The 115,343-nt window shown below is 35.5% G+C and carries 85 protein-coding genes, 2 tRNA genes, 1 other RNA gene and 1 riboswitch (1 of these 89 running past the window's edge); of the genes, 27 read left to right on the top strand and 61 right to left on the bottom strand.

Features of this window, described 5'->3' with window-relative positions; all coding sequences use genetic code 11:
• Positions 1-1,269: the 5' portion of an ABC transporter ATP-binding protein gene (locus BLQ66_RS09500; RefSeq protein ID WP_074521948.1), read on the bottom strand. 501 nt of this gene lie to the left of the window's left edge; 1,269 of the gene's 1,770 nt are visible here — the first part of the coding sequence; it begins with the start codon at positions 1,267-1,269; its stop codon lies beyond the left edge, outside the window.
• Positions 1,270-1,392: 123 nt separating this feature from the next.
• Here BLQ66_RS09500 and BLQ66_RS09495 point away from each other — a divergent pair, with 123 nt between their 5' ends.
• Positions 1,393-2,358: an AraC family transcriptional regulator gene (locus BLQ66_RS09495; RefSeq protein ID WP_180364714.1), complete on the top strand. Its 966-nt coding sequence runs from the start codon at positions 1,393-1,395 to the stop codon at positions 2,356-2,358.
• Positions 2,359-2,408: 50 nt separating this feature from the next.
• On the opposite strand, the gene BLQ66_RS09490 is transcribed toward BLQ66_RS09495, so the two are convergent.
• The 6 genes from BLQ66_RS09490 to BLQ66_RS09465 all read right to left on the bottom strand — a co-directional run bounded on the left by BLQ66_RS09490 (position 2,409) and on the right by BLQ66_RS09465 (position 10,532).
• The gene (locus BLQ66_RS09490; RefSeq protein ID WP_074521946.1) at positions 2,409-3,281 is read right to left on the bottom strand and encodes a DUF5131 family protein; all 873 of its coding nucleotides are present in this window, start codon (positions 3,279-3,281) and stop codon (positions 2,409-2,411) included.
• Positions 3,282-3,616: 335 nt separating this feature from the next.
• Entirely contained in the window at positions 3,617-4,774 is a 1,158-nt protein-coding gene (locus BLQ66_RS09485; protein WP_083330337.1) for a YibE/F family protein, read from the bottom strand.
• 3 nt (positions 4,775-4,777) lie between these two features.
• Positions 4,778-6,391 carry an alkaline phosphatase gene (locus BLQ66_RS09480; RefSeq protein WP_074521945.1) on the bottom strand — a complete coding sequence of 538 codons (1,614 nt, stop codon included), beginning with the start codon at positions 6,389-6,391 and terminating at the stop codon, positions 4,778-4,780.
• Between the two features lie 195 nt (positions 6,392-6,586).
• Positions 6,587-8,623, bottom strand: a complete 2,037-nt coding sequence (locus BLQ66_RS09475; RefSeq protein WP_074521944.1) for a methyl-accepting chemotaxis protein — start codon at positions 8,621-8,623, stop codon at positions 6,587-6,589.
• Positions 8,624-8,749: 126 nt separating this feature from the next.
• The gene (locus BLQ66_RS09470) at positions 8,750-9,847 is read right to left on the bottom strand and encodes an NAD(P)H-dependent flavin oxidoreductase (protein WP_074521943.1); all 1,098 of its coding nucleotides are present in this window, start codon (positions 9,845-9,847) and stop codon (positions 8,750-8,752) included.
• A 157-nt stretch (positions 9,848-10,004) separates the two neighbouring features.
• Positions 10,005-10,532: a TetR/AcrR family transcriptional regulator gene (locus tag BLQ66_RS09465; protein ID WP_027431056.1), complete on the bottom strand. Its 528-nt coding sequence runs from the start codon at positions 10,530-10,532 to the stop codon at positions 10,005-10,007.
• A 130-nt stretch (positions 10,533-10,662) separates the two neighbouring features.
• On the opposite strand from BLQ66_RS09465, the gene BLQ66_RS09460 reads away from it, so the two are divergent.
• Entirely contained in the window at positions 10,663-11,490 is an 828-nt protein-coding gene (locus BLQ66_RS09460; protein ID WP_034245683.1) for a DegV family protein, read from the top strand.
• Positions 11,491-11,638: 148 nt separating this feature from the next.
• Here the strand turns inward: BLQ66_RS09460 and BLQ66_RS09455 are convergent, their stop codons facing one another.
• Positions 11,639-12,259 carry a hypothetical protein gene (locus BLQ66_RS09455; RefSeq protein WP_083330336.1) on the bottom strand — a complete coding sequence of 207 codons (621 nt, stop codon included), beginning with the start codon at positions 12,257-12,259 and terminating at the stop codon, positions 11,639-11,641.
• A 104-nt stretch (positions 12,260-12,363) separates the two neighbouring features.
• Positions 12,364-13,998: a hydroxylamine reductase gene (gene hcp, locus BLQ66_RS09450; RefSeq protein ID WP_074521942.1), complete on the bottom strand. Its 1,635-nt coding sequence runs from the start codon at positions 13,996-13,998 to the stop codon at positions 12,364-12,366.
• A gap of 159 nt (positions 13,999-14,157) precedes the next feature.
• Between hcp and BLQ66_RS09445 the strand changes: the two genes are divergently transcribed.
• The gene (locus BLQ66_RS09445; protein WP_074521941.1) at positions 14,158-14,817 is read left to right on the top strand and encodes a Crp/Fnr family transcriptional regulator; all 660 of its coding nucleotides are present in this window, start codon (positions 14,158-14,160) and stop codon (positions 14,815-14,817) included.
• A 114-nt stretch (positions 14,818-14,931) separates the two neighbouring features.
• Here the strand turns inward: BLQ66_RS09445 and BLQ66_RS09440 are convergent, their stop codons facing one another.
• From BLQ66_RS09440 to BLQ66_RS09415, 6 genes are all read right to left on the bottom strand, one after another.
• Complete coding sequence (locus BLQ66_RS09440) at positions 14,932-15,774, bottom strand: SDR family oxidoreductase (RefSeq protein WP_074521940.1); 843 nt, start codon at positions 15,772-15,774, stop codon at positions 14,932-14,934.
• 29 nt (positions 15,775-15,803) lie between these two features.
• Complete coding sequence (gene uxuA / locus BLQ66_RS09435) at positions 15,804-16,853, bottom strand: mannonate dehydratase (RefSeq protein ID WP_074521939.1); 1,050 nt, start codon at positions 16,851-16,853, stop codon at positions 15,804-15,806.
• A 41-nt stretch (positions 16,854-16,894) separates the two neighbouring features.
• Complete coding sequence (locus BLQ66_RS09430; protein ID WP_074521938.1) at positions 16,895-17,731, bottom strand: HAD family hydrolase; 837 nt, start codon at positions 17,729-17,731, stop codon at positions 16,895-16,897.
• A gap of 21 nt (positions 17,732-17,752) precedes the next feature.
• Positions 17,753-19,498, bottom strand: coding sequence for a glycoside hydrolase family 3 protein (locus BLQ66_RS09425; RefSeq protein WP_074521937.1), 1,746 nt, complete (start codon positions 19,496-19,498; stop codon positions 17,753-17,755).
• Between the two features lie 67 nt (positions 19,499-19,565).
• Complete coding sequence (locus BLQ66_RS09420; protein ID WP_083330335.1) at positions 19,566-19,952, bottom strand: NINE protein; 387 nt, start codon at positions 19,950-19,952, stop codon at positions 19,566-19,568.
• A 21-nt stretch (positions 19,953-19,973) separates the two neighbouring features.
• Complete coding sequence (locus BLQ66_RS09415; protein WP_074521936.1) at positions 19,974-21,443, bottom strand: MFS transporter; 1,470 nt, start codon at positions 21,441-21,443, stop codon at positions 19,974-19,976.
• 203 nt (positions 21,444-21,646) lie between these two features.
• Between BLQ66_RS09415 and BLQ66_RS09410 the strand changes: the two genes are divergently transcribed.
• Positions 21,647-22,873, top strand: a complete 1,227-nt coding sequence (locus BLQ66_RS09410; RefSeq protein ID WP_074521935.1) for an AraC family transcriptional regulator — start codon at positions 21,647-21,649, stop codon at positions 22,871-22,873.
• 96 nt (positions 22,874-22,969) lie between these two features.
• Here BLQ66_RS09410 and BLQ66_RS09405 read toward each other — a convergent pair whose 3' ends face one another.
• Positions 22,970-23,782, bottom strand: a complete 813-nt coding sequence (locus BLQ66_RS09405) for a class I SAM-dependent methyltransferase (RefSeq protein WP_074521934.1) — start codon at positions 23,780-23,782, stop codon at positions 22,970-22,972.
• A 126-nt stretch (positions 23,783-23,908) separates the two neighbouring features.
• The gene (locus BLQ66_RS09400) at positions 23,909-25,117 is read right to left on the bottom strand and encodes an iron-containing alcohol dehydrogenase (protein WP_074521933.1); all 1,209 of its coding nucleotides are present in this window, start codon (positions 25,115-25,117) and stop codon (positions 23,909-23,911) included.
• A 291-nt stretch (positions 25,118-25,408) separates the two neighbouring features.
• Here BLQ66_RS09400 and BLQ66_RS09395 point away from each other — a divergent pair, with 291 nt between their 5' ends.
• Positions 25,409-27,532, top strand: coding sequence for a glycosyltransferase family protein (locus BLQ66_RS09395; protein WP_074521932.1), 2,124 nt, complete (start codon positions 25,409-25,411; stop codon positions 27,530-27,532).
• A gap of 75 nt (positions 27,533-27,607) precedes the next feature.
• On the opposite strand, the gene tkt is transcribed toward BLQ66_RS09395, so the two are convergent.
• The 9 genes from tkt to ffs all read right to left on the bottom strand — a co-directional run bounded on the left by tkt (position 27,608) and on the right by ffs (position 42,433).
• Positions 27,608-29,602, bottom strand: coding sequence for a transketolase (tkt, locus tag BLQ66_RS09390; protein WP_074521931.1), 1,995 nt, complete (start codon positions 29,600-29,602; stop codon positions 27,608-27,610).
• 184 nt (positions 29,603-29,786) lie between these two features.
• Positions 29,787-32,444 carry a hypothetical protein gene (locus tag BLQ66_RS09385; RefSeq protein ID WP_074521930.1) on the bottom strand — a complete coding sequence of 886 codons (2,658 nt, stop codon included), beginning with the start codon at positions 32,442-32,444 and terminating at the stop codon, positions 29,787-29,789.
• Between the two features lie 182 nt (positions 32,445-32,626).
• On the bottom strand, positions 32,627-37,063 hold the full coding sequence (locus BLQ66_RS09380) for a coiled-coil domain-containing protein (protein ID WP_074521929.1): 4,437 nt from the start codon (positions 37,061-37,063) through the stop codon (positions 32,627-32,629).
• A 3-nt stretch (positions 37,064-37,066) separates the two neighbouring features.
• The gene (locus BLQ66_RS09375) at positions 37,067-37,771 is read right to left on the bottom strand and encodes a DUF6063 family protein (protein ID WP_027431071.1); all 705 of its coding nucleotides are present in this window, start codon (positions 37,769-37,771) and stop codon (positions 37,067-37,069) included.
• A gap of 28 nt (positions 37,772-37,799) precedes the next feature.
• On the bottom strand, positions 37,800-39,314 hold the full coding sequence (locus tag BLQ66_RS09370) for a hypothetical protein (protein WP_074521928.1): 1,515 nt from the start codon (positions 39,312-39,314) through the stop codon (positions 37,800-37,802).
• Positions 39,315-39,438: 124 nt separating this feature from the next.
• Complete coding sequence (gene recR / locus BLQ66_RS09365; RefSeq protein ID WP_027431073.1) at positions 39,439-40,035, bottom strand: recombination mediator RecR; 597 nt, start codon at positions 40,033-40,035, stop codon at positions 39,439-39,441.
• Complete coding sequence (locus tag BLQ66_RS09360) at positions 40,035-40,385, bottom strand: YbaB/EbfC family nucleoid-associated protein (RefSeq protein ID WP_027431074.1); 351 nt, start codon at positions 40,383-40,385, stop codon at positions 40,035-40,037. The genes recR and BLQ66_RS09360 overlap by 1 nt, the downstream gene beginning before the upstream one ends.
• Complete coding sequence (gene dnaX / locus BLQ66_RS09355) at positions 40,385-42,001, bottom strand: DNA polymerase III subunit gamma/tau (protein WP_074521927.1); 1,617 nt, start codon at positions 41,999-42,001, stop codon at positions 40,385-40,387. The genes BLQ66_RS09360 and dnaX overlap by 1 nt, the downstream gene beginning before the upstream one ends.
• A gap of 167 nt (positions 42,002-42,168) precedes the next feature.
• An RNA gene (gene ffs, locus BLQ66_RS09350) (signal recognition particle sRNA large type) lies at positions 42,169-42,433 on the bottom strand.
• A gap of 92 nt (positions 42,434-42,525) precedes the next feature.
• Between ffs and tadA the strand changes: the two genes are divergently transcribed.
• From tadA to rsmA, 3 genes are all read left to right on the top strand, one after another.
• Positions 42,526-43,041, top strand: coding sequence for a tRNA adenosine(34) deaminase TadA (tadA, locus tag BLQ66_RS09345; protein ID WP_074521926.1), 516 nt, complete (start codon positions 42,526-42,528; stop codon positions 43,039-43,041).
• Positions 43,032-43,577 (top strand): GNAT family N-acetyltransferase, encoded by a 546-nt coding sequence (locus BLQ66_RS09340; protein WP_074521925.1) that lies wholly within the window; start codon positions 43,032-43,034, stop codon positions 43,575-43,577. The genes tadA and BLQ66_RS09340 overlap by 10 nt, the downstream gene beginning before the upstream one ends.
• Positions 43,578-43,651: 74 nt before the next feature.
• Positions 43,652-44,530: a 16S rRNA (adenine(1518)-N(6)/adenine(1519)-N(6))-dimethyltransferase RsmA gene (gene rsmA / locus BLQ66_RS09335; RefSeq protein WP_242869342.1), complete on the top strand. Its 879-nt coding sequence runs from the start codon at positions 43,652-43,654 to the stop codon at positions 44,528-44,530.
• A 99-nt stretch (positions 44,531-44,629) separates the two neighbouring features.
• Here rsmA and metG read toward each other — a convergent pair whose 3' ends face one another.
• The 5 genes from metG to BLQ66_RS09310 all read right to left on the bottom strand — a co-directional run bounded on the left by metG (position 44,630) and on the right by BLQ66_RS09310 (position 50,834).
• Positions 44,630-46,633 (bottom strand): methionine--tRNA ligase, encoded by a 2,004-nt coding sequence (metG, locus tag BLQ66_RS09330; RefSeq protein WP_074521924.1) that lies wholly within the window; start codon positions 46,631-46,633, stop codon positions 44,630-44,632.
• 241 nt (positions 46,634-46,874) lie between these two features.
• Positions 46,875-48,737 carry a DUF885 domain-containing protein gene (locus tag BLQ66_RS09325; protein ID WP_074521923.1) on the bottom strand — a complete coding sequence of 621 codons (1,863 nt, stop codon included), beginning with the start codon at positions 48,735-48,737 and terminating at the stop codon, positions 46,875-46,877.
• Between the two features lie 145 nt (positions 48,738-48,882).
• Positions 48,883-49,632 (bottom strand): J domain-containing protein, encoded by a 750-nt coding sequence (locus BLQ66_RS09320; protein ID WP_074521922.1) that lies wholly within the window; start codon positions 49,630-49,632, stop codon positions 48,883-48,885.
• Between the two features lie 20 nt (positions 49,633-49,652).
• The gene (locus BLQ66_RS09315; RefSeq protein ID WP_074521921.1) at positions 49,653-50,507 is read right to left on the bottom strand and encodes a DUF5685 family protein; all 855 of its coding nucleotides are present in this window, start codon (positions 50,505-50,507) and stop codon (positions 49,653-49,655) included.
• A gap of 254 nt (positions 50,508-50,761) precedes the next feature.
• Positions 50,762-50,834 (bottom strand) — tRNA-Lys (locus BLQ66_RS09310).
• A gap of 491 nt (positions 50,835-51,325) precedes the next feature.
• Between BLQ66_RS09310 and BLQ66_RS09305 the strand changes: the two genes are divergently transcribed.
• Positions 51,326-52,771 carry an AI-2E family transporter gene (locus tag BLQ66_RS09305; RefSeq protein ID WP_083330332.1) on the top strand — a complete coding sequence of 482 codons (1,446 nt, stop codon included), beginning with the start codon at positions 51,326-51,328 and terminating at the stop codon, positions 52,769-52,771.
• 112 nt (positions 52,772-52,883) lie between these two features.
• Here the strand turns inward: BLQ66_RS09305 and trmB are convergent, their stop codons facing one another.
• On the bottom strand, positions 52,884-53,522 hold the full coding sequence (trmB, locus tag BLQ66_RS09300) for a tRNA (guanosine(46)-N7)-methyltransferase TrmB (RefSeq protein WP_027431083.1): 639 nt from the start codon (positions 53,520-53,522) through the stop codon (positions 52,884-52,886).
• A gap of 187 nt (positions 53,523-53,709) precedes the next feature.
• Between trmB and BLQ66_RS09295 the strand changes: the two genes are divergently transcribed.
• The gene (locus BLQ66_RS09295) at positions 53,710-55,104 is read left to right on the top strand and encodes a D-alanyl-D-alanine carboxypeptidase family protein (protein ID WP_074521920.1); all 1,395 of its coding nucleotides are present in this window, start codon (positions 53,710-53,712) and stop codon (positions 55,102-55,104) included.
• A gap of 291 nt (positions 55,105-55,395) precedes the next feature.
• On the opposite strand, the gene BLQ66_RS09290 is transcribed toward BLQ66_RS09295, so the two are convergent.
• From BLQ66_RS09290 to glgB, 4 genes are all read right to left on the bottom strand, one after another.
• A complete protein-coding gene (locus BLQ66_RS09290; protein WP_027431084.1) occupies positions 55,396-55,860 on the bottom strand; it encodes a flagellar export chaperone FliS in 465 nt (154 codons plus the stop codon).
• Positions 55,861-55,905: 45 nt separating this feature from the next.
• The gene (locus tag BLQ66_RS09285; RefSeq protein WP_074521919.1) at positions 55,906-57,471 is read right to left on the bottom strand and encodes a flagellin N-terminal helical domain-containing protein; all 1,566 of its coding nucleotides are present in this window, start codon (positions 57,469-57,471) and stop codon (positions 55,906-55,908) included.
• Positions 57,472-57,624: 153 nt separating this feature from the next.
• On the bottom strand, positions 57,625-60,732 hold the full coding sequence (locus tag BLQ66_RS09280) for a DUF6240 domain-containing protein (protein WP_074521918.1): 3,108 nt from the start codon (positions 60,730-60,732) through the stop codon (positions 57,625-57,627).
• 82 nt (positions 60,733-60,814) lie between these two features.
• Positions 60,815-62,821, bottom strand: a complete 2,007-nt coding sequence (glgB, locus tag BLQ66_RS09275) for a 1,4-alpha-glucan branching protein GlgB (protein WP_083330331.1) — start codon at positions 62,819-62,821, stop codon at positions 60,815-60,817.
• A 238-nt stretch (positions 62,822-63,059) separates the two neighbouring features.
• Here glgB and BLQ66_RS09270 point away from each other — a divergent pair, with 238 nt between their 5' ends.
• Positions 63,060-64,028 carry an MraY family glycosyltransferase gene (locus BLQ66_RS09270; RefSeq protein WP_074521917.1) on the top strand — a complete coding sequence of 323 codons (969 nt, stop codon included), beginning with the start codon at positions 63,060-63,062 and terminating at the stop codon, positions 64,026-64,028.
• Positions 64,029-64,087: 59 nt separating this feature from the next.
• Here BLQ66_RS09270 and BLQ66_RS09265 read toward each other — a convergent pair whose 3' ends face one another.
• A complete protein-coding gene (locus tag BLQ66_RS09265; RefSeq protein ID WP_074521916.1) occupies positions 64,088-65,068 on the bottom strand; it encodes a 3'-5' exonuclease in 981 nt (326 codons plus the stop codon).
• Positions 65,069-65,142: 74 nt separating this feature from the next.
• Positions 65,143-65,404: riboswitch (cobalamin riboswitch) on the top strand.
• A gap of 48 nt (positions 65,405-65,452) precedes the next feature.
• On the opposite strand from BLQ66_RS09265, the gene BLQ66_RS09260 reads away from it, so the two are divergent.
• Positions 65,453-66,697, top strand: a complete 1,245-nt coding sequence (locus BLQ66_RS09260; RefSeq protein ID WP_074521915.1) for a hypothetical protein — start codon at positions 65,453-65,455, stop codon at positions 66,695-66,697.
• 113 nt (positions 66,698-66,810) lie between these two features.
• Here the strand turns inward: BLQ66_RS09260 and BLQ66_RS09255 are convergent, their stop codons facing one another.
• From BLQ66_RS09255 to BLQ66_RS09230, 6 genes are all read right to left on the bottom strand, one after another.
• Complete coding sequence (locus tag BLQ66_RS09255) at positions 66,811-67,659, bottom strand: ECF transporter S component (protein WP_074521914.1); 849 nt, start codon at positions 67,657-67,659, stop codon at positions 66,811-66,813.
• 1 nt (position 67,660) lies between these two features.
• Positions 67,661-69,424, bottom strand: a complete 1,764-nt coding sequence (locus BLQ66_RS09250) for an ABC transporter ATP-binding protein (RefSeq protein ID WP_074521913.1) — start codon at positions 69,422-69,424, stop codon at positions 67,661-67,663.
• The gene (locus BLQ66_RS09245) at positions 69,417-70,310 is read right to left on the bottom strand and encodes an energy-coupling factor transporter transmembrane component T (protein ID WP_074521912.1); all 894 of its coding nucleotides are present in this window, start codon (positions 70,308-70,310) and stop codon (positions 69,417-69,419) included. Before BLQ66_RS09245 ends, BLQ66_RS09250 begins: the two co-directional genes overlap by 8 nt.
• A gap of 12 nt (positions 70,311-70,322) precedes the next feature.
• The gene (locus tag BLQ66_RS09240; RefSeq protein ID WP_074521911.1) at positions 70,323-71,201 is read right to left on the bottom strand and encodes a DUF4430 domain-containing protein; all 879 of its coding nucleotides are present in this window, start codon (positions 71,199-71,201) and stop codon (positions 70,323-70,325) included.
• A 385-nt stretch (positions 71,202-71,586) separates the two neighbouring features.
• Positions 71,587-72,504, bottom strand: coding sequence for a DUF3881 family protein (locus tag BLQ66_RS09235; protein WP_074521910.1), 918 nt, complete (start codon positions 72,502-72,504; stop codon positions 71,587-71,589).
• Positions 72,505-72,525: 21 nt separating this feature from the next.
• Positions 72,526-73,623, bottom strand: coding sequence for an HD-GYP domain-containing protein (locus tag BLQ66_RS09230; RefSeq protein WP_074521909.1), 1,098 nt, complete (start codon positions 73,621-73,623; stop codon positions 72,526-72,528).
• A 488-nt stretch (positions 73,624-74,111) separates the two neighbouring features.
• On the opposite strand from BLQ66_RS09230, the gene adhE reads away from it, so the two are divergent.
• Positions 74,112-76,748, top strand: coding sequence for a bifunctional acetaldehyde-CoA/alcohol dehydrogenase (adhE, locus tag BLQ66_RS09225; protein WP_074521908.1), 2,637 nt, complete (start codon positions 74,112-74,114; stop codon positions 76,746-76,748).
• 63 nt (positions 76,749-76,811) lie between these two features.
• Positions 76,812-77,579 (top strand): phosphotransferase family protein, encoded by a 768-nt coding sequence (locus BLQ66_RS09220; protein WP_074521907.1) that lies wholly within the window; start codon positions 76,812-76,814, stop codon positions 77,577-77,579.
• 240 nt (positions 77,580-77,819) lie between these two features.
• Here BLQ66_RS09220 and BLQ66_RS09215 read toward each other — a convergent pair whose 3' ends face one another.
• The 7 genes from BLQ66_RS09215 to BLQ66_RS09185 all read right to left on the bottom strand — a co-directional run bounded on the left by BLQ66_RS09215 (position 77,820) and on the right by BLQ66_RS09185 (position 85,901).
• Positions 77,820-79,289 carry a family 43 glycosylhydrolase gene (locus BLQ66_RS09215; RefSeq protein WP_074521906.1) on the bottom strand — a complete coding sequence of 490 codons (1,470 nt, stop codon included), beginning with the start codon at positions 79,287-79,289 and terminating at the stop codon, positions 77,820-77,822.
• 100 nt (positions 79,290-79,389) lie between these two features.
• On the bottom strand, positions 79,390-80,679 hold the full coding sequence (gene serS / locus BLQ66_RS09210) for a serine--tRNA ligase (protein ID WP_074521905.1): 1,290 nt from the start codon (positions 80,677-80,679) through the stop codon (positions 79,390-79,392).
• A gap of 125 nt (positions 80,680-80,804) precedes the next feature.
• Positions 80,805-81,362 carry a DUF4446 family protein gene (locus BLQ66_RS09205; RefSeq protein WP_027431101.1) on the bottom strand — a complete coding sequence of 186 codons (558 nt, stop codon included), beginning with the start codon at positions 81,360-81,362 and terminating at the stop codon, positions 80,805-80,807.
• A gap of 49 nt (positions 81,363-81,411) precedes the next feature.
• The gene (locus BLQ66_RS09200; RefSeq protein WP_074521904.1) at positions 81,412-82,338 is read right to left on the bottom strand and encodes a ParB/RepB/Spo0J family partition protein; all 927 of its coding nucleotides are present in this window, start codon (positions 82,336-82,338) and stop codon (positions 81,412-81,414) included.
• An 18-nt stretch (positions 82,339-82,356) separates the two neighbouring features.
• On the bottom strand, positions 82,357-83,118 hold the full coding sequence (locus tag BLQ66_RS09195; RefSeq protein WP_074521903.1) for a ParA family protein: 762 nt from the start codon (positions 83,116-83,118) through the stop codon (positions 82,357-82,359).
• A 1,131-nt stretch (positions 83,119-84,249) separates the two neighbouring features.
• Positions 84,250-84,894, bottom strand: coding sequence for a response regulator (locus BLQ66_RS09190; protein WP_027431104.1), 645 nt, complete (start codon positions 84,892-84,894; stop codon positions 84,250-84,252).
• A gap of 17 nt (positions 84,895-84,911) precedes the next feature.
• Positions 84,912-85,901 (bottom strand): histidine kinase, encoded by a 990-nt coding sequence (locus BLQ66_RS09185; protein ID WP_074521902.1) that lies wholly within the window; start codon positions 85,899-85,901, stop codon positions 84,912-84,914.
• A 287-nt stretch (positions 85,902-86,188) separates the two neighbouring features.
• Between BLQ66_RS09185 and BLQ66_RS09180 the strand changes: the two genes are divergently transcribed.
• Positions 86,189-87,136 (top strand): alpha/beta fold hydrolase, encoded by a 948-nt coding sequence (locus BLQ66_RS09180; RefSeq protein ID WP_074521901.1) that lies wholly within the window; start codon positions 86,189-86,191, stop codon positions 87,134-87,136.
• An 83-nt stretch (positions 87,137-87,219) separates the two neighbouring features.
• Here the strand turns inward: BLQ66_RS09180 and rsmG are convergent, their stop codons facing one another.
• From rsmG to rpmH, 8 genes are all read right to left on the bottom strand, one after another.
• A complete protein-coding gene (rsmG, locus tag BLQ66_RS09175) occupies positions 87,220-87,945 on the bottom strand; it encodes a 16S rRNA (guanine(527)-N(7))-methyltransferase RsmG (protein ID WP_074521900.1) in 726 nt (241 codons plus the stop codon).
• Positions 87,946-87,960: 15 nt separating this feature from the next.
• A complete protein-coding gene (gene mnmG, locus BLQ66_RS09170) occupies positions 87,961-89,850 on the bottom strand; it encodes a tRNA uridine-5-carboxymethylaminomethyl(34) synthesis enzyme MnmG (protein WP_027431108.1) in 1,890 nt (629 codons plus the stop codon).
• 23 nt (positions 89,851-89,873) lie between these two features.
• Positions 89,874-91,250, bottom strand: a complete 1,377-nt coding sequence (mnmE, locus tag BLQ66_RS09165) for a tRNA uridine-5-carboxymethylaminomethyl(34) synthesis GTPase MnmE (RefSeq protein ID WP_074521899.1) — start codon at positions 91,248-91,250, stop codon at positions 89,874-89,876.
• A 155-nt stretch (positions 91,251-91,405) separates the two neighbouring features.
• Positions 91,406-92,254, bottom strand: a complete 849-nt coding sequence (gene jag, locus BLQ66_RS09160) for an RNA-binding cell elongation regulator Jag/EloR (protein ID WP_074521898.1) — start codon at positions 92,252-92,254, stop codon at positions 91,406-91,408.
• Positions 92,255-92,297: 43 nt separating this feature from the next.
• On the bottom strand, positions 92,298-93,509 hold the full coding sequence (locus BLQ66_RS09155; protein WP_074521897.1) for a YidC/Oxa1 family membrane protein insertase: 1,212 nt from the start codon (positions 93,507-93,509) through the stop codon (positions 92,298-92,300).
• Complete coding sequence (gene yidD, locus BLQ66_RS09150; protein ID WP_051195389.1) at positions 93,506-93,781, bottom strand: membrane protein insertion efficiency factor YidD; 276 nt, start codon at positions 93,779-93,781, stop codon at positions 93,506-93,508. The genes BLQ66_RS09155 and yidD overlap by 4 nt, the downstream gene beginning before the upstream one ends.
• 27 nt (positions 93,782-93,808) lie before the next feature.
• Positions 93,809-94,150, bottom strand: a complete 342-nt coding sequence (gene rnpA, locus BLQ66_RS09145; protein WP_027431111.1) for a ribonuclease P protein component — start codon at positions 94,148-94,150, stop codon at positions 93,809-93,811.
• A gap of 124 nt (positions 94,151-94,274) precedes the next feature.
• Entirely contained in the window at positions 94,275-94,409 is a 135-nt protein-coding gene (gene rpmH / locus BLQ66_RS09140) for a 50S ribosomal protein L34 (RefSeq protein ID WP_027431112.1), read from the bottom strand.
• Between the two features lie 730 nt (positions 94,410-95,139).
• On the opposite strand from rpmH, the gene dnaA reads away from it, so the two are divergent.
• From dnaA to gyrA, 6 genes are all read left to right on the top strand, one after another.
• Positions 95,140-96,498: a chromosomal replication initiator protein DnaA gene (dnaA, locus tag BLQ66_RS09135; protein WP_027431113.1), complete on the top strand. Its 1,359-nt coding sequence runs from the start codon at positions 95,140-95,142 to the stop codon at positions 96,496-96,498.
• A gap of 370 nt (positions 96,499-96,868) precedes the next feature.
• Positions 96,869-97,972 carry a DNA polymerase III subunit beta gene (gene dnaN, locus BLQ66_RS09130; protein WP_074521895.1) on the top strand — a complete coding sequence of 368 codons (1,104 nt, stop codon included), beginning with the start codon at positions 96,869-96,871 and terminating at the stop codon, positions 97,970-97,972.
• Positions 97,973-98,103: 131 nt separating this feature from the next.
• Complete coding sequence (locus BLQ66_RS09125) at positions 98,104-98,319, top strand: RNA-binding S4 domain-containing protein (protein ID WP_027431115.1); 216 nt, start codon at positions 98,104-98,106, stop codon at positions 98,317-98,319.
• A gap of 24 nt (positions 98,320-98,343) precedes the next feature.
• Positions 98,344-99,444 (top strand): DNA replication/repair protein RecF, encoded by a 1,101-nt coding sequence (gene recF / locus BLQ66_RS09120; protein WP_074521894.1) that lies wholly within the window; start codon positions 98,344-98,346, stop codon positions 99,442-99,444.
• A gap of 48 nt (positions 99,445-99,492) precedes the next feature.
• Positions 99,493-101,415 (top strand): DNA topoisomerase (ATP-hydrolyzing) subunit B, encoded by a 1,923-nt coding sequence (gene gyrB / locus BLQ66_RS09115; protein ID WP_180364713.1) that lies wholly within the window; start codon positions 99,493-99,495, stop codon positions 101,413-101,415.
• 53 nt (positions 101,416-101,468) lie between these two features.
• Positions 101,469-104,096, top strand: coding sequence for a DNA gyrase subunit A (gene gyrA, locus BLQ66_RS09110; RefSeq protein ID WP_074521892.1), 2,628 nt, complete (start codon positions 101,469-101,471; stop codon positions 104,094-104,096).
• 116 nt (positions 104,097-104,212) lie between these two features.
• Here gyrA and BLQ66_RS09105 read toward each other — a convergent pair whose 3' ends face one another.
• Positions 104,213-105,925 carry a GGDEF domain-containing protein gene (locus tag BLQ66_RS09105; RefSeq protein WP_074521891.1) on the bottom strand — a complete coding sequence of 571 codons (1,713 nt, stop codon included), beginning with the start codon at positions 105,923-105,925 and terminating at the stop codon, positions 104,213-104,215.
• A gap of 181 nt (positions 105,926-106,106) precedes the next feature.
• On the opposite strand from BLQ66_RS09105, the gene BLQ66_RS09100 reads away from it, so the two are divergent.
• The 5 genes from BLQ66_RS09100 (at position 106,107) to BLQ66_RS09080 (ending at position 112,425) form a co-directional block, all read left to right on the top strand.
• Positions 106,107-106,949 carry a fumarate hydratase gene (locus tag BLQ66_RS09100; RefSeq protein WP_074521890.1) on the top strand — a complete coding sequence of 281 codons (843 nt, stop codon included), beginning with the start codon at positions 106,107-106,109 and terminating at the stop codon, positions 106,947-106,949.
• A gap of 91 nt (positions 106,950-107,040) precedes the next feature.
• Positions 107,041-107,598 carry a Fe-S-containing hydro-lyase gene (locus BLQ66_RS09095; protein ID WP_027431121.1) on the top strand — a complete coding sequence of 186 codons (558 nt, stop codon included), beginning with the start codon at positions 107,041-107,043 and terminating at the stop codon, positions 107,596-107,598.
• A 507-nt stretch (positions 107,599-108,105) separates the two neighbouring features.
• The gene (locus BLQ66_RS09090; RefSeq protein WP_074521889.1) at positions 108,106-110,319 is read left to right on the top strand and encodes a MucBP domain-containing protein; all 2,214 of its coding nucleotides are present in this window, start codon (positions 108,106-108,108) and stop codon (positions 110,317-110,319) included.
• A 141-nt stretch (positions 110,320-110,460) separates the two neighbouring features.
• Positions 110,461-112,167, top strand: a complete 1,707-nt coding sequence (locus BLQ66_RS09085) for an ABC-2 transporter permease (protein WP_074521888.1) — start codon at positions 110,461-110,463, stop codon at positions 112,165-112,167.
• A gap of 170 nt (positions 112,168-112,337) precedes the next feature.
• A tRNA-Ser gene (locus tag BLQ66_RS09080) sits at positions 112,338-112,425 on the top strand.
• 157 nt (positions 112,426-112,582) lie between these two features.
• Here the strand turns inward: BLQ66_RS09080 and bioB are convergent.
• Positions 112,583-113,557: a biotin synthase BioB gene (gene bioB, locus BLQ66_RS09075; RefSeq protein ID WP_074521887.1), complete on the bottom strand. Its 975-nt coding sequence runs from the start codon at positions 113,555-113,557 to the stop codon at positions 112,583-112,585.
• Between the two features lie 15 nt (positions 113,558-113,572).
• Positions 113,573-114,211, bottom strand: coding sequence for a biotin transporter BioY (locus BLQ66_RS09070; RefSeq protein WP_083330329.1), 639 nt, complete (start codon positions 114,209-114,211; stop codon positions 113,573-113,575).
• Positions 114,212-114,518: 307 nt separating this feature from the next.
• Between BLQ66_RS09070 and BLQ66_RS09065 the strand changes: the two genes are divergently transcribed.
• Positions 114,519-115,079: a nitroreductase family protein gene (locus tag BLQ66_RS09065; protein ID WP_074521886.1), complete on the top strand. Its 561-nt coding sequence runs from the start codon at positions 114,519-114,521 to the stop codon at positions 115,077-115,079.
• The last annotated feature ends 264 nt before the right edge of the window (positions 115,080-115,343 follow it).

Genomic DNA, 115,343 nt, shown 5'->3' with positions numbered 1-115,343 from the left:
TGTTAAAAAAGCATTTTGAAATATAACAGAAATATTTTGCAATAGTTCCTCATATCTTATATCTTTCACATTAATACCACCTATTTTTATGGCTCCCTCACTCACATCGTAGAAACGGGCAATAAGTTGTATCAGCGTTGTTTTTCCTCCTCCGGAAGCTCCCACAACGGCAATCTGCTCATTCTCCTTAATTGTAAAGTTCACATCTTCCAAAACATTTACCTTGCCATCGTAAGAAAAACGCACATTTTCAATCGAGATGTCATGATTTTCAGGAAATTCTTTAGTTCCTTCAAAAGTGGGAAGTTCTAATATGTCCCTAACCTGATTAACACCATTTAAAGCAAAGGATAAGTTATTGGAAAGTTCCTGAAGTGGACGTATTTCTGTAAGATATTGTGTGCCGATAAAGGCAAATAAAAGAAGAATTCCGGCACTAACATGTCCGTGCACATATAACCAACCACCAGCCGGAACCAAGAATAATATTCCACATTCTAACAAAATAACATATGCGGCATAAAGTGGTGCTGTAGCTTTAGAAATAAGACTCCACATTGAAAATTGATCTTCAATTGCATTCGCATATTTTCGAAAAGAACTGACACTCATGTTATATGCTTTAATCAGTTTCATTCCATTGATATACTCAGAAACAGAACTAGAAAGAGTACCAGACGATGCGCTGATACGATCCATAAATGCAAAAAATTTCTTAAACATAAACATCATGACAATAAAGACAAAGAATAGGGGAAGTATGCTTAAAAGAGCCAATATACGATTGATTGTAAACAACCATATAAACATCACAACCGGCCCGCTTAAATACAATACCAATTCCGGTAGATTATGAGCCAAAAATAACTCTAGCTTTTCGATGCTTTCATTCATGACGCATTTAATTTCCCCCAAGCTGCGCTCATTCAGAATGCCCATTGGCAATTTAGCCAAATGATCACAAACCATGCATCGAACAAGGTAAAGCGAATTATAAGCTCCCTTGTGGGAAAGCAAAGCAGCCACCCCATTACAAACTACACGTATTGCCACAAATACAACAAGAATAATCGCTAACCGAACTGCATAATGAACATCAAGCGTGCCTGCAACGGCGGCATCTATTACTTTATAAAACACATAGTATGGCGCAATACCACACAGACTTGATAAAAGTGCCAAAACGACGGAAGCATAGATTAAAAACCTATTTCTACCCGCCCATTTCATCAATAAAGAAAATCCATTTTGATTCCTTTTATTTCTCATAAAACATCAATCCTCCAATTACTTTGGTACCGCCTTGTATTGTAATCAAATAAAAAGAATGTTACAATTACCTACGATATCAAATGTCGGATTTCATAAATAATCCGTCGGATTGGAATGAATATGAGGAATAAAAATAACGGATATTACAAAGAATTATTTCAAAATGCAGGTTTTCGCCCATGCAAAGCACCCAAGAATTTTCCAAGTGGAGGTGATTGCTTTGAGGTTTTACCTGAAATAGGAAGTGGATACTACTGGTATTACGAAGTCCCTGAACAATACAACATCAAAATACATGATTTCTCATTTAAAGAAGATACTGTTTTAAAAATGGATGTACCTGAGTGTCTTAGCATTACTTGGTACGAATCAATATCTGGTGAAGAACTAAACCCTTATCGTAATCTTAAATGTAAAGTTATAAAGAGTTTTCTGGGTGGCAATGAACCTTTCCATGCTCTTATACATCGGAATATACCGATACGTTCTATAGGAATTGAGTATCAGCCAGACTTCTTCCATCAGATTCTTAAAGATAGTTTTGGCTCTGCCTATGAGAATCCTGAAACTGCCTTTAAGTGTATAGATGAAACAGCTGACTTCCCTGAAATGAAGAAACTCCTTTGGGACATATGGAAATACAAAGGCTCTGCATCAGCTACTGTACTGTTCTATGATGCTAAAGCTAGAGAAGCGCTTTCTCTCATCTTTGAGCATCACAGAAAACTTAATATAAAAGCAAAAACTGTTCTTTCATCTACAGATGTAGAATTATTAAACAGTCTTGGCCTTTACATTAATGATCATTATGCGGATAAAATATCCATTGAGTCATTAGCAAGAATTGCCTGTATGGGAACAACTAAATTAAAAAGTGCCTTTAAAGCATATTATGGAATGACGATTGCGGAATATCTACAAAAGGTAAGAATCGACCATGCTGAACATCTACTAGCCTACACTAATCTTCCGGTTTCTCAAGTGGCGAAAGCAGTGGGTTATGTGTCGTCTGGTCATTTCGCGAAGCTTTTCAGTGAAGCAAAAGGATTATCACCATTAAATTATCGAAAAGCCTTCCAGAAATAAAAAATTATTATGGCAGATGAATAGTATTTTTACCTCAAATATCAATATATCTATTCACATTTTCCACACTGGGTGCAACCATTACAAGCCAATCGCATTCCACAATTTTCACATTCTTTACCATAATACGCTTTATAGAGCATATCATCAAAAAGTGGCATTCCCCATTCATTAGTTAACCTAAAATCAATAGCTTTTCCCGGAAAACTAAGACCTGAAAGGGCAGCTTGTTCACTTCTTATTTTGCCACTTTTAACACGATAAATCTTATTATCTTTAACAAAGCAGCTTCCTATACTACAAAATATAAATCCAACATTATACTCCTTGCATTCATCATGTAGTTGCTTTACCCATTCATAATGACAGGGACGGGCGCCATTGTAATTTTCTCCATCACAAAGCACCTGCTCTATTTGGTTTTCTGGCAAGTATTTTTTAATACTAACCGGTCCTATAAACGGAGCACACATAATTCCTTTATGCTTAAAGGGCAAATCAAGAAGTATGGGAATTCGCTCATCTGCCCTTTTCTGGTTTTCGCAACTAACATTAAACATTACATTTTCCCAACCATCACCCCAATCATAAGGAAGACAGTTGCTAACTCGTTCTGGCCTCTTAGTTAGAAGCCAAAATATAACATCTGGTCTTTGTCTAATTATTGCCCAAGCTTCATCTCTCCACATATCAGCTTCTTCTAAAAAGAAATCACTATTCATACAAACACGAATCTTTTCCCCACTTTTAACTTTATATCTACCATTGCGATCTTTACTTAATGGATATTTAAATCCAGCCTTTGTCCTATAAATATCTGCTCCATTCTTTCCATGAAGAGAATCATTGTAAAACATATAACAATTTTGACAGCCCTCACTACATTTTCTACAGCCATGCCATGGGTTCCAAATATCATGCAATAAAAGAACACCTCTCTTTCCTAAAGCATTGAATCAGAATCACCTCAATTCTAATCTCCTTTATTATTTTGTAATCTAATTACTAAAATAATCCATACTTAAATGATATAGTAAACTAGCCAAAATAAACAAGTACGCAGTTTTTTAAAACATAGTATCATCGATGATACTTTTGTACACTTTCTGACTTTGCAAAAATATTGTAAAGCGGACATTCGGAATCCGCTTCGCTACTTCCTCATGAACGCAGTGGCACTGCGTTCAAATAAAAAACAGTATGCGTTACTATTACACATACTGTTTTTTATCATTTTCTTTATATTAAAATAACTAGTTTATCTATCCCTTTTTACTAATAAAATTCCAGCAACTACAGCTGTAAAAGGAGCTACAGTTACTAAAGCAAATGAACCAACTAAAGTTTGTAAAATCTCACTTGCCACATATTTATAATTAAGGATATTAACAATCGGAGTTCCCTGCGCCATAAAAACCATTAACTGACTTGTACAACTGCCGGCATAGGCTAAAAGGAGGGTTGTAGTCATTGTGCCTGTTGCTGCTTGACCAATGCGAATGCCACTTGCCATTGCTTCCCATCTAGTTATATCTGGTTTTTTTCTTATAACCTCAGCTATTCCACTAGTAATATCCACGGATAAATCCATCATTGCCCCTGATGCACCTATAAATATTCCCGCCATGAAAATATTTGTTAAATTCAAATTTTGATAACCGGAATAAAGTAAGGACTCACTATCTGTCATAATCGCACCATGAATTTTTAAAACATGTGTAAAAAATATCGATAAAAGACAGGCTACTATCACACCTAACATACTTCCCATTATGGCTGCCAAACTCTTTTTATCAACTCCATAGACAAAGCTAATAATAACTATTGTTAAAAATGTTACTAAAAAGAGTCCAACAAGAATCGGATTGATTCCCTTTAGACATGCAGGAATTAAAATTTTCCAAATGCTAAGTACAGAAATTATAAAGGAGAACAAAGCCCTTATACCTACTGGTCCCGAAAAGAGAATTAATAATAATGCAAATATAACTAATAACACTATTTCCCAACCTATACGGAAGTGATCAATCATAGTGATAGAGCTTACATTTTCACCATCATTACTAACTACAACCATAGCTAAATCACCGACTTTAAATTCCTTATCCTGAGCTAGGCTACCTGTAAGAAGATTAATGGCTTCCCTAGTCTGCCCTTTAAATTTGCCTGCCTTTAAATAGACCTTACATATCTGCTCACCAGTTCTTATAAGACCAGCATCTTTAATTGCTGAATTATCCACTTCTACAACTTCAGCCTTTACCTTATCTGTTCCTTGATATATAACAGCGTCCTCAAATCCTGTTGGAATTATTATAAGAATGAGGCAAATAATAAAAGCTACTAAAAGGGATTTCCAGCCCGAAGACTGTAATCCCCAAAGTTTTTTTAACACATTTAAAACCTTAAGATACATTTACTACTCCACTTTTAACAAGTCTGCCATCTTGTTGTAAATTTCAGTGTTATCGTAGTATCCTTCAAATTCACCCTGTCCAACACCAAGAGCGAATACTCCAACAGGAAGTCCTGTATGGCTATAACTTGAATATGATATACCTGACTTATTATTAAGAATATGTGTAATTGTTACTGTTAATGGTTCATAACTACCATAAAGTATATATTCTTCCTGACTAAGCTTTTCTTCTTCATTTGCTGACATAGTCTTATCATATGCATCTTTTAATTTTTCTAATTCATAATCTGTTAAAACTAGATTACCTGATGTAACTCCCGTTGGATGACTATCTGCACTATCAGTAGTTACACCAGTCTCAGCGTTCTGACTTGCAACTGACTGTGGAACAAGTCCGAATAAATCTGTAACGTCCTTCATGACATCATCAAAGCTTGTGTTATTTTCCTTATACTTTGATACATAGTTATCATCAAAAGCTGAGAAACTAATCTTTTGATTTGAAAGATTCTGTAAAAATGTATCGTAGTTAGTACCTGCATAACCAATTGTTAAACCACCTGTTTCATGGTCGCCAGTAACAAGAATCAAAGTCTCATCTGGATGTTCATTATAAAAGTCAACCGCTTCATCAATTGCATCTGATAGTGCCTTTGTATCAGACATAGTTGATGCTGCATCGTTGGCATGACATGCCCAGTCGATTTTGCCGCCTTCTACCATCATAAAGAAGCCTTTATCATTTCCTTCATAAAGGCAATCAATACCCTTGGCAACATAATCCTTTAGAGCCCAATGATCCTCAGGTCTATCAATTTCATATTCCATGGCATCGCTATCTGCTAAATGCTCATCAATAATAATTGTCTTACCTGTGTCCGCTGTTACATTTTGAGCTTCTGCTTGAGTATTAACTACTGTGTAGCCTTTCTTTTCTGCTAAATCATAAAGATTTTCCTGGTCTTTATTAGCTCCAGTAGGCTTTAATAAACCGCCACCTGCAAAATAATCAAAATCACTATCAATCATCTCAAGTCCGATGTCATAATAATTTGATCTCTTTGGCTGATGACAATAGAATGCTGCTGGTGTAGCATGATTTAAATTAACTGATGAGATAACACCAACTTTATATCCTAGCTGATCCTTTAATTTCTCTGTTATTGTTTCATAGCTTACTTTTCCAGCCTCATCCATATTAATTGTTCCACTATATGTCTTATGTCCTGTTGAAATAGATGTTGCAGTTGATGCTGAATCAGGACAGAAGGAGCTACTATCATAAGTCTGTGCGCTACCAGCTACTGGGAAATCAAGGAAAGAAAGTTCATCAGATTCCTTTTCTAAAACTGTACCTTCCTTCTTATCTCCCATGCTAGTACCGTTTTTTACTGCCGATAAATAATAATTAGTTGTTTCTATCTGTGGATATGACATTCCATCTCCAATAAATAAGAACACATATTTAGGTGTTTTTGTTGTTACCATTTCTTCTGCGCTAACTTCTTTTTCCACCTTAGTAACTATGTTTTTACCAAAGGCAACCGCGCAGCTTCCAATTGCAATACATGCTGCTAATGTAACTGCTAAAGCTTTTATCGTCTGCTTCTTCATATTAAGCCTCCCCATTTGTCTTCATTTTCTTTGATCTTTTTCCTCTGTCTCGCGATGACTTTGTCATTATATTTGTCTTTAGTAAAATCTGCCTCCTAGTTTGTGTAAAAAAAAGGTAAAAATAAAGCAAGCCGGATTTCTCCGACTTGCCTCTCATAAGTTAATCATTAATTTTTTATTTTAGCTTTAAAAATGTTACTCAATGGTAAATTGATCAAGTAAGTTGTTAATTGACTTAGCCGAATCAGATACTGTGTTAGCTGAGTCAGATACACTCTTACTTCTATCAGCAATGTCATTAGCTGATACAACTAAGGTCTCAACAGTAGCTACAACTTCCTCTGAACTTGCTGACTGCTCTTCTGAAATAGCAGCAACATTTGATGCAATATCATTTACATCATTCATAAGAGTAATCATAGACTGCATGATATTGGCTGCATTATCAAGCTCACTAATAATAACTGAGAAACTCTCTCCTGCCTTCTTAACGGCATCACTTGATTCGCCAATAGCTTCCATATTCTTCTGAGACTTGTTAGTTAGCTTATCAACCTCACCTGTAATCTCAGTAATAATCTTTGCAATATCCTGGGCTGCATCCTGGCTATTTGAAGCAAGGTTACCAATTTCACCTGCAACAACTGCGAAGCCCTTACCAGCTTCACCTGCACGAGCTGCCTCAATACTTGCATTAAGTGAAAGTAAATTTGTCTGCTCAGCAATAGAATCAATCATTCGAACGATTTCATTGATCTTATCAGCAGAGGTCTTTACTACATTTACAACATCATTCATCTCGCCCATAGACTCAGTGATATGTTCCATGTTCTGCTCAACATTTACCATATCCTTATGTCCAATATCTGCCTGCTTTACAAGATTTAACATAACTTCGTTAGTTTCATTACCGTTGTCAGTTAAATTTGCAATAGACTGAGCAAGGTCTGTAGCATTTTGAGCAAGTTCAGTAACCGCTCTTGAAATACCATCCATAGCCTCTTCAATCTGGTTCATAGAAACAGACTGTTCTCTAGACTCCTTAGACATGAAATTGGCCGCATCTTTCGAGGTTTCAGATTCTTGTAGAAGTTGATTAGCCCTGCCCATGATGTCCCCAATAGTATCTCGCATCTTGTCTACATAATTCGTCATCTCAATACTAATAAGTCCAATTTCATCGCCCTTGCTTTCTGGCATTTTAGTTGTGAAATCGCCATTAGAAACAGCAATAATACTGTCTGAAAGCTGGCCAACAGGTTTAGCAATAATTGAACGAATAGCAACAAGAATAATTCCTATAATAATAATTAATACAAGTACCATAAGGATAAAAGCAATATTTCTAAAATGTACTGAGCTAGATAAAACATCCTTTTCAGATACCACGGAAACAATAACCCATGGTAAGCCTGTAATGGTTGCTTTTGCTAAAAATACATTATCGCCATCATCATTTTCTAATTCAATAACATCTGTTTCGCTGTCATTATAAGCGTACTTCTGAATCTTAGTTAGATAGTCACTGCCAACGGATGCAATTGTTGAACCATTTAATGAAGAATCTGCGTAAGATAAAAGCTGAGTCTCATTAATAACTGCAGATCTACCTGTATCCATAGGTGTAAGAGCCGATACATCTGTATCAAGTTCTGTTAAATAAACATCCACCGCCATAACAGCTTTTGTACCATCGTATAAGTCTACTCTTCTTGCAAATGTAACACAGAGTCCACCATCTGTTGGCTGATATGCTTCCGTTACCTCGAAAGTATCATTTTCCATACCAAAGCTATACCAATCTCTTTGAGTAGGGAGCCAACTAGAATCCATAACTCTACCATCTGCATAAATATATGAATCATCTGGGAAACCTATATAAATACCAGTATTTTTAACTGGTTGATAATTCACAGAAGGTTCAATATAGGCTCTGATTGCGTCATGATCAGCAAACTCCACCGTTTCAAGGGTGTCTGCATACTGTCCAAACTTTGACATTAACATTCTAAAAGGAGCACTTAAGATGTTAGCATTTGCATCGGTTTCTGCCTGTAAATCCTTTTTAGACAATTCTTCCATTGAAGATGACGCCTGACTATTTAAGAATAAAATAATTCCTAAAATACCAACAGTTACAATCGGCAAAACAACAAGTAAAAGAGTAGTACTTATACTTCTTTTGACCTTCTTGCCATTGCCTAAGTCTTTTGTTTCTTTTCTTGCGTTCATAATACACTCTCCATTTCGCTAAAGAATTATATTTATGTTTGTATTTAATTGTCACATAATCATCATATTGCTATGATACATTATATTCACATAATATACAAGTTTTTGAGAGCTTTTTCGTTTATTTTATACAAATGTATCCATACTAATAAATGCAAGCTCTGCCTTGCAATCAGTTAACAACTCGCTTACTAAATCGTGGACGCTTACAATTTCCTTGATTCGCGATACATTTTCACCACAGAAAAATAAACCTTCTTCCTTGTTACCTTCCACCGCAGAAATCAAGGCACGGCTGATACAGTAAGGAATCTTATCTCCCTTAGGACAGGCTGTTAAACAGTTATTACATTTCTTTGCAAAAAATTTATCTCCCATGTCCAATTTTTTCAAAAGTGGAGTGTAGACAGCTCTTGCTGGCATGCCAACTGGACTCTTAATAATCTTTACGTCCTCTTCCTTTGCCTCCACTAAAACTTCCTTGAAAGTATCTGCTGCATCGCACTCATTTGTTGCAATAAATCTTGTACCGATCTGAACGCCATCAGCTCCGTTTTTTATAGCCTCAGCCATATCTTTTCCAGTAAATACGCCACCGCCAAGGAATACTCTAATCTTTTTCTTAAACTGCTCCTCAAAAGTCTTAACGACCTCAAGGACTTCCTTTAGGATAGTTAGATTGTCCTGGCATGTATCATTTTCTAAATCATCAGCTGAAAAACCTAGATGTCCTCCGGCCTGATGACCTTCAATTACAATAAAATCTGGTACTGAGTTTTCTCTCTTTGCAAAGGTCTTTAAAAGAAGCGCTGCTGCCCTCTTACTTGAAACGATTGGCGCATATAGAGTTTTACTGTCCTTAACTAGTCCTGCTAATTTTAGAGGAAGACCAGCACCTGAAATAATTGCATCAGCTCCTGCTTCAATTGCGGCCTTAACTGTCTCTTCATAATGACTTACAGCCACCATAATATTGACCCCAATAAGGCCCTTGCCACCAGCAATTTCCTTAGCTCTCTTAATGTGATTTTTAAGGGCTCTAAGATTAGCCGCTAAAGGATTTTTGTAAAAATCAGACTCCTTATAGCCAATATTTACCGAGCTAATAACGCCCATGCAGCCTTCCTTTGCCACATTACCTGCAAGCTCAGAAAGGGACACACCAACGCCCATTCCACCTTGAATAATTCCATGTTCTAGTTTCTTACCATTAATATCCATCATATTTCTCCCTACATTCTAGTCTAGCTTAGATAAAGTCCAAGCCAGATATATTTTGTAGAAAATAACAAACAAATTGTATAACTACATTTAATTATTATATAGTCAAAATATTCAAAGTCAATATTAATTTTACATTCAAACTAATATAAATATTTAACTAGCTAATGAAACCTTCAAGAGTAACGGCAATATCCTCTACCTTTTCTTTCTTGCCATTTTCCTCCCACTTTAGGAAACTATTAAGAAGCGCTCCTGCGTAAGAATATAATTTATACATAGAAATACTCTTATCTGGCTTTAAATGATTTATCATAAATTCATTAATGCCTTCAAATAAAACTGAATGTAGTTTATTATCTGCTAGAGTTAAGAAAAACTCTGCATATCTGTCGAAAAAATTAAAGGAAAAGATAATGTGATCATAGTTAAAAAACTTATCCTGTCCTAAATTCTCGCCTTTAACAATATACTCAGAAACCATTAGGCTTAAATAATCCTTAAGTACTGAATATGGTGTTGTGTAATACTTGTAAAAAGTGGTTCTTGATACTCCCGCTTTTTTTACAATGTCTGATATTTTCAAACGAGAAAAGTCTGTAGACTTAAGCAAAATCACTATTGCCTCGCCAATACATTTTCTCGTAAATTCTGATTTCTCGTTAATTTTAATGTTTTTTAATTCCATAATCAATCTCCATCGCCCTAAATGAACAAAAACAGCTATTTTGTAAATTGTACACCCTCGTCGTTTTATTTACAATAATATACGGTTTAAAAAACCACGAGATGACGATTTAACTTAAAGGAGTACGTTTATGATCAAGTTTATTGCCGACTCATCATGTGATACTAGAAAAATTAATGATACCGATATTAATATCGCTTCACTTAGAATATATACTGAGGAAAGAGATTACCTAGACGACGAGAATTTAGACATCCACGAGATGCTTGACTATCTTCTTGCCTACAAGGACAGATCTTATACAGCTTGTCCTTCAACAGAGAGCTGGTTAAATGCCTTTGAGGGCGGAGATGAAATCTATGTTGTAACAATGACTAGCGGTCTTTCAGGCACTTATAACAGCGCTTGTGTTGCAAGAGATTTATATCTTGAGGATCATCCAGACAGCAAGATTTTAATTGTAGACACACTAAGTACAGGCCCTGAGATGCGCCTTATGTTAGAGAAGATTATTGACCTTAAAAAGGCCGGTAAGTCTTTTGAGTTTATTGAAAATGAAACAAAGGCCTATCTTTCATCAACTCGCCTTTTCTTCGCTTTCAAATCTCTACATAACCTAGCTCAAAACGGTCGTGTTAATAAAATCGTAGCTTCCCTTATTGGAAAGCTTAACATTAGCATTATTGGTACTGCAAGTAAAGAAGGTACAATCGAGCCTATAGCTAAATCTAGAGGCGTTAAGAATGTATTTTCAAAGCTTATAGAAGAAATGACAAAGGCAGGCTTTGCTGGCGGTAAGGTAAGAATTTGTCATGTGGAAAATGAAGAGCTAGCCTCAGGTTTTGGCGCTGCCCTTAAAAATCTTTTCCCTAATTTGGATATTAACATCTATCCAGCTAGAGGACTCGTAAGTTACTATGCAGAGCGCTATGGAATTGTAATTGCCTGCGAGTGCTAATTTTCGAATAAATTTTACCGATATGTAGTATTGAATAAATTTTACCAACCAGATAATCCTATAATAAATGACTTAGCCGAGGCTAATGTGAATCATCCACATTAACCTCGGCTAGTTTTGTTATTGTATTTAAGATTTATATAGCTTTTTACTTAGCAACTTCCATTGTAGCATTGTCGATACAACAGTAAGTATTACCATCCTGTGTGTATGTCTTAAAGGTTCCGCTTACCACAACCTCTGTCTTATCTGCTGGATACTCATCTGGGTAAACGTGACTTCCATCACCCCAAACAAATTCCATACCTTGTGTACAACAGCCTAAGGCATCTGATACAAGGCAGTACATATAATAAGTATTATCAGCATCTACATAAAGAGCATAATACTGACCTTCCATCTTAACTGTCTTGCCCTCATATAAACTTGGATAAGCCATCATCTCATAAACAGTGGCATAGACCATTGTTGAGCTCATTTCAGTTAAATCATAGTCAATTCCATTAGAGGAAACAGGCCCATTACTATCATCCACTGTGGATTCATTCTCTGTAGTAGCTTCTGTATTTGAATAATCATTAACCGACTGGTTAGTGCTTGTTGTTTCATTAGTCTTTTCATTTAATACACTATTAACAGTTGATGAACCTGTAAAATTACAGTCCACTAAATTAAAACAGACAAAAGCTGCTACTGCTAATATTAGTGTACTTTTCCCAATTCGAATAAGCGTCTTTTTTAACTTAACTTTATCTTCCTTATTAGACATAATTTACCCCTTTCCCGTTTCTTTCATGTATTATAATCACGAAAATTAGGGGTGTCAACATTTTTGCAAATTGTTTGCATTTTTAACAAGCATTCAATTGTTAATTATTCGAAAAATGCCTTTAAGTCATCATCTACGTTAGTGATTCCTGAAATTCCAAAGTTCTCAACTAGGAAGTTAGTAACATTTTCAGAAAGGAAAGCTGGAAGTGTTGGTCCTAAGTGAATGTTCTTAACTCCAAGGTAAAGTAAGGCAAGTAAGACAATAACTGCCTTCTGCTCGTACCAAGAAATGTTATAAACGATTGGTAAGTCATTAATGTCATCAAGGCCAAAGATTTCCTTAAGCTTAAGGGCAATAACTGCAAGAGAGTAAGAATCGTTACACTGACCTGCATCAAGAAGACGTGGAATACCTCCAATATCGCCTAAATCAAGCTTATTAAACTTATACTTAGCACAACCTACAGTTAAGATTACAACGTCCTTAGGGAGCTTATTTGCAAAGTCTGTGTAGTAGCTTCTAGACTTCATACGTCCATCGCAACCACCCATAACTAAGAACTTTCTAATAGCGCCAGACTTAACAGCCTCAACGATCTTATCTGCAAGGGCAAATACCTGCTCGTGAGCAAATCCACCAACGATAGTTCCTGTCTCGATTTCTGTAGGAGCAGGACAAGTCTTAGCCTGAGCAATGATTTCAGAGAAATCCTTAACCTCGCCGTATTCACCTGGAATGTGCTTACATCCTGGATAACCTGTAGCACCTGTTGTCCATAATCTATCCTTATAGCTCTCAGCTGGAGGAACGATACAGTTTGTAGTCATTAAGATAGGTCCGTTAAATTTCTCAAATTCTTCCTTCTGCTTCCACCATGCATTACCGTAGTTACCGGCAAAGTGAGGGTACTTCTTAAAGGCTGGATAATACTGACCTGCAAGCATTTCAGAATGAGTATAAACATCAACTCCTGTGCCAGCTGTCTGCTCAAGTAACATTTCAAGATCTCTTAAGTCATGTCCTGAAATAAGAATAGCTGGATTTTTACGAACTCCTAAATCAACCTTTGTAATTTCAGGAGCGCCAAATCTTTCGTTATGGGCAGCATCAAGAAGTGCCATGCCATCAACACCAAACTTACCTGTCTCCATGCTTAAAGCGATTAAATCCTCAAGGCTTAAGCTATCATCAAGTGTCTTTGCAAGAGCGCTTTGTAAAAATGCATCAATCTCCTCATTGTCTCTTAAAAGTGCATTAGCGTGCTTAAGGTAAGCTGCAAGTCCCTTTAAACCATAAGTAATAAGCTCTCTCATACTTCTAATATCTTCATCCTTTGTTTCAAGGATACCAACTGTAACTGCCTTAATAGCGTAACTTTCAGGCTCGCCATTCCATCTAGCGGCCTCGAAAAGATTTTCCTTATTATCTAACTTCTTTAAAAGCTCTTCCTTTAATTCAAGAGTATGCTTAATTCTATCTGTTAATGAGTCCTTATCAAAGTTAGCATTAGTAATTGTTGCAAAGAGGTTCTGAGTGATATAGTGATTAACCTCAATATCAACGTCCTTGCCTTCCTTTCTAAGACTTGTTGTTACATTAGAAATTCCCTTAGTAACATATATTAGTAAATCCTGCATTGCTGCAACTTCAGGCTTCTTACCACATACACCAGATACTCTACATCCAGTGCCACATGCTGTTTCCTGACACTGATAACAAAACATATTATTGTCCATAATAGACCTCCTTATAGTTTCCAAATTCTTTTTCCTTGTTTTTACTATGTCACTATAGTAGACTTTAAATTAGAAATATGTGGCTAAAACAACATTTTAAAAAATTCTCAAATTTATCCCTAAATTAATAGGGAACTATTTATTGGAATAGGAGGCTTTATGAACATAGAAGAAATTATGAAAACCACTCTATTTATGAATATGACTAAAGAAGAGGTGGAGGAAGTTTTAAAGGAACTAACTGCCTATCAAAAAGACTATTTAAAAAACGAATACATCATGTGTGCCGGCGACTCTACTAAATTAGTGGGCATCGTTTTAAAGGGCGCCGTAACCATTGAAGCTAACGACGTTTGGGGCAATAAAACCATTCTTAGTCATGTGGGTGAAAATGGAATCTTTGCCGAGACTTACGCTCTTATCCCTAATGAAACCATGCTAGTAGATGTGTGTGCTAATACAGACTCCACAATACTTTTTATTGATATGTCAGGGATACTAACTAAATCTAATATGACAAGCTGGATGATTAAGCTAATTAAAAACACCCTTAGAATTTCTATGCATAAGAATTTGATTCTATCTAAGCGTAGTTTTCACATTTCCAAAAAGGGTGCTAGGGAGAGGCTTCTGTCCTACCTAAATACCATGTCCCTTCAAAAACACTCTAACGAGTTTGATATTCCCTTTAATAGACAGCAGCTTGCAGACTATCTTAATTTAGAGAGAACCAATATGTCTAAGGAATTAGGAAGGATGCAAAGAGACGGGCTTATAGAATTTAAAAAGAATCACTTCATTTTAAAGACGGTTAATTAAATTAGAAGGATGAAATCTAAAATAAAAAGCAAAAAGATACCGCTAGAAATCTAACGGTATCTTTTTAAGCTATATTTAAGGAAATTAAAGATATATTATTATGATGTTTAAAGATTAAACACCAGAATAAGCTGCAAAACCTGCATCGATAGGAAGTACAACACCTGTAATAGCGCTAGCTGCCTTATCGTCACAGAGGAAGAATACACCACCAAGTAATTCTTCGCTATCTACGAAACGGTTCATTGGTGTACCCTTTAAAATCTTCTCAGAACGAGCTGTTGGAGTACCATCTTCATTGAAAAGAAGAGCTCTGTTCTGGTTAGATACTAAGAAACCTGGAGCAATTGCGTTGCAACGGATTCCTGTACCTGCAAAGTGTGTAGCAAGCCACTGAGTGAAGTTACTAATAGCTGCCTTAGCACCTGAATATGCAGGGATCTTTGTAAGTGGAGTATAAGCATTCATTGATGAAATGTTAAGAATGCTACCAGACTTCTTCTCTACCATATCCTTAGCAAAAATCTGAGTTGGGATTAATGTTCCCTGGAAATTAAGCTTGAATACGAAGTCTACTCCTGATGCATCAAGATCAAAGAATGTCTTCTGACCTTCCTTAGCTTCATGCTGATATTCATTATCTGTTGTTGCTCTTGGATTATTTCCGCCAGCACCATTTACTAAAATGTCACAAGGGCCAAAGTCCTTTAAAACTGCCTGATGTACTTCTTCTAACATTTCTGGTTCAAGTACATTTGCCTTATAACCCTTTGTCTTATATCCTTCCTCATTTAACTTGTTTGATAAGTTAACTACTGCCTCTTCGTTAAGGTCAAGTAAAGCAACCTTAGCTCCAGCCTGTGCAAATGCTCTTGCCATATCACCGCAAAGAACTCCGCCGGCACCTGTAACAACTACTGTTTTTCCTGTAAAATCAATGTTTAAAGGTAAATTCATAATTATACTTCCTTTCTAAAACTACTCGATTATTTTTCTATTGAGCCACCATTAGCTTCAATTAAACCATTAATATATGCTGAACCAAGGGCTCTATCAAAAAGTCCATAGCCTGGTTTACCTGTTTCACCCCAAATCATACGTCCATGATCTGGTCTAAAATATCCATCAAATCCTGTCTCAACTAATGCCTTAACGATAGCATTCATATCAAGGCTACCTTCTCTTGTTAAATGTCCAGATTCTTCAAAAGATGTATCTTCTAAGATCTTTACATTTCTTAAATGCATAAAGCCGATTCTCTTCATTTCTGAATACTTTCTTACTAACTTAGGAATATCATTCTTAGGTGAGCAGCCAAGTGAACCTGTACAGAAACAAAGTGTATTTGAAGGGCTGTCAACGATTGAAAGATATCTATCAATATTTTCTTCGCAAGTAATAACTCTTGGAAGACCAAAAATTGGATATGGAGGATCATCTGGATGAAGAGCCATAACTACGCCGCATTCCTCTGCAACTGGAATAACTCTCTCAAGGAAATACTTAATATTTTCCCAAAGTCCTTCTTCTCCGATTTCACCATACGCTCTAATAAGTTCTCTTACCTGGTCCTGTGTGTAGCTTGAATCCCAACCTGGAAGATGAATATCATCCTTTAATGGGTCAAGTCCCTTTAACTGATCCCAGTACATAACAAGGCTTGTTGAACCATCGGCTGCTGCCTTATCAAGCTGTGTACGTGTCCAGTCAAATACTGGCATGAAGTTATAAGTTACACACTTAACACCGTACTTTGCACATCTTCTAATAGACTCGCAATAATTTTCAATGTGTCTATCACGCTCAGGGCTGCCAAGCTTGATTTCCTCTGTTACAGGAATTGATTCAACCACGTCAAATACAAGACCGTTTTCTCTACACTTATCAGCAATGTACTTAATGCTTTCCTCTGGCCAAACTTCACCAGGCTTAACATCATATACTGCAGATACAATAGAACGCATACCTGGAATCTGACGAATGTTTTCTAGTGTGACAGGATCGCTGTCACCATACCAACGAAATGAACTCTTCATAGTAATTCTCCAATCTTTAATTTCTAATTTTTGTAAAAATGTTACTTTAAATTATCTAAAAACTCGTTTTCCTTGATTTTTCCATATTCCTTATAATCAAGTCCAATAAACTTATTAATTGCTACATTCATAAATTCTTTCCAAGAATCTGCTTCATGCTTAACTAGAATAGGATAGAAGTTAACATTATTAGTCATAGCAGCTTTTCTGTCTCCAGGTGCATCACCAATCATAAGAATTTTGTCTTCTTCATATCCTAAACTCTTAAGCTTTTCAATACATATCGCCTTAGTTCCAGAATCCTGACAGCAGAGACAATCTACCGTTCCTAATAGATTGCAACGCTCCCATTCTTCTACTACTGCTTCCTTGTTGGCACTTGATACAACAGCCACATCAGCGTATTTCTGTGCCATTTCTAGTCCTTCTTTGACCCCATTAAAAGGACATTTTTCATCATCAGCTAATTTGTCAATTGACTTATTAACTTCTAATGACCAGTTAAGTGCTTTTGAATAAATCGGACTTCCTGTCTCTTCTATTCTTTTCTCAATTGCTCTATTACTTAACTCTGCTGCAGTGTTAGTCCACTCAACAAATTCTGCGATGCCATCGATTTCACAGTAGTTCTTATCAATTTCTTCAAGGGCCTTTGAAAGTCCTGCAAATCGATTGATTCCTCTAGTCATACTGTATAAATTAATTTGATTCCATCTTTCAAGGATTTCCTCTTCCCATTTTGAAAGATTCCATTCCTTAATCATACATGGACCAAAGCACTTAAAGTGCTTTATGTCCATAGTATCCATAGCGCATCCGTCGCTATCTACACATATAAGAAAATCTTTATTTTTCTTGAATTCATCTAAATTAACCATAGTATTACCTTCCACTAAAAACTAAAGTCTTGTATCCCATCTTCCACAGAATACTGTTTCATCAGCCTTACCTCTAAACTCATCCATACCAATCATCTTCTCGATAGCAGCTCTAATATGTTCTCTCTTTGGAGCATAAGCATTAATAAATGTATGAAGCTGTGGTACATCGATTAAGTGGTTAGTATAGTTAAGACTCATGCCAATTGTTGGAACTTCTTCGTTATACCAAGGAAGCTCGCAACTATGGTTAATACTCCAACGAAGTCTTACGTTGTTCTCCTGAGCGTAACCCTTTACATTAATTACAACTAAAGCTAAATCATGATTATCAACGAACTCTTTTCTAGTTTGATGATTTAACATCTTGATAAAGTTCATTGGAGAAACTCCATTTTCAACCTCTAAATCATGGTAGTTAGGGCAAACATCAACTTCAAAGCCTGCTCTTTCTAACTCTTCAATTACAAGGTTCTTTACTGGATCTCCTGTATATCCCTTAGATGTTGGTGTTGAACCTACATAAACAAGGAATAATCTCTTTTTCTTATTAACATCAACTGGAATGTTATTTCTTGTATCCTTAACAAGTGTGATACATTCCTTGGCTGCCTGAATAGCAAATTCATGGTGAGCATCACAACCAATAAGGGCTAAATCATCCTTTGATGGAATATTTCTTACTTCAGTGTTCATGTTAAGATGCGCCTTAAGACCTAAGATTCTATGAAGTGCATCACTAAGTCTTTCCTCTGTTAACTTACCTTCTTCGTAAGCCTTCTTAACATAACCAATATCTTCCTCTACATCATTTGCAAAGAGGAACATATCGCAACCTGCAATAATTGCACCTGGAACTGCGTCGCATCTCTTGCTTGTAGCACTAAGACCTACCATGTGAGAAGCATCAGTAATTACAACACCGTTAAAGCCCATGTCGTCTCTTAAAAGGTCTGTAAGTAATTCCTTTGAAAGAGTTGCTGGCTTAATGTCTTCATCCTTAATTCCAGGAACTAACTTTCTTGACATTTCTGGAAGGGCAATATGACCTACCATAATTGATTCGAGTCCTTCCTTGATAAGGCTTCTATAAACCATACCAAAGTTAGCTTCCCATTCTTCAACAGACATATTATTAACGCCCATTACAAGGTGCTGATCTAATTCTTCTACACCATCACCTGGGAAGTGCTTAGCTGTACAAGCCATGTTAGGGTTTGCGTCCTTAACACCCTTAATATATGCTCTAGCATTTTCCAAAACCTTCTTAGGATCTGAACCAAAACTTCTTGTATTAACGATTGTATTTCTCCAGTTCTTATAAACATCAACAACCGGGTTAAACATCCAGTTACAGCAAAGTGCTGAAGCTTCCTTAGCTGCTACGTAACCGAGATGATATGCATTTTCATAGCCTTCTCCAGCTCCGCATTCAGCTGCTGTTGCTACAAATGTACCTTCCTTACTTACGCCAATACCGCCATCATCACAATTAGCAGCAATAAAGAGAGGTGTCTTACTTGTCTTCTGATAAAATGAATTCTGATGATATACAGTTTCATTATCTCCACCTTGCCAACGAAGGCCGCCCTGATGAGAAACACTTAAATCTTTCTTAATCTTTTCTTCATCAACGCCCGGTACCGCCTTTAATAAAACAAAAAGCTGACCAATTTTTTCATCTAATGTCATTGAATTAATTGTTTCTTCAACCCAGTTAATCTGTGAATCATTTAAATTAAAGGGGCTCTTTTTTAAATCTACCATTCTAATACTCCTGTTCTAATTGTGTGATTATTAACTTTAATTTTTCTGTCTTATATACTTATATCAACTACAAAGTAATTAATTTTCTATCATCTGTTTCTAAAAACGCTGCATACCAAATATCTAATACACTCATTGCAAAGGAAAGTCCTGTTACACTAAGTAATAGATATATGACACCCATTGCCTTTCTTCCTACAAGGAACTGATGAACGCCAAAGAGTCCGCCAAATAATGCTGTAAGACAATACTTCTTTTTACTAATCTGTACTGGCTTTCTCTTCTCCTTCATATTGATATAAAAATTAATACACTTCTTCCAAAATGGAAGCTTTTCCTCGATTCCATACTCTCTCTTTAATTGTGAAAGTTCTTCCTCTGCTCTTATTAATCCATTAACATCAATCCTAGAATCGTCAGCTACTGACTTTCCCTTTGACATTTCATTTTCCATAAACAGCTCCTATCTGCTTTATTAAGCTACCTGATTCTTAGCTTTAATTTCTGCGATCTCCTGCTGAATTTCATTCATCTTTTCCTTATTTAATGGATAGAACTTCATTGCAACAAGGTTACAAATTAATCCAATTAAAACTAAACCGTACATTCCGATCATACCAACTACAAATAACTTTGTACTATATGGTGTCTGTGCTGTTGGAAGTGCGCTAGCAAAACCAATAATTGCACACATTAAACCAACAATTGTTGAAGCAAGTGATGAAATTAACTTATCTACAAAACTAAATAATGTACCAATCATACCTGGAACATATTTACCACTACGGTATACTTCATAATCAGCGCAATCCGCTGTCATTGTAATAACAACATTTCCATTAACAGTATTAAATCCGTTAAAGAGAATTGTTAATAATAAGAACAATACTGTAAATACTGACCAACCACTAAATACTCCATCTCCTGGAAGGCTAAGAGTTCTTGGATTACCAATAACAAATAAAGCTATTAATGCCACACAGCTAAATAATGCTCCCCAAGAGCCAATTACCATTGAACGCTTCTGTCCAAACTTAGCTGAAATCCATCCTGAAATAAAGATGATAAAGATAATGTTTGGAATAATTGTGTAAGCATTTAAGACACCGGATACTGCTGCATTTCCACATACAATACCATAAACAATAAGAGTAATTGTTGCATCACTCTTTGTCTGTGTTGCAAGCTTATCTGTTGATGCTGAAATGACTAACATCTGAATTGCTCTGTTGTTTTTAATGATTTCAAGGTAGTCCTTAAAAGAAACCTTTGAAACACCGCCAATACCAAAGTATTCTTTTCTATCTTTCTCAATTAAAGAAATAATTACGATTACTGAAAGTATTGCTGAGAATACAACACAGAATAACCAATGCTCTGCAAAGAAAGCTCTTGAAAAAGCGTAATTATGTTTCTTAAGTAAGAATGTGTATGAATAATAAGGCATTGCAGCAAAGAAAATTGCATTACCAAGTCCAAGAAAAACCGAAAGAAGTGGTCTTTGCTTTGGATCATTAGTTAAACAAGTCTGTGCTGACTTTGTTACAACACACTGAAGTGTATATCCCACAATATAGATTGCATAGAAGATAATAAATACTACAAATCTTCCTGCCTTTGGTACGCTAGGTACTAAAAAGAACATGATTGCACTCATGCAAATCATAATTAACTGACCGATAACTACGAATGGTCTGTTCTTACCAAAACGACCGTTTGTCTTATCAACGATATAACCGATAAAAGGATCAGTTACGCCATCCCAAATTCTCATAACAGTTACAAGTGAAGATGCAACTACTACACCAACACCAACAAAGCCTGTTAAGAAATAGGCGATGAAAGTCATTAACCATAAATACATATTTGTTGCTACATTGTTAAGTGAGAATCCAAAAATCTGCCAAATTTTTGCGCGATGGATTCCATTGTTTTCGTTTCCCATAATACATTTCTCCTTACAATAGAGTTAATTTCTTGACAATTTGAGTATATCTCTTATAATTCTTATATACCCGCACAATTTTTAGTAAGAATAGCATAATTTTTTAGTCGACTATTTTCAACATAAAGATAATGCTGTTTTATATATAAAATGTGCTAGTATTTTGTATACAATTTGTTAAAAAATAAACAGGAGGACTTCTAATGAACGCTGATTTGATTTATACCTACAAGAATATTTTAGAAGCACTTGGAATTCAGTTTCTTCTAATTAATAAAAATCTAGATAACTTAGATGAGCTCGATTACAAATTTAGAAGCTCACTCTATGACAATTTTGATTATGAAACCATCCTAAAGGATGTTATTAAAGAAGAGAAAACTTCTCCAGTGCTTTTCTTTAAAGATGACTTTAATTTAAATTACTGCTTCTTTGAATTACCCTCAGTAATTCAGGAAGAATATAAGGCTAAGTATGCAATTCTTGGTCCTGTTATCTACAGATTTATAACCCAAATGGACCTAGATGAAATCATGGAGGAGCACCATTTTCCTTTATCCATATCAAAGGATTTATTAGAGTTCTACAACCGAATTCCTTCGCTTCCTACCCACGACTTCTGGATTTCCCTGCTTATGCCTCTTTTAAAGCCTTTGTTTGGAAGCAATAACGACTATCACTTTATTGATATTGCCCAGGATATCGTTAATAAAAAGAAGGAAAAGACCTACGACCTTGCAGAGAATCCTGATCACACTTCCTTTCAGGCAGTTGCTGATAGATATAAGGCTGAAGATGCTATGCTTGCTGCAGTTATAAACGGTAACACAGATTTAGCCGTTGAGCTTTATCACAGATTTAGGCAGTTTAACATTTCCCCAAGAACCCCTGATAATCTTAGAAATGTTAAGAACTTCCTGATTATCTTTAACACCAACCTACGTCGTGCCGCCGATACTGCCCAGATTCATCCCTACTATATCGACAATCTCTCTAGAGAATTTGCCATTAGGATTGAATCTACCAACAATGTATCGCAGCTTGAAAGCTTGAGTATTACTATGCTTCGTAGGTACTGCATGCTAGTGCACAATTACTCTACCAAGAATTATTCTTCAATTATAAAAAAATGTATCGAGAAGATTCGCTTTGAATATAACGAGCACATTACTCTAGATAGTTTGGCTTCTTATCTTGCAATTACACCAAGTTATCTATCGGTGCAATTTAAAAAAGAAACCTCGCAAACTATTACAGATTACATCCAGAATGTCAGACTTGAACATGCAATTTTACTGCTTAATTCCACATCTGATTCTATTCAGGAAATCGCTAGTTTGTGTGGCTTCCCAGACTCAAACTACTTTACTAGAGTATTTAAAAAGAAAAAGGGACTAACCCCTAAGGAATATAGAAAGCATATTATCTAAGCATAATATCCAACAAAAGTTTTTGTAAAAAAAGGACATGCAGAATTTACTGCACGTCCTTTTAGTTATTTCAAGTTATATCTTAGTCCCGTCTATCTACTTTTGCATAAAGCAATCATATCTTATGGAAGTTCCCTTATAAGAAAATTCTGGAGTTCTATCTCCTAAAGTCTCTGCCTTCATAGGGCGCTTAATTAAAATCTTCTTTGGATTAAGACTTAGGGCTGCATTTACCATTTCCTCACCATTAAAGCAAGGGCGCTCTAGCTTTTGAATTAGCTGGAATTTCTTCTTAATCTTTGAAGACTTCTGTCTTTCAGGAAACATAGGATCAAGGTAGATTAAATCAGGCATATCAGCTACTACCTTAGTTTCATCCTTCTTTAATTCAGCCATATTAAGCATAGCCTCAATACTATCGCCCTCCACTAATTTCATGCGCATTACCATGTCCTTAATTTCAGGAATCTTTCTAGCTCTAATTAAACAATCCTTTAAAAGGGCTGCAATTACAGGATCCTTTTCATAAAGCATAACTTCATAGCCTGCCGCTGCAAGAATAAGAGAATCCTCTCCAAAACCTGCTGTAGCATCCATTGCCTTAAGATTAGACTCTCCTTCTTTTATCTTTGCGGCTCTTGCAATTAACTCATGTTGCCACATATCATCCTTTACTCTTGGAAGCATATTATTAAAATCAGCCTGAAGTCTTAATTTACCGCCAACTAAGGATAAACCCTCTTTATCATATAGAAGAACCAAATCATTTTTAGATACTTCTTCTAGTTTTCTAATCTGTTCTACTTTCAAGTGATTAGCTAACTGCTCACCATCCTGCTTATATCTTTTATGGTCTACGCAAACATAAAGTTTTGCCTCTACATTTTCATTAAAATCTTTCTTTGCCATTAAAATACCTAACACTTTCATAATTTAGCTAGAACTATTGTAAACAAAAATGTCGCTTCACGCAAATTGTGAAGCGACATTAGGATTTGTATTTATAATCTTTAAAACTAATAAGCTAATCTAAAATTAGAAATCAACTTCTGTATCATAGTAGCAGCACTTAAGAAGCTTTTCCATTTCTTCCTGACTTGGCTGTCTTGGGTTTGAACCAGTACAAGCATCAAGAATTGCATTAGCAGCAATATCATGTAACTTAGCTAAGAACTCTTCTTCTGGAACGATTGTCTCGCCTGGAAGACCACCCTCGCCGTAGTTATTAATGCTGTGCGGAATATTAAGATCATCATTCATCTTACGTAAGTAAGCAATTAAATTGTCGATCTTCTCTGTCTCTGTGTTACCACCAAGGTTAATAAAGTCAGCAATCTTAGCATATCTCTTAGCTGCTGTTGCATCCTTAGCGTTAAACTTAATAACCTTTGGAAGATACATAGCGTTAGCTGCACCATGGATAATATGTCCCTTCTCAAATGCAGCACCTGTCTTATGAGCCATTGAATGAACAATACCAAGTAAGGCATTAGAGAATGCCATACCAGCTAAACACTGAGCATTGTGCATTGATGAACGACATGACATATCGCCATTATATGACTTAACAAGGTTTTCCTTAATCATCTCAATAGCATGAAGTGCTAATGGATCTGTATAATCACAGTTAGCTGTTGAAACATAAGCTTCAATAGCATGTGTCATAGCATCCATACCTGTATGAGCTACTAACTTAACTGGCATTGTTTCTGCTAAATCTGGATCTACAATAGCCACATCTGGTGTAATCTCAAAGTCAGCGATTGGATACTTAATTCCCTTTGAATAATCAGTAATAATTGAGAATGCAGTAACTTCTGTTGCTGTACCTGATGTAGAAGGAATAGCACAGAAATGAGCCTTCTTTCTAAGCTTTGGAAGACCAAATACCTTACACATATCTTCAAATGTTACTTCAGGATATTCGTACTTAATCCACATAGCCTTAGCTGCATCAATTGGAGAGCCACCACCCATAGCTACAATCCAATCTGGTCCAAATTCCTGCATTACACTAGCACCCTTCATAACTGTTTCAACTGAAGGATCTGACTCAATACCCTCAATAAGCTTTACTTCCATACCAGCTTCTTCAAGGTAACCCTTAGCTCTATCTAAGAAGCCACCACGCTTCATTGAGCCACCACCTACACAAATTACGGCCTTCTTTCCTTCAAGTGTCTTTAGCATCTCTAAAGATCCTTTTCCATGATATAAATCTCTTGGTAAACAAAAACGTGCCATACAAAAACCTCCAATACATTACATATTATATTGACAATTGTTAATATCTTAACAACTAAATCAATTATACTACATTTGATATTTTTTCTCAATAAAGATTGATAGATTTCTGACAATTTTTATTCCCAAATATGTGAAAGTTAACTAAAAGAAGTGTCTAATTTTTACAAAAGTGGCTTTTTCTATACAAATGTGTCAATTCTCATTATGACAAAAAGTAATTTAATAGCAAAAATATAAAAAGTGTGTTATATTAAAAATATAAAATTTTCTAACAAAGGGGGACTGCTAATGACCAACTTAAAAGTTCAAGGCGCAGATACTAAGCGAGTAATTGGCAGTGAATCTGTGTGCCCAAGTATTTGTCTAGCAATTTGCTATTTTGATGCAAATGCTAATCTACTAGATAGCGTCTATTCCGCACTATCACTAGGCCTATCCAACACACATATCCTTGTAATTGATGCAATCTCCACAGCTAAGGCAAGCATAGATAGCGAAATTCATTCTGACTCTGTAGAGCTTTTAGATATAAGTCACATAAACTTTGCAAATCTAGCTCAGCTAAAAAACCATGTAGTAAACTGCATTGAAAGCGAATACATTTGCTTTATTAATGCAGGCTGGAAACTTACAAGAGAAAAGATAACTAATCTTTTTAACTCGCCTATAACAGATTCCATTGAAAATTTCAAAAATATTCTAACTACAAATGTATCTTCCATCGGGCTTTTAGCCTACAAAACCGACCTTCTAAAGGACTTTAAATTTAACAAGGCTATTTATTCCGGTGAGGATTTCGAGCTGATTCTTCGCCTACTTGTGGCGGACATGAAATCAAGTGAAGGCATAATTAACGAAGACATTTTTTATCTTGAAAGCGAGGATTACAACTTTAATCCAAGCATTAGCTTTTTTGACACCTTGGCCTATTGCCTTGGAAAATATAGTAACATCCTAAACTCTCTTTCAATCTATGAGGAGATTAGCGACTACTACACTGAAATTGCTAAGGCCAACAACTACCAAAGTGAGTTTGAAGAAAAGCTTTGCAACTACTTAACTCTAGAGAATAACTACGAGTTAGGAGAAAACATTTTCCTTGCAGCCTCAGCCTATTACTACAACAACGAAACAGCTAAGGCTACAAACCTTTTGACAAAATATTTCTGGCATGAGAATGAAATCACAAGAACTGCCTCTCTTACTGAGAAAAACATGCTTCTATACATCATGGCAGAAATCGCAAATATATTTACAAGCGAGGAAGCAAAGACGGCATTTCTTAATAAATACCCAACTCTAAGGAGCTTTAAAAAGGACTATCTCCTTGTAAAATTCGCCCTTAGACGAATCTGGTTTAAAAAGGATTGTCTTGATAAGGACCATCTTCTAAGGCTTCTTATAACTAGGGACATCCCAGTAGAGATGCTTACAGTTATGGCAAAGTATGCTAGCAGCCAAAACTATTCCTTAGAGCTTTTTGAAAATGTAGCTAAACAGCTAAACTCATCAAAACTAGACAGACTCTACTTTAATAAGTTTGACTGCTTTAAAACTATTCTAGAAAAGGATTTAAAGGAGAGGCAAATTTCTCAATATAGCATAAAGGAAAGACTTGATAATCAGACTGATTCTAGTATTAATTCTCGTATCTTTTACACAGAACTTGATTTAACTAGGGATAGTTTTACACAATCAGGCCCTGATTCTTCCACAAGCACTTTACAACTTCATCCAAAAAAGGATCTAGACTTAGAAAAGATTGCCATTATCTTTTGTACTAACAGTGAAGTTTACAAGGAAGAATGCCTATTTTATCTAAAGGATTTAAAACTGCCAGAAGGCTTTAGCCTTGAAATAATTGCTATTAAAAATGCAAGCTCCATGACTGAAGGTTACAACTTCGCCATGAGTCACACCAACGCTAAGTTTAAACTCTATATTCATCACGATACATTTTTAATAGATAGGGACATTTTAATAAAGCTAGTCACTGCCTTTAAAAAGGATTCTAATATTGGAATGCTTGGAATCTTTGGCTCCGCAAGTCTTGATGGTTCTTGCAAATGGTACAAGAGCCCTATAGATGACAACTACTTTAATCTATATCAGGATGAGATTCTTGATGTGTTAACTTCAGTAAAACGACCAGAAGAGGGTAAGATAGCTGAAGCTCTAGCAATTGATGGAGTATTTATGGCAACCTCCGTGGATATACCTTGGGATAAGGACTGCTTTAATGACTGGCATTTTTATGACATTGCCCAATGTTTTAAGATGAGAGAAGCTGGGCTTAAGATAGGATTTTTAGGTACGGATAGCATTTGCCTACTACATGAAAATAGCCTTAATAAAGATCCTGACTTTAAGTATGAGCTCTACGCTTCACTTTTTAAGAATACTTATTATTAATCTATATAAAAAAACAAACCCCAGCTAATTAAAGCTGGGGTTAATTATAATCGCTAATCTATGATTTATTATTTATTATCTATTAACTACTTTCTTTACTGTATTAACAACGTTCTCTGTTGTAAATCCGAAGTGTTCGAAAAGTGTCTTAGCTGGACCTGAAGCACCAAAGCCCTTCATTGAAACAACTTCACCGTCAAGACCAACATACTTATACCAACCAAAGTCAGATAATGCTTCAACTGCAACTCTGTTACGAACTGCCTTTGGAAGAACTGATTCCTTGTATTCATCAGACTGAGCATCGAATACGTCCATAGATGGCATACTTACTACTCTTACATCAATTCCTTCTGCTGCAAGGCTTGCCTTAGCTTCAACTGCAAGTGAAACTTCTGAACCTGAAGCAATGATGATTGCATCTGGTGTTTCCTTTGTAGAATCTTCTAATACGTAACCACCCTTAAGAGCTTCCTTGCTTGAACCAGCAAGCTGTGGAAGATTCTGTCTTGTAAGAACAAGAGCTGTTGGCTCATTAGTTGAGCTTACTGCATGCATCCAAGCTGCAGCTGTTTCTGTTCTATCAGCTGGTCTAAATACTGAGATTCCTGGCATTGAACGGAATGCAGCTAACTGCTCAATTGGCTCATGTGTAGGACCATCTTCACCAACACCGATTGAATCATGTGTAAATACGAATGTAAGTGGTAACTTCATAAGTGATGTAAGTCTAGCCATTGGCTTTACATAATCACTGAATACGAAGAATGTAGCAACAAATGCCTTAAGACCACCGTGAAGAGCTAAACCGTTACCGATTGCAGCCATTGCCTGCTCACGTACACCAAAGTGTAAGTTAGAACCTGCGTAGTTCTCCTTAGAGAAATCGCCAGCGTCCTTCATGTTTGTCTTATTAGATGGAGCTAAGTCAGCTGAACCACCAATTAAGTTAGGCATCTTAGTCTTAATAAGGTTAAGGATTGAACCAGATGTAGCTCTTGTAGCTTCTGCCTTCTCACCCTTAGCCCAGTATTCTTCTGAGTCAAATAATTCTGAAAGATCAGCACCGTTAAAGTACTTATCCCATAATTCCTTCATTTCTGGATACTTAGCACAGTAGTCTGCAAATAACTTATTCCAAGCATCTTCAGCTTCTGCCTTCTTAGCACCAATCTTCTTGTAGTTATCATAAACTTCTTCTGGTACGAAGAAATCTTCCTTAGATGGCCAGTTGATGTTCTCCTTAAGTGCTGCAACATTATCAACACCAAGAGGCTCACCATGAGCACTAGCCTTACCCTGCTTAGCTGGGCAACCAAAACCGATAAGAGTATTAACCTTAATAAGTGTAGGTCTTGTTGTATCAGCCTTAGCTTCTTCAATTGCCTTACCAATTGCCTTAAGGTCTGTTCCATCTTCAACTTCAAGAGTCTGGAAACCAAAAGCCTTAAATCTAGTTACAACATCTTCTGTGAAAGCAATATCTGTGCTACCTTCAATAGAGATGTTGTTAGAATCGTAAAATACGATTAACTTGTTTAATCCTAATGTACCTGCAAGTGAGAAACATTCTGATGAAATACCTTCCATCATACATCCGTCTCCACCAAGTACGTATGTGTAGTGATCAACTACCTTGTAATCATCCTTATTAAATACTGAAGCTAAATGTGCTTCTGCCATTGCCATACCAACAGCCATTGCCATACCCTGTCCTAAAGGACCTGTTGTAGCTTCAACACCTACAGTGTGACCATATTCTGGATGGCCTGCTGTAAGAGAACCGAACTGACGGAAGTTCTTAATATCATCAAGTGAGAGATTTCCAATTCCAAAAAGATGTAATAATGAATATAAAAGCATAGATCCGTGTCCACCTGAAAGGATGAATCTATCTCTATCAACCCAATCTGGATTAGCTGGGTTAAACTTCATATGGTTAGCCCATAATTCATAAGCCATTGGAGCAGCGCCAAGTGGTAAACCTGGATGACCAGAATTTGCCTTCTGGATAGCATCTGCTGATAAAACTCTTATTGCATTTACTGACATCTCATCAATATTGTTCATTGTTATAATCTCCTATATCTATCATAATAATGTTAATGTAATCTTTATCACATAAAGTGACCTTGGCAAGCATACCATGTAAAACAAAATATTGCAAGGAAACCGAAGGAATCCTTGCAATTATTTTTATGTTTTTTATACTTTTAGTAATACCCTTGCAATGTCTTTTAAAAAAGCTTATTTATCAATCTTTAAAATCTGCCTCTGTAAGGTAAATCATATTACCATCGTCAGACTTCTTTTTCTTTAAAGCACCAAAGAATCTTCTTGATGCCCTTCTTTCTGAATTAAGGATTGCGCTATTAATAATCTCCTTAATATCATCAAGCTTAATATTATCATTTACATTCTTAAGCTTATCAATCTTTAAATATAATTCAAGCAATGCATCATCATGAACTTCATACTGTCTCTTCTTAGCAAATCTCTTTGCCATTTCAACAAGTTCATTAACGTTATACTGCTTAAGAATAATTCTATGGTTGAAAGTATTAGTAAGTTCTGGATTAAAATTAACTAATACATTCATCTCTGCATCAGAGTCTTCTAAGATAACAATCATTCTTCCTGTATCCTGCTCTAAGCAGTTAAGAATTTCATTAATTCTCTTTGGCTGAATTGTACCAGCACCTTCAATAATAAGTACTGTACCACGAAGCTTAGGCATTGCTCTAGTAATTCCTCTTGCATTAATGCTTTCGCCTGTTGTCTTAGCAATCTTTTTAGGGCTATCTGGATAAAGATAGTTAATTGCTCTAACAATTGCTCTAGCTAAATCAGTCTTATCTGAGCTTGTGTTACCTGATAAAAGAATGTTACCCTTTACTGAATTAGTCATATTCATCTCTTTCTTTAATTCATCAAAAAGAGTCACTAACTGATCTTCAATACCTGGCATATCCTTGTACTTTCTAAAGATCTTAGCAAGATCAGGATCTAACTTTTTGCCATTCTCTTCTTCATACTCTAACTCATCGATAGATTTCTTCATCTCTTCAATGATGTCAGGTCTTTCTGTCTCTTCCTTATCAGAGCTTACAAGATTAACTGTTGATACTGTCTTAGCTTCCTTAACCTCTATAGCCTCCTTAACAGGAGTATCTGTGTTAGCAGCTTCTTCTGCTTCTAATCTTGCTGCTTCAGCTAAAATTGCCTCAGTATCTAAGAAAACTGTATTACCTGATGCGTATTCTTCTTCAGGCTCTGCTTCAGCTTCTAACTTTGATTCTTCCACACTTGCCTCTTTAATAGGCTCAGCTACTGTTTCTACTTTTTCTTCATTCTCCATATTATTATCAACCTCTTTTGCCTCTTTATCTGCAAACTTCTCTTCCTTAACTGACTCTATCCAATCCATAAGACTTAACTGACCTTCAATCTGGTCATCGTCTTTGCTTACTTCTTCCTCTTCTCTTTCCTTAGCTGCTAAATTGATTTCTTCCGGATCTAACTCCCCAGTCTTCATAAAATCTTCCGGTGTAAAATCTTTATCTTCCTCAGCGATGTAATCACCAAGACCCTTAGCAATTTCAGCTTGAAGATTCTGAGTATTATTAATGTCATAATCTGGCACTACTGTATCAAATTCCTCTACTCTCTCATCGATACGAGCCTGTGCTTCCTTACGCTCTTCCTCTTCATCTTCTTTATTAATCTGATCTATATTGTCCTCGATCTGCTTTTTAGCATTCTCGATTAATTCCTTTAATGAAAGATTTGCCTTGTCGATGCTGCTTTCCATTGATGCTGCACCTTCCTTGCTAGCTTCCATACTAACTTCTGGCTTGCTAACCTGTGGGCTTTCCTTGTCATCTCTAAGAACTTCGCTAGGCTTTTCTTCCTCAACCTTGTCCTTATCCTTTTCAAGAGCTCTCATAACAAATTCTTTGATTTCTTCATTGCTATTAGTATCAATTAAATCTGTCTTAGGACCATCCTGCCCCGGAGCCTTAAGTGTTGGTAACTCATCGGCTTCCTTAGCAACTGGTGTTCCATGAAGAGAAACTAAATCTTCCACCTTCTTTGTAGCTTCTAATGAAATCTTCTCTTCATTAGCTTTCTGCTCTTCCATTTCTTCGCTCTTAATTATATTAGCAACAGCCTTATCAAGGGCTGCTTCCTTCTCATCAGCCTCTAATACTTCAGCTACATCATCCTTCTTAACCTTAACTAATTCCTTAGTCTCTTCAAATTCCTTTAAACGATTAAGTTCAGGATCCTTCTTCTGAGCAATTGCTGCATCAAGAATCTTCTTCTGAGTATTAGTAAGTTCAGCACCTAGCTGAGACTTTAACTGAACAGCGCATTCTACATAATCGCCATCCTGGAACCATAACACGATGTTGTCACAAGTCTTAATACATTCATCTTTTCTGTCTGTCTTAAAGTATAGCTTAGCTAATTCATACATATACTTCTCGTCAATTTCGTGTTCCTTGTATTCCTCAAGGATCTCAACAAGCTCATTGTCATTAGCTTGCTGAGCAAGTCTTAATTCATATAAAAGAATGAATCTATCTACATCCCTATGCGCTACATGTGCATATTCCTCATATAATTCTTCTGCCTCTTCGTAGTCTTCAAGCTTAATATTTAACTCTACTAATTTATAAATAAGCTTCTTTCCACCAAGATTTCTATTATAGGCAAGTATTGCCATATCTCTCGCTTCATCATAATCACCGGCAGTCTCATGCACATTAATTGCTGTTGCAAGTGCCTGCCAATCTTTACATTTTAACCAATTAAGTTCCTTAGCAAGTCTTGACGCTTCTTCGTATTCTTTCTTGGCCGCAAGTTTTCTAACCTGCTCCATCTTTATATTAAATTCGTATTTATCCATAACCTCTTTTAATTCCAACCTTTCGTTACAGCACATAATGTTACTAAACAATTACAGCTTTGTTACATTTTTGCACACGTAAAAATTTTAGCACAATACAAAAGCATTGTAAACCAATACATAAGCTTCTATACTGTGCTAATTGTTAAATTTCTGTGTCTTTTGGAAACTAGATTTAAAAATCAATTTACAAAATCAAAGCTAGCCTGCTCATAATCTAAACGAGTATACTCTAGTTCCGTTTCCGTTGTATTGCTGTAGTAGTCTACCACTACGGTCTGCTGCCTGTTGTCTACAAGCTTCTGACCTAAAATGTAATTCACATCAAATCTGCCAACTATAGCAGGAGTTGCACCTCTTGCAGGTACAATAAGCTGTACATGATTTGTAGCAAGTAACTTAAAGATTGGCTCCCAAATATAAATATCCTTAGCCGCACCAAATGGGTTATCAATAAAGATTGTCTTTCCTGTAACGCCCTCTTTTGCCACATCATTCATATTAGAAATGTAATTAATAATGGCAATTAAGAACTGGATGTAGATACCCTGTGACTGACCTGTTGAACCAACGGCCTCCTCATAACGAAGATATCTAGACTGATCCTTAATTCTTTCTCTCTTATAAAGATTAACTCTAATTGAGTTCATATCTGTAACAATTACAGAGAACAATCTCTTCCAGCTAAGTCTATTTCTAATGTATTTTAATCTCTCAGAAATATCCTTAAAGGACTCCGCCATAACAACCGTCTCGTCAATGTAGTCTGACATTCTCTCCTTATAGAAGTCCTCCTTAACATAAGGAATATCAAGACTAATAATACTAATCTGTTCTCCATCAAGATTAATATTAGATAACTTAGGAAGTCTATCAAGTTCCGTCTTAATATTAGAACATGTCTGGATGCATCTATTTTCAAAATTATCCTTAATTCTTTCCATGTCCTCGATACCCTTGTGGATTCTATCCTTTTCAAGTTCCACAAGACTATTAGTCTCAGTTAAGGCATTAATCATATTGTCTGCCTTCTCATAAGAATCAGGAATGTTAATAGATAGCTTAATCTCAGCTGCAAGTTCCTCAGCATTAAAGCCATTTAATAAATCCACAAGATTTTGCTTTTGCTTTGCAAACTCATCTACCTTCTTATATTCAAGCTTTGTGATGTTATTGTATTCCTTTGCTACATTTTCATAATCCGCAAGGTCAAGGTCAATGGCTACAACGTCTTCTCTTGAAACCTCTGCTGGAAGTTCCATAGCTGCATCCTTTACAATTCTTTCTAAGTCTTTTTGAATTATTGTGACATCCTTTAAATTGCTCTCTAAGCTCTTAATCTCGGCTTCTCTTTCCTTAAGGTCAGCTTTAAACTTTAAGATTAAGTCCTTGTGCTGCTTCATAAAGCCTTCAGGGTCCTTACATTCAAAGGCCTTAAACTCACCATACTTAGTCTCAATCTGATTAATACCATGTGCTATTGAACCATCAAGTCTGTTATAAAGAGCTTCCTGTGCTTCAAGTTCAAGAACTGTATTTTTATGTTCCTTCTTAGCCTCAGTTAAATGTCCTTTTATTTCAAAAAGTTTCTTCTGATTTGTCTTTGTAATATTCTTTTCATCATACTTAAGCTTGATCTGGTCTAGGCTGTAGCCCCTATAGCTAATCTGCTCCACGCACTTATCAATGGAAGCCTTAAGATGAGACATTAAAGTTTCCTTATCCTTAACGTCTGCATTTTTACTATTTAGGGCAGTCTTTAAACCAAGGAAGCGGCTTTCAAGCCCCTTAATGTCCGTTTCGTATATTGCAAATGTTTCGCTAACATCAAGGCCTTCCTCAAAATATTTACTATACTCTTCATCCCAGATTGCATTAAGACTCTTAATCTTTTTATCATAAGATAAGTTAACTTCTCTAGCACTATCTAGCTGACTAGAAATCTTAGCTAAATTCTCCTCTGATAAGCTAACTCTTTCTCTAGCCTCAGCTATTTTCTTTTCAAGTTCTTCTACTTCCTTGTAGACATCTGCAATCTGCTTATTAAAGTTAATAATAGTCTTTAGGCTCTGAGACTTATGTCTCATTTTTTCAATTTTATCTTCTAAGTCTAACTTAAGCTTTTCCTGATCTGTCAACTTAGATGTTACAGTCTTTAAGTTTGCTTCAAGTATTTCTAGCTTAGTAGTGTTTGTCTCAATTTCAGACTTAATCTCAGCAATAGTCTTTTGGCTATCCTGATTTTCTGTTAATAGCTTATAGCCAAAGGCAAATGTATAATCGTTCCAAACAAGCTCTTTTCTATCCTTTAGGGTATCAAGCTTATGTCCGATTTCTTCAAATTCATCATTGGCAAGTTTTAATTCTCTTTCAATATCCGCTGGGTCTCTAAGGAAGTTCATGTCTTTAAGGGCAAAGACGATTAAGTCCTTATTAATCTCAAGCTTTGTATCAATTAGAATCTGCTCACTTATTACTGGGAAAATGACACCACCCCTGCCAAAGTTAGCAAGAGTCTCATCGATTTTAACCCTTTCAAAATCATTCTTTATAATAAAGCCATACTCTACAAAAGGAGTTCTCTTTATTACATCTCTTCTCTGACCTACAGGAAGGGCATCAAACCATTCATGGCCTTCTACCACATCATCTCCGTACTGAGAAATAAGATAACTCTTTAACTTGTTTCTCATAGGGTCATCGCAAATGTAAGTTCTCTTTTTTACATTTTCAATAAACTTTAAAAGAGCATTAGATTCTGCATTTAACTTATCGTAGTCTTTTACAATGGCATTATAAGTCTCTAGGATTAGCTCACATAAGCCATCCTTTAAATCCTTACCATAAATCTCACAAATGCTCTTAATTCTTTCTTCATCCTTCTGATTTGAATTTTCCTTATCTTCTAGTTCTGCTGCCTGACTATTAAGAAGTGTATTTAATGCCTTAAGAGCGTTAATTTCTTCCTTTAAGCTAGCAGACTTAGATGCATTTTCATTGTAGTTTTTAGTTACTTCTTCAAGATTCTCGCCTAAATCATTTAGCTGTGAATCAGTAGAAATAAGGTCTGTGTCTGCATTTTCAGCAACTAAAAGCCCCACTTCCTCCATCATAGCCTTAAGGCGCTTGTTAGCTCCCTCAATACCGTCCTTATTATGCTTAATTAAACTAGTAAAACCAGCTAATTCCTTATCTGCTTCTCTAAGAGCAGTCTTTGCATCCTCATGCTTTGCCTGAAGACCCTTCTCGTCTCTATCAGAGAGATTCTTCTTCTCCTCTAAATCCTTAAGAGACTTCTTATAAAGCTTATTGTAAGCCCCTGCAAGCTGCTTTAACTCAGCCACAAGGTCCGTATCCTCTCTTAATCTTCCATCAAGAGAAACCTTAACCTCAGAGTAGTTGTTCTGATATTCAAGATAGTCCTCGTAATCCTTTAGGGCCTCATAAAGACTTAAGCTCTTTTCAAGCTCGTCAATATTGTCCTGTTCCTTTTGAGACTTAGTCTTAAATTCCTCCACCAATCTCTCAAGAGAGTTTAGTGAATTTTGTTCCTCAATAACCTCTGCTATGGCGATATTCTTATTTTCTAAATCAAGAGATTCTTTTAAGTCTTCTAGTCCATGTCGTTTTTCTTCAATAGCTTCTTCTGCATTTTTAACCTCATACTTAGCGGTTAATGCTAGGTTATAGAGATCTGTAGATGTCTTATTTTTTCTATTGTAAAAATCTTCATAGCTCTCAAGATATTCCTTAAAGCCATCAATTGCTGACATCTGACTATCATAAGCACTAATCTGTGCATGCTTTTTAGAGAGCTCCACAAGCTTATCCTTTATATCAAGTAAAGTTTCCGCCATCTTGCCCTCGTCGCTTTCCACAGAAAGTCTATTGTTAAAGGACTTCTGAATAATCTCTTCAATAAGCAAGTCCTCAATTACCTTACGGCTAGTCTTATAATTTGTTTCAAAGTAAGTTCTTACATGACCTTCCGTCTTATTAATACCGCGAACAATTTCCCAGGCGCTTTCATAAATACCGTACTTTGTAATAAAGCTCTGGTATTCACCCTTCTTATCGAAAATGTATACCTCATACTTAAAGTCGTTTTTATTCAAATCTCTAAGATAGCTTTTTAGGCCATTATAAGTGACTCTCTCACCATTACTTGTAAGAGGTAAATTCTTAATATCATTGTCGCCAAACTCACGATAGAAGATGCAGTAGTTAAAGTATTCTACAGTAGCACTGCTTGATGCTGCTGCCACACTTTCCTCTCCTTCTTCTTCGTTATTCTTACCCTTTCTAGCGCAGAAGCCTGTTGTCATATATTTAAAACCATCTTTAATATAGGCACTATCAAGCTTCCACTCCACAAGAGAATGAATACAAGTATTTTGTCCACCCTGTCTAAAAAGCTTCTCAATTGGCTGCTTCTCATCAAGAGTACAATTTGGAATCATGTTTTGTAGGAGTAAAAGCATAAGTAAACTCTTACCACCACCATTGGCTAAATCATAAATTGTATTCTTGCAGTTAAAACGCATAATAAAGTCATCATAATACTGAGTGGCGAAGTTATATTTTACGTTATTAACACGAATTCTATTAATTTGTGGCATTTTCTATTCCTCCCCATTCATTATTTCAGAAAATCTTCCTCTATACTCATCAAAGTAGTTTTCAATCAAGCTCTTAAATCTATCTGTTGGATAATATCTGTCCTGACTTTCCACTAAAAGCTCCTGGCTTATTAGGAAGTTTACAACTATCTTTACAAAACCAGCCTTAGAGTTTCTTGCGGCTCTAAGTCCAGACTGATCCTCAATAGTTGCAGCTGGTAATTCATCCCAGCTAAGAGCAATCTGCTTAAATGAGTTTTCTTCGATTTCATCCATAATTAAACCAGCTGACTTATCAATGATTGAAAGGCTGGTCTTTTCTACATTTGCAATAATATCCTCTAATCTTACAAACTCTGCATAAGTCGAACTTACTGTATCTGTGTAAAATAGAGTGATAACGTTATAGATTACAAAATAAGCCAAGTACAATTCCTTATTAAGCTTAAGGCCCATCTTAGCTCTAAGCTCTTCATTGCTGTAACCAAAGACCCTATTATTCTCCTTTGGTCCTACAAATAAAGCGTTATTATATTCATAAATATTTAGATTAAACTTCTTAAGAGACATATGCACAATGTCGTAAACTTCAGCATTTGTGTTGTACTCCTGATAAAGTGTGGCATTGGCGCCCTTCTCTGATACATTTTCCCCTTGTATAAGCTTAGATACTATGTCTAAGGCCTTATCTAAATTTCGATTCTCCATAAAACTCCTTATCTATATTAGCTTTTATCTAACTTACCTTCTTAATCAGAATATCACTAACCTCTAAATTATCCCCGATTTCAAGCATCTGTGCCTGCTGCTTTTCTAACTCAAACTTTAAGATGTCCTTGCCTTCGTAGGCTTCCTTTAGGATTCCATCTAAAAATGTTTCGTTGTCCATTTCATTACCACCTAAATTGTATGTCTCTTTTTGACAAAGATTTACAAAGAAGGAATAGTAATCAGCATTCTTTAAAATCCTCTCATCGTAGGCTTTTTCCATATATTCGTTGAATTCCTTTAAAGTCAAACTGTCCTTTTTAGAAAGAAGCGAAATAATATTATTCATTATGAAAATGTAATTAAACCTTATTCTTGCATCTTCCACCTCATCTGCAAAGACGATATCTTTTAGTTCTTCATTAGTTACCTTTTCCTTAAACTCGTACTTAGCCGGTTTAACAGTTAAGGCATCGTCAATTGCTGTAATATTAAAGTTCTTCTTTATGTTTGGCTTAAAAAGCGGATTAAGTAGAATTTCTAGAGCATCCGCCTTGTCTCTTTTTATCAAAGCATTCAGTGTTGCTGTAAAATCCATGTGAGATCTAAGTCTTGATAACTTAGCCTTTCTTACTGCATCATCTGTCATTTTCTGCATTAAAGTACAATCTCTTAAAAGCTCCGCATGTCGATTCATGGCAAGCTTAAGCTGATTTTCAAGATTATAAATTTCATTAACCGTTCTGTAATAGCTCTCGCTTTTTACTGAAGTCTGGCCTGCATTAAGCTTTTCAATGGCCTTTGAGATTAATTCCTGGTTCTTTTTAAAGAGCTTTTCCTCATCTTCAAACCATTTCATACCAGTCTCTACAAAGTCCTCATAGGCCTCAATACCTGCGTAGACATCTGTTGATAATATGACTAAAACTTCGTTTTTCTTCTGCTTTAATCTATTAACTTCTTCATTTATACGCTCAACTACCTCAATACCACCTCTGAAATTCTCAGAGTTAATCATCTTTTCAAGTAAGAGCTGAGATACATTTATCCTACTCTCATCCTTAATTTCCTTGGTATCAAGATAAAACTCTACAGCGTCAGCACTAATAGAGTACCATACCGTATTGTTACGAATAGTACTCTCAATTATCTTCATTCTGGAAATATATCTTTTTTTATCAACTGGATCAAAATAAGAAAATTCAAATGGTCTGCCGTCATTCTTGATCTTATCAAAAATGTAATCAGAGATTTCCTTAGCCTCCTCTTCGGATAGCTTAAGGCCAAAGTCTCTATTTAGCAGAGCAGTTGTAAATTCTAGATATTCAATATAAGTAACATCCTTTTCTTTAAAATTATTCTCTTCAATAAAGAATCGAAGAATGGCCATAAGAATATATCCCATATCAAGAATCTCATACTTGCCATCCTTGAACTGAGAAAAGTTGGTATCAATAAGTTTAAAGAAAGGATAGTACTTCTTTAGATTTAACATTCTTTCGCGGTGATCTGAGATAATATCACCCATCATATTTTCTGCCATGTATTCTCCCTTTTAGGCACTAGGCCTGCTTCCCCAAAATCATCTACTCACTACACTTCCCTTTTGAAAATGTATTGCATGTCGCATTTTTACAAAAATGTTACATGTCGCTTTCTTTCAAAACCTATAAAGTAGTTCTTCCTTCTAAAGCTCTAAGTAGTGTTACCTCATCAATATATTCAAGGTCCCCACCTACAGGAACGCCACTAGCAATTCTAGTAACCTTAATGCCTGTTGGCTTAATCATCTTACTAATATACATTGCTGTTGTTTCACCCTCAAGATTAGAATTAGTGGCAATAATTACCTCATCTACATCGCCCTCTAATCTCTTTATAAGTTCCTTAAGCTTTATATCAGATGGTCCAATTCCAAGCATTGGACTAATTGCTCCATGAAGCACGTGATAAACGCCTTCATACTTACCTGTCTTTTCATAGGCTGCCAAATCCTGTGTCTGCTCCACAACCATAATTGTCTTATGGTCTCTTTTGGCATCTCTACAAATTGGGCACTCCTCTTCATCTGTTAAAGTAAAGCAAGTCTTGCAGTAATGAATGTGGCCTCTAGCCTCTACCATTGTGCTAGCAAGATGTTTTACTTCCTCTTCAGGCATATTAATAATATGAAATGCCAGGCGTTGGGCACTTTTTGTTCCAACACCTGGTAATCTTGATAGTTCTTCTATTAGCTTATTTATATGTCCACTATAGATGTCCATTAAAATAATCCTCCGCCAAGTCCTGAAAGACCGCCAGTAATCTTAGACATAGAAGCTGCAGATTCTTCTTCACACTTTCTAAGTGCTTCGTTAGTTGCTGCAACGATTAAGTCCTGAAGCATCTCAACATCATCTGGATCAACTGCTTCTGGATCAATCTTAACCTTAGTAACTTCTCTCTTACCAGTTACAGTTACTTCTACAACACCACCACCTGCTGTTGCACTAAATTCCTTGCTTTCTAATTCAGCCTGCTGTTCTTCCATCTGTCTTTGCATTCTCTGAGCCTGCTTCATTAAATTATTCATATTACCAGGCATACCACCTGGGAAACCGCCTCTCTTAGCCATTAAATCATTTCCTCCGTATCATCAATTTCTATATCGATTCCCACTAATTCTTTCAAGTCAACATATCGTCTGTGGAAATCATCATTATCGTCTATCTTAGTTACAAGAAGATTAACCTTAATTCCGGTTCTTTCTTCAATTAACTCTACCAATTCAGCCTTTCTTTCTTCTCGGCTTAAATCGTTATAGCTACTTAGAGATTGTACCATAATCTCAAGACTAATTCCATCATCAGCTAAAGTAACATGTTCATTTTCAAGCATGGCTCTAAGTAGGCCATTATCAATGCTTGACACAATGCTATTCCATGATGCTGCAATCTTTTTTATGTCCTCTGGAACTGCCTTATAGACTCTTTTTTCAACAGGAGCTTCCTCTTCTTTTGTAGGGCTAGTCTCCTCATCTCTTATGGCAATTCTTGGAACACCATTTTTTATTTTGGTTAGAGCTTCTTCAAGCTCTGTCTCTAATTTTGATACCCTTGCTGAGAGCTCACCAACATCATTAGTTTTCTCCATAGCAGGTTTCATCATCTTAATTAAACTAACCTCTAACTTAATTCTCTTCTGACTAGCAAGCTTTAAATCTGCCTCTAATTCTGAGAGAACTCTAATATATCTCATTAGGGTATCAGCATCTATATCCTTACTTTGTTCTGCTATCTCATTCATATTATCCCTAGATAATTCAACAACATCCTCCACCGCTTCTAGGCTTGGACTTGTCTTAATAAGTAACATATTTCTAAGATACCAAACAAAGTCAGTAACAAACTGTACTAGGTCACGACCAGAAATAACAATTTCCTCAATGAGATTCATACATCCGGCCACATCACCCTTTAAAATAATAGATAACATTTTCTTAAAAACATCTGTATCTACGGCGCCAAGTACATCCAACACGTTCTCGTACTTAAGGTCTTTACCAAGATAAAAGGCGATACACTGATCAAGTAGGGATAGGGCATCTCTCATGGAGCCATCTCCTGCCTTAGCCACATATCTTAGGGCCTTCTCTTCAGCATTAATGTGCTCGGCCTCCATAAGTTCCTTTAATCTATCAGTAATTGTATCAATGGTGATTCTATGAAAATCGTATCTCTGCACACGAGATAAAACCGTAATCGGAATCTTTGCAACCTCAGTTGTGGCAAGGATAAATATTACATAAGCTGGGGGTTCTTCTAGAGTCTTTAATAGTGCGTTAAAGGCACTGATTGAAAGCATATGAACCTCATCGATTATGTAAACCTTATATTTACCCTCAGTTGGGGAATACTGCACCTCGTCTCTGATTTCACGGATGTTGTCTACACCGTTGTTGGAAGCAGCATCAATTTCAATAACATTCATAGAAGTTCCTGCTGCAATTGCCTTACAAGTTGGGCACTCACCACAAGGGTTGCCATCCACTGGATGCTCGCAGTTTACGGCCTTTGCCATAATCTTTGCAATACTTGTCTTACCTGTACCTCTAGTACCTGTAAAAAGGTAGGCATGACCGATTCTATCAGATTTTATTTGGTTTTTAAGTGTTGTTACAATGTGATCTTGACCCTTAACATCGTTGAAATTATCGGGTCTCCATTTTCTATACAAAGCCTGATATGCCATATTCTTATCTCTCTTCTTTTATTTTGGAAAATCCTAAATTAAATTATAAATCAAATGTCAAATATTTAAAAGACATCTTTACAAGTCTATTAGGATAACAATTGCCACACCAAGGATCACCCTCAGTGTGGCATTTATAAAAGATAAATTATTCCAATGTTTTAAAACCGCGCGCTCTGGCCTCGAACAATCATCCACAGACGTTACCAGTCTAGTTAGCTCGGCCCAGGCAACCTCTCGGCACACAGAAGCTTCTACTTAATGCTGCTTCGTTCCCGACCTGACATGATTCGTAGATTTCTATTGCGAGAGACCCAAACGTCATCACCACTTTTACTGGGCTGCTCCATAAAATCAAGCCCTCAACCAAAGCATCACCCCTGCTATAGCAGATTTCAGGTACAGGGTCCTGCTACCACCCCGGCTGCACGGTAAGTTAAATTATACTTAGCTTTTACTGCTTTTGTCAACCTCAATATAATATGATAAAATCTTATTAGTTTATAAGAAATAAGGTAAATACTATGAATGAAGAGAATTTAAGTAAAGAAGAATTAAATTTACATAAAAAATATATGCGACAGGCCATCACTCAGGCAAAGAAAGCCTATAAATTAGACGAGGTACCTATTGGCTGCGTAATAGTCTATGAGGGCAAGGTTATTGGTAGAGGTTATAACAGACGAAACACTGATAAAACCACTCTTGGCCACGCAGAAATCACAGCCATTAAAAAGGCTAGTAAGTATATGGGTGACTGGAGACTTGAGGATTGTAGCATTTACGTAACTCTTGAACCCTGTCAGATGTGCGCTGGTGCCATTGTTCAGGCTCGTATTCCAAATGTTATCATTGGCTCTATGAACCCAAAAGCCGGATGCGCAGGTTCCATAATAAACCTGCTTAATATGGCGGAATTTAACCACCAATGTAAAGTAATTCGTGGTGTTTTAAAGGAAGATTGTTCTAACATGCTAACAGAATTTTTTAAGGAGCTTAGATCTAAGAAAAAAGCTAGAAAGGAAGAGTCATGCAATTAGAATATAGCATCGACAACTATATATTAAAGGTCTTAGACGAGGGCCATGCAGATATTGTTCTTGATTTCTATAAAAGAAACAAGGAGAGCTTTAATCCTTACGAAACTGCAAAGCCTGAGAATTTTTATAGCACCGAATATATAGCCCTTATGTTAAATGCAGAATATAACGCAATCATCAAAGGAAAGTATGTGAGGTTTTATCTTTTTGAGAAGGATAAGCCAGACTACGTAGTTGCTACATTTTCATTCTCAAACATAATCCTTGGCTATACGAAATCCTGCAATATTGGCTACAAAGTGGATATCGCCTATCAAAACAGAGGCATTGCCACTAAATTTATACCAATCTGTGTGGACCTTGTAATTGCTGATAAAAATATACATCGCTTTAACAGCTATGTCTTAACCACAAATTATCCCTCCCTTAAGGTTATGGAAAAACTAAATTGGATAGACGAGGGAATTGCCCATAAATACGCCTATTTAGACCACGACTGGAGGGACCACAAGCATTTTGTCTACATAAATAACTAGACAAGCTTTAGTATTTATAGATATAATATCTAGACGCCTAATTATGAATTAATTAGCTTTGAAAGGATTTAACTATGACAGATTATAATAATATAATGCATCTTGCCAATCCGACTAATACAATTGCTGTACTTAACAGATACGGCTTTAATTTTCAGAAGAAGTTTGGCCAGAACTTCCTTATTGATGAGAATATTGTAGAGAAGATTGTTAGAGAAGCGGGAGTAACAAAGGATGACTTCGTCCTTGAAATCGGCCCTGGTATTGGTACCATGACACAGATTCTTTGTGAAAATGCTAGAGAGGTCGTAGCTGTAGAAATTGACACTAAGCTTATCCCTATTTTAAAAGAGGACACTCTTAGATACTACGACAACGTAACAGTTATTAACGAAGATATCTTAAAGCTTGATATTAACAAGATTGTTAAGGAGAAGAACAACGGCAAGCCAATTAAGGTAGTTGCTAACCTCCCTTACTATATTACAACCCCAATTATTATGGGTCTTTTTGAAAATCATGTAGCTCTCGATAGCATTACAATCATGGTTCAAAAAGAAGTTGCCGATAGAATGCAGGTAGGTCCTGGTACTAAGGACTATGGTGCTCTTTCCCTTGCAGTTCAGTATTATGCAAAGCCTGAAATCGTACTTAATGTACCTGCTAGCTGCTTTATGCCACGTCCTAACGTAGATTCAGCAGTTATTAGACTTAATAGATATCAGACACCAGCTTATGATGTTAAGAATGAAAAATTATTATTTAACCTTATTAAGGCATCTTTCCTTCAGAGAAGAAAAACAATGCTTAATAGCGTATCTAATGGTCTTTCAAATGTAACAAAGGAAGATTTAGCTAATGCCCTTGAAAGCATGGGCCTTCCAAAGACAGTAAGAGGTGAAGCCCTTACTTTAGAGCAGTTTGTTGAGCTTTCTAACTTACTTGCTAAATAAACCATTAAGACAAGTGTGTCGCTTTTATACAAAAAGAGGAGTTCTATTAAGAACTCCTCTTTTCTTATTCCTATTAATTAGTAAGCCACTAATTATTTATTACTTAATCTCGCTACCAGCAATAATATCCTTATCAACTGTAAGAACTGATAAGTTACCTTCATCATCACTTGCTGCAAGAATCATACCCTGTGATTCAACGCCACAAAGCTTAACTGGCTTTAAGTTTGTAATAACTGCTACCTTCTTACCAACCATTTCTTCTGGCTTGTAGAACTGAGCAATACCAGATACAATCTGTCTTACCTCATCGCCAATTCTAATCTGTGAGCAAAGTAACTTCTTAGCCTTCTTAACTGGCTCGCACTTTAAAACTTCGCCAACTCTAATCTGAATCTTATCGAAATCATCGATTGAGATTTCTTCCTTAGCTTCAACTTCTGGATACTTAACTCCGCCAGCTGCTGCCTTCTGTGCTGCCTGAAGCTCTTCAACCTTAGCTAAAACTTCTTCAATATCAAGTCTTGCAAAGAGAATTTCTGGCTTTTCTGTTACCTTAAGGCCTGACTCTCTTAAACCAAACTTATCTAAGTCATCAAAGTCACGAAGACCTGCTTCCATATTATCTGGATAAAGCTGAGCTAAAACTCTCTCAGTTGTTTCTGGCATGAAAGCCTTAAGTAGGTTAGCACCAATTGTGATACCCTCAACTAAGTTATATAAAACTTCTTCAAGTCTTTCCTTCTTAGCTTCGTCCTTAGCAAGTGCCCAAGGCATTGTCTCATCGATGTACTTATTACATCTCTTAAATAATGTAAAGACTTCTGTAATAGCATCAGCAACATGAAGTGTAGCCATCTTATCTTCTACCTTCTTAACTGTTCCTGTAACTACTGCCTTAAGATCAGCATCGTAGTCTGCGCTGTTACCTTCAGCATCAACTGCACCATCTGTGTTAACACCTGTCTTATTAACAACTCCGCCAAAATACTTATTAGACATTGAAATTGTTCTGTTAACAAGGTTACCAAGTGTATTAGCAAGTTCAGAGTTCATTCTCTCAACTAATAATTCCCAAGAAATTACACCATCATTTTCAAATGGCATCTCGTGTAATACGAAATATCTAACGGCATCTACACCAAACATATCTACTAAGTCATCAGCATAGATAACATTTCCCTTAGACTTACTCATCTTACCATCTGCCTGGATAAGCCATGGATGACCAAATACCTGCTTTGGAAGTGGTAAATCAAGAGCCATAAGGAAAATAGGCCAATAAATTGTATGGAATCTAATGATATCCTTACCGATTAAGTGAAGATCTGCTGGCCAGTTAGCCTTGAATAAATCAGATGATTCACCATCGCAATTATAACCAATACCAGTGATATAGTTTGTAAGAGCATCAAGCCATACATAAACTACATGCTTAGGATCAAAGTCTACTGGAATACCCCACTTAAATGAAGTTCTAGATACACATAAATCCTGAAGACCTGGTAATAAGAAATTATTCATCATTTCATTCTTTCTTGAAACTGGCTGAATAAATTCTGGATGTTCATTAATATAATCAATTAATCTATCAGCATACTTGCTCATCTTAAAGAAATAAGCCTCTTCCTTAGCTGGCTTAACTTCACGTCCACAGTCAGGACACTTTCCATCAACTAACTGAGACTCTGTCCAGAAAGATTCACATGGAGTACAGTAAAGACCCTCGTAAGCACCCTTGTAAATATCTCCCTGATCATATAACTTCTTAAAGATTCTCTGAACCTGCTTCTCGTGGTCCTCATCTGTAGTTCTTATAAACTTATCATAAGAAGTATTCATTAAATCCCAGATTCTCTTAATTTCTGTAGAAACCTCATCTACAAATTCCTTTGGAGATACACCAGCTGCTGCTGCCTTCTCCTCGATCTTCTGACCATGTTCGTCACTACCTGTCTGGAAGAATACGTTATATCCTTGCTGTCTTCTAAATCTTGCAATACTATCTGCAAGTACGATTTCGTATGTATTACCAATATGAGGCTTGCCTGATGTATAGGCAATAGCTGTTGTCATATAGTAATTTCCTCTATTCTTTGGCATTGATCTTCCTCCTATCATTTATTAGCATTAATCCACCAATTGGCAGAAATCAACTCATTATTAATTGCGTATTGAAAATGTATCTATAAAAAACATATACCAGTACACATATTCTTAAATGATAGTTAATTTAATTAGCTATGTCAAGCCCCGTAAATCTCTTGACTTTTCCACTAAATATCAAGAAACTACGGGGCTTTTGCACATTTTCCTATAAAGTTTTCTACATCTAAGCTAATTATTAACTAATGCTTTTACACCAAGCATCTAAATTATCAAAAAGAATATCAAACTGGGCTGGGCCCATATCTAAAATGTACTTATGAAACTCGTAAATATCAAACTTATCTCCTAATTCGTCCTCTGCCTCAGACTTCAACTCCTCAATCGCCACCATACCAAAGGCATACTGACAGTAGTTACCAGGATTTGCCACAAAAGCATCATACATTGTCTTAACAGCATCAGAACCTACATTAAAATAATCCGTAACAAAGTCTGATAACTCATCTAAATCCCAGCCATAATAATTAACCCCAATATCTCCAAGAGCATAAATTATTAAAGTCGTTTCATAATTTAGGCCCATAAGCTTATTTAAATCCTCATTTCCAGTACTTGCAAAGTTGTAAGAGTAAACCTCTACATAAGAAGCCCAACCTTCCACATAACCACCGGGAGCTAGAATGTATCTTATCCAGTCAGGATTTTGGGAAGCAAAGTACTGAGTCTGATAAAGATGACCAGGATAAGCCTCATGAGCAAGGGTTGGATAAATCTCTTTCTCACCTGAACCCTCATTAATATAGATAGAATTAATATCTAGGTTATCAATTTGTGGTAGGAAATACATAGCAGGACTAGCATAATCCTCAAGGGCCTCGCATACATATTTAACATCATAACTTGTATCCCCAATAGCTGGGAAATCCTCCACTATCTGCTTTTGCAAATCCTCTAATATAACTTCAGGATCTGACATATTAAAGCTAAAGTTTGACATGCCATTATAAACCGAAAGATTGCCATACATAAGAGTACTCATCTGATTAAGTAAATCCTCTACATAATCCTCACCTAGTTCATAATAATCATCCACTGACATATCAATACCTAGTCTCTTATTCATTAAATATTCGAAGTAGCGCTTGCCATCTGGATAGTTACAAATTCCACCACTATACTTAGAGCTTCCCTTTAGCTCTTCAACGCCCTTAGCTAGGGCCTCATAGGCTGGCACTACATTTTCATTAATAGCAGTTACATTCTCCGACTTATAGCTAGTCTTCTCTTCCTCTGTAAGTCCTTCAAACTCCTCAAGTCTTTCATTAAAACTAGAGATTAAAACTCCGTCCTCGCTTTTTGCAGTCTCTAAAAATGAATTGCAGGTATCAATCACCTCGTCTGCTAGGTCATCCTCAAGAAAATATCCCGCATCAGCCCTAAGCTTTTCATATTTTAAAATATCCGCGAAGTACTCATCTAAATCACACAGAAGTGTTAAATACTCTTCAATGTCCTTTTTTTCCACAAAACTGTATTCCGCAAGAAGAATAGGAATCTGGACTTGCACACCCGTTGTTGGGGCAATATCTGTATTAAGTAAGTAAAGGTCTGCGTAGCTTTTCTCATTTTCCATCATAAGATAAAGCTCTTCATAAGTTATTTGCTGACTCTTTGTAAGTTCTGATTTGTCAAACTCATCAAGCTTTTCTAACACTTCATCATAAAAGGAAGTATCTCCTAAATTATCAAAATCCGTTCTTCCAAAACTTTTCTCATAGTCTTCAATTCCGTAGTTTTCAGGATGTTCAAGATAGGCATGCAAGCTAACTAAATCGCTATCTCCCATAACCTCTGCAAACAAATCCTCAACGAAGCTGTTAAACCTCTCACTTTCACTTTCATTTACTTCCTCTTCTTCTATCTCATTAGAGGAAGCTGTGTCACTATCTAGCTCTCCATCTAGGCCATCCTCTATAAGGCCCACTAAACAGGACTCTCCCGCCTCTTTTCCAAACCACTCACTATAGCCGCATGCAGTTGTAGAAAGCATTACTAAGCTAAGAATAATAGATAAGGCTAGTCTCAATCTTCTCTTCATAAATACCCCCATTTTTCTACCCTAAAGCTTGTTATCTAACTCTTAATCAAATATTATTTTCTTTAATAACGCAAAACACATCTAGCTAATTCTAACTAGATGTGTTTGTATTCTCTTAGTAAATATTATATCATTTATAAAATTTTTAACAACAGAAATTGCAAAGCAACCAAGTACCAAGACAAGTCATGCAGGATGTAGCACCATTAGCTGGGCTATAAGACTGCTGTCTTGCATTGTACCAACTGCCACCACTTGCTAGATTCTGATAGAAATTTCTATATTGGAAATTATCTGGGTCCATAGAAACCGCCTTCTTAGCATATTCCATAGCTGCTGCCTGATTGCCCTTGCCAGCATAGGCATTAGCTGCTAAGAAATACCATCTAGCATCTCTATCCTCTAAATCATTAAGAATATTAATAGCCTCATCAAAACCACCATTATTAATGTAGTTAGCTGCTGCTCTAAGTCTCTGTGAAGTCTGGTCGTCCCCATTCATATTAGCCTGATTAGAGCGACCTCCCTGATAGCCTCCGTAGAAACCTCCAAAGCCAAAAGGACCAAAACCAAAGAAGCTTCCAAAGTCCTCAAAGTCTTGATACTGGCCACCTCTAGAATTCTGGTAATCACCATCATAACCGTAACTACTAGATCTACCTGTGCCGTATCTATTCTGACTATAAGAGCCGCCTGTAAAGCCACCTTCTCTTTCCTTCATAATCTGATTATAAGCCTGCTGAATAGTCTTAAACATCTCCTCAGCCTGCTCCTTATTAGGATTATTGACGTTAGCATCAGGATGATACTTTCTACTTAATTTTCTATATGCTTTTTTTATTTCATCATCTGAGGCATCTCTTGATACCCCAAGAATTTGATATGGATCCGACATTATAACCTCCAAAATAAATCCTATCTAGATTCATTTTTAATTTCATTTTTTCTTTCGGCCCTGCGCTTTTTCACTTCTTCAAACTTAATGAAAACCCCTGAGTATATTATGTTTCTAAGTATCTCAGCATTTTCTATTATAGGAAGAAATTCAAACTCACGGGCAACTACTGTCATATGAGCCTTAAGAATATTTTCTACAAATATATCAAAATCTTCTTCTTTTTCATAGCCCTTTAAGACATTATAGTTTCCAGTTTTCTTATCCTTCTCTAGATCATCATAAGCATCCATAATATAGATAAACTGTCCCAAGGCCATTCCAAGATTTTGCAAATTAGTTTTCCACTCATCATCTTTATAAGTTAAAACTTCAGCCAATACCTTACCAAAGCTTTGTGAAACTTTTATGATGCTATCTTCATTTGCTTGCTCGTAACTTGAAAGCTCATTAAGCCCCGCCTCAATAGCTGCTGCCTTTTGAGGATAACGCTTCTTTATACTACTAACATTCTTTGATAGCAAGCTAGCATATGCCTTGCTTTGAATCTTTCTCTCATCTTTCCAATCGTCTACTAGATGATAATAAGACATAAGCACGTTCATATCTGCCACATAATTAGTAATAAGGCTTTCACTCATTGCCTGCTTTTTTATTGGGTGTGCTTTGCAGGTCCTTCTTGTCCTTGTAACCTCAGGCTCATAAAGAGCTGTCAATAAAAGCACTGCCATAGTCAAGTCATAACTTAAAGTCATCTGGGCTTTAAATCCATATTCACTTCTTAAGGTATGGCATAAACCACAATAATAAGATCGATATTCATCAAACTCTCTTATTTTAAGTTCAGGCTTATTAACAATAACATATCCAAACATGTCATATCACTCCTTACATTTTCAAGAATAACACAATAGTTTTCTCAATACCATTATAATAGAATTAGAGCTTTATTAAAAATTTCTTAACTTAGATAATAAATTTTAATTGGAGGATAAATTATGGGAAATTATATAAAGAAGAATAATTACGAAAATGTATCGAGCAAGCTAGTCTTGACAACTTACTCCGTCAGAATAAAAAAATAAAAGCCTTACAACCTAGGTTATTCCTAAATCATAAGACCTTCCAGTGCACCGCCAGGGGTTCGAACCCTGGACACCCTGATTAAGAGTCAGGTGCTCTACCAACTGAGCTAGCGGTGCTTATTTTGTTTTTCAGTTCTTAGCTCTGCAAGAACCTCATTTATTATACATCAGAAGTTTTTGTTTGTCAAGCACTTTTTTTATTTTTTTTAGTGGCTTGAAAACTTCTTGATGAAGTGTGTTGCTTGTCTTAACAAATTTCTTTATAATCTATTAAGAAGACCGGTTCGTAAGAACTTGTGTCCCAACGAGATGTAATTATAGTAGATGATTATCTTTTTGGCAAGCCCTTTTTTCGTTTTTTTGCGAATTTTTTTAATTTACAATGAATAGTATAGATATTTTAAGGCTTCAAACCCGCATAAATACTAAATTCTATTTTTTCAAACTTTAGAACCAGGGTCGATTTTTTACAAAATTTTTTTCGCAAAATTATAAAAAAATCCCTTGATTTATAAAAAGCAAATTAAAAAATAAACTTTTTACCCAATTATTATTTCAAATATGATAATCTCTATGAACAACAAATATATATAACTTGGAGGCAGTAAATGGCTAAATTTTCTTTTTTTTCATCCACAAAGAAAAAAAATAATACTGAGACCGATAAAGAAGTCATAACAAAAAACAGTATTGAAAGGCTAAATGAGAGCATCGATAAAATATCTGATATTGAAGATGACTACTCAAAAAAGAAAAGTAAGAATTTTGTCCCTGACAATTCTAAGGACGCAACTAATAAGAAAGAAGATAATAAAAAGACAGGGGACTACGAAAAGGATCACGTTTATAATACAGAGGATTCTAATAAGTTTCACTTTATAAAGAGTGATAAATATTTCTCTATATTAATATATGCCCTTGCCTTTGTATTATGCTCTATTTTGATTTTTAAGCTTATTGGTAACCTATCAATCACCTTTAAGGCAATTTCACAGCTCTTTAAGCTTATTGGACCTTTTATTACTGGCGGATTTATTGCGTTGGTTTTATATCCACTTGTAAAGACTCTCTATAATAAAGTATTTACAGAAACCTTTCATATAAAATCAGCTAAGCTAAAAAAAGTTTTAGCCATAATTATTGCTTACTTAATAGCTATTGGATTCGTTGTAATTCTACTTGGCTTTGTAATTCCACAGGTTTATTTAAGTTTACAGGAAATTATAGACAAACTTCCTATATGGTATGACAATGCCTATAACTACATTATTACCTTTGAGAACAATCACTCTTACTGGACTTTTGTAGATTTCAAGGAAGTTAATGATTACATTCAAAGTCTCTATCCAAGAATATTAGACTACTTATCTAATATCGTAACTAACATGGTGCCATACATTTTCAATACATCCATGCTTATTGTTAAGGGACTTGTAAATTTCATTATTGCTATTATCGTTTCGGTTTACATGATCTCAGATCACAGAAACCTCTTCTATCAGTCAAAGAGAGTTCTTTACGGAATTCTTCCTAAGAAGAGTGCAGATTCAGTTCGTGTAATCGTTAGAAACAGCGTATCCATTTTCCTTGACTTTATCTTTGGTAAAGCGCTTGATTCCTTAATTATTGGTGTTCTTTGTTTCATCATTATGACAATCTTTAGAATGCCATATTCGGTTTTAATAAGCGTTATTGTTGGTGTAACTAACATGATTCCTTACTTTGGACCATACATCGGCGGAGTTATTGGTGGTTTGTTCATTATAATCACTAACATCTTCCTAGTAATTCCATACGCAATTATGATTTTAGTTATCCAGCAGCTTGATGGCCTTGTTATTGGACCTAAGATTATTGGCGATAGCATTGGTTTAAAGCCACTTTGGGTTATCTTTGGTATTACTGTTGGCGGAAGCCTTTGGGGCGTTGCTGGAATGTTCCTTGGAGTTCCAATCGTTGCAGTGCTTGGCTACATCATCGACCTTATAGTTCAACACTTCCTTAATAAGAAGGACGTCAATGTAAAGCCTTACGATTCCTTTGATGAAATTTAAACCGAATTACATTTTTATGAAAATGTATCTAGATAATAAAAATAAAGCTAGTTAGGAAATTCCTAGCTAGCTTTTTTGTATCTATTCTAACTTATCTAATGAAGTTATCTAATTATCTGTTGGCAATCAACTTACAGATGGCATTGCCTGCCTCTGAAAACTTCTTCTCATATTCTGTCATAACATTGCCTTCATTCATTCTTGGCTCGTGATGAAGGTCTCTAGTGTAATCTACTAAATTCCACTTAGCCTCTCCAACTTCCTCTAATGAGAAATCAAATAGGTCTACATTATCTGTCTTAAATTCAACTCTACCTTCCTTTTTAAGGATTTCATTGTATCTTGCAAAGAACTGTCTTGATGTAAGTCTTCTCTTAGCATGTCTATCCTTTGGCCATGGATCTGAGAAGTTAAGATAGATTCTATCTACTTCATCCTTAGCAAATACTTCTGTAATTGCCTCAGCATCCATTCTAATAAAACGAAGATTAGGAAGCTGTAATTCATCCTGCTTTTCTACAGCTCTAAGTAAAACTGAAGAATACTTTTCAATTCCAACATAGTTAATATCTGGGTTTAAGCCTGCAAGTGTTGTAATAAATGTTCCCTTACCCATTCCAATTTCAATATGGATTGGATTATTATTTCCAAAAACTTCTGCCCAAGTTCCCTTCATTCCAATTGGTTCTGTAAAAACATAATTATTCTCAACCATGACTTCTCTTGCGCCAGGTACATTTCTTAATCTCATTAATTCCTCCAAAAATAAACGGGCATAGGCCCAACGATTTTTTGTAACTTTCGTATTATATATGATTTTTTCTATTTTGCCAATATAGAGATTTCAGCTACGGTAAGTTGCACCTTTTTTTGAAAGTTACTATAATAAGAATGATTGCGATAATTTAATCGTTAAAAGAATAAAGGATGGAAATATCATGTTTAGATTTAAAAAATATTTAAAGCGTGCCGCAGCTTTACTTGGCACAGCCGCTCTTTTAGTATCTAGCCCTATACAGACCTTTGCAGCTCTTTCATCCACTGGTAGCGTAGTATCCTCAGTAGATACAAGCTCTACCACATGGCCAAGTGCCCCAGATGTTTCAGCAGGAAGCTGTATTCTTATAGACGCAGATACAGGCTCAATTCTTTACGAAAAAAATGCCTATGAGAAATGTTATCCCGCAAGTACAACTAAGATTCTAACCGGACTTCTTACTATTGAAAATTGCAGCATGTCCGACATTGTTACATTTTCAAAGGAAGCTGTAGAGTCCGTCAATATAACAGAAGATGCCAACCTTGGAACAAAGGAAGGCGAGCAATACACAGTTGAACAGGCCCTATATGGAATGCTTTTATATTCCGCTAATGAAATTGCCTATGGCCTTGCAGAACACGTAGCAGGCGATTTAGAGAGCTTTGTGGACATGATGAATGCCAAAGCCGCTGAAGTTGGCGCCCTTAATACACATTTTGCCAATGCCAGTGGACTTTATGATGAGAATCACTACACAACAGCCTATGATATGGCAATGATAGCAAGAGCTTGCTACAACAACGCTACTTTCGTTAGCATCGATTCGACTTACACAACTTACACAATTCCAGCAACTAATAAGACGGACACAGCTAGAACCTTCAAGCACCGTCACAAGATGCTCTATGGCAGGGAATATTACTATGAATACTGCAAGGGCGGTAAAACTGGATTTACAGACGAATCACAATATACTCTTGTAACATTTGCAGAAAAAGACGGAATGCGACTAATCTGTGTAACCTTCCAGGAGCCAGATGATGCAAGCCGATTTGTGGATACTAAGGCCCTTTTTGAATGGGGTTTTGAGAACTTCACAAAGACAACTACTTCAAGCAGTAACATAAGCTCGCTTCTAACAAACGATACAATCTACACATCAGATGTATTTACAAGCAGAGCTCTAAACTATAACTTAACAGCTTCATTTATTACAATTCCTAACTCTGGTTCTTCATCAGACGTTACAGTTGCAATTGATGATAACTATGACTTAACTAACGACAACGGAGATTTAACGGTGCATTTAAAGTATCTGTTTGGTGAAAATGTAGTAGGTACCACAACCCTAACGATTTCCTCAAACGATTCCACAAACACCAGTCTCTTGCCTTATTTAGAAGAGTCTGATTCAAGCTCAAATTACACGGCAAAGAAATGCCTAAGAATTAATCTTTGGATTTTACTTGGTGTCATTGCATTTGCAATAATTCTTGCCTTTGTAATTAAGAATTATAATTCTAATAGCAGGCGTAGAAGACGACATGCCTCAAAGAGAAAATTAAGATTCTAAATAACTAATTAGAAATTAAATAGATTATAGATTTAAATAGACTATAAATTTGAATGCCCCCGGCCAGGAATAAATCCTGACCAGGGGTTTTTATAATGAGGGGGACTGGAAAGCAAAAATAAATTTGGGCGACTTTAACTAAGGTGTCTAAATCACCCTTTCCAAAAAATATATATAAAGTTGTTCTATAAAGAGATTCTCTAGGTGGGAGTTCCCTCTCCCACCTAAGGAGAGTCTATGGTATAGCACATCAAAAGCATTTTTAAAGACATCTTGTCTTTTGGAACATTTCTAAACTATGTAGCCTCGGTTTGCATTGTTTGTTACTGATTCGCAAGCTCCGAGTCTAGAGTAGGTCAAACCAGCGTATACATTTTGCGTATTCTTCATAAGTGGTGCTGATTCGTCCGCTTTACTAACCTCATAAAAACTCTTTCTTAATTTGCTAAGTAAAGCTATAACCCTTTCTAATTCACCATTGTCTAGCTTTACAGAGGCTGAAATTAAGCTTCTTTTTATGTGGTTGTATATAATAAACAAATTTTGTGATAAATCAAATTCCATGTTAAGACCAACTATTAATTGATCAATAGCTCTTCCTGCATTTACAATATTATGTCGTTTTTCTTCAACTTTTTCTAACTGGCAGGCTTCCTTTAAATAGTCAATTGCCAAGTCATAAATAACTACAACTAATTGAGATCTATTCGCCTGTGATATTCTATATGAATAGGTTCTAATTAAATCATTATTCATAACTGTCCTTCCCTTAATATGTCCATTTTTTACAAAGCTGTTTCTTTACTGATTTAAAATCTGTAATACCTCAGCAGGTCTTTGATTAGCCTGTGAAAGAATTGAAGTTGCAGCCTGAGTCATTACTGTGTAGCTTGTGTATTCTGTCATCTCCTCAGCCATGTCAGTATCTGTCATAACTGAAAGTGCCTTTGTAAGATTTTCTGAAGATACGTCTAAGTTATTTTCTGTGTGCTCGAATCTATTTTCATAAGCACCAAGCTGAGAACGAACCTTGTTTAGCTTAGTAATGGCATCATCTACAATGTCAATTGAGAGCTGAGCTGTGTAACCAGTCATGACATTGATATGTTCTGTCTTTAATGTATAAGTTGAGATTTCAGGTACATTTATAATAATAACCTGATCCTGATTAGCTCCTATATGAACACTTAATGTTCCAACATCAGTTACTTCCTGATTGATTTCTTCTGCTGAACCTGCAGTTAAAACCTGTGACTTGCCACTACTTCTAGTCTTGTCGTTAAATACTGTACCTGATACATTTCCTGGAACATCTAAGACAAATTCCTTGTTATTTACATCTGTAATAGTGATTATTGTTCCCTTTGTAGACATTACTGCTGAGTTTTCAAAGCCTACTCTAGAGGTAACACCTGACTCTGTAACCGTTGAAAAATCTGCAGTTACATCAGTTCCTTCTGCGATTACCTCATCGTTATAAGCTGCCGGCATACCAAGTAAATTTGCAAGCTCTTGGTTATCACAAGTTATATTTAATTTCTGATCTGAACCATACTGATTTGTCATCATTACAAGGTATGTAGAATTATAAGTTGTTGCTGGCACATATCCTGCATACTCAGTACCGTTAGTCTTTGTGTCGTTGGAATAAGGGTCAACTATTGTAAATGCACTGCCACCCGCATAGTTCATGCCTGTAACAATTTTTCCCATAACAGTATCTAGAGTATCTCCTGCCTCAATGTCTACAATATAGCCATTGATGTTAATACCCCCTGCCTGTCCTTCTCCAATTACCTGTGTGTCTGTCATTGTGATTGTTGAACTTGCCACTGCAACTGCCTGTCTTGCATCGCTAGTTACAGTAATGCCATAGATACCAGCTACGAAGTTATCAGTACATTCTAACTGATTAACTCCCTGGTAGTCGGAATAAACTCGACGAGTTAAATTTCCGTTAATTAAAGATTGAGTATTAAACTCTGTTTGATCTGAAATTCTATCTATTTCTGAATTGATATTATTAATTTCTTCCTGAATAGATCTACGTTCATTATCAGAGTTAACATCGTTGGCTGCCTGAACTGTTAGTTCCTTAAGTCTTGTAAGCATAGACTGAATCTCTGCCATTGCACCTTCAGCTGTGTTAAGTACTGATACACCATCAGAGGCATTATTATTAGCCTGATCAAGGCCTCTAATCTGCATTCTCATTTTCTCTGAAATGGCACATCCAGCCGGATCATCTAGGGAACTATTTAATTTATAACCAGATGATAATCTCTCGATTGAGGTAGATAAAGCGTTCTGCGCTTTTTGCAAAGCGTTATTAGAAACGATGGCTGATATATTAGTATTAATTCTCATAGTAAAACCTCACTTTTGTCCTCCACCGCCCTGTGAAAAATCTCAAGTATTAACTTCCTTGTACTTTATATATCGGACTTATTTCCCATTTCTTAACGTGACTAGTGCATTTTTATCCTTGTATTGTTTGAATAATCCTTGATGAAAATGCATCTAAACCATTGCAGTTACCATATCCCTAGCAATTTCATATAAGCTTTCAGTTGGAATTTGTGTCGCTTTTTTTCTATTTTCATTTTGAAAAATTTCATTAAAAGTTACTTCAGTAAATCCATGCTGATTTCTTAATACAGCTTCTAGATCAGACTTTAAAGTTTCTAATGCCTGGTCGCTGTTTTCAATGCTAAGAGATAAATTTACAGATAAGTCATTAACTTCTAAATTAAGCTCACTGCTGCCATAAGTTTTGCTGTTTAATTTAATTGAAAGACTAGATACTTCCTCCTCACTAACAAGGCTCACATTCATAATTCCTAGGCCTTCTTCAGTCATATAGGGGATTTTGTAGTCTCTTTCTTTAGCTCTATTAGCAATATAATTAAACTGTCTTGTGGACTTTCTATACATATCAAACAACTGGTAATCAAGATCATCAATAGTTGAATCTGCTGCCAAATTACGCATAGAATCAGAAGCATCAATTGGATTGTTTATATCTGTTAATCTTCCTTCTATTAAAGCTTCAAGTTCTTCCTTACTAGTATCTACAAGTTCAGAAATATAATTTGATAAGTCTGGTTCATGTCCGATTTTTTCAATAACATTTTCAAGATTATCAATTTTATTATTCTTATCAAACTTGTAGTTCTCATAAGTTGCCAAACTAATATTAGAAGACTGCATAAACTCACTGACAGCTTTTATGTTACCAATATTTACTGCCATGTCGTTTTCTTTCAATTCTTCATAAAGCCTATCTTCTGCGCTTCCATCCTCTAAATTAGTGGCATCTGTTAACTCCCTTACATATCGGTAATCTAGCTGTCTTTCTAGTTCTGGGTCATACTCACTATTTAAGTCATTAACAAAATCCTCCACCCCTTCACTTAAGATTCCATACTTATCATCTACCTTCTTAAGAGTATTAGGAGTAATTAGTTTCTCGCTATTCATAAATAGAGAAGTGTAATAATTAACCTCACCAGAAACCTCTGCCAAGCCAGTATCCTCAACTACAAGTTCGTCAATACCTGCATGCTTCCTGCTTTCATAAGCTGTCATTAAATTAGACATGGTTACAGAGCTACCCTGCTTAATTAACCTGCCCACAGATTCACCTGCATCACGAGTAAAGATGTTCATCATCTGATAAATACCTATAAACATCTTTCTCTCGGACTTTGTAATATTATCTGTCTGGTCTAATTTATACAAAAACTTAGAAAACTTCTCTTCATTTAATAGACTTGCCCCGTCATTCTCTAAAATTAAGAACTTATTAAGGTCATTAATATCCGCATCCATTGGATTAATGCCCTCTCTAATCATCTTTAGGACAGTCTCTGGCTTCATATTATTAATAAGATTTTTAAGGGTCTCGTTGACCTCCTTAATCTTGTCTACATTTTCCTTAGTCTCCTCCATGCCATTAAGGGCAAGTATTCTAATGGCGTCTTTGTTAGCCTGATTATAATCTAGGCCAAGGCTATCCATAAGACTCTCGGCACTATTATTAACCGCCTTAACTATAGAGTCTCCAAGATCAGCTCTAATCTGTGTTCCCACAGTTTCCACAGTATTATTGTATCTGTCAAAGCTCTTCTTTAGCTGGCCCGCAAGACTTGCAGTGTAAGAAAGAGTCATGGTCTGAATCTGACTATTAGTATTAAGCATCTTATTGAAAATGTATATCGGAGATTCCTTTATCTCTTCTAAGGCCATTTCTGTTTCCACTAAGCTAGTCAAACTCTCCCTATCAAGGTCTGTAGCAAGTATGTTATTGCTTGCTGTTGTGACATTTTTATAGAGCTCTTCATTTAATTTAGAAATAGGTGTAGTCATGATCTTATCTGCGTTATTTATAAGGAAAGACCTTGCACTAACACTCATAAGAATTCTAGTTTCAAGTAAAGTTACATACGCCTTATTTGTCTCATTTGTTCTAAAATCTATTTCATCTTCTAGCTGGAAATCAGCTAGAACTTCTAAATCTTTCTCATAGTTATCTTCTGGCTCAGCATCTATATAAGAATTCTTACTAATCTCCTGCTTAAGGTTTTCAATAGTTAATTCTCTATTTCTAGATATCAAGCTTTCAACTTCACTATAGCTAGCGTCATTTACAACTTCAAAGCTTTCAGCTACAGTTTCTAATTTTGAAAATTTGCTAGTTAAATCTATCTCAGCTAAACCCCTTGAAATCAGCTTATTTTCTAGCATTTTATCAATTACTGAGGCCTTTCCGAGCATAGATTTCATGTCCGAAATATTCAAAGAATCTAGAGCCTCTAGCTTTTCAAGATTTTCTGAAGTTACGGCAATGTCACTGCGTAAAAGTGTCTTTGCATTTTCAAAAGCCGCTGATAAATCATCACAGCCAGACTCCTGTACTAGGCGCACTAACTGTGGTTTCATGCTATCTAAATCCGCTTCACTTATCTGACTTTGTCTATTAGCGCTTGTGCTTGTGGCAAACTCTGCTGTATATAAATCCTTAATAGATGCAGATAGATTATTCTCTACAATATAGAGTTTTGCAGAACTTGAGAGTTCTTCTAATTTGTCCAATTTATTCAAATTTTCCTGGATTGTGTTTAGATCCTCTTCCTCTAATTGCACACCAAGACCTTGTAATTTATCTTCGATTTTATTGGCTAAGACCTTCGAGCCTGTAGCATTTTCAATAGCCTCCTGACTAACTCCAGTGCCATATGCCCTATAGTTTTTACAATGCATAGAAAGCTCAACTCTAATCTTATCAATTATGCTTAGCATCTCTTCTTTAGAGCTATCTGTAAGGTTATAACCATCCTCTCCAAGCTCTACTGCTTCACTTCCTGATAGCTTCTTCATAAGGGCATTTAGACCAATCTTAGCATCTGTAGCACTTTGCATAATCTGAGACTTTACATCATCAGCTTCCTTTAATAAGTCATCATAGGAGCTTGAAATCTTCTTCTCCCCCTTAGACACGACAACAGCGGCAAATGTGTCTTTCACACCTGCCGTGTTATCTAGGGTTTTATTTAATATATTTATAGAAGGACTGTTTTCCTTAATTTCGTTTTTTACAAAATTGCTTCCATCAATAACTAATGCCATATAAAAAACTCCTTACTTGCCAACATAATCATCTCTATGATTATTATCGGAAGTAAGGAGTTAAAATATAAGTTAATGTTTTTTATTTATTATCTATCTTAGTTGGTAGAACCTTGCTAACATCGCCGTCAAATTCATAGACGTTAATGCCGTATTTATCAAGGTCTACAAGGAGTGAGTTATCATATCCATCGCAATTTCCCTCAACTGAAGAAATTGTTTTTTTCATATTTTCCTCATCATTTCCAAGTACTAATTTATACTTGCCAGCAATTGGTGTACCCACTCTAAAGGATGGACGCTCAATTGGTGTAAAGTTAAGTACGAAGAGTAAATTTTTCTTCTTATTAGGACTAACTCTAATGAAAGATAAAACGCTGTTGTCCTTGTCGTTAGCATTAATCCATCTAAAGCCCTTATCATCATAGTCAGTCTCGTAAAGGGCTGGATATTTCTTATATAGGTTCATACATTTTGCTGTAAATTCCTGCATATCCTTGTGAGACTCATCATCAAGCAAGTACCAGTCAAGAGACTTCTTCTCGCTCCACTCATTCCACTGGCCAAATTCCTGACCCATGAAAAGTAGCTTCTTTCCTGGATGTCCAGCCATATAAGCATAGGCAAGCTTAAGATTTGCAAACTTGTCTTCCCTGTCTCCTGGCATCTTTCCAAGCATTGAGCACTTAAGGTGAACTACCTCGTCGTGAGACAATACTAATATGAAGTTCTCGCTATATGCATACATTAATGAAAATGTAATTCTGCCGTGATTAAACTTTCTAAAGTAAGGATCAAGCTTCATATACTCTGTGAAATCATGCATCCAACCCATGTTCCACTTAAAGGTAAAGCCTAGACACTCACCATTATCTGGATCACCTGAAACCATTGGCCAAGCTGTAGACTCCTCAGCAATAGAAATTGCCTGTGGGAATCTCTTTCTAAGCATGCTATTAAAGTGCTTTAAGAAGCTCATAGCTTCAAGGTTTCCATTATCACCATATTTATTAGGAATCCAATTTCCATCTGTTCTACCATAATCAAGGTATAACATAGAAGCAACGGCATCAACTCTAAGTCCATCCACGTGGAACTTATCAACCCAGTAAAGGCCATTTGCTATAAGGAAGTTAGAGACTTCATTTTTCTCATAATCAAAAACTAATGTACCCCAGTCAGGATGCTCTCCCTTTCTTGGGTCAGCATACTCGTAAACGCAGCTGCCATCAAACTTTGCAAGGCCATGGGCATCTTTTGGAAAATGTGCTGGAACCCAGTCAAGGATTACACCAATCTTCTTTTTATGCATGTAATCTACAAAATACATAAAGTCTTCAGGATTGCCGTATCTTGCTGTTGGTGCATAGTAACCAGTTACCTGATAACCCCATGAACCATCAAAAGGATACTCAGCAATACCCATAAGCTCAATGTGAGTATAGCCCATGCTTGATACATATTCTGCAAGTTCAGGTGCAATCTCTCTATAATTAAAGAAACCATCATCTGAATCTTCTACCTTCTTCTTCCATGAACCAATATGACACTCATAGATTGACATCGGAACCTTTAAATGGTCTTCCTTCTTCTTCTCTTCAATCCACTTGCTATCTTTCCATGTGAAATTGTTTAAATTGGTAATCTTAGATGCTGTTGCAGGTCTTAATTCTGCTGCATTAGCGTATGGATCAGCCTTATAAAGAGCCTTTCCTTCTTGAGTTATAATTAAGAACTTATATAATTGATTTTCCTTAGCGCCTTCAATAAATAAATCGTAAACGCCTCCGTCAGATATCTTCTTCATATCATAACCGTAAGCATTCCATTCATTGAAATCGCCTACAACATAGACTTCTCTAGCTCTTGGAGCCCAAACAACAAAATAAACGCCCTCTTTTCCATCTTTAGTACAAAGATGAGCGCCCATCTTATTATAAATTTCATAATGTGTTCCATTTCCAAAAAGATAAGCATCTACCTCAGTAAATTCTAAGTCCTTGAAATCTGGAATTGTACTCGTTTTAATAACAGTCTTGCTATTATTCTTGCTATTATTCTTGCTATTAGTATTTCTAGCCTTACTCATTTTCCTAAACACCTCTTAATTTCTATCCGTAATTAACCTTTTTCCTCTATAGTTAATTACATATTTCCCCTGTGTAAATAACTAAACGTTTTTTACTTTTTTTAGTTTACCATATTTTAATTATAATTACTAATTATTTTTGACTTTAGGTCATTATTTTTTTGCCCTTTTTCTAGCTTTGTGATATACTTACGCGTGAAAAAATTTTAACCAGTTAGAAAACTTATGGGAGGCCATTATGTTTATATATTTACTTGGCGATGACTACTTTAAGTGGATTACACTTTTAGGCGTTATTTTCGCATTTGCATTAACATTTGTTTCAATTTCACTTGCAAAGAGAGTCCTACCTCGAGATGCTGGTAGAGCCTTTGCTATAAATGGTTCAAAGTCTGTTGGTAAGCCACGAGGCGCAGGTCTTGTATTTATCCTTACCTTCACAATTTCGACTTTGTTTTTCGTTAAGGTAAATACTGAGCTTTGCATTTACTTAGTATTAATTATTTTAGAGATGCTTTCAGGTTATTTTGATGATGCTTCATCAAAGCCTTGGGGTGAATTAAAGAAGGGCCTTATTGATTTAGCTATTTCAATTGTAGCTGCAGTAACTTTCCTACACTTTAACCCTAACACTTTTAACCTTGCATTATTTGATAAGACAATTACACTTAATCCAATTGTCTATGGCATCTTAATTATTGTTTTAATCTGGGCAAGTATTAATGTTACTAACTGCTCTGATGGTGTAGATGGTTTATGTGCTTCACTTTCAATCATTACACTTACAACAACTTATGTCTTATTCCACGAAATAGCTAGTTCTGAAGTGCAGTACAGACATATCGTTATGCTTATGGTAGTTTGCTTACTTGCTTACCTTTGGTTTAATGCATCTCCAAGTCAGTTACTTATGGGGGATGCCGGTTCAAGAGCCATTGGTATCTTTATTGCCATTACATTCTTAAAGCTACACAGTCCATTCTTATTTATCTTAATGGCACTTATGCTTATTATTGATGGCGGCCTTGGTCTTGTTAAACTTACAATCATGAGAGTATTTAAGACTAAGAACTTTATGAAGAATATTAGAACACCAATCCATGACCATATGAGAAAGAACAAGGAATGGTCAGATACACAGGTGGTTATTAGATTTGTAATTATTCAGTTAATCATTGGACTTGCAGTAATCTATGCCCTTGTTTAAGATTTGTTTTTGTAAAAATGTGACATTTAATCTAAATAAAAGAAAGCTGAGAATTAATATTAATTCTCAGCTTTTTTTCTAGCATTTCTTCTTTCTGCTTGTCTTTTAAGACGCTTGTGTTCACGCTCTCTTGTCTGTTTATCTTTAATTTTTTGCGCCCCAGCCATGTCCGTTTTTTTCATAATTCTTATGACAAAATACTGGCCGTTGTCTGCTTGCTTTGTTCTAAATCTTCCCTTAATAAGGCCGTGATCTGGGCATTCAAAAAGTCCATAATAAACCTTTGAATTAGTAGCAAACCACTTAATCTTACGACGCATCTGCTTACCGCAATAAATGCAGTTACAAGCTCTTACGATTCTATCATCAGCCGCGCGTTCCCTAGTGTCAAAACCTCTAGAGATATATTTTTCATATTCACCATAATTCTGATAAATCTCTTCACGACGTGTGTTAGGAATGAAGTAAGTATCAATACTTGTGTAGTGACCTACTTTATTTAAATCGATTCTTTGCAAGACCTTCGCTGTATAATGGGCATCTGATAATGCAGAATGATATTCTTCTGTCTCTCTAATCTTTAATTCTTGAATGGCACTCTTTAAATTTACCTTGTCTTTTCCGTTCAAAAACATGTAGCTATAAAGCTTTTGAACATCTAGGTAAATAAAGGGCCTTGGAAAATTAATCGGAACTTCGTAGTGTTTCATGTTTCTTTGAAGCTCTGTTAAATCCATACTTCCCCAAATAGCAAAACTATAATCATCACCGCACCAATCTAAAAATTCTGTGATAGCATTTTCAAATAAATCACCTTTAGCTAAATCGCCTTCAGTCAAGTGAATTACCTTTCTTACTGCGGATTGAAGCTTAGTATATACTCTTGGTTTTATAACTCTATGCCATTCACCCTTGTATCTAAGCTTGGAATCTAGCTTTACAGCGCCAATCTCTATGATTTCAAAGGGCATATGAGCTAAAGAATTAACCTTTCCGGAAGCGCTTTGGTTCCATTCAAGGTCCAATACTATATAATTCATAAAATATTAATGCTCCTCTTGGTCTATTCTAACCTAATGGTATTATATCTAATATTTAGAATATAATAAAGCGTTTTTCTAATTGACTTGCTAGAACTATATCTGTAAACTTAGATTGCGCGCAAGGAATACGGTAAGAATCCGTAACAGCTCACTCTACTGTATTTTGCTACATTTGATTATAGATATTACTACTTGAATTACTTGCTTTGATCTAAATCCACTGAGTACTTTTTTAAAATTTATCCTCAAAATTATACTAGAAATTTTACTTGGGAAGGTTAATCAAATGGTTACGCATTAAGTCAGGATATTTGCCAGCAAATCAAAAAGTCGCCTGGTGAGAGGTTTAGACTAAGATGATTAATCATCGGGAGGAAATTTATGAAAAAAATGAAACGTAGCCTTTCATTTATTGCTGGACTTTTACTAGTTTTTGGCCTTGTTTTTAATCAGGCTAGCACTACATTTGCAGCAATCAATGAAAGCCAACCAAGTCTATCAGAAGTAACTAGTTTAGCTAAAGAAACCGCTAGCTACGTACTTTCAGAAGATAGCGCACTTTTAACTAATGTTTCAAGTTCTTCTGAATTTAGAATAATTTCTAGAGACTTAATTCTTGCAAACCAGGTTGGTTTAGATGTAACAAGTCAGATTGAAACATTTCTTGAAACAGCTAAGACTTTATTTGCTGAGGGTGGCTTACTTAACGAAGCCTCTAACACAAGTGGTTACTATGCTGCTAATTACGCAGAATTAATTGAACTTGTAAATATTGTAGGTCAGAATGCAAGTAACTTTAATGGAGTTAATCTCTACACTGTATTTAATGATTCTTTAAAGGATACTACAGTTGCTAATCTTTCAGACAGCAATTATTTAAACCCATACTTAATTAGTGAATTACATGCTTGTCTTAAAAGCTATAGCGCTAATTTTGCTGATTATGAAACTATTAATGCAAATTTAAATGCAGCCCTTATGGCTATTACAGACGCTAATGGTGTTGTTTACTGGGGTTATTCTGCTGATAATGATGGTAATGTTTTATCCGGATTTACAGATTTTTATAACTCAAACTCTGAATTTGCTGCAATTATTGATTCACTTGTAGCAAAACACACATCTACAACAGCAACAAGCGATGGAACAATTTATACAGATCCAGAAACTGGTGCCGTTTATTCATGGGGTGCCCTAAATCCTGATTCAACAGCTCTTTCTTTAGCATTCCTTTCAGAATATGGTGATGCAACTGCAGCAGCTATTAAGTATAACGCTCTTGTAGAAAACTTTAAGTCATCTACAACAACTGGAGCTTTTACATATTCTGGATATGATAGCATTTACTCTTCAAGAGATGCCTTAACTGGTCTTGCTGCATATCTTCAGTATGGAAATTTAGTTGATGCAACACTAGATACTAACACAGAAACTGAAACTGCTACAGCTAATTCAGTAGAAGCTAGCCAAGTTGCAGCTGATCAAGATACTGTTTCTACATCAGAAACTAGTGCTTCAGATGTAAAAGCAGCTGATAATTCTATGGCAAATGTTTTCGTAATTCTTATGGCAGCTTCAGCAGTACTTTTAGTTGTTACAACTAAGAAAAACGCAAAAGTTATGTAGAATTACTATGATTTAAACTTGAATAGATAAAATAAAAGAGATAGATGAAATTTACTAATCCTAGTAGTTATAATTAATTTCATCTATCTCTTATTTTTTGTAAAAATACGACATCAATACATACCGTACTTTATCTTTATTCTTTCTAGTTTCTGAGTTATCCCATCACACATTAAAAAGGAGCAAATACTTGCTGCAAAGGCATGGCTTAAATCATAGGGGACGCCAGTAATATACATAAGTTTCAGGCTCTCAAGGGAGATATAAGATTTGCCCCCGCCTATAAAGGTTGAGCTTGTAATTAAAGCTGCAAAATTCATGATTCCGCCATAGATTACAAAAACCACCACAAAGGTAAATAAACTGACAGTCACCACATTTGTAGGAATCTTTCTTTTATGAATTATGATATAGATTAGAATCCCAATTAGTCCAAAGATATAAAGTCTAAAGCCAAAGAAACTCTCCCCTTCATCTCTTGTAAATAAATAGATTATAAAGCCTATTAATTCAGAAAAGATTATTATTACAAGAGGTTCTAGGCTTGCTCTTAAACCCGTATTAATATTGCTTTTTAGCAGTTCCTTTTTATCTGTAAAATGTCCGATTAATTCAACTTTTGAGAAGGCAATTCCTGATATGGCGCCAATAAGGCCCCATGCCAACATTTGCCAAGGTGTCCACATACCCTGCCCCATAAAGAAATTACATACAAATCTTGCAAGGGCTCCAACTAGGAAACCTGCCTCTGCTCCAAGTCCTATTCCAGATAGAATTACTAGGGAGGTTCCTGCGTGCAGTGGGATTGTATAAGCTGATATTAAATTTGCCACAACGCTTAGTGCTGACATCATAGCGATTAAAACCACTTCTCTTGCCTTTAGCTTTTTTCTTTTATAGTGAATTGCCAAAGGAATCATAGATAAAATCAGCACAAAACTCGATATTAACCAATAACTCATATTACCAGTCCTTTGAAAGATTATTTATTTTATCAACGTCTGATAGCTTAATGCAATTTTTGAATAAATCAGACATAATTCTATTAACGCTTGTTGTAAAAAACATATTACCAGAGAAGAATTTTCTTACTTTATCTCTGCTTGCAATGTTCTTATCAAAGAGTAAAGCGCAGCTATTAGCGTGATTAGCCGCCCATTCAAGGTCATGTGTCACTAGTAAAATAGTCATCTTTTCACTTTTAACTAGTCCCTCTAATCTCTTTGCTAATTCTTCCTTAAAAAATACATCTAGGCCTTTAGTTGGCTCATCTAATAATAAAATGTCTGGCTTCATAAGAAGCACCTTTGCTAGGGCAAGTTTTTGAGCCTCGCCTCCACTTAAATCGTAGGGATGCATTTTCCTTGCAAATAAAAGTCCCATACTTTTAAGACTGTCCTCTACAATTTGCTTCTTCTCCTCAAGACTTAAGCCCTTATAAAGAGCCGGATTAGACATTATTACCTCTGCTAACTCCTCTTCTAGACTAACTTCTGTAAAGATGGTTAGAGGGTTTTGAGGTAGGGCAATAAGGCGCTTATCCTTCATGTATTTAATCTTACCAGACTTTGCTTTATAAACCTTTGTAATAAGCTTTAAAAGTGTGGATTTACCCGCTGCATTACCTCCAAGTATAGCTGTAATCTCCCCTTCATTAATATCTAAATTAAGATTTGAAATTACATCCTTATTGGAATCTTTGTAAGAAAAGGACAAATTCTTAATTGAAATAATCGGACATTTCTTATCTGCTTTCTTATCTGCTTTATTTTCTGTATTTTTGAGAGTATTATCTGCCTCTGCTTCAGAATCTTCTAGGAACTTTTCCACATTTTTTCTAATATTATCTGGCATATCCACAAATTCATTGTTTATCCACCTTCTAACTTGTGGAATAGTGATTTTATCTGTCTTGCCTGAGAGTTTTTCATAAACTAAAACAGGCTTTGGAAGAGACATTTTTAGCTCACTATTTAATTCATTAAGTCTTGTTATTAATCCATCTTTATTGCCTGCATAAATAAGCTTTGAAGCGTCTAAGGCAAACACAGTATCTGCCCATTCGAATACATTTTCCAAATTATGCTCAATCATAATAATGCTTGTGCCAAGGTCCCTATTTAGTGACACAATCTGGTCTAGGAATCGCTTTGATGCCACTGGATCAAGCTGAGCTGTAGGTTCATCAAGAAGTAAAACTTTAGGTCTTGTAACCATAACTGAGGCTAGATTTACTAGCTGCTTTTGGCCTCCTGATAGTGTATTAGTCTTTTTCTCATACCAACTAGAAATGCCAAAATACTCAGCCATCTCAGCCACTCTACTTCTAATGCTACTGTTATCTAGACCAAGGTTTTCAAGGCCAAAGGCAAGTTCATGCCAAACTGTGTCTGTAACAATCTGATTATCTGGATTCTGGCTTACAAAGCCGATATTTTCCGTCTGACTTCTTTGGTCCATCTGACTTATTTCCTGGCCTTTAAAGCTTACGGTTCCGCTATATTTACCTGCTGGCATAAGGCTTGTTTTTAGCATCTTAAGTAAGCTAGTTTTTCCAGAACCTGACTTTCCAATCACAAGGTTTATTGTGCCCTCAAACACCTTTAAATTAATGTCTTCAAGGGCTAGTCTATCGCTGCCGCTATATGAGAAGCTAAAGTTTTTAAATTCGATAATATTATTCTCGTTATTATTTCTATTAATTTCTGTATTAAAATTATCAGTCATTATTCATCGCCTCCCATATCTTATAGATAATTTCCTGAATAATTGGCAATAGGGCAAGAACTACAAAAACTATAAGCCCTAATATATTGAAAATGTCCCATTTATTCAAAATTATCACAGGTAAATAATATACTCTAAAGCCCTTAGTTACTAACACTGCAATCATGTAGACTAGAGCTACGCTTTCTAAAATCATAAGTCCTATATCTAGGCCTTTAAAATTGAATCTATTGTAACTTGTTCTGCCCTTTAGGCCATAGCCTCTACTCTCCATAGAATTAGCCGTCTCTATGGAGCTCTCAAGGGACCATCCCACAAGAATTGAGACTTCCTTAAGCCTATTTCTAATAGTGGCTATATGGCCCGCATTTGGCCCTATACGGCCCATTGCAATCTCACCCTCATGTATTTGCTCTAATCGCTCTCTCATAAGGGGAATGAAGCGTAAAATCATTGTAAAAAAGAGACCTAGTGTTGGAGATAACTTCCCGAACAGGTAGTATATTTTCTCAGAATCTAGTAGCTCTCTTAAAACCATGCACCAAACCACTCCTGCGATTAACATAAGGCTTACAATGCCACCATAGATGTAGTTTTCCTTATAGACTGCGGATTCATTTACATAAAAAAGGACGGTCTGGCCTGTGTGATAGAAAAGGGGCTGAATTAAAATCATAAATATAAGAATTGGTATGCTAAAAAATATGATAAATGATAACTTAGCCTTTTTTCCTTTTAAGAATATTAAAACCACAATCCCTGAAATAAGTGAAAGAGAAAGTAATAAAGGATTAAGGCTACTCATAGTTACAATTAGCATGCCAAGAATGTATATTAATAGCACCAAAGGATGCATCTTTGTAAAAAATGGACATCTACTATTCATCTTGCCTCTCCTTTAATATCCTTTATAGTCTCCCCAATTAGTGGTATACCACCAACAAATGTAATCACCGTCTGTTAGTTTTTTTGCGCCTGCTCCTACGTTTATTAAATTAGTGTTGTGATTTAAGTAGTAGGTCCAACCACTGTAATCTGCCGAGCCTCCAAAAATCTTCTCGCCAAAACCTGCAATTTGTGAAACATAGCCTCCACTATTAGTAATTGAAATTCCGTTTTTATTAGCTACTGCCACAAGGGCATCTAGTACTGTTGAACCCTCTTCAAGATAAAGAGTTTCATAGGCAATATCACCATTAGATGGGATGCTTGCCTTAACTGTATCTGATAATCTGCTGTAATTGCCCTCTTCAAGAAGCACAGCTACTGTAATTCTAATAGTTACTTTAATGTAGCTCTTGCCTGAATTAGTTGAACTAGAACTAGTTGTGTTAGAATTGCCAGCAGATGAACTTTCTGAGGCGTTTCCTGAACTGCCTGCTTCACTGCCTGTCAAACTTTCCGAAGCACTAGCTGCATTATCAGTTGTAGTTATACTAGAACTTTCATTAGCACTATTTCCACTTTCAGTTCCTTCACCAGTTTCTTGGCCCTCTATGTCCGTTTTATTCAAATCTGAAGAGCTTGTGGATTCCCCTTGTTCATCTGTCACTGCTCCAATATCACTAGCTATATCTTCTAAATTACTATCCGACTCATCATCTAGATTCTCTTCATATTCCTTTGCCAAAGATTCCTGCTCGCTAGCAATCCTACTAGCGTCCTCATTGTACTGCTTCACGCTCCTAAATCTAAGGTTTGCCGCAACTGTAATTACAAGGGCTAGGACAATTATAACGCTTCCTATGAGCTTAATATTTCTATACTTATTAAACATATTTTTTCTTTCTTAACTTAAAGGATAAATTTGCCTCTTACATTAAATTATAGTAAAAAAGGGCATGAGATTTAGCTTATAAATCTTATGTCCCTTCTACATTTCTATTGCTTTCTTAATTAAAATGTTCCCACCCAGAGTCGAACTGGGGATTGAGACTTAGGAGGTCCCCGTTATATCCACTTAACTATGAGAACATAAAGCTTTAAGCCTTGTTTAAAGGCTAATTGGCTTACGCATGCTATTTTATCACACAGTAAATTCGTGGTCAACTTCTACAAAATACTTAATTATACTTGTGACTTAGATTTACATTTTCAAAGATAAAAGCACAAAAAAACTAGCTACAAAAAAGTAGCTAGTTACTATTCTTATTAGCTTTCTCCTAGAATTTTACATTACCCTGTAACCAAATCTGGCCCTTAAATCTTCTGCCAATTTCTGGCTCGCCTAATAAGTGCTTTGCGTTAATGGCTGTAGTAATTACAAGACCGTTGCAGTCTAGAAGCATTATGTACATTTTCTCACCAGTATAAATATTCTCCTCGACTTTAAGTTCAAGGATTTCGCCAACAACTGAGTATTGGTCGCACTCCACGCCACATGGCATAAAGGTTGAGTCAATAATTGTGAAAATGTCCTCCTTAGTGATTCTTTGTGAGAGCTCATTGTACTTGTCCATATCCTCTATGGTTAAGCTCTCAATGGCGTTCTCATCGCCTTTTTTAGCGGCCTGAATAAGGTTCTTTCTTGACTCTTCTTCCTTAGCTGATCTCTTAATCTTCTTTTTCTTTGCTGTTGGAAGAAGGATTAAACCACCAAGAGAGAGGGCTGTTAGGGCCACTTTTTTATTTCTAATTGCCTGCTTTGAAATGGCATTTCTCACGTCTGGATTGAACTTTTCAAGCTTAAATTCCTTGCCACTAAAGAGATAGTCGAAATAATCCATTACATTTTGCAAATAAAAAATCAGGGTAACGCCCGTCTTTAGCTCATCGCAAATCACAGCGTAGGATTCCTTATCCAAATGTCTCTCCACCATAAGTTCTTCATTATCCGTTACTCTAGTGCCCACAACAAAAGGATAATAATATTCGTACTTAAAATTATCACCATCGTATCTACCAAAAATGTAGAGGCCTGTGGACTCACTTAGGCGCAAAATTATCACGCCTCTATCTAGCTTTTCATGTCTTACGACAAATCCTTCTTTTAAACTTTCCTCAATACCTAATTTAATGAATTCTTCTTCCTTTTCGGAGGTCAAATCACTAAATCCCACGGCTCTAGTATATATGTTCATAAAATCACTCGTTTCTATAATTTATTCTGTATCAACAATGAACATTGTGAGCTCTGTCATAAGATTCTTCTCAATATTTTCTTCGTATGGTGTACCATCTGCGTGGAAGGTCATTTTTATAACAGGTCTATCTGTATATTCACGATTCTGCCTTATTACCACGCCCTTTTCACCCTTATCAGTAATTACTGTAATGCCAACAGGGAAGGCTGCCACGGAGTCTAATAATTTTTCTGTAATAGCCGCGTCAAATGTAGTTCCTGCGTGCACCTTCAGATACTCAATGGCCTCATAAATCTTTAATTTTCTGTTTCCGATTCCACTTATGAGACTATCAAATTCATCACATATTGATACGAGTTTTACCTCTGACCTTAGTTTATCACCTGTTTGCTGAAAAGGATAGCCTGAACCATCAATTCTTTCATGATGAAGTAAAATAATCTCCTTTGCCACATCTGTTAGCCAAGTTTCATCCTGAATAGAACTATAGCCAAATATAGTGTGTTTCTTGTATTCAATGGCATCTTTGTCGGACATATCGGACTCTGTCACATTTATATAAGGTACCTTAATATAGCGCAAACCTATATCGTGAAGGATTGCACCAAGAGATACATTTCTAACCTGCTTCTCGCTCATTCTTAGACGTAGAGCCATAATTGTAGAGAGGGAGCACACATTTATACAATGAGTATACATATCTGTACTGACATTACGAATTTCTGTAATGTTAGTAATAACCTCTGGTTCTTCAAGTACTGAGTCGATGATTCTCTCCGCTTCTCTTCCGATCTGCTTAAGTTCCTCATTGTGTTTGTAAATGTGCTTCTCTAACACAGATTTGATTACTTCTCTAGAATTTTCAATTGTTTCCTCAACCTTATAAACATGTACAGGTTCCTCTTGTTTAGGAAGTTCTACATGATTTTCTTCCTTAGTTTCATTAACAAGATCGTCCTTAATATAGACTTCATACAAACCTATATTGTGGATACGGTTTATTAAATCACTTGTGAGCACCACATCTGCGTGAATTAATACGATGTCGTTGTCAGAAACTACAGGTAATGCCAATATTTCATTGCCTTTTAAGCTATCTACACTCACCTTTTTCATAGCCTACCCCACTTAATGCTGCATTTGATCTGGTTTATAAAATTATCACGTTCAAGTACTTTATATTTATGTATACCTTTTGTTAATTTTTTAGCATAAAAATATAGCTAGCACTTGCAATTAATTATAAAATAACATATATTTAATAATATATCAATTAGTTGTGGAATAAAAAAAATATTACTAGTAAATGTACAAATTTTTAGGTGAAATTGCTTGTTATTTTTTTAACAGTTTCTATTGACACGGTTTATTTCTCATGGTATATTGACCTTGTTAATTAATTATCAAACTTTGTTAGAAAAGTAACTTTATCCTTTGAAGCTACTTTTTACCTAAATTAGGAGCGTAAAGCGCTGCTTACGTTTCTAAAGAATTTATTTACGATATGAAATATAGACCTCCCTTAATTAGCAACAACGTTTTATCTATATTTCTTTATCCGGGTCGTAAGTCAAATTTATAGGCAGCGCAGAAATGAGGAGATTATGTCAGAGAAACAGAAAACATTAGTCGTTGACACAGTCGAAGCTCTTGAAGAAAAGCTTAATTCAGTAAGAAAAGCTCAGCGTGAATTCGCTACATTTTCTCAGGAACAGGTAGACAAGATTTTTAGAGCAGCAGCTCTTGCAGCTAACAAGGAAAGAATTCGTCTTGCTAAGTTAGCAGTTGAAGAAACAGGAATGGGTATCGTTGAAGATAAGGTTATCAAGAACCATTTCGCTTCTGAGTATATCTACAATAAGTATAAGGACACAAAGACTTGTGGTGTTCTTGAAAGAGATACAGCTGCTGGTATTACTAAGATTGCAGAGCCTATCGGTGTTGTTGCTGCTGTTATTCCAACAACAAACCCTACATCAACTGCTATTTTTAAGACATTAGTAAGTTTAAAGACTCGTAACGGTATTATTATCAGTCCTCACCCAAGAGCTAAGGGTTCAACAATTGAAGCTGCTAGAGTAGTTCTTGAGGCTGCAGTTAAGGCTGGTGCTCCAGAAGGTATCATTGGTTGGATTGATGTTCCATCTCTTGACTTAACAAATATGCTTATGAAGGAAGCTGATATCATCCTTGCAACTGGTGGTCCTGGTATGGTTAAGTCAGCTTACTCATCAGGAACTCCTGCACTCGGTGTTGGTGCTGGTAACACTCCTGCAATCATTGATGAAACAGCAGATATTACATTAGCTGTTAACTCAATCATTCATTCTAAGACATTTGATAATGGTATGATTTGTGCTTCAGAACAGTCAGTAATCGTTGATAAGAAGATTTACGATGCTGTTAAGAAGGAATTTGAAGACAGAGGATGCTATTTCTTAAATAAGACAGAAACAGAAAAGGTTAGAAAGACTATCCTTATTAACGGTGCCTTAAATGCTAAGATCGTTGGTCAGAAGGCTGCTACTATTGCTGGTCTTGCTGGTGTTAAGGTTCCAGAAGATACAAAGATTATTATCGGTGAAGTTACTTCAGTTGATATTTCTGAAGAATTTGCTCATGAGAAGCTTTCACCAGTTCTTGCTATGTACAAGGCTGATGACTTCGAAGATGCTATGGATAAGGCTTCACACTTAATCGCTGATGGTGGTTTTGGTCATACTTCTTCACTTTATATCAACATTCCTACACAGCAGGAAAAGATTGCTAAGTGGTCAGAAGCTATGAAGACTTGCCGTTGCTTAATTAACACACCTTCTTCACAGGGTGGTATCGGTGATATTTACAACTTCACTCTTACACCTTCACTTACTCTTGGTTGTGGTTCTTGGGGTGGTAACTCAGTTTCAGAAAACGTTGGAGTTAAGCACCTTATTAATATCAAGAATGTCGCTGAGAGGAGAGAAAATATGCTTTGGTTTAGAGCACCTGAAAAGGTTTACTTCAAGAAGGGTTGTCTTCCAGTAGCTCTTGATGAATTAAAGAACGTTATGGGTAAGAAGAAGGCCTTCATCGTAACTGATCAGTTCCTTTACAAGAACGGTCATATTAAGAACATTACAGATAAGCTCGATGAAATGGGTATCCAGTATACTTGCTTCTATGATGTAGCTCCAGATCCAACACTTGCTTGTGCTAAGGCTGGTGCAGAAGCTATGAGATTATTTGAACCAGATACAATCATTGCTATCGGTGGTGGTTCTGCTATGGATGCTGGTAAGATCATGTGGGTTATGTATGAGCATCCAGAAGCTGACTTCGAAGATATGGCAATGCGTTTCATGGATATTAGAAAGAGAATTTACACATTCCCTAAGATGGGTGAAAAGGCTTACTTCGTAGCTATTTCTACTTCATCTGGTACAGGTTCTGAAGTAACTCCATTCGCAGTTATTACAGACGAGCAGACAGGTTTAAAGTATCCTTTAGCTGATTACGAATTACTTCCTAATATGGCTATTGTAGATGCTGATATGCATATGACACAGCCTAAGGGCTTAACAGCTGCTTCAGGTTTTGATGCATTAGTTCACGCTTTAGAGGCTTATGCTTCTATTATGGCTACAGAGTTTACAGATGGTATTTCTCTTAAGGCTATTAAGACTATATTTGATTATTTACCATCAGCTTATGAAAATGGTGCTAACGACGCTAAGGCTAGAGAAAAGATGGCAGTAGCTAGCTGTATGGCTGGTATGGCCTTCGCTAACGCATTCCTTGGTGTTTGCCACTCTATGGCTCATAAGCTTGGTGCTTACCATCACTTACCACACGGTGTTGCAAATGCAATTCTTCTTACAGATATTATGAAGTTTAATGCCGTTGACGTACCTACTAAGATGGGAACATTCCCTCAGTATCAGTATCCACATTGTAAGGAACGTTACGTAGAGGTTGCTGAATTCTTAGGTATCCAGGGTAAGAACGATGATGAAAAGTTCAACAAGCTCATCGATAAGATTGAAGAACTTAAGCATACAATCGGTATTAAAGATACAATTAAAGATTACGGCATTGAAGAAAAGGATTTCCTTGCTACTCTTGATGAAATGTCAGAGATGGCCTTCGATGATCAGTGTACAGGTGCTAATCCAAGATATCCACTTATCAGTGAAATCAAGGAAATGTACATCAAGGCTTACTATGGTAAGGTTGTTGATATCACAAAGAAGACAAAGTAATTATATTTTAGATTAGAACAAAGCTTTTTATGGGGACTATTTAGTAGTAGAAAGGATGAGCACATGAAAAAATTAATAGCTGAAAATAAGTTAAAATCCGTTTATTTAGACGGTAACAAGGTAACTAAGGTTTTTGACAAGAAGTATAATAAGTCAGACGTTTTATATGAAGCTCTTAATACAGCTCGTGTAGAAGATGCTGGGGCAAAGATACCTAAGCTTTTATCAGTTGATGTAGCTGATGGACAGTGGAGTATCACAAGTGAGTATGTAGAAGGACCAACTCTTACTGAGTTAATCAAGAAGTATCCTGCTAAGGTTGATGAGTACATCAACAAGATGGTTGAATACCAGGTTGATTTCCAGAAGAAGTCTAACCCATTACTCTTAGTATTAAAGGACAAGCTTCATAGACAGATTGATTCTTTAACAAATATCGATAGCTCAACAAAGTATGAGCTTGAGACAAGACTTGATTCTATGCATAATCATACAAAGCTTTGTCACGGTGATTTTTGTCCAGATAACATTATCGCCGACGTAGATAAAGATGGTAACATCAAGTCTCTTACAGCAGTTGACTGGGTTCATGCAACACAGGGTAATGCTTCTGCTGATATTGCAAATACTTATCTTTTACTTAAGCTTCAGTATGGTGAGGCAAGTGATATTGCTGATAAGTATATGGATGCTTTCTGTAAGGCAACTAACACACAGAAGACATATGTTACTACATGGCTTCCAATTGTAGCTGCAGCTAGATTAGCTAAAGACAAGAAGGAAGAAAAAGACTTGCTTGAGAAGTGGATTAATGTCGTTGATTTCCAGTAATATTAATCTCCTTTAAATATAATAATGTGTAATAGATTTGATATTAATTTCTTCTCATTTCAACACAAGAAAACGCTCCTAGCCAAGCTAGGGGCGTTTTTGATTTTATATTTTTCATCTGAAAATGTATCTATTATTGATTCTGTAAATTGGTAAAATTTACTGTGTAATTTTCAGACATTTTTTAATGATTTCTTTTGTAAATTTTAGACATTATATCAATTTGTTCTTTTGTAAAATTTAGACCTTTTTAAAACTAAAGTCCTTAAATTCAAATTCACCCTCACCCTCATATTTAAAGAATATAGCGAATATTTCTCCTTCTATTAATGGGAATTTATCTGTATTAAAACTTGTCCATGTCTCATTTTTACAATTTAACTCAAAGCAAATATTTACATTTTCATAAGTACTATTCTTATAAATAAGCTTTATATTAAATTTACCTTTAGCCTCTCCACGAATTGTTAGATTAAGGGTCATATTAGTGGACTTAGAAAAGTTTGTAAGTGTAGTAGTAGCTGTAGAAGCCGGCAATTCAAAGTACTTATAGCCAATCACACATGTATTATGAATATGTGAAACATACTGGTCTTCTCCTACTTCTCTGTCAGGTCCATCTTGGCTTATTCTAAGGCTATTTAGAGCCTTTTCTTCCTTTTCCTTATAATTTATCCCATCAATCAAATTACAGGCTATATAGCTTGAAATTGTGCCTTTAACTTTTAGTGGACCATCATTTAAGCCACAACTTGTTGCTTCCACTTGTTTAAAGCTGCCATCATCTGCCATATATATTTTCTCTGCAACGGCCTGTCGGCTATATGAGCTAGCATTACTATATCTGTGATCAAAGATGTAGTATTGATTCTTAATCTTAATTAAACTGCCATGAGTATTCCCATTAGGATAAGCTGGCTTATCGGCCGTATAACCATTTATTCCTACATCTGATGTGGAATGTAGCCTTCCTTTATATACAAAATCCCTATCAGGATATTTGCTCATCATATAGTGAAGGCCACCTAGTCGCACTGAATAGATTAGATAGTAATTATCCCCAAATTTACGCATAGAAGGAGCTTCAAAATACCTAGTTTCATCATAGAAATCGTCCTTTCTATTAATGACAACTACAGGCTCTGACTTCATAGTTAGATAGTCATCTTCTATTTTTGATACATGACATCCCACATATTTCCTGCCTAATTCGTCCTCTTCTTGTCGTGGACAAAAGCCAGAATAAAGATAAATCTCCCCATCATCATCCATAAATACAGCCGGGTCAAACTGATAATAATCCCCTGCCTTAGTGCCATAGACGCGTCCATCAGCTAGTGAAACATCCCCTAGGTAACTATATTTTCCTGCAGGCTCATTACAAACTGCGACAGATATTATTGAGGAATGAGCAAGGGAATAATATAGATAAAATCTGCCATCTTTTCCCTTTATCACATCAGGTGCAAATAAAATTTTTCTATCTACCTGCTTTGGATCATCTTCTTTTCTATAAATCACACCTTCATAGCGCCAATTTGCTAGATTATCAATTGATGCAGACCAACAGACATAATCATTTTCACAATAATCCTTTCCTCCGAACTTGTCGTGACTTCCGTACAGATAAACTCTATCTCCAAAGATATGTGGCTCCCCGTCTGGCACATATTCATAACTTGGTAAAAATGGATTCACTGCCTCTTTCATAAAATCCCCCCTATATATATTCATTTTCTTATAAAAAAATCTGCCTATACCCATTGGATATAAGCAGATTAGTTTTTAAATCTATCGATTATCTATTTAATTACTTTGTAGGTACAAGCTCTGTTTTTCCGCCCATATAAGGTCTTAATGCCTCAGGGATAAGAACTCTACCATCTGCCTGTAAATTGTTCTCTAAGAAAGCGATAAGCATTCTAGGAGGTGCAACACAAGTGTTATTTAATGTATGAGCAAAGTACTTATTCTTATCAGAACCCTGAACTCTGATCTTAAGTCTTCTAGCCTGAGCATCGCCTAAGTTAGAGCATGAACCAACTTCGAAGTACTTCTTCTGTCTTGGAGACCAAGCTTCAACGTCAATTGACTTAACCTTAAGGTCAGCTAAATCGCCTGAACAGCACTCAAGTGTTCTTACAGGTACATCGAGTGTTCTAAAGAAATCTACAGTGTTCTGCCATAACTTATCGAACCACATCTTGCTATCTTCTGGCTTACAAACAACGATCATTTCCTGCTTTTCAAACTGGTGAATTCTGTAAACACCACGCTCTTCAATACCGTGAGCACCTTTTTCCTTACGGAAACATGGAGAGAAACTTGTAAGTGTCTTTGGAAGTTCTTCCTCTGGTGTGATTGTATCGATGAACTTACCAATCATTGAATGCTCTGAAGTTCCGATTAAGTAAAGATCTTCACCTTCGATTTTATACATCATTGCGTCCATTTCATCAAATGACATAACGCCAGTAACTACGCTACTTCTAATCATGTAAGGAGGGATGCAATATGTGAAACCTCTATCGATCATGAAATCTCTAGCATAAGCTGTTACTGCTGAATGTAATCTAGCGATATCGCCCATAAGGTAGTAGAAACCATTACCTGCAACCTTACCTGCTGAATCCATATCAATTCCGTCAAATCTTTCCATAATATCTGTATGGTATGGGATTTCGAAATCAGGTACAACAGGATCGCCGTACTTCTGGATTTCAACATTTTCACTATCATCCTTACCAATAGGTACTGAAGGATCGATAATGTTAGGGATTGTCATCATAATCTTAGTAACTTTTTCATTAAGCTCTGATTCCTTAGCCTCAAGTTCCTTTAACTTTTCAGCCTGAGCGTTTACCTGAGCCTTAACTTCTTCAGCTTCTTCTTTCTTTCCCTGACCCATTAAAGCACCAATCTGCTTAGAAAGCTTGTTACGGTTAGCTCTTAATTCATCAGCTTCTGTCTTAGTTGCTCTAGCCTGAGCGTCTAATTCAATAACTTCATCTACTAAAGGAAGTTTTCTATCCTGGAACTTGTTTTTGATATTCTGTTTAACAATATCAGGATTTTCTCTTACAAATTTTAAATCTAACATATTTCCTCATTTCTGCAATTTATGCTTATATATTTTAATTTTAGTGTATATGTTTTCATCTATGTCAATTTAGCACTGATATAGCATTTTTTCAACACTAATTTAGTCTTTATTTATGTGAAAATTTACATCTTATTCTGCTGAACTAAATCATTAACTTCTTTACTTAAGTTTGCATCACCAAGACGTCCTGCAAGTGCCTCGTTTAAGGCCTTTGCCTCTTCATCACCAAGCTCTAAGTAAGACTCACCGCGAACGATTTCCTTAATGTAGGCAAAGCAACCTGTGTTACTGTGCATTACATTTACAACATAACCATTATTGGCCTTATCTAACATACATAGAGCAAAGCTTAACTTTCCGCCCATTTCGTGGAAGGCGTCGTATTTAACTATTCCAACCTTTGTAAATGTGTACTCTAACTTTTCGTAAATATCTTTGATAGATTCAGTATTGGCATCTGCAGTTTCCTTTAAGCCCTTAATATCGCCTGTATACTCTCTGATTAGCTTTTCTATGCTCTTTCCTTCCGAGCCTTCCATCATTAATGTGTACTTCTTCTTCATCTTAGAAGCTTTGACAATAGCTACTATTGCAAGTATAAATGCTATAAGTGTAAATCCTATCATGCCAACTAGCACGTATAGTGTATTTACTTCAAATAAACCAAATACGTCTAACATAATTCTACCTTCCTAATATTTAATTTTGCTAATTTTATTTAGCAATTTATTATTTAACCTTATTAAATAGGTCAATAATACGCTCTAATTCAGCCTGAGAATAATATTCAATCTCAATCTTACCCTTGTTGTTATTCTTATTCTTAATAACAACCTGAGTGCCCATAATCTTCTTAAATTTCTCTTCTAAGTCACGGTAAACAAAGTCATTCTCTGGCTTTGGCTTCTCTACCTTTTCTGGCTTATCAAGTTCACGCATAAGCTTTTCTACATCTCTTACGCTTAACTTCTCATCAAAAATCTTCTGAGCAATAAAATACTGCTTATCCTTATCTTCGATTGTAATAATAGCTCTTGCATGACCACTAGATAATTTACCTTCAACTACCATATCTTGTACTCTTGAATCAAGCTTAAGTAATCTAAGAGAATTTGTAATAGCTGTTCTAGATTTAGATACCTTTTCAGCTACTTCATCTTGTTTTAATCTGTAGTCCTTAATCAACCTCTGATATGCAAGTGCCTCTTCAATAGGATTTAAATCTTCTCTCTGGATGTTCTCAATCAAAGCGATTTCCATAACTTCCTGAGTTGTGTAATCCTTAATAATTACAGGTACTTCCTTGACTCCGGCCATCTTAGCAGCTCTCCATCTACGTTCACCTGCAATAATTTCATAGTAGTTATCCTTCTTCTGAACAAGAAGCGGCTGTAAAATGCCATACTGCTTAATAGATTCTGATAGCTCAATTAATGCATCTTCATCGAACATCTTTCTTGGCTGATCTCTATTAGGCTCTACTAATGAAATCTTTACTTTATTCTCAACAGGAACTTCTTTTACTACTTCCTTAACTACTTCAACTTCTTTAATAATCGGTTCTTTACTACTAGTTTCAACTTCAGGAATTAAAGCACCAATGCCTTTTCCTAAGCCTTTACCTAAACCTTTTGTTGCAGTCTTCTTTGTTGCCATAAAATCCCTCACCTTTCACTATTTGTTTCCCATAACTTCTGCAGCTAACATTCTGTAGCTTTCAGCTCCAGATGATTTACTATCATAAATATTAATTGGTAAACCGTGGCTAGGTGCTTCTGCTAGTCTAATATTTCTAGGGATAATTGTCTTATAAATGTTCTCCTGTAAATTATCTTTTACATTCTCTACGACCTGTAATGATAAATTAGTTCTAGAGTCATACATTGTAAATACAACACCCTCTAATTCAAGTTCTGGATTAAGTTTCTTCTTAACCAAATTAATTGTATGTATTAACTGTGTCAAACCTTCTAGAGCATAATACTCACATTGAATTGGTACTAAAACTGTATCAGCTGCTGTCATAGCATTAACTGTTAGCATACTTAATGAAGGTGGGCAATCAAGAATTATATAATCATACTGATCTCTTACTTCTGTAATTGCACTCTTAAGTGAATACTCTCTATTATCAATATCAATCAAATCAATTTCTGCACCAGCAAGATTTACATTAGATGTGATAATGTCGAGATTATCGACTACATTTTCAATAATTGCATCTCTTATATTACATTCCTGAAGAATTACTTCATACACCGTATTATTGGAACCATCTTTTGATAAACCAAATCCACTAGTTGTGTTACCCTGTGGATCAATGTCGATAACAAGAACTTTCTGACCTGCCTCTGCTAGACAAGCTGATAAATTAATTGCTGTTGTTGTTTTTCCAACGCCGCCCTTCTGGTTAGCAATTGCTATAGTTCGACCCATCTTATACCTCCCATTTTATTTCCTTTTAATAGTTATCTTTAGTGTAAAATATATAAATCAATGACATTAACTATGTAATGTTCCACGTGAAACTTCACGCAAATAACTATTAAATATTATATCACTTCGTCAAAAAACTATCCATAGTTTTTTCCATTTTGTTTCACGTGGAACATATGATTTTTAAAAAATTACGTTTTTTAAGAGGTGTTATTATACCTCTGAAAAATTGTGTTTTTTTGATAATGTAATATTGAGGATGGAGAAAAAGAAATTGTAGTGGATTTATAGATATTATAGTTAGGGGTATTTATGTTGTTATTTAAAATATTTCTTATGAAATGTTTCATGTGAAACATTATATGGACAATTCAAAAAGGACTTATTATTGAAGTAAAGCGGACATTCGGAATCCGCTTCGCTACTTCCTCATGAACGCAGTGGCACTTTGTGCCACCTGTCAGAAGGGGCTTTAACCCCTTTGACACTAGTAAGCTTTATACCCCCGCTTAAAGCTTACGCTTTTGAAGCGGGGGATTGCTTACACTGCGTTCAAATTCATGCCATTATTATCTAAACAGTATATAATAGTTATTAATTCTTATTTTATTATCTGGCTTGTGGATTATTATTCTATAATCGACTATAATTGTTATTAGTGAGTACTGTTATTTGTATTCTTATACCGCATATATTAATCATCCAGTCTATCTTCAGCTAGGTTACATGCCTAATTTTAAATGTTTCACATGAAACATTAGCTTCTGAAAGCCTGTATTTATAAGTATTTCCAGCTTATAAGCGGATCAAATATATAGTTTCAAGAATTATTTTATCTATTATCTAATTAAATATCATTTAACCATACTTGAATGTTTCATGTGAAACATCATATATTAATAACTAACTTCATCCTAAGATAATTATAACTACTGTTTCATGAGAAACATAGAAAAACAATTCACACTCTACTTGAAGTAATACTCTATATGTTTCATGTGAAACATGAAATAACAATTCACACTCTACTTGAGATAATTCTCTATATGTTTCACATGAAACATAATAATAAAAAAGAGGATTTGATTAATCAAATCCTCTTACTTTTCAATATTGATAGCTATTAGCTAATTACTTAATTGAAATAATATTGTTTTTAATAGCAAAAACAGCAGCTTGAGTTCTATCAGAAACACCGATCTTCTTAAATATATTAGATACGTGATTCTTTACTGTTCTTTCACTTATATTTAATGTAGAAGCAATTTCTTTATTAAATGATCCTGCAGCGATCATTTTAAGTACTTCGATTTCTCTCTTAGTTAAGTCGCTTAACTTTTCATTCATTACATCTCTTTCTGCAAGACTTGCATTAAGTAATGGCATTAAGCTTGGCTCAACATAAGTATCTCCAGCATATACTGCAAAGATTGCTTTCTTTAATGTATCAAAATCTGAATCCTTTAATACGTATCCGTCACAACCTTCATCTAAAGCCTTAACTAAATACTCTACTTCTTTATGAATTGTCAAAATAACTACTTTACAAAGCATTTTCTGTTGCTTCATAATACTTAAAACTTGTAAGCCATCCAAGTTAGGCATATTAATATCTAATAGAACTACATTGGGCTTCGTCTTATTTGCTAAGTTTAAGCATTCATAACCGTCTCCTGCTTCACCAACGACCTGAATTTCATGGTCCATCTCAAGCAATTGAATAAGCCCCTCTCTGACCATTCTATGATCATCTGCTAGTAAAACGTTAACTGCCATAAAAACCCTCCCGTTTTTTACTTTATTGGTATTGTTATAGTAAATGAAGACCCCTTGTGATTAGAAAAACTTATCACCCCTTTAAGTAATTCAACACGTTCCCTTAACATCACCATACCAAAACCTGTTTTATTATATTTTACATGTCTTTGATTATCGAAATCAAATCCGATACCGTTATCTTTATGTTTAAGTACTATCTCATTGTTGGTTTTCTTAATACTGATATCGACCTTACTGCATTTAGAATGTTTAATTGAGTTACTAGTAAGTTCGTTTATGATTCGTAAAATACTTATTGCAATAATGTCGTCCACATTATCATCACCAATAAAGCTATAATTAAAAATAATATCGCTGGAATCTTTTAATTTAGAAATGCATTGATTACATGCAGCTTCAAATCCTAAATCCTTGACTTGTCCCATACGTAAATTTGAAATAATCTCTCTTAATTCGTTTATACAATCTTTAAGTGCTGTTCTTCTTGATTGTAATTCTAGCTTTGCTCTCTTTGTATCTTGTTCAATTAATTTAATAATAAATTCATCCTTATATGACAAAGCCGTCAATGTTTGTATTACTGTGTCATGAATATCTCGAGAAATTCGTTCTCTTTCAAATTCTATACTTCTAAGTATATCTTTAGAGATTTCTGTAGTAGTATCATTATCCTGTAAATCATCGTCATTGATTATATGATCTAGATTTTCTATCTTTTGCTCTATTAACTTCAATCGATCCTTATATGCAATGTCCTCTGATAGGATTTCCTCTTTTGTTTTATTTAATGTTTCAAGTTTGATTGCTAGTTCATCGTCAAAATTGGTGGAATGAAAAGCATAATCATCTTTTCCCATTTTTTCCTTAAGCTCAGATATCTCATTATCAATAGAGGCAAGTTTAGAGTTACCAAGTTGAATATCATTTTCTAATTCTAGTTTCTCAAGCTGCCAATATCTGAATTCTTCTTCAATAAACTCCCGTGCCTTTTCTCTATTATACATATTTGCTCCAATACTTAATAAACAAAAGATTTAATATATGGTACCTACACGTTCTATAGTACCATAAAAATAGTAAAAATGTAGTTGTTTTTGCACTTTTTACTACTACCATAAAAATTTTAACCTATTTTGGACTAGAAATAAAGTACTTTTTTACTATTTATATAAGACTTGAGTAATTTATATTTTAAATTTGTATTTTGAAATTATTGTTTGATAGTTAGTCTTTATTAGACTATAATATTATATAAGAAAATACTAATTATTTAGTAATTCGGAGGTAATATATGAATAAATGGCAAAAGCTCGGTCTTTTTGCAGGTGTCTGTACAGCCGTTCTTACAACAGCACACCTTATAAATAAACTTATCTTTAGTACAGCAACATCGAAGGGCATCACAGATAAACGTATTAACTCATGTTATCCTTGGAAATTTGGCAATATCAGCTATAGTGTACAGGGATCTGGGAAACCAGTTTTATTAATTCATGATTTAAGTTCCTTTAGTTCATCATATGAATGGGATAATGTTATAGATATTCTCGCAGAAAAGCATACCGTTTATGCAATCGATTTACTTGGATGTGGAAACTCTGACAAGCCAAATCTTACATATACAACTTATATGTACACACAGCTTGTAGCAGACTTTATTAACAATGTTATTACCAAAAAGACTGATGTTATCGCAACTTCAGCATCTGCTCCAATTGCAGTTGCTAGTGCCTTTAACAACAAGGACATCATTAATAACATCATTTTAGTAAGTCCAGAATCAATTAAGACAGCGATGTTAACACCAACTAAGCAGTCTAAGATAACAAGAATTATTCTTGAGACACCTATTATTGGTACATTAGTTTACAATATTTGTGCTAGTAAAGGTTCTATTAACAATACAATGGCTAATCACATTTTCGCAAAGGGTGAAGTTCCAAGCGACTTCCTTGACGCTTATTATGAGTCATCACATTTACAGGGCGCAGCTAGCAAGCACCTCTACACAAGTAAGGAGTGCCACTACACAACTGTTGCCATTGCTAGACTTTTAGCTTCTGTAGATAATAGTATCTACATTATCGGTGGTGAACTTGATAATAATGCAAATGTTATCGAAGAATATACTGATTTAAATCCGGCTATTGAAACTTACTTTATTCCTAATGCAAAAAAACTTCCTCAGGTTGAAGAACCAGAAGAATTTGCAAAGCAGGTTGAGATTTTCTTAGCTTAATAAAAGCTAATAGAACTAAATATTTTATAAAAAAAATAACCCTGAAACCATACAATCACAGTTGGTTTCAGGGTTTTGTTTATTTATGAAAGTGGCTCCTTTGTTGGAAGTCCAGCCTTTCTTGGGTACTTTTTTGATGTTTCTTTAACCTTCTTTATAAGGACTAAAGATCTGTCTATATCTGTATTTGGTAATCTAAATTTAGTGATTTTTTCAAGCTGTCCACCTAGTAGCTTAATGGCTTTCTTTGCATTTTCAGCTTCTTCATCAATCTCTCCGGACTTCATAGCTACAAAATAACCGCCTAGTTTAACATAAGGTAAATTGTACTCTGCAAGGGATGATAAATTAGCAACGGCACGAGAAATCGCAATATCAAACTGCTCTCTTAATTCCTTGTTTCGTCCGCCATCTTCGGCTCTACTGTGGATAGTCTTAATATTTTCAAGACCTAATTTATTAATGACCTCGTCTAAGAACTTAATTCTTTTATTAAGAGAATCAAGTAGGACAACGTCTACATTAGGAAATGCTATCTTTATTGGAAGGCCAGGGAAACCCGCACCAGTTCCAACATCAATAAGCTTTATCTTATCTGACTTAATAAGTTTGTTTGGATCAAGCACTAAGCTATCTACAAAATGCTTTAATAAAACCTCATCATATTCTGTTATACCTGTTAGGTTCATGAATTCGTTCCATTCAACAAGTGTCTCATAATACTGATTGAACTGTTCTAACTGCTTTGAATCGATTTCAACACCTAATTCTTTAAGATTATCTATAAAAAGCATTTCTTCTTTTTTCATTATGCTTAATCCTTTCTACTTTGCAAGATTGCGTCTGTATGACTCTAAATAAACCAATAATACAGAGATATCTGCAGGTGATACACCTGAGATTCTTGAAGCCTGGCCAATTGAACGAGGCTTGAATTTATCTAGCTTCTGCATAGCTTCTTTTCTAAGACCTGAAATAGCAAAATAATCTAATTCTTCAGGAATCATCTTGCCTTCAAGCTTCTTAAAATGTTCAACCTGTCTTAACTGACGGCTAATATAACCTTCATACTTAAGATTGATATTTACCTGTTCCTGAACATCCCAAGGAAGTTCTGGTCTATGCTTATCAATTGGAGCTAATACTTCGTAATTTAGCTCTGGACGTCTAATTAATTCTGCAAGGGTTACACCTGTAGTAAGTTCTGTTGATCCGTTTTCCACAAGAACCTTCTGAACTTCTTCACTTGTCCCCACATTTACAGTTTTTACACGTTCAATTTCTTCATCTATGAGTCTAATCTTCTCATTTAACTTATTCATACGCTCATCACTAATTAAACCAATCTTGTGACCATACTTTGTTAAACGGATGTCTGCATTATCCTGTCTTAAAACAAGTCTATATTCTGCTCTACTTGTCATCATTCTGTATGGTTCAGATGTTTCCTTAGTTACTAAGTCATCTATTAATACACCAATGTAACTCTCTGATCTATCAAGAATTAATGGCTCTTCTTTCTTTACATAAAGCGCTGCATTTATACCAGCAATAATACCCTGTGCTGCAGCTTCTTCATAACCTGAACTACCATTAAACTGACCACCAGCAAATAAACCGCTAATCTTCTTAAATTCAAGAGAAGACTTTAACTGAATTGCGCTGATACAGTCATATTCGATAGCATAGGCATTACGTACGATTTTTACATTTTCAAGGCCAGGAACAGTTCTATACATAGCATACTGAACGTCTTCTGGAAGGGAACTACTCATACCACCAAGGTACATCTCGTTAGTGTAGAGACCCTCTGGCTCAACGAATACCTGATGTCTGTCCTTGTCTGCAAATCTAACTACCTTATCCTCGATTGATGGGCAATATCTAGGTCCTACACCGTGGATATTTCCTGAATAAAGTGGTGATCTATCAAGGTTATCTCTAATAATTTTGTGAGTCTCCTCGTTAGTATATGTCAACCAGCATGAAACCTGTTCTTTCTGGATTGATTCAGGGTCTGTTGTGAATGAAAATGGAACAACTCTTTCATCACCAAACTGTTCCGCCATCTTAGAAAAGTCGATAGAACGCTTATCTACTCTAGCTGGAGTACCTGTCTTAAATCTTCTAACTTCAATTCCGTTATCAATTAAGCTCTGTGTCAAATGATTTGCTGCCTGAAGGCCGTTAGGGCCTGTATATTGGCTTACATCGCCATAAATACATCTAGCCTTTAAATATACGCCAGTACATAAAACTACTGCCTTAGCGAAATATTCAGCGCCAGAAACTGTCTTAACACCAGCGATAACACCGTCATTTACCATGATTTCAGAAACCTCGCCCTGTCTTACTGTTAAATTATCAGTATTCTCAAGCACCTGTCTCATATGTCTTGTGTAGTCCTGCTTATCAGCCTGTGCACGTAATGAGTGAACAGCGGGGCCCTTTGAAGCGTTAAGCATCTTTGATTGTATAAATGTAGCATCGATGTTCTTACCCATTTCGCCGCCTAATGCATCAATTTCTCTAACAAGATGTCCCTTAGAACTACCACCGATATTAGGGTTACATGGCATCATAGCGATACTGTCTACACTTACTGTAAACACGATTGTATTTAAACCCATTCTGGCACTTGCAAGGGCTGCCTCACAGCCTGCATGACCTGCACCAACAACTACTACGTCATATTCTTCTTTAATATTATGCATGATAACTTCCTCGATTCTTACATTTACTTACCCATACAGAATCTTTCAAATATTCTGTTCGCCAAATCATCTTCTACTTCTTCACCAACAATTAAACCAAGCTTTTCATAAGCAGTCATAAGGTCAATTGTAAGAAAATCCTCACTTACCTCTGCTTCAATTCCCTGCTTTACAAGCTCTAAGCTTGCCACTGCTTCAGTTAATAATTGTTTGTGTCTTGCACTAGTTATGTAGACTTCATCATTTACTTGAATGTTGCCACTAAAGAACATTTCCTTAATCTCATCCTCAAGATTATCAATACCAATCTCCTCTTTTGCTGAGATCGAAACTACCCTAGCATTAGGCAAATGTTTCATAATATCTTCTTTAGAAACAACCATCTCAAGATCAATCTTATTTAGAAGAACTAAAACCTTCTTATCCTTTATTAAGGACATAATTTCAAAATCATTATCATCTAAATCACGTGTTGAATCCACAACATAAATAACCAAATCTGCATCCACTGCGTACTTCTTAGCTTTCTGCACACCAATGTTTTCCACAATGTCATCTGTCTTTCTAATTCCTGCTGTATCCACAAGATTTAGAGTGATTCCAGATAGGTTAATTGACTCCTCAAGCACATCTCTTGTAGTGCCCTCAATGTCAGTAACTATGGCCCTTTCAGCCCTAGCAAGGACGTTGAGAAGTGATGACTTACCAGCATTAGTTTTACCCAATATTACAGTGCTAATACCATCATGTATAATGCGCCCATTTTCAAAGGTTTTCAACAGTTTATTCACATTATCCACAAGGTTATCCACATCTTTTGTCATCTTATCTACATTATCATTAATATCAATATGTTCCGGGTCATCTAGTGCAGCCTCAATAAATGCCACATTATTTAAGATAATCTCTCTATATCCTTTAATCTTTTCAGATAATTTTCCATTTAATTGCTTTACAGAGGACTTTAATGCTAAGTCATTCTTGGCATTAATAATATCAATTACGGCCTCAGCTTGAGATAAATCAATACGTCCATTTAAGAAGGCACGCTTTGTAAACTCGCCTGGTTCTGCTAGTCTTGCACCACTCTTTAGGACTATCTCTAAAATCCTTTTTGTTACAAGTATTCCACCGTGACAATCAATTTCAACAATGTCCTCACGTGTATATGTATTAGGAGCTTTCATTACAATAACTAGCACTTCATCTATTAGTTTATCCTCATAGACGATATTGCCATAATGAACTGTATGAGAAGCTACATTTTTCAATTTAATATTCTTTTTTGACAAAAATAAGCTATCAACTATATCGATTGCTTCACTTCCGCTTACTCTTATTATACTAATTCCTCCACTAGACATGGTGCTAGTAGAGATAGCAGCTATTGTATCAACCATAACTTTCCTCTTAATCTTAACTCATTATTGATTAAATCCTTCTTCCAAAAATAATCAACAAAACCTAATTTAACCTATATCCTTACAAAATACAAGACAAGATGAGTGAATGTTGCCTCACCCATCTTGTCTGTAATAAACATGTTTTATACAAATTAATATCTGTTGTTATATCTATTATTGTTGTCTCTTCTATTGTTATATCTGTTATAGCTATTAGCATTAGCTGGCTTTTCCTTATCAAGGAATACAACAACATGTCTAAATGGCTCTTCGCCTTCAGACTTTGTAGAAACAAACTTATCATTCTGAAGAGTTGAATGAATAATTCTTCTCTCATATGGATTCATTGGCTCTAATGAAACAGCACGTCTGCTTCTCTTAACCTTATATGCAATATTCTTTGCAAGAGATTCAAGAGTTTCCTTACGTCTATTTCTATAGTTTTCTGTATCGATTTTAATACGAACGTACTTTTCCTTACCCTTATTAACAACAAGGCTTGTAAGGTACTGGATAGAATCAAGTGTTTGACCTCTCTTACCGATTAAAACACCCATTCCTTCGCCAAGAAGTTCAACATTAACGCTTTCTTCAACTTCGTCAAATGTAATCTTAACATCAACATCCATATTCATTGCCTTAAACATATTGTTAAGGAATGTAGAAATTCTTCTTTCAATTTCTTCATTAGAAAGTGTAGCCTTAGTCTCTGTCTTAACTTCAGCTGTTGCTTCTGCCTTAGCTTCTACAACTTCTTCAGCCTTAGGAGCTTCTGAAACTACTGTTTCTTCCTTTACAGGAGCTGCTTCTTCAAGAATTGCTGGCTTATGACCCTTTTTCCAAGCCTTAATTCTAGCATCCTTAGAACCAATTCCTAAGAAACCGTTGCTACCCTTTTCAACAACATCATATTCAATATCATCACTAGTTGTGCCAAGCTCTAAACAAGCATTAGTAATAGCCTCTTCTAGTGACTTTCCTGTAACTTCAACAAAATCCATTACGTTTCCCTCTCTTCTATATTTATTTTATTTGTGATTATAACTACTTCTTATTGCTTTCGTTATACTCTGAAACCATATTAGCTTTTGATGCTAAAGAACCAGCCTTAGAATGGTTAACATTCTTTGCTGCAGCCTTTAAATCAGCAATCTTCTTATCGTTAGCATCTTTCTTTGCCTGTAAATTACGTACTCTATCTTCAGTAGTTACCTTCTTAGCACTAACCTTAGCATTCTTAGTTATTGTTTCAGCAGGTAAGCCCTGTTTAGCTCTCTTCTTATTACGCTTTTCAATGTTCTTTTGAACAATAGCATCTGTACCAATCTTATCATAATATCTGTTGATGCAAATGTACATAATAGTCTGAATTACAGCTGTAGCAATCCAATATAAACCAAGACCTGCAGGTACTGAGATTGCAATGAAAGCAGACATAATTGGCATAAATAATGTCATCATCTTCATTGATGCTGCTGCTGGGTTATCATCATCAGTAGCCTGAGACATACCAGCCTGTGAAACCTTAACACTAATAAACTGTGTAACACCTGCTAAAATAGGTATTAAAATTGGTAAACTTAGTGAAAAGCCAGGTGCCTGAGACATATTAACACCTAAAAATGTGTTAACCTGCTTAATTTTATCGTAATTTTCTGTAATTAAAGAAGCCATTGAAGGAAAAGCATCCTTTAACTGATTCCACTGATCTGCTGAAAAACTGTTTAATCCAACAATTGCAGCCTTTGTTGAAGACCAATCCACATTGCTAGCAATACTTGATAATGTATCCTGATAACCATCAATACTTGAAAGTCCAGTTGAACCATTACCTAAGATATTAGTAAATAATACCTTAATTGATGAAATATAAAGAGGTATCTTCTGGAATACCTGATATAATGCAAATAAAATAGGCATCTGAATTAATAACTGAACACATGAGCCCCACTGTGAAACACCGTATTTCTCATATACAGCCTTTGTTTCAGCCTGCATCTTTAACATTGCATCTTGGTCGCCACGCTTATCCTTATATTTATTCTGAATCTCTTTGATTTCAGGATTCATAATAGAAGTAAGCTTTGACATCTTCTGCTGCTTTACTGTTAATGGTAACATTAAAAGCTTAACCAATAATGTGAAAACAACAATTGCTATAGCAACATTTCCAATACCAATAACATCTAGACCCTTATATAAAATGTCAAGAATGGCACCTAAAAATGAAGCTATAGGTTGAATTATGTTACTCATTCTTTACTTTTTCCTCCCTGTTTACGATGAAATCTCTTACGCCACTGGTATTTACCAACTGGGACTGGATCAAATCCAGCTCTAACAAAAGGATTGCATCTAAGTATTCTTTTGAAAGCCAACCACCCACCTAAGATAACTCCATACATCTCAACCGCCTCCATAGCGTATTGAGAACATGTGGGAATATAAGCACACATCTTTCCACCCTTATAAGGCGAAATTGCAAGCTGATAGAAACGAATCAGCTTTAAAACTATCTTTTTACCTATATTCTTCACTAGTAACTTCCTTACCAACTACTTATATATTCTATGTAGTCTTAATAAATGTATCATTGACTCCGCTGTTTCTTTATAACCCTTATCTTTAAGATTAGCTCTAGCTACAACTACATAGTCATAACCATCGGGTATGTGATCAGTATTAAGACGAAAAGCCTCCCTAATCAATCTAGCTAATCTGTGTCGGACAATACTATTCCCGACTTTTTTGCTCACAGATACACCAAGTTTTTTCGTATCCGTTCCGTTCTTTCTTATATACATAATCAAATTTCTATTAGCCATAGAAACTCTATTATCGTATACATTCTTAAATTCAATATTACTTCTTAATGTTTCGAAATCCTTGTACTTCATAAACACCCTACCAAACTATTCTTTTATTCTTCATTATTATAAATCTAATTGCCTAAGATTTAAAATCAATCTTAGAAAATATAAATAAAAAAGGACCTTCTAATAAGAAGGTCCAATAAAGCTATTAAGCTGAAAGATTCTTTCTGCCCTTTGCTCTTCTTGCTGCTAAAACTTTTCTTCCGCCTGCGCTGCTCATTCTTGCTCTGAAACCATGAACCTTAGCTCTCTGTCTTGTTTTTGGCTGAAATGTCATCTTCATACTATATACACCTCCTTTATTACCACTTTATGTATATGGTAGGAATAATTTATCTTGTAAAAATTCAAAACATCCCTCTAATTATATTTATTCGATAGATGAAAGTCAAGTAATTCAAAATCGAAAAAGCCATAATTTTGACAAATCCCCACTAATCCACAATTTATACAAAGTTATGCACATTTTGTTGATAACTTGTGGATAAGTGTGGATTTGTATCTGAATAACTGTGTGTAAATCTAAAAAATCCCCTATTCATGCGCCTTTGGACTGTGTGTAATTTATCCACAGCTGCGTTAATAGTTGCATTTTATCAACTATTAGCTAAAGTTTTCCACAATCTAAATTGTGGAATTTGTGGAGAAATCCACAAAGCCCCTAACCGTGCGGGTTTCATATCTATAATATAGATTACTAAGAATAGTTAGAGCCATTTTTATTAAAAATGTTACTCCTTTTTAAAGGCTACTCAAATCCTTATTTCTTGAAAAATCCACTTAAATGATGTATTATGTTATGGAATGTGTTTTTAGTGGAAATCTACCTAAATTATAGCTATTTGGGGCTAATTACATTTTCAAAATCCGCAATATAGATAAAGAGTGCTTTATATGATTGGCTAAAGACTGACTTTTACACAAGCTGTTTTTACTTATTATATAAGGTAGACATTTTTTATTTACTTAGAATTTTCTTCTTTATCTATAACTAACTATTTGGAGTAATAAATATGGAAGAATTAATGAGTAAGTGGGAGGAAATACTTACCACGTTTAAAGAACAACATGATATTCCTGACGTTTCTTTCAAGACATGGATTGTACCAATTCAGCCATATTCTGTTGATGGTGATAATATAACTTTAGTTTATTGCAATAAGAAGGATCAATCATCATCATCTGCTGATTTAGGTATATCTTACATTGAAAAGAAATATCTAAGTTTATTAGAGGCAACTACAAGCGAAGTGCTTAATAGAATTTGCCATCTAAGATTAATCTCTGATGCAGAAAAGAAGAAGGAAGAAACAAGAAAGACTTCTAATTCTTCTAATAATATTGCTATTCAGAATCTTAATCCAGCTTATGTTTTTGATACTTTTGTCATTGGTAATAACAACAACCTAGCTCATGCTGCATCTCTTGCAGTAGCTGAGACACCAGGCCAAGTGTATAACCCACTATTTATCTATGGTGGTGTTGGACTTGGAAAGACTCACCTTATGCAGGCGATTGCTCATTACATTATTGATAATGATCCAAGCAAGAAGGTATTGTATGTTACATCAGAAACATTCACTAACGAATTGATCGAATCAGTAAAAACTAATAAGAATTCAGAATTTAGAAATAAATATAGAAACATCGATGTTCTTCTTATCGATGATATTCAGTTTATTATAGGTAAGGAATCAACTCAGGAAGAGTTCTTCCATACTTTTAATGCGTTATATCAGGATGGAAAGCAGATTGTTATTTCTTCAGATAGACCTCCTAAGGAAATGGAGACATTATCTGACAGATTAAGAACTAGATTTGAGAGTGGTTTACCAGTAGATATTCAGATTCCTACTTATGAAACTAAGATGGCTATTATTAATAAGAAGGCCGAGACACTCAAAATCGATTTACCAAACGATGTTAAGGACTATGTTGCTACTAATATTAAGTCAAGTATTAGAGAGCTAGAGGGTGCACTTACTAAATTATCTGCATTTTCAAGACTTTCTCATACACCAATGACTGTTGAATTTGCAGAAACAACATTAAAAGACCTTATTTCACCAGATTCTAAGAAGGAAATTACACCTGAATACATCATTCAGATTGTTTCAGAGCATACACATGTATCTGCAGACGATATTATTTCCAAGAAAAGAAGCGCTGGTATTGCTTATGCAAGACAGATCGTTATGTATTTATGTAGAGAGATGACTTCAGCACCTCTTCAGGCCATCGGTAGTGCCTTAGGTGGACGTGACCATACAACGGTTATCCACGGTATTTCAAAGATGCAAGAAGAAGTTGCTAACAATCCTCAAACTAAGGAAACTGTTGATATTCTCATAAAAAAGATCAATCCAGATTGATTTTATTAACAAATACTCACAGGTTATCCACAGTTATCCACCGACTTATTAACAATTTTGGCTGATTTTAGACAAATTTTTGATAACTATGTGGATAACTTGTTTATCAGATGTTACTTATATGTTGATTGAACTTTATAACTCATTTTAATGATTTTAATTAAATTTTTGACTGGGACTTATCCATAATTCATTCACATCAAAAATCGATCGTTTTAACACAGTTATCAAATTCAAGCAACCCAGTAGCAGTAAGGCTTCAACATATTTTTAAACTTTTCCACACTGCCTACTACTACGACTACGAAAATATATATATTTATATATGGCGACAAAGTCGCATTAATAACTGAAAGGAGTTTTACACATCATGAAATTAGTTTTTACAAAATCTAATTTAACTAAAGCAGTTAATATCGTAATGAAAGCTGTTCCAACTAGAACAACAATGACTATCCTTGAATGTATCTTAATTGATGCAACTACTAATGTTATTAAATTTACAGCTAACGATATGGAACTTGGTATCGAGACTATCGTTGAGGGTGACATTATTGAAAAAGGTAAAATAGCTCTAGATGCAAAGTTTTTCTCTGAATATATTAGAAAACTTCCAGATAATGAAATAACATTAGAAACAGACAATAATTTCCTTGCTACTATTAATTGTGAGAACACAAAGATTAATATTTCAGGTAAGTCTGGTGAAGATTTTTCATATCTTCCAGCTATTGTTAAAGAAAAGAAGATTACATTATCTCAGTTTAGCTTAAGAGAAGTAATCAATCAGACTCTTTTCTCTATATCTATGTTAGATAATAATAAATTAATGACAGGTGAATTATTTGAAGTATCAGATAATAAGCTTAAGGTTGTTGGTCTTGATGGACATAGAATTGCTATTCGTAATGTAACTTTAGAGGAACACTACAATACAATTAAGGCTATTGTTCCAGGTAAGACATTATCAGAAATTAGTAAGATTTTATCTACTGATGCAGAAGCTATGGTAAATGTTTACTTTACTAATAATCATATTCTTTTCGAATTTGATAATACATTAGTAGTTTCAAGATTAATTGAAGGTGATTACTTCAAGATTGATCAGATGTTATCTAATGATTACGAAACTAAGATCACTATTAACAAAAAGGAATTCTTAGAATCAATAGATAGAGCTAACTTATTCATCAAGGAAAGTGATAAGAAGCCAATCATTATCAGCATCCAGGATGGTTCCCTTAAGGTAAATGTTAAGTCAGCTATCGGTAACTTTGATGAGAACATCGAAATCAATAAAGATGGTAAGGACATTATGATTGGTTTCAATCCTAAATTCCTTATTGATGCATTAAGAGTAATCGATGATGAAACAGTAGATATTTACTTAGTTAATCCAAAGTCTCCTTGCTTTATTAGAGATAAGGAGCAGAATTATGTTTATTTAATTCTTCCAGTTAATTTTGTAGCTTAATACCGGTTAAATTTAGATTTAACCCAGTATTTTTGTTAGATATTTTTAAAATATATTTCTCTTGAGACTGTGTCGCTAAAACGATACATTTTCAAGAGAATATAGATAAATCAAAGGTTAGAAGGTAAAGTATGGAAGTAGTTCAATTAAGAGATGAGTTTATTAAACTTGGTCAGGCATTAAAACTTGCAGGTTTAGTAGAGTCAGGAGTAGAAGCTAAGATTGTTATTCAAGATGGCCAGGTAAAGTTAAATGGTAACGTTGAAACTCAGCGTGGCAAGAAGCTTTACGATGGAGATGTAGTTGAATACAACAATCAGCAGTTTACTATTAAAGCTAATAATTAATAATAAGATTTAAGCAGGTGCAAAGTGGTTGTAGAATCAATTGATTTAAAGAATTTCAGAAATTATGAAATTTTAAATATGAATTTCGATAGCAATGTTAATATTATTTATGGCGATAATGCTCAGGGTAAGACTAACATTTTAGAATCCCTTTATCTTTGTTCAACCTCAAAGTCACATAGAGGAAGTAAGGATAAAGAAATCATTAAGCTTGGTACAAGCGAAGCTCATATTAAAGTGAATGTTAAGAAAAACGGCATAAACTATCGTATCGATATGCACCTTAAGCATGGAAAATCTAAAGGAATTGCAATAAATGGAATTCCAATAAGGAAAGCTGTAGAATTATTTGGTATAATTAACATAGTGCTTTTCTCTCCGGAGGATTTAAATATTATTAAAAATGGTCCTAGCGAGAGAAGAAGGTTCATGGATATGGAACTTAGCCAGTTGGATAAAATCTATCTAAGTAACCTTGTTAATTACAACAAAGTAGTTAATCAGCGAAACAAACTTTTAAAAGATATATCCTTTAATCCATCAAAAGAATCCCTAGAGACACTGGATATTTGGGATATACAATTAGTAAAGTTTGGTAAAGAGATAATAAAGGGAAGAGTAAGATTTATTAATCAGCTAAACGAGATTGTTGCTGATATTCACAGTAAGCTTACTGGTGGTAAGGAAAAGCTTGAAATTAAGTATATTCCTAATGTTTCAGAAGATAATTTTTATGAAAATGTATCTGAGAGTCGAGACAGAGACCTAAGATATAAAGTTACTAATGTTGGACCTCATAAAGACGACTTAGTTTTTTATATCAATGGACAGGATGTTAGAAAGTTTGGCTCACAAGGACAGCAAAGAACAGCAGCCCTTTCCCTAAAATTATCAGAAATTGAACTAGTTAAGATAATCATCAAGGATACACCAATACTTTTACTAGATGATGTTTTATCTGAATTAGATAGCAATCGACAAAATTTTCTTATTAACAGCATAGGTGATATTCAAACAATTATTACCTGTACAGGTCTAGACGAATTTATCAATTCAAGAATAGACGTTAATAAGATATTTAGAGTTGTTAACGGTCAGGTTTTCGACTACAAGGAAGAAGACTAAGACCTATAAATTGATAAATTAAAGTAGTACATAGAAGGAGGAATCATAGTGGCAGAGCAGAATTATGGTGGAGATCAAATCCAAGTTTTGGAAGGTCTCGAGGCTGTAAGAAAAAGACCAGGTATGTATATTGGAACTACATCTGGAAGAGGACTTCATCATCTAGTATATGAGATAGTAGATAATGCAGTTGATGAGGCACTAGCAGGATACTGTGATACAATTAATGTTTTCATAAATCCAGATAATTCAATAACAGTAGTAGATAATGGTCGAGGAGTTCCTGTAGATATTAATCATAAGACAGGAAGACCAGCGATTGAGGTAGTTTATACAGTTCTTCATGCTGGCGGAAAATTCGGCGGTGGCGGATACAAAGTATCCGGCGGTCTACACGGTGTAGGTGCATCTGTAGTTAATGCTTTGTCATGTTGGCTCGAAGTTCAGGTTAAGAGAAATGGACATATCTATCAGCAAAGATACGAAAGAGGTCACATTTGCTATGATCTTAAGATTGTTGGTGATTGCCCAGTTGAAGAAACAGGAACTAAGGTTACATTCCTTCCTGATCCTGAAATTTTCCAGGAAACAACAGAATATGATTTTGATATTTTAAAGCAAAGACTTAGAGAAATGGCCTTCTTAACAAAGGGTATCAAGATTGTTTTATCTGATTTACGTGAAGGTAAAGAACGTGAAATGACTTTCCACTACGAAGGTGGTATTAAGGAATTTGTTGCTTACTTAAACAAGAGTAAGGACACACTTTACGAACAGATTATTTATTGCGAAGGCGTTAAAGACAAGGTTCAGGTGGAAGTTGCCTTCCAGCACAACGATGGATTTAACGAAGTTTGCGATTCATTTGTAAATAATATTAAGACTCCTGAAGGTGGTACTCACCTTACAGGTTTTAGAAATGCCTTAACTAAGACATTTAATGACTATGCAAGAACAGCTAAAATCCTTAAGGATTCTGATCCTCAGTTATCAGGTGATGATATCCGTGAAGGTTTAACTGCAATTGTTTCAGTTAAGATTGAAGATCCTCAGTTTGAAGGTCAGACTAAACAAAAGCTTGGTAACTCAGTAGCTAGAGGTGCAGTTGATAGTATTGTAAGTGAGCAGCTTACTTACTTCCTTGAGCAGAATCCTCAGATTGCTAAGTCAATTTGTGAGAAATCTTTACTTGCACAACGTGCAAGAGAAGCTGCAAGAAAGGCTAGAGATTTAACAAGAAGAAAGACAGCACTTGAGAGTACTTCACTTCCAGGTAAATTAGCTGATTGTTCAGATAAGGATCCTAAGAATTGTGAAATTTACATCGTTGAGGGTGATTCAGCCGGTGGTTCAGCTAAAACTGCAAGAAGTAGAGCAACACAGGCTATCCTACCACTAAGAGGTAAGATCCTTAACGTTGAGAAAGCAAGACTTGATAGAATTTTAGGAAATGCAGAAATTAAGGCAATGATTACTGCATTTGGTACAGGTATTCATGAAGACTTTGATATTTCTAAACTTAGATATCATAAGATTATTATCATGACTGATGCCGATGTTGATGGTGCTCATATTGCAACATTACTTTTAACATTCCTTTACAGATTTATGCCAGAACTTATTAGACAGGGCCATGTTTACCTTGCTCAGCCACCTCTTTACAAGGTTGAGAAAAATAAAAAGATTTGGTACGCATACAGTGATGACGAATTAAACAAGATTATGACAGAAATTGGCCGTGACCAGTCTAACAAGGTTCAAAGATATAAGGGTCTAGGTGAAATGGATGCTGAACAGTTATGGGAAACAACTATGGATCCAGAAAAGAGAATCCTTTTAAGAGTTGGAATGGAAGATGATGATGAATCAGAACTTGATGTAACATTCTCAACACTTATGGGTGACAAGGTAGAACCAAGACGTGAATTTATCGAGGCTAACGCTAAGTACGTAAAGAACTTAGATATCTAGTAACTTAAAATACATAAATGAATTACTATAAATTCTAGAAAGGACATAAAATAATGGATGAGCATATCTTTGATAAAGTTCAAGAAGTAGATATGAATAAAACGATGCAGAATTACTACATCGATTATGCCATGAGTGTTATCGCATCTAGAGCTTTACCCGATGTAAGAGATGGGTTAAAACCAGTACAAAGACGAATTTTGTATTCAATGATAGAGTTAAATAATGGACCTGACAAGCCACACAGAAAATGTGCGCGTATTGTCGGTGATACAATGGGTAAATATCACCCACACGGTGATTCTTCAATTTACGAAGCCTTAGTTAAGTTAGCTCAGGAATTCAATACAAGATATCCTTTAGTTGATGGACACGGTAACTTTGGTTCGGTGGATGGCGATGGCGCCGCAGCTATGCGATACACTGAAGCTAGACTTAGCAAAATCTCTATGGAAATGACTAGAGATTTAAACAAGGATACTGTAGATTTTATCCCTAACTTTGATGAGACAGAAAAAGAGCCAACAGTATTACCATCAAGATACCCAAACCTTTTAGTTAACGGTACTTCAGGTATTGCTGTAGGTATGGCAACTAATATTCCTCCTCACAATTTAAGAGAAGTAGTAGCTGCTGTAGTAAAGATGATAGATAATAAGATTTTAGAAGATAGAGATACCTCTATGGAAGAAATCTTAGAAATAGTAAAGGGTCCTGATTTCCCAACTGGTGGTACAATCATTGGTAAGTTAGGAATCGAAGAGGCTTATAGAACAGGACGTGCAAAGCTTAAAGTACGTGCCGTTACTAATATTGAGCCAATGCAAAATGGTAAGAATAGAATTGTTGTATCAGAATTACCATACATGGTAAACAAGGCTAAGCTTATTGAGAAAATTGCAGAATTAGTAAGAGATAAGAGAATTGACGGTATTACAGATTTACGTGATGAGTCAGATAGAGAAGGTATGAGAATTGCCATCGAACTTAGACGTGATGTAAATCCTAATATCATCTTAAATCAGTTATATAAGCATACTCAGTTACAGGATACATTCGGTGTAATCATGCTTGCTCTTGTAAATAACGAACCTAAGGTTTTAAATTTACATGACATGTTATTCTATTACTTACTTCACCAGGAAGAAGTAATAACAAGAAGAACACAGTATGATTTAAACAAGGCTGAGGAAAGAGCACACATTTTAGAAGGTTTAATGGTTGCCCTCGACAATATCGATAGAGTCATTGCAATTATTAGAGGCTCTGCAAATGTAACAATTGCCAAGGAAGGCTTAATTAAAGAATTTGCTTTAACAGAAGCTCAGGCTCAGGCAATTGTAGATATGAGACTTCGTGCTCTTACAGGCTTAGAGCGTGATAAGATCGAAGCTGAGTTAAAAGAACTTCATGAAAAGATTGCAGAATACAAGGCAATTCTTGGAGATAAGAAGTTATTACTTGGCGTTATTAAGACAGAAATTCAGGAAATTGCTAATAAGTACGGTGATGATAGAAGAACATCTATTGGATTTGATGAATTCGATTTATCAATGGAAGACCTTATTCCAGATGAGCCATGCATTATTACAAGAACTAACTTAGGTTATGTAAAGCGTATGACTCCAGATAATTTTAAGTCTCAGAACAGAGGCGGTAAGGGAATTAAGGGAATGCAGACAATTGATGAAGATTACATTGAAGATTTATTCATGACAACATCTCATCATACACTTACATTCTTTACTAATAAGGGTCGTGCTTATAAGTTAAAGGCATATGAGATTCCAGAATCTTCAAGAACTTCAAGAGGTACAGCAGTAATTAACCTTTTACAGTTACAGCCAGGTGAGACAATCACTGCAGTTGTACCAGTTAAGGTTGAGAAGTTACAGGATAAGGATTACCTCTTTATGGCAACTAAGAATGGTATTGTTAAGAAGACACCAGTTAGAGAATTTGCCAATATTAGAAAGACAGGAATTCAGGCTATTAATTTACGAGATGACGATGAGTTAATCGAAGTTAAATTAACAGATGATAATACAGAAGCCCTCATGGTTACTAAGTTTGGTCAGTGTATCAGATTTAAGATTACAGACGTAAGACCAACAGGACGTTCAGCAATGGGTGTCATTGGTATGAACCTTAATGACCAGGATGAAGTTATTGGCGTTCAGCTCAATAGCCAGGGTAGTGAAATGCTTATCGTATCTGAAAATGGTATGGGTAAGAGAACTGATATCGAAGAATATGCTGTACAGCATAGAGGCGGTAAAGGTGTTAAGTGCTACAAGATTACTGAGAAGACAGGTAATGTTGTAGGTGCAAAGGCTGTAGATGAGAACAGAGAAATCATGTTAATCACTACAGAAGGTATTATTATTAGACTTAAGTGTTCAGATATTTCTAAGCTTAAGAGAATTACATCAGGTGTTAAGTTAATTAACTTAGATGATGGTGTAAATGTAGCTTCACTAGCTAAGGTAAGACAGAAGCCAGCTAATGAATCAGGTGATGATGTTGAAGGATTTGAATCAGAAGAAGCTGATGATGAAGAAATTTCAAAGCCAGTAGAATCTGCATCTGATACAACAGAGACTGAAGAAGCTAGCGAATTAGATAATTCTCTTGATGAATTATTAGATAGAGCTAAGGAAGATCAAGAAGACGAAGAATAATTCGAGTTAAATTGTGATTTAACTCATAATTTCTAAATAAAAGCCCCACTAGTTTAAACTAGTGGGGTTTTTAAATTATTATATTAAATTCTATACTTTTTCAACATATTAAGATCCTATAAGCCATATTTGTTGATAACATAGGCGCAGATCTTAGCCATAAGACGATAATTGTGGATATTATTAGTATCCCAGGTAATTCTTATCTTAGTTGCCTCAATTGATAAAATGTATCTATGATTATACTTATCCTTAAACTTGATATGTATAAAAGCCTGAACTCCTTGCTTTTTAAGTGGTTCATAAACAGCCGGCGCATGATTGTTAAGAATTGAAATGTTATTAATCAACAATACATTGTCATATTGATAAATACTGTTTAAGTCCTCATCAAGAATATAACTTGAACAGGCCTCAATGACCTCTCTATCGTAATTATTTCGACTAGCAATATGAACAGGTCTAGCATTTTCATCATAAATTATAACTCTCTGGAAATTTTGAATATAACTAAAGGCATCAAGAACCTCCTGGATTCCGACTTCCTCATCATCAGTTAACTTAGCAAAAAGCTTACATATAACCTCGCTAAGATTTAAATTGTTACGACCATCAATATTTAAATCATGATTTGTAGCAGAATCCTGCTTAATTTCCTCCAAAGACTTAAGTCTTGCAGGTGTATAAATAATATATCTGTTTCGACCAAGGTCCTTAGCAACATACAAACAATAATCCGCGATGGTAAATAAATCTGTATAGTTATCAGCATCCTTAGGATAACAGGCACAACCAATAGATAGTGAAACCACTGGCTTTCCCTCATCATTAGGAGCATAAGTTGCATTTACAATATTCTTTAAACTACGTAAAATTTCTCTAGTTTTCTCCTCGTTATAACCATTATGAAGAACAACGAAAAATTCATCACCACCGAAACGTCCTACAATTCCGGCATTTCCAACCTGTTGCTTTATGATATCTGAAATGGAACGCAAAACCTCATCACCTTTTAAGTGACCAAGGCTATCGTTAACATTTTTAAAATAATCAATATCAATAATAGCAATTGTAGTACCTTCGCGGTGTTCAATATCTATCTGTTTTACAGCATAATTAGTAATTTCGTTTTTAGTTAATGTACCAGTTAATGAGTCAATCATTGGCTTATTAGTAGTTGTAGTAATCGCCCTAGTATTCTTATGAATAAAACCAGTAGCTCTTAAAAACTCGCCATTGTTATAAATTGACATACCTCTAACTTGTACAAGATCTTCCGAATTATCGTCATCGAAAATGTATTCAAAAGACGATTCTCCATTTTTAAGGGAAGATATCAATCTATTAGAATCTCCAGGAATTCTTTTTGAAAAATCCTTAAGAGATAAAACCTCATAATCCCTGCCATCAATAGTTGGCTCATAAATTACAACATCCATCTTATCAGGATAGTAAACTAAAATCTTGTCATTATAAAGATTTAAAACATTGTAATCAACTGATTGATGTTTAATAAGCTGCATATGCTCATCAATCAGTTTGTTCATTTCAACACACCTAATAGCAATCTGGCTCTTGTTTGGACCAGGTGAAATTTTCATAATATAATCAAGTAAAGTTCCAATCTGTGAATACATTTTTATAATAAAATAAGATGAATCCTTACTTAAAACCTTGTATTTAAAAAGCTCAAGGTCACTTTCTCCAATAAATTTTTCAAAAGTAAAATAAAGTCGTTCACCCATAAAATTATAAAATTCAGAATCAGCAGAAAGAATATCAAATGTGTCTGAATTAACTATTAAGTTGTGAATATAACTATCATTCATACTATAACCCACGTTGTAAATAAATTTACAATCCCCATTTTATTTCTACGCGTCAAAAGTATATCATATACTGATAAAAATTACTATTAAAGTATAGCTATTTTTATATTAAACAGATATAATTATTTACGTTGTATTAGTCTGATAAGTTGGACTATTCTCATTTAGGAAGGAAAAAATTATGAGAGAAGTTAATGTATCGTTAATTACACAGAATCTTAAGGAAATGTGTATCGAGGCGAATCATTTTTTAACACCAGATATGGCAAAGGTGTTTAATGAGGCTGTCGTTGAAGAAAAATCCCCACTCGGAAAGCAGGTTTTGAACCAGTTAAAAGAGAATTTACAAATCGCAGGAGACGAGATGATACCAATCTGCCAGGATACTGGAATGGCAGTAGTTTTCATAAACGTTGGACAAGACGTTCATCTAGTTGGCGGCGATATCACAGATGCAATCAATGAAGGTGTGCGCCAGGGTTACGTTGAAGGCTACCTTAGAAAATCCGTGGTAAAAGATCCAATTTACCGAGAGAACACTAAGGACAATACCCCAGCAATCATCCATTTTAATATAGTTCCAGGCGACAAGGTTGATATTACCGTCGCTCCAAAGGGCTTTGGTAGTGAGAACATGAGCCGCGTATTTATGCTAAAGCCAGCAGATGGAATCGAAGGTGTAAAGAATGCAATTCTAACAGCTGTTAAAGATGCCGGTCCTAACGCCTGTCCACCAATGGTTGTTGGCGTAGGTATTGGAGGAACTTTTGAAAAATGTGCACTCCTAGCAAAGAAGGCTCTAACCCGTGACCTAGACGAAGAGTCACCAGTTGAATATGTTAGAGACCTAGAAAAAGAAATGCTAACAAAAATCAATAAACTAGGAATTGGCCCAGGAGGACTAGGCGGAACAAAGACTGCACTAGCAGTTAATATCGAAACCTATCCAACACATATCGCTGGCCTACCAGTAGGAATTAATATATGTTGCCACGTTAACAGACATTCTCACAGAGTATTATAATTATCAACCAAGCAAGATGTTGATAAGAATTAAAAATGTGGATTAGAACGTAACATTTTCAAAATAATGTTGATAAAAAGGAAGGATAAACATGGATAAATATATTAATGCCCCAATAAGCGACGAAGACGCAAAGAGTTTAAGAAGTGGTGATTATGTCTACATCACTGGAACAATTTATACAGCTAGAGACGCAGCCCATAAAAGAATGGCAGAATGTTTAGAAGCCAAAAAAGACTTGCCAATAAACCTTACTAATAATATTATATATTACATGGGTCCATCTCCAGCAAGAGAAGGAAGACCAATAGGTTCTGCTGGCCCAACAACAGCAAGTAGAATGGATAAGTATGCACCAGACCTATTAAACCTAGGATTAAAGGGAATGATAGGAAAGGGCAAAAGATCCCAGGCTGTTATTGATGCAATTGTAGCTAATAAAGCAGTATACTTTGCAGCAGTAGGCGGTGCAGGAGCAATTTTATCAAAATGTATCAAGTCATCAACAGTAATCGCCTATGATGATTTAGGTACAGAAGCTATCAGAAAACTAGAAGTTGAGAACTTCCCAGTAATTGTCGTAATCGACAGTGAAGGAAACAACCTCTATGAAACAGCAATTAAAGAATATGCTAATTTAGAAGATTAGTTTATATTAAAGAATATAGACAGCTATAGTATTTACATTTGAGAGAATCTTTAATGTAAATATTGTAGCTGTTTTTTTGTGCAATTTTACTAATGAGGAATTTTAGTGATCTTGAATCAAGCCAGAAAACAAGGCAAGGTCACAAGTATATAGTAATAAAGTACTAGCTAGTTAAACATGGAAACGTCTAAACCGGTGGGGGTTTCCGGTGGTAAATGGGTGTAATACAGTCCAGGCTAGATGGGGAGTACAAGGGTGTGCTCTTTTAAAAAAAGTATAAAAACCGCGTATTTTTTTGTAAAAATAGGACATAGGTACCAACTGCTAAAATTATTGTTTCTATATTTATACAATTTCTTTCAAAAAATCTTTTTATCCCCCCTTTTATGGTGTGTTTGTGAAAAAATAATGATGATATTATGTATTTACGATTTCGATGACTAAAGTACTATACACATGTGAAGTGAGAAATCTTTAGAAAAGGATTTATATTTGGAGGAAAAAAGAATGAACAAGAAATTAAAAACTCTTGTTGCAACAACTCTTGGTGTTACAGTGGCTGCATTAGTAGCTGGTGTATCTCAAAAGTATTTAGATTTAAGCAGTAATTCAGTGGGGACATCTAAGGCATACTTGAAATCGTTAACTGCTAATACTTGTGAAGCAACATATGGGGAAACAAACTATTTAACTAATTCAAAGACATTATATATTGGTGGACTATTTGGAAATTTAGGAAAGATATATTTTGATTATTGTTATGATAATTATTATTGCAATTACGATGATAACTATAATAATAATTATTATAATTACACATACGATTATACAAACGAAGTTGGTTACTACTTAGTAATGCCTTGGGCAATTAAGACAAATAACACAGTACCAGGAACATATAAGTTCCCTGAAACAACTAGTGCATCATATAGAAACTACGGATATACATACAGCTTTTCAAGAGATATTGCTCAGGGAGAAGGAAAGCTTTCATTAGCTTTTAATAATCCTTATCAGTTTAATTTAAATGAAAGAGTAACATATGCTGAAGATCAGTATGTAGAGTATTTCCTTTATACTAATAATTTCTCTAATCTTACTCTTGGAGATACAATTATTACAGATAGAGCTGACTCTCCTATGACAGTAGTAGAAAGAAATGGAGAATTAGCATTACAGGTTATTTATAATAATCACAGCTATGTAACTTATGTTAAGGATATTAACTGGTACGTAATTAAGAAAGAATCGGGAAATCAGAAGTGGCACGTAGATGGTGAACCAAATTGGATCGACGAAGGTGTAATTGGAGCAACATATACAGTAAAGTATGTTGATGCTACAACTGGTGAAGAAATCGAGGCAACAACAGAAGTTGAAGAGGCAACAGATGGTTCATACCTAATTTACGGTAATGACGTAACAGCAACTGCTAAAGAAATTTCAGGTTATGATTTAGTATCTGACCCAGAGCAGACAATTACTTTAACAGAAGGTCAGGATAACGTAATCGTATTTGAATATCAGAGACAGGTTGCAACAGCAACTAACACAGGTTTCTATCTTGTAATGCCTTGGGCAGACAAGATAGGGGCCATAACTGATGAAGATGGTTACTTAAAGTATGAAGAAAAAACAGGTTTATCTTATAGAGATTTAGGATATACTAAAGCATTTTCATCAGACCTTTCTAATGGAGATGGAACAATAAAACTTGATTTTGAGTATTCTGAAAATGGTAAGACAACTTACGCAGAAGAATCAAATATCCCAAATCTTATTGATGTAGACTTCTCAAATCTTACAGAAGGCACTCAGATAACAACACAAGAAAGAGATTATAATCTTACAGTTGTTATTGAAAATGGAGTAAAGACCCTCCAGGTAACATATAACGGAGATACATATACAACAAATCTTGATGATATTAAGTGGTATGTAATCAAGAAGAATGCTTATGGTGACTGGCATATCGATGGTGCAGCAAAGTGGACTAAGTTAGAAAATGAAGAAGAAACAGTATCAGAACCAGAAACAGAGACTGAGTCTTCAACAGAAGTAACAGAACCAGAAAGCTCAACTGAAGAGACAGTAGTAGAGCCAGAAACAGAAACACAGGCACCAGAAACACAGGCTCCTACAGAAGCTGAAACAGAAGTAACAGTTCCAGAGACTGAGTCTTCGACAGAGGAAACAGTGGCAGAGCCAGAAAGCTCAACTGAAGAGACAGTAGTAGAACCAGAAACAGAAACACAGGCACCAGAAACACAGGCTCCTACAGAAGCTGAAACAGAAGTAACAGTTCCAGAGACTGAATCTTCAACAGAAGTAACAGAGCCAGAAACAGAAACACAAGCTCCAACAGAGGCTGAAACACAGGTTGAAGTTGCGGGAGATGAAGATGAGTTAGCATCAACAGAGGAGGAGACAATTGTTGAGGTATCAAGCGATGAAGATATTGCAGAAGAACCAACAATCGTTGAAGTAGCTGGTGATGAAGACTATGTAGAAATTAAGACAATCACAATTACAGCTGATAACACATACTTAGGTGAGATCGCTGCTGATGAAGATGAAGTGGTTGTAGGAAGCGCAATGATTTCTACTTCAACAACAAAGACATCTGATAATAGCAACATTTTCACATATGTTATTGCAATGATTATTGCAGCTGCAACAGCAGTAGTTGTAACATTAAGAAAGAAAGTTTCTAACAGATAATATAGAATAAACTAAACCGATACTAGAAAACCAGGAGTTATAAGCTCCTGGTTTTTTAGTTCTTATTAACTATAGACAAATGTAAAAGCCTTAGATATACTGAATTTAATAATACAAAATATCTAAATAAAGGGAGGACAAATGAAAAACTATTTATCACACATAATATCAGCAATTATTACATTGGTGTTAACCATTATTATGTACTACATTTTCATACCACCAATCAACCTAACATCAGGTGATTTCTGGTTCTTTATAATAATGGTATTCATAATAGCAACAGTTGTCTCAGGATTTGGACAGTTCGTTCAGATATTTGCAAGAGCAACTTATTCTTCAAGAGGCTTTAAATCAAAGAAAAAGAAACCGGCAACAGTTAAATATAAGGATTTAGGCACATTTACAAAGGTGTCTAGCCTTATAGCACTTGGAATAGTTGCCATCTTTATTATCTTCTCATTCTTCTCATCAAAGCTAATTAATGCAAAAGCATATAGCAAGATTTTACAAGTAGAAGAAGGAGAAATCTCAGATTTGCCATCAGTTTCAAACACATCTGCAATTGCCCTTATGGACACAGATTCAGCAAAGAAGCTAGGTGACAGAGAAATCGGAACACTTTCAAGCGTAGTATCACAGTACGACATCGAAGATGATTCCTACACTCAGTTAAATGTTCACACAAGCCCAGTTAAGGTAGCACCTCTATCTTACGCAAGCTTCTTTAAATGGATTAACAATAAAAGTAATGGTATCCCAGGTTATGTCGTTGTAGATCCGGTAACAATGGATGCCAATTATACAGAGCTTTCAGAAGGCATGATTTACGTGCCATCCGCTTTCTTCTCAGAAGATCTTGAAAGACACATTAGAATGAAGTATCTAACAACAATCTTTGACACACCACATTTTGAGGTGGACGAAGAAGGCAACCCATGGTATGTGGCACCAGTTATTAAAAAGACAATCGGCTTATTTGGTGGTAAGAAGGTAACAGGCGCAATCCTTGTAAATCCTATTACCGGCGAAATGACAAAATACAAACTCGCAGACGTCCCAAGCTGGGTAGACGTAGTTTACGGCGGAAACTATATCACTGAGCAGTACAACAATTACGCCCAGTTACAGAAAGGTTTCCTAAACTCAGTCATTGGACAAAATGGATGCCGTAAAGTCACAGAGGATTCAGAAGAATCAACCTCAGATTACGGCTATATCGCAATTGGCGATGACATCTACATTTACACAGGTGTCACATCCGTAAATGGCGACAGCTCCAACATCGGTTTCATCATTGCCAATGAAAGAACAGGCCAGACAAAGTTTATCGAAGCTTCAGGCGCCGACGAGTTCTCGGCAATGAGCGCAGCCGAAGGCGAGGTACAGGAGAAGGGCTACGAAGCATCCTTCCCATCCCTCATTACCATCGACGACATCCCAACATACATCATGGTATTAAAGGATAAGTCTGGTTTGGTGAAAATGTATGCCTGCGTAAATGTATCGCAGTACAACATCGTTGCTACAGCCACAACTCAGGAAAAATGCATCGAAAACTATAAGAATCTCTTAAGCGGTAACATTAGTTTAGATGAAGCAAACAATGATAGTTCAGAGGCAACAACTAGTGAAACTATAGATGAGAGCTTATATACAGAAACAGAAATAACTATTACAAAGATGCAGACAATAGATAATAACGGAAATACTTATCTCTACATCGTAGATCAGAACAACAATATCTATAATGCCAAGTACACAGACGTCTTAGATATGCTTTTGGTAAATGTAGGAGATACAGTAAAATTAAGAATTTATGAGGACAAATTCTTAATGGCAGAATAAGAAAAAATACGAAAAAATGAGCAAAAATATATAAATAATTCTAGAAAATTGTGTTGACAATAAGATGTAGTCAAGCTATAATAAATCTTGCGTTTAGCGCAAATTTCATAATTAAGTTCAAGAATTGTTTATTATATATAACACAATTGGCGAGCGCAGTTACGGAATCTGGAGTAGTACTCAAGAGGCTGAAGAGGCGCCCCTGCTAAGGGTGTAGGTCGGGAAACCGGCGCGAGGGTTCAAATCCCTCCTGCTCCGTTAAGTAATTTGACCAGGAAGTTAGTAATTAACTTCCTGGTTTTTTTTGAAAAAAGGCGGACATGTTAAATGTCCGCCTTAAGTATTATTTATTATCATCCTCAAGCCCACAAATTATCAGTTCTGCCAATCATCTATCTTTTAATTGGCAAGCTCTTTAATTAGCAGCCTTTGCAAGCTCTCTGTGCATAGAACTAAGCATTCTTCTATCACTTTCAATTGTATAGCCAGAAGTAGTAAGCATGTTTCCAGTGATAGATGCGCTAGCTCCGCTATTAAAAGCCCTCTTGCCAGCTTTATCTACAAGAATTCTACCACCAGCAAGTCTAACGTTGGCAGCAGGATTAATATATTTAAACATAGCAATAGATCTTAAAATCTCATCCTCCTCTAAATGAGGCATTCCCTCAAGCGGAGTTCCCTTAATAGCAATAAGCACGTTAATCGGAATAGAGACAACATCAATCTTAGAAAGAGTAAGGGCCATTTCAATACGCTGCTTAAAACTCTCTCCTAGGCCAAAGATTCCACCGGAACATACATCAAGTCCGGCAAGTCTCGCATTTTCAATAGTATTAAGCTTATCCTTAATTGTGTGACTAGTGCAAATGCTAGGAAAGAAACTAGGGCTAGTTTCGATGTTGTTATGAATACGGCTAACGCCAGCATTTTTCAAAGCCTCAAACTGTTCCCTAGACAATAAGCCAAGGGAAGCACAAAGACAAAGCCCTGGACATTCCTTTCTAATTAACTTAAAACTTCTAAGACACTTCTCAAATTCCTCTCCAGACAAAGCCCTGCCTGAAGTAACTATTGCAAATCTATCAACGCCGGCCTTGTAGTTTTCTCTAGCGTTATTAAGAATTTCTTCTTCATCTAAAAAGTCGTAAACCTCGCAGTTTGTCTTATAATGCACAGACTGGGCGCAGTATTTACAGTTTTCACCACATTTTCCACTTCTAGCATTGATAATTGTGCATAAGTCCACCTTATCTCCGTTAAAATGTGCACGAATCATGTCCGCGCCCCTTAATAAATCATCTAAATCGCAATCTTCAAAAAAGGACAAATCCTCTGCTTCACTTAGGCGTCTACTATCAATAATTTCCTTAGCAAGTTTAATCATATCCATATTTAAATCCTCGTCTTATAACTTCTTGTATGACATTAAGTGGGCAGCGGCCAAAGCTCTTCTAATTGCAATACCAGCCACCATACTTAAGGCAATCTTAATTGCATCAAAAGCAAGGAATGGATAAACGCAAACTGTTAAAGTAGCCTGAAGAGACATGTTTGTCTGAAGCATAAAATAAACAGTTCCAAAAACGTAACATACAGCCAAGCCAAGTACCATGCCCACCAAATGCATATACCAATGCTTAGATGAGAAATGGTCAATAAAGAAACCAGCAATCAAAGCCATAAAAATAAATCCGATAATATAACCGCCAGTCACCCCAAACAACTTAGCTGGACCACCCTGATATTCCGAAAATACAGGAAGTCCCACAAGTCCTAAAAGCATGTAAACAAGGTAAGCCAAACTACCCTTAATACAACCAAGGCTGTAAACGCATAAGTAAACTGAAATAACAGTTAATGAAATTGGCACAGCCCCAATAGGAATTGATAAAGGTCCAAGAATACAGCAAAGTGCAGTCATAATGGCGCACATTGCAATTGTCTTAATAGAAAGCAATTCCTTCTTTTCCCCTTCTTGCTTTGAAGCCTTAAGCTCCTTAGCCTCATCTTTTAAAATTCCCTCGTTAGTAACAAGATTCTTCATACATCTTCCTCCCAGTAATTATAATGAGCCCAATCTTTAAGGGAAGATTTACGCTCTTAATTATCAAATTAGCATTAAAAAAATGCATTGTCAACTACAAACTAATCTAAGGTTAACAATTCATAAAATCCCATCATTTAATAACGAAAGCCACTAATCCTTTCAAACTGGTAAAGAGTTATTGCATCCACCCTGCCAAATGCCTACAATAAAATTAAGCATTAATAATAAGCATTAACAATAAACGTTAAACCAATGCAATTAAGCGCAATCACTAAAAGCAAAAATGCAATCAGGGAGGTATGAAATGAACTTAAAAGACATGGTGCTCAAAAACAGATCCTATAGACGTTTCTATAATGAGAAGAAAATTTCCAAAGAAGAACTAACAGAACTAGTAGACATTGCAAGAAACACCCCATCTGCAGCCAACCGCCAGCCTGTACGATATAAGCTTGTGTATGAAGAGGCCGAGGCCGCAAAGGTATATAAGACCCTTGGCTGGGCTGGTTACCTAAAGGATTGGGATGGTCCTATTGAAAATGAAAGACCAGCCGCATACATTATCCTTGCCACCGACAAAGATACAAAGGCAGACATTGATGAGGGCATAATTAGTCAGACTATAATGTTGGCAGCAGTAGAGCGTGGCCTTGGTGGCTGCATTCTTGGTAACGTTAAAAGAGAAGAGCTAGTAAAGGCAATCAATCTCCCCGCCGATTATAAGATCGACCTCGTATTGGCACTTGGTTATCCTAAGGAAAATGTATCTCTAGTTGAAATGCAAAATAACGACGTAAAGTACTATAGAGATGAAGATATGAACCACTATGTACCTAAAAGAAAATTAGAAGATGTTCTATTATAGTAGAGTTATAACTAGAGTTATAAACGTTGTTATATATTAAAGAATGTATATTAAAGAATGTATATCCTTTCAAAATAACCATCCCTTATGGGATGGTTATTTTGGCTTTCCTTGTAGAGTATAGTTTATATTCCACCATATATAGTGGAAATTAAAACACGATTTAAAAAAATCGAAAAATTGCGAAAAAATATGAAAAAAGGTGTTGACATTAAGTTATCTAGATGATAATATATACAAGTCGCTGCGATACAGCAACGACAA

Origin of the sequence: Lachnospira pectinoschiza (assembly GCF_900103815.1) — a bacterium.
GTDB classification, from domain to species: Bacteria; Bacillota; Clostridia; order Lachnospirales; family Lachnospiraceae; genus Lachnospira; species Lachnospira pectinoschiza_B.
Note: the sequence above shows the minus strand (reverse complement) of the source record. Positions and strands in the feature narration are given on the sequence as shown.

Coding starts and splice junctions, on each gene's coding strand:
- BLQ66_RS09495 (WP_180364714.1), top strand. CDS start 1,393: ATGAGGAATAAAAATAACGGATATTACAAAGAATTATTTCAAAATGCA.
- BLQ66_RS09485 (WP_083330337.1), bottom strand. CDS start 4,774: ATGTATCTTAAGGTTTTAAATGTGTTAAAAAAACTTTGGGGATTACAG.
- BLQ66_RS09480 (WP_074521945.1), bottom strand. CDS start 6,391: ATGAAGAAGCAGACGATAAAAGCTTTAGCAGTTACATTAGCAGCATGT.
- BLQ66_RS09475 (WP_074521944.1), bottom strand. CDS start 8,623: ATGAACGCAAGAAAAGAAACAAAAGACTTAGGCAATGGCAAGAAGGTC.
- BLQ66_RS09470 (WP_074521943.1), bottom strand. CDS start 9,847: ATGATGGATATTAATGGTAAGAAACTAGAACATGGAATTATTCAAGGT.
- BLQ66_RS09465 (WP_027431056.1), bottom strand. CDS start 10,532: ATGGAATTAAAAAACATTAAAATTAACGAGAAATCAGAATTTACGAGA.
- BLQ66_RS09460 (WP_034245683.1), top strand. CDS start 10,663: ATGATCAAGTTTATTGCCGACTCATCATGTGATACTAGAAAAATTAAT.
- BLQ66_RS09455 (WP_083330336.1), bottom strand. CDS start 12,259: ATGTCTAATAAGGAAGATAAAGTTAAGTTAAAAAAGACGCTTATTCGA.
- hcp (WP_074521942.1), bottom strand. CDS start 13,998: ATGGACAATAATATGTTTTGTTATCAGTGTCAGGAAACAGCATGTGGC.
- BLQ66_RS09445 (WP_074521941.1), top strand. CDS start 14,158: ATGAACATAGAAGAAATTATGAAAACCACTCTATTTATGAATATGACT.
- BLQ66_RS09440 (WP_074521940.1), bottom strand. CDS start 15,774: ATGAATTTACCTTTAAACATTGATTTTACAGGAAAAACAGTAGTTGTT.
- uxuA (WP_074521939.1), bottom strand. CDS start 16,853: ATGAAGAGTTCATTTCGTTGGTATGGTGACAGCGATCCTGTCACACTA.
- BLQ66_RS09430 (WP_074521938.1), bottom strand. CDS start 17,731: ATGGTTAATTTAGATGAATTCAAGAAAAATAAAGATTTTCTTATATGT.
- BLQ66_RS09425 (WP_074521937.1), bottom strand. CDS start 19,498: ATGGTAGATTTAAAAAAGAGCCCCTTTAATTTAAATGATTCACAGATT.
- BLQ66_RS09420 (WP_083330335.1), bottom strand. CDS start 19,952: ATGGAAAATGAAATGTCAAAGGGAAAGTCAGTAGCTGACGATTCTAGG.
- BLQ66_RS09415 (WP_074521936.1), bottom strand. CDS start 21,443: ATGGGAAACGAAAACAATGGAATCCATCGCGCAAAAATTTGGCAGATT.
- BLQ66_RS09410 (WP_074521935.1), top strand. CDS start 21,647: ATGAACGCTGATTTGATTTATACCTACAAGAATATTTTAGAAGCACTT.
- BLQ66_RS09405 (WP_074521934.1), bottom strand. CDS start 23,782: ATGGCAAAGAAAGATTTTAATGAAAATGTAGAGGCAAAACTTTATGTT.
- BLQ66_RS09400 (WP_074521933.1), bottom strand. CDS start 25,117: ATGGCACGTTTTTGTTTACCAAGAGATTTATATCATGGAAAAGGATCT.
- BLQ66_RS09395 (WP_074521932.1), top strand. CDS start 25,409: ATGACCAACTTAAAAGTTCAAGGCGCAGATACTAAGCGAGTAATTGGC.
- tkt (WP_074521931.1), bottom strand. CDS start 29,602: ATGAACAATATTGATGAGATGTCAGTAAATGCAATAAGAGTTTTATCA.
- BLQ66_RS09385 (WP_074521930.1), bottom strand. CDS start 32,444: ATGGATAAATACGAATTTAATATAAAGATGGAGCAGGTTAGAAAACTT.
- BLQ66_RS09380 (WP_074521929.1), bottom strand. CDS start 37,063: ATGCCACAAATTAATAGAATTCGTGTTAATAACGTAAAATATAACTTC.
- BLQ66_RS09375 (WP_027431071.1), bottom strand. CDS start 37,771: ATGGAGAATCGAAATTTAGATAAGGCCTTAGACATAGTATCTAAGCTT.
- BLQ66_RS09370 (WP_074521928.1), bottom strand. CDS start 39,314: ATGGCAGAAAATATGATGGGTGATATTATCTCAGATCACCGCGAAAGA.
- recR (WP_027431073.1), bottom strand. CDS start 40,035: ATGGACATCTATAGTGGACATATAAATAAGCTAATAGAAGAACTATCA.
- BLQ66_RS09360 (WP_027431074.1), bottom strand. CDS start 40,385: ATGGCTAAGAGAGGCGGTTTCCCAGGTGGTATGCCTGGTAATATGAAT.
- dnaX (WP_074521927.1), bottom strand. CDS start 42,001: ATGGCATATCAGGCTTTGTATAGAAAATGGAGACCCGATAATTTCAAC.
- tadA (WP_074521926.1), top strand. CDS start 42,526: ATGAATGAAGAGAATTTAAGTAAAGAAGAATTAAATTTACATAAAAAA.
- BLQ66_RS09340 (WP_074521925.1), top strand. CDS start 43,032: ATGCAATTAGAATATAGCATCGACAACTATATATTAAAGGTCTTAGAC.
- rsmA (WP_242869342.1), top strand. CDS start 43,652: ATGACAGATTATAATAATATAATGCATCTTGCCAATCCGACTAATACA.
- metG (WP_074521924.1), bottom strand. CDS start 46,633: ATGCCAAAGAATAGAGGAAATTACTATATGACAACAGCTATTGCCTAT.
- BLQ66_RS09325 (WP_074521923.1), bottom strand. CDS start 48,737: ATGAAGAGAAGATTGAGACTAGCCTTATCTATTATTCTTAGCTTAGTA.
- BLQ66_RS09320 (WP_074521922.1), bottom strand. CDS start 49,632: ATGTCGGATCCATATCAAATTCTTGGGGTATCAAGAGATGCCTCAGAT.
- BLQ66_RS09315 (WP_074521921.1), bottom strand. CDS start 50,507: ATGTTTGGATATGTTATTGTTAATAAGCCTGAACTTAAAATAAGAGAG.
- BLQ66_RS09305 (WP_083330332.1), top strand. CDS start 51,326: ATGGCTAAATTTTCTTTTTTTTCATCCACAAAGAAAAAAAATAATACT.
- trmB (WP_027431083.1), bottom strand. CDS start 53,522: ATGAGATTAAGAAATGTACCTGGCGCAAGAGAAGTCATGGTTGAGAAT.
- BLQ66_RS09295 (WP_074521920.1), top strand. CDS start 53,710: ATGTTTAGATTTAAAAAATATTTAAAGCGTGCCGCAGCTTTACTTGGC.
- BLQ66_RS09290 (WP_027431084.1), bottom strand. CDS start 55,860: ATGAATAATGATTTAATTAGAACCTATTCATATAGAATATCACAGGCG.
- BLQ66_RS09285 (WP_074521919.1), bottom strand. CDS start 57,471: ATGAGAATTAATACTAATATATCAGCCATCGTTTCTAATAACGCTTTG.
- BLQ66_RS09280 (WP_074521918.1), bottom strand. CDS start 60,732: ATGGCATTAGTTATTGATGGAAGCAATTTTGTAAAAAACGAAATTAAG.
- glgB (WP_083330331.1), bottom strand. CDS start 62,821: ATGAGTAAGGCTAGAAATACTAATAGCAAGAATAATAGCAAGAATAAT.
- BLQ66_RS09270 (WP_074521917.1), top strand. CDS start 63,060: ATGTTTATATATTTACTTGGCGATGACTACTTTAAGTGGATTACACTT.
- BLQ66_RS09265 (WP_074521916.1), bottom strand. CDS start 65,068: ATGAATTATATAGTATTGGACCTTGAATGGAACCAAAGCGCTTCCGGA.
- BLQ66_RS09260 (WP_074521915.1), top strand. CDS start 65,453: ATGAAAAAAATGAAACGTAGCCTTTCATTTATTGCTGGACTTTTACTA.
- BLQ66_RS09255 (WP_074521914.1), bottom strand. CDS start 67,659: ATGAGTTATTGGTTAATATCGAGTTTTGTGCTGATTTTATCTATGATT.
- BLQ66_RS09250 (WP_074521913.1), bottom strand. CDS start 69,424: ATGACTGATAATTTTAATACAGAAATTAATAGAAATAATAACGAGAAT.
- BLQ66_RS09245 (WP_074521912.1), bottom strand. CDS start 70,310: ATGAATAGTAGATGTCCATTTTTTACAAAGATGCATCCTTTGGTGCTA.
- BLQ66_RS09240 (WP_074521911.1), bottom strand. CDS start 71,201: ATGTTTAATAAGTATAGAAATATTAAGCTCATAGGAAGCGTTATAATT.
- BLQ66_RS09235 (WP_074521910.1), bottom strand. CDS start 72,504: ATGAACATATATACTAGAGCCGTGGGATTTAGTGATTTGACCTCCGAA.
- BLQ66_RS09230 (WP_074521909.1), bottom strand. CDS start 73,623: ATGAAAAAGGTGAGTGTAGATAGCTTAAAAGGCAATGAAATATTGGCA.
- adhE (WP_074521908.1), top strand. CDS start 74,112: ATGTCAGAGAAACAGAAAACATTAGTCGTTGACACAGTCGAAGCTCTT.
- BLQ66_RS09220 (WP_074521907.1), top strand. CDS start 76,812: ATGAAAAAATTAATAGCTGAAAATAAGTTAAAATCCGTTTATTTAGAC.
- BLQ66_RS09215 (WP_074521906.1), bottom strand. CDS start 79,289: ATGAAAGAGGCAGTGAATCCATTTTTACCAAGTTATGAATATGTGCCA.
- serS (WP_074521905.1), bottom strand. CDS start 80,679: ATGTTAGATTTAAAATTTGTAAGAGAAAATCCTGATATTGTTAAACAG.
- BLQ66_RS09205 (WP_027431101.1), bottom strand. CDS start 81,362: ATGTTAGACGTATTTGGTTTATTTGAAGTAAATACACTATACGTGCTA.
- BLQ66_RS09200 (WP_074521904.1), bottom strand. CDS start 82,338: ATGGCAACAAAGAAGACTGCAACAAAAGGTTTAGGTAAAGGCTTAGGA.
- BLQ66_RS09195 (WP_074521903.1), bottom strand. CDS start 83,118: ATGGGTCGAACTATAGCAATTGCTAACCAGAAGGGCGGCGTTGGAAAA.
- BLQ66_RS09190 (WP_027431104.1), bottom strand. CDS start 84,894: ATGGCAGTTAACGTTTTACTAGCAGATGATCATAGAATGGTCAGAGAG.
- BLQ66_RS09185 (WP_074521902.1), bottom strand. CDS start 85,901: ATGTATAATAGAGAAAAGGCACGGGAGTTTATTGAAGAAGAATTCAGA.
- BLQ66_RS09180 (WP_074521901.1), top strand. CDS start 86,189: ATGAATAAATGGCAAAAGCTCGGTCTTTTTGCAGGTGTCTGTACAGCC.
- rsmG (WP_074521900.1), bottom strand. CDS start 87,945: ATGAAAAAAGAAGAAATGCTTTTTATAGATAATCTTAAAGAATTAGGT.
- mnmG (WP_027431108.1), bottom strand. CDS start 89,850: ATGCATAATATTAAAGAAGAATATGACGTAGTAGTTGTTGGTGCAGGT.
- mnmE (WP_074521899.1), bottom strand. CDS start 91,250: ATGGTTGATACAATAGCTGCTATCTCTACTAGCACCATGTCTAGTGGA.
- jag (WP_074521898.1), bottom strand. CDS start 92,254: ATGGATTTTGTTGAAGTTACAGGAAAGTCACTAGAAGAGGCTATTACT.
- BLQ66_RS09155 (WP_074521897.1), bottom strand. CDS start 93,509: ATGAGTAACATAATTCAACCTATAGCTTCATTTTTAGGTGCCATTCTT.
- rnpA (WP_027431111.1), bottom strand. CDS start 94,150: ATGAAGTACAAGGATTTCGAAACATTAAGAAGTAATATTGAATTTAAG.
- rpmH (WP_027431112.1), bottom strand. CDS start 94,409: ATGAAGATGACATTTCAGCCAAAAACAAGACAGAGAGCTAAGGTTCAT.
- dnaA (WP_027431113.1), top strand. CDS start 95,140: ATGGAAGAATTAATGAGTAAGTGGGAGGAAATACTTACCACGTTTAAA.
- dnaN (WP_074521895.1), top strand. CDS start 96,869: ATGAAATTAGTTTTTACAAAATCTAATTTAACTAAAGCAGTTAATATC.
- BLQ66_RS09125 (WP_027431115.1), top strand. CDS start 98,104: ATGGAAGTAGTTCAATTAAGAGATGAGTTTATTAAACTTGGTCAGGCA.
- gyrA (WP_074521892.1), top strand. CDS start 101,469: ATGGATGAGCATATCTTTGATAAAGTTCAAGAAGTAGATATGAATAAA.
- BLQ66_RS09105 (WP_074521891.1), bottom strand. CDS start 105,925: ATGAATGATAGTTATATTCACAACTTAATAGTTAATTCAGACACATTT.
- BLQ66_RS09100 (WP_074521890.1), top strand. CDS start 106,107: ATGAGAGAAGTTAATGTATCGTTAATTACACAGAATCTTAAGGAAATG.
- BLQ66_RS09095 (WP_027431121.1), top strand. CDS start 107,041: ATGGATAAATATATTAATGCCCCAATAAGCGACGAAGACGCAAAGAGT.
- BLQ66_RS09090 (WP_074521889.1), top strand. CDS start 108,106: ATGAACAAGAAATTAAAAACTCTTGTTGCAACAACTCTTGGTGTTACA.
- BLQ66_RS09085 (WP_074521888.1), top strand. CDS start 110,461: ATGAAAAACTATTTATCACACATAATATCAGCAATTATTACATTGGTG.
- bioB (WP_074521887.1), bottom strand. CDS start 113,557: ATGGATATGATTAAACTTGCTAAGGAAATTATTGATAGTAGACGCCTA.
- BLQ66_RS09070 (WP_083330329.1), bottom strand. CDS start 114,211: ATGAAGAATCTTGTTACTAACGAGGGAATTTTAAAAGATGAGGCTAAG.
- BLQ66_RS09065 (WP_074521886.1), top strand. CDS start 114,519: ATGAACTTAAAAGACATGGTGCTCAAAAACAGATCCTATAGACGTTTC.